Raw genomic sequence first — 111,898 nt, 5'->3', positions numbered from 1 at the left:
AGAAGACGAAGGTTTCGGCGCTGCTGAAGGCGCTCCCCGGCGTCGGATCAGTGAAGGCTTCGAAACTCCTCGAAGAATTGGCGATCGCCGAGACCCGTCGTATCGGCGGCCTCGGAGCCAACCAGCGCCAGGCGCTGATCGAAGCGTCGTCTGACTCCTGACCTCGGAACTGCCGCAGCCTCCGGCCAACTCGAAATGAGCTGGCCGGAGGCTGTTTTGTCGACGCCGCGAGGTCTTGGCCGCAGTGAGCTGCACTGTACGATTCCCCGATCTGATCGGGGATATGCCAGCGCGTGGACAGCTCGTGACCCTCCGTGGTCGGCCATTCTCGAATCTCTTTTGCGCGCTTGCGACCCCCCGCAGGGTCGACCATGCATTCTTCCACCAACGCGAGTTGCATGATCGATGTACAAGGTGAGAGTGCTATGGAAATTCTTGGCGTTCTTGGCCTTCAGATCGATCCTGTAGTCGACACCGTCGCGAGAGAACGGACCGGTCTGCTCTTTTTCGTTCTTGATCGGAGTCCCGTCGATACGTTCGACCACAATCGCGCGCGCGACAGTTCCGTTCCCTCACTGTCGAACACCCGGAAACACTACTCCGAGATAATGTTCGTATCTCAAATGATGGCAAGTTTCGACAGGACATCGCGGATTCCAGCCGAGTAGAGCTCGATCAGTGCCGCTCGCCGCACGCTGGCGGTCATTGGCATAGAACCTGGTCAGGATAGACGCTCGTCTCGTTGGAACCGCGGAAAGTCCATGCAGTCCACATCCCGCCAACCGCACAGCCTCTCATCGGTGGAGGTTGACCGGCATTCCCGACGCACCGAGAAACCACGACTTCCCACCGCCGGCTGAAACTTCCAGACCCGCACGGCCTGAACACCAAGCGCAACGAGGAATCTCCCTTGGCCAGAAATTGTTCTGGCGGGCGAGCGGAGCGAGAGGACACGATCGATCGATCTGAGGCGGCCAGATACTCGGCGCCACTACGGCAGTCGCTTCACCATGATCGGGTGATTTTCACGACACACGGTCAATGTGGTTGACATAGCGTAAGAAGAAGCTATGTACTTTACAAATATTTAGATTCCACAGAAGGACTGATCTCGATGCGTACTTACCGGTCCGCAGCCTCGGCGATGGAGCTGTACTCAGCATTCCGGCAACAACATCCTCACACAGCTATACCCGAGAACTACCTTACTGAATCTGGTTTCCAGCTCGGTCGCTGGCAGTACCGCCAGCGCGTCGCTCGAATGCTCGGCACACTTCCGGAAGAGCGCATACGTCAGCTCGATTCAATTGGATTCGTGTGGAGCGACGACGATGCCCCGCTCCCCGCCATAACTCGCACCGACAGTAAGCGCCGCCGGATGCTGGCCGAAATCGCCGCTTATCGTGAACAACACGGCAACGCGCTCGTGCCCGCGAATTATGTCAACGCGGATGGCGAGCAAGTCGGCCAGTGGCTCTACCGGGCCGTAAAGAAGTGGAGAGCAGACGCGCTACCCGAAGACGAGCGGGGTCCACTTGCGGCGCTCGGGGTCTCCCCCGGTCCTCGCCCACGCGGACCGAGAACCGCCGCCTGACGCACATCAACTCTCAGGCGAGCGAGAATCGGACGCCAGATTCGTCCCACTCGCGGCCGTTACGTCCGAGATCGGGGACCTGACTGCACGTCGCGCCAGTGCGCGGAGGACGCCCCCATTCGGCACAATCATTCGCGCCTCACTTGTGCTGAACCGGCGCGATCACTCAATGAACTGGCACGCTCACGCGCGCATCGTGCACTGGATGTCGCCCCTGGACCTGCTGCCCGCCGGCAGTCTCACCGACCAGAGACTACGACAGGCCCAGTTGCGCCAACAGTTCCTCTGTCCGACCCAAGATCGCCTCGGCTTTCCTGTCAATCTCTTCAAACGCGTCAGCAAGATCCCCCAAAGCCCGGACATCCGCGTACTTCCGAGCAATAGCCGCCTCGTACTGTTCGTTGAGCTCGTCCGGCATGAGCTCGACGCCTTCTATCCCGACCTCGAATCCATCGCCTCTGGGCGGAGAGAACTCTTCAGCTTTAGCCTCCCTTGCAGTGGGCCGAGGATCCAGCGGCTCGGACCGGGTATGTCTCGATGAGGCGGCGCCCGTCAGATGTGCAGCGACGATCGCCGAAACCGCTCTGCCCGACAGCCCGCGCCGATCGCGACGGACCGCAGCGAAATGTCCCCACTGATCGAAGCTCGGCAGCAGAGGGCCATCTTGGTTCTCCCGCAGAGCCGGCAGTGTTCCGTAGGACTCTGCGGTGCCGTCTGCATTCTCGTGACTTCTGATAAGACTTCGAGCGAGGACCCGGTTCGAGGGATAGCGATCAAAGAACGCTTGGAGCCGTGCCCATCGCAGATAGATCGCGACGGGACAGCGCTGAGGGTTGTCTCGTGCTGGGTGCAGCTGCAGGTCGTGCCCGCCGCCGACCACCACGATCTTCCCGTCATACGTGACGTCACTGCGTTGCAGGTAGCCCACTTCAGTCGCTGATACTCCGTTGATGCAGTGGAGCACAAGGAGTAAAGCGTCCCTCCGCCCAAACATGCCCTGCGGCCAACCGGAAGTCGGAAGTGCCACCATTGCCTGAGTGGCGGCGCGAGTGAGATCGTCCCGTTTGGTTGCGCGTACCGACAGCACCTGACGGATTGCTCGCGCAGACCCAGGCGCCGGGTACCCAGTAGCGGTGTGTACCCAATTGATCGCTGCCACGCGTCGCCGTTGGGTCGCACGCGCTGCAGGATTTTCGTCGAGGAAGCTCGCAAGAGCGAGAGGATCTGCGAGCAATGCCACTGCTTGGAACGCTGCGCACCAATCAGCGAACAACGCCCAATCGTATCGATAGCCCGAACCCTGACCCTTGTCGACGAACAGAGCAGAAACATTCTGCCCGCCTGTGAATTCCGTCTGACCGTTCGTCACTGCTCAAGGTTAAGCAATCCGCGGCGACCAATCACGCTTCGGAGGGTTTGTGTCGCCATGAAGACTGCCCTCGACCAAAGCTGGTTCACTCGCTCGCAACACCGGGCGTGACCCCAGGTCGCCAAGTGCATATGGATCACGACAACTGCGAAACGTCGAGGAGGCGCTCTGCAGTAGCACCGGCCCTCAATGACTGACCACCGACCCTGCTGACCACCTCGTCCGGATAGCCGGCGAGGGCTGCACGCCGCCGTATCGCAGCGTGAATCGCAGAGCCGGACAGCGTTGCCGCACTGATGTTGCCGTTCGCGCGTATTGCGCGGAACACAGGCACCCCGGGGTCGGGAACTACTGGCGGCGCGAAAGAGCAGACGTGGCTGTCGAACTCCTCATGCCCGCGAAGCAACCGCATCACGCCCGGACGACCGGACTCGTGGACATTTGCAACTACCTCCAGCCAACGCCGGTAGGCGCACGGAGCACACATCGCGTGATCCCGCGATAGAGGGACATGCTTGACGAAGTCGTCGTCGACGGGACCGTCATGCGATCCACCACACCGGACACGCAGATCGCCACGGCGAGAGAACGTTACATCGTCGACAGCTAGCATCGACAGTTCCGATCGCCGATACGCCCCCATGAACCCCAACAACAACAAGGCGCTGTCGCGGCGCTCCCGTGCGCGCTTGACCCAAGTCGTCGCGTCTCGACGACTCACATCGACAATTTCTTCGAGCTCACCGAAGCGAAGTGGGTACGCCCTCCTGGTTGGCCGTTCACCATTGTCCCTATAGATCCCGCGGACACTCGAAACAGCGGCCCTGACGCAAGCCGCCTCGCCCGGCACACGTAGTCCAGAATTGCGATGCCAGTAGTTGATGGACGCCACCCACCGGTTCAACGTCGCAATCGAATACATCCGATCACCGGCCCCGGAACGTCTCGCCGCGTTCTCCCTTACATACTCCGCGACCACCTCTGGATCTGCGGGCATCATCGAAATCCCACGGTCCGCACACCAACTCGCGAATCTGACCCAGTCCTGCCGATAGTTGCGCGCAGTGCTGGCGGAATGCAACCGGTAGAGATCAGCCACGATACGAGCGTCAACTCCCGGCAACGACTCCGATACGCCAACCGAGGAACGCGCGCGACTCCCCTCTGCAGATGGATGCTTCGATGGGAGTGGCGTGTCTTGATGACTCACGTGGACATCATTGCAGGCGAAGGTGTCAGTTTCGAGAATTCTCGGCGCGCGGCGACTCGGTCGGCACCCCGCCAACGGAAGACCGTGGAGGTTGGTGATGCACGGTGCATCACCAACGGAAGACCGGGGAGGTTCGTGATGCACGGTGCATCACCAACGGAAGACCGTGGAGGTTCGTGATGCACGGTGCATCACCACCAGCTTCGACTCACCCCCTAATCAGACGGCGCGGCAGCTGAGATGGAAGCCACCACGACACCATGCTGCGGGCGCATCGGCAGAAGTGTCCGCGTACATGCCTTTGCCGTCGGCGCCGGCTCAGCCGCCAACGTCATCGCCCTCGCGGTCAGACCCAGGGCCCCGACCCCAGTGTCGTGATGCACCGTGCATCACGCGGGAGTTGGGTGATGCACCGTGCATCACGCGGGAGTTGGGTGATGCACCGTGCATCACGCGGGAGTTGGGTGATGCACCGTGCATCACGCGGGAGTTGATGATGCACCGTGCATCACGCGGGAGTTGATGATGCACTGCACGGTAGGGAGGTTGGCGGATTCGAGCAGCCTCTCCGGCGAGCTGTTGCCCTTTCGTTGGCGTGAAGATACATATACCCTGTGGGAAGTGCTCTGACTTGCACACTCTCTGCCGTGTTGAATTCGAGGATGTAATTAGCGTGGGTCTAGTAACGAACCGAGGAAGCGACTGGGCGCGGGTCAGGTTGTTCTCGGAGTAACTGCAGTAGGTCGGCCTGCGCCCGTCCTCGATCGAGGAGGCGCAACCGGTGCAGGCCCGGATGCGATCACTACAGCACCCTCCTGACCTGCCATTTTAGGTCCGTGGGAACTCAACTTCCTTGCTAGAACGCTCCGCGAGACGTTTCCATGCCCCTCCCCCGGCGAGTGAGTAGCCCCTCGATTGCCGGCCGAACACTGCTTACCTGCACCTTTGGCCCGTTGCCCCTGGAGAACCCCGTTCCGCAGGCTTCGACCCGACCAAAGGAACGCCAACGCAGTCGTCGGGGCTCGAAGGTCGTCCAGTCTTGGAGCCGAATACCCGTCCATAGTTACGTCAAGTGACGAAATTAGCTTAAGGTGCAAGGAAGGATAATAGCTCGGTCCTCGCCTTCCTCATCGGGCATGAAGTTGCGGTCGCAATACACCTCACCGCGACCTCCTTCTAACAGCACCACCTCCATCACATCTTTTGGAATGACCGTCTGTATGGCCTTGCGTATGGCCTTAAGCAAGGTGTTGTCAATGTTCTCGTGGAAGTCGGACGCAGAAGGCAATCGTGAATCGGAGTTGCCTCTTTCCGGCGAGAGTGAAACGGTCATCAACTGCCAGGCCAGGCCCTCCCCCAGCCTGAGATCTCCGGCCTCCAGCCCCGAATGCATTCTCTGAGAGGGAAGTTCACCACAGTGAGGACGCAGAGGAGGAACCGACCTGACGCCTAACCGCCGTGCGACAGAGCCTTCACAACTGCTGTCACGAGAACGCTTCCGCAAGTGCCTCACCACGGTCCGACCCCTGCTTGGAACCCGCAAACTCGCCTCCCCTGCAGCAGATCTGCGCTCGTCAGCGAACCCAACTCACCCGTCCACGGCCCACTTTTAGTCCAATCGGTAAGCCCCTGCGTGTCAGGCTGAGTTGAGTCCACCGGTTCACAGCAACCCCGCCTGCAGGGCGAGATACGGATCAACCCGACAATGACAATTTCCAGCCTGGCCGTAGCCGGGGACAATGGTCACATGGAGTCTTCCCACCCACGTTCCGACGGACCACGCCGACGCTCATTCGCCCCGGCGGACAAGCTCGCGCACCTGGCCGCCTACGAGCAGGCCTGCCAGACGAACGAAGGCGGCGCCTACCTGCGCCGCGAGGGCCTCTACTCCTCCCTCATCACCGAGTGGCGCAAGCAACGCGACGCCGGCGTCCTCGACGGCAAACCCGCCGGCGCGAAGGTCGGCAAACTCACCGCCGAGCAGGCCGAGATCGCTCGCCTCAAGCGGGAGCTCGACCGCACGAACAAGCGACTGGCCACCACCGAAGCCGCCCTGGACATCATGGGAAAAGCGCATGCTCTCTTGGAATCGCTCTCCGAGAGAGCGGATTTGGACGACAAGCCAACCAAGCGCTGACCGCAGCATGGACCGAACTGACCAACGTCGGGATGTCGACGAGAACAGCAAGCGCAGTGACCGGTGTGGTCCGGTCGACCGCGGTCCGGCGTCGCGCCGCGGCCGCCGCACCGACACCTTCCGCTCCAGTCCGACCTACGCATCCGCCGGCGAACAAGCTCACCCCGATCGAACGCCGCCGCATCCTCGACACACTCAACAGTGACCGGTTCGTCGATCAGGCGCCGCTCGAGGTGTACGCGCAACTCCTCGACGAGGGCGTCTACCTGTGTTCGGTGTCGACGATGTACCGCGTCCTGCGGGAGAACGCACAGGTCAGTGAACGCCGCAGGCTCGCCCGGCACCCGGCGAGGACCTGCCCGGAGCTGGTCGCGACCGCCCCGCGGCAGGTGTACTCGTGGGACATCACGAAGCTCGCCGGGCCGGACAAGGGCCGCTACTACGACGCCTACGTGATGATCGACATCTACTCGCGGTACATCGTCGGTGTGCACGTCCACGCACACGAATCGGGTGTGCTGGCACGGGAGTTGATGGAGCAGATCTTCGCGGTGCACGGCATTCCGCAGGTCGTGCACGCCGACCGTGGCACGTCGATGACCAGCAAGTCCGTCGCGTCACTGCTGTCGGATCTCGAGGTCACCCGCTCGCATTCGCGGCCGCGGGTCTCGAACGACAACCCGTATTCGGAGGCGGTGTTCAAGACCCTCAAGTATGGACCGGAGTTCCCCGAACGGTTCGGATCGCTGCGTGAAGCAAGGGAATTCATGATGCAGTTCACCGAGTGGTACAACCACGAGCATCGCCACACCGGCATCGGGCTACACACTGCCGCCGACGTCCACTTCGGTTTGGCGGCGGCGAAGGCCGCCGAACGTCGGCAGGTACTCGAGGCAGCACGGGCCAGGCATCCGTACCGCTTCGGCACTACGACAGCGCCGAAGATCCTCGACCTGCCCGACACCGTCTGGATCAACCGCCCCGCCGACGATTCTGCGGAGGCCGAAACGTCAGCCGCTTAACACCCGGTGGACTCAACTCCCTTGACAAGTTCCGAGCACCGAATATGACTCTGACATGCACGTATGTCTACGACACTAGGTATGGCCTTAGCGACGCCCATAACTGCCGCAGTATGACAGATCGTCGCATGGATCTACGTATAGATCGGTGCTACTACCTTTTCAATTGCCAGCTCTAGCACCGCGATCAGACTCATTGCTACTACCCTCACATTCACCGTGTGCACGATCATCGCCTCGACCAAGCACACAACAGTTGGCAAGGTCTGCAACATGAACCATTCCCAGGGCGGGAACACGGCCGGTGACATAGCCTTCTCAACCGCTCTTGAACAGGCCCGCTGTATCGCCTTAGCACAGGCTGGACTAACGACGTCTTACACCCCCATAGACAAGGGTGTGTCGTTGGCAATCTGACCGACCACGCAGCCGTACCGTGCTAAACATGTCGCCAACGCAGCCCACGCGCAGTCTGCTTGTCGCCAATCAAAAAGGCGGTGTCGGCAAGAGTTCGATCGTCGCCGCCCTCGCAGCCATGGTCGCGGCGGCGGGACTCCGAGTTCTCGTCATGGACGCGGACCAGCAGGCCAACGTCACATCGTCCGATCTAGGCGTTGAGGGGGATCGCGGGAGGGGCCTCAGCATGAGCCTCCAGTTCGCGCACCCCTTAGAACCCATCCGAGAGGTCCGGCCGAACCTCGATCTCATCCCCGGGGGTGCGGCGCTTGCAGTCATCGGCGCCATCGCCGCTGCCGCGGCCCAAACCGGGATGGATCTGACGGGCAACCTCGTCTCCACCCTGAACGACTTGCAGTCGGCCGAACACTACGACCTGATTCTGATCGATTCAGGCCCAGGCGATGCCCCACTCCTCGACGCACTCCTGGGCACCGCGCGCTATCTTCTCGTACCGACCAGGGATGACGATGCAAGCCTGATCGGCGTGGAGTATCTCGCTGCCCGCTATCTGCGAGCGCGTGAGAATGGTTCCGTCATCCAACTGCTCGGTGTTGTGCTGTTCGACCTGAACCCGACCGCGACAGCGCGGAACCCTGAGGTGTTCAAGCAGGTTGAGGACCTGCTCGAAGGCAGCGGCGCCGCTCCCTTCGAGACGTTCATCCGGAACGATCGTGCCGCCGCGGTGGATCTCCGAAGCCGTCATCTAACTCCAAATGAGCTCGTCACCGTATCCGCTGAACAGGCAAAGACCCGTATCCAGCGACTCCGCGACAAGGACAAGAAACTCCTCGGACGGCGCCTGTGGTCCCGCGACCCCAACGGGCTCGCAAACGACTACCAAGCCCTCACCCGCGAGGTTCTCAGCCGCATAGCGGCGGCGGAAAAGAACGAAATCTCAGGGGGAGTGGCATGAGTGCGAGACGCAGGAAGGCAGCTTTCGATCCGGGCGCCCTCGGGAATCTCGACGAACTACTCCCCACCCTGAGCATCGTCACTGAACGCGACGCGCCGGCGCAAGAACCGCCACCCCCAAACCCCACCGACGACCAGGTCGACGCCGCACCCGAACCCACCGCGAAACCCTCACCCGAGGTGACGCCGAAGGTGTCGCCCGAGCCCGCCGAGACAGACAATGCGTCACCAGACACCGAAGACCCGGCTCCGGAACCCACTCACCCTGCCCCCGAGACAACAAGATTCGTCGCCGCGCCCCGCAGAAAGCCCAAAACACGCAGCGACAGCAATCCCGCGCCGATACGGATCGCGCCGCCGGAGGTCTACTTACCCCCCGCCGTGTACGCAGCATTACGCCAACTCACGCTCGAGGAGCGACAGCGCGACCGCGCCACCGCACGCCCCTACGGGCAAGTCGTTCTCGATGCCATTGAGACGCACGCTGGCGAACTGCTGCGCCACTGGAACACCGCGGAACCCCAGACAAGTACCGGACTCTTCAAGCGTCGCGAGACCAGTGCGCAGCCGCGTCGCCGTCGGCATAGCGAGATACAGGCGCGTGTGCCCCTGGGAGGCATCATCTCCTCCGATACCGCAACGCTCGATGCCCTCGTCGAAGAGTGGTCCGCCGGTAGCCGCAGCGCGCTGGTCGAACACGCACTTCGCCTGTATCTCAATGTGCGACCAGACTGAGCACAACCGCACAATGTCAGGCCGCAGGCGGCGACGGTCCGTGCAGTGTCGAACCCGAATAGCGGACACAGCCGGAGCGACGACAACGGCCCTGGTCAGGCCGAACCACGTCGCCAGGGGAGAACACGGCCGCGGAAAAATCCGGTGTCGGCACTTCTGACCGATACCGTGACGCAGTGACCGACATGAGGTTCTCCCGAGACACGATCGCGGGTCTCGCACTACTTCTCGTCGTCGGTCTTGCAGCGCTTACCCCCGGTGTCCATGTATGGAACGGGCAACACAGCCACGACACCAAAATGGCTACCGAAATCTCGCTCCTGATCCTTCTCCTCTTCGTCGGCAGCGCAACCACCTACGCGTGCCGCGGACTCTGAATCCGCTTCCGCCGATCAACACACGATTAGCTGGACCGTTCGACACGATCAACCCACGCAGGCCAACGCTGCAACGATCGCGACGACGAAACCCAGCGGGAAACCCTTTGTCCGCATCGACTGACTGGCGACCCGCCCGTAGCCCACGGCTGGCTCCGACAACCTCACATCCGAACGAACCATCGCCACGACCGAGCCTGCACAAAGCCGCGCCCTCGTTCCTGCACACAACCGGCGGCTCGCCTGCACGCACCCTGCGTCACACCGCCTTACCAGGCTCCAACGGCTCAGAATCGGGCCCGATCGCGCGACCATCGTTGTAGGTCTCCGCGATCACTCTCAGTTGCGCTGCGAAAGCCTCCTGAGTGAACTGCATCAGCGAATACGGCCGCCCGGTCTTGCGGCGTACAAGACGTACAGCGGCCCGGGCCAACGCGTGCAGATCATGGGTCACATTGACTGTGCTCGTCGCACGCGAAGGCCGCATATGCCGCTCAACATCGTTCACCACAGGTGGCCTCCAGCCCCTAAGCGACCACTGCCCGTTGCCCGAACAGCCCCAGCTTCTGCATATGGGTCAGCGCAGCCCGGTAGTCGCTGGTGACCGTCTTTGCCCTGTAACCGTATATCGGCACCGGAACATAGTTCGTGTACGCCTCATCCACGATGCTCGCACGACGGATCGGCGGCGTAACCCTATCCGCATACTCGCTGAGCAGATCATCCATCTGCTCACGGTAGACGTCTCCAATCGGCGGCACCGCGCAAGGGACGATGGATAGCAACGGAACGTCGACTCGGTAGGTCCGCTTGATCTTCCGCAGTTCCTGCTCCAACGCCGGGATGCCTTCGTTCTCCTTGCCGGAGGGCTTCGTGCACGTGATCAGGCCCCATGAACCATGAGGCCCTTCCTCATCAACTGTGGTGGCAAGAATGCCAGCGATCACCAAAACGTTCAGGGAGCCGGGGGAGTCGATCAGGGTGACGTCGACCGGATCCGCTTCCTCGAGGGCGTCACGCAGATGAAGCACACCACCTGTCACCGCAGGCAACTCCACGATCAACTTGTCGAGTGTGTCGCGCGCGGCGGGCACAATCGTCAGGTTGGGGATCTCCTCGTATACGGGCTGGTCACCTTCGTCGTAGCCCCTAACCACCCGCGCTGGGCGCTCGACGTCCTTGATTGACGCGTTGCGCCGCAGCACGTCGGCGGCGGTCTTACCCGAAGCTTCCGGGTACCCGAGCCACGTGCTCGCGTTTGCCTGGCTATCCATGTCGAGAACTCGAACGCGGTATCCGTCCTGAGCGAGCAAAGTGGCGGTCGAGGTGACAGTCGTTGTTTTGCCGGCACTGCCGGACAGGGTTGCTACTGCGTAGGTAGCCACGGGAACTCCTTGCGGTTGAATGTCGTGCATTGGATTGATGTCTGATTCGGGTGATGCACCGTGCATCACCCGGCGAAGCGATGTATGAACTTCGGTGATGCACCGTGCATCACCGATCAGCCGGCGTCACGTAACTCGCGGCGCGCTGCATCGAGACGAGCTTCCTCCCACGCGGTCGGCCGGTACCCAGCGCGCTCGGACAGCAAGTCCAAGTACGTGAGGTCCGATGCCCCCCACTCCCGAGAGTCATTCGCTGCCGCAAGTTCGTAACCAGCGACCGCGCAGGCCCAAGCCATCTCAGTGCGGCGCTTCTCGTCGCCGTTCTCGGCGCTCACCCTGAACTCGGTCGCGTCAAGACCTTCCAGCCGCATATACGCCTGAGCCAGGCGCCACCCTTCCGCGCTCGTCGCTAACGCGGAAACCCCGTAGGCGTATTGGTCGATGAAGTAGTTCACCAACTTCTCCCGCGGAGGAACCGAGGCTACAAGCTTCTTGCCCGCCTCGCGACGAGCCTTCTGTGCCGCCGTCCGTGCTTCCGCTTCCAATCTTGCGGCCGATTCGGTGGCATCCTCATCGGTCGGCTTGTCTTTTGCGTAGAAGACAAGCGTTCCCTGACCGGAGTCGATCGCGCCGACAACGTTTCCACTCGCAATATCGACATCGTTGACCTCAAACAGTCGATGCTCATGAAGAGCATCGCCGAACCGCTCGCGGGGATCCACAATCTCGAGACCCGCAGCCATCGCCTGCTCCCGCGACTTTCGCTCGGTCAACACACGTTCAGCGGCACGGGTCGGGCTCATTCCGCGATCGGACATTAGCGCGAACGCCGCGAGCTGCTCAGCACGACGGTCATCCGTGCCCTGAGTCGGGTCCACCTTCTTCTGCCAATTTCGAGCAGGACCGTAGGGGAGCGCCCCCGCCAGCGCCGCACCCTCGGCACCACGAATCGCATCCTCCGCAATCGCGGCCTGAATCTCAGGGGCGAGCAGTAGCATCGACAGCCGCCTCGACACCGTCGCCTGGTCGACACCGAGCTTCTCGGCGATCGCACGCTGCGACAACCCCAGCTCGGAATACCGAGCGAACATCTGAGCCTCAGCCAGTTCCGAAAGGTCTTGACGACCAAGATTCTCCAGCGTCATGGCATCGAGGTCGCCGTGATCATCCATCACGGCGTCATCGATTACTGCAGGAATCGTTGTCAAACCGGCTGCGATGGCGGCCGCGCGACGACGGTGCCCATAGATGACCACATACTCGGCATCGTCGCCAATAGCGCGAGCGAGGTCGGGCCGCTGCGCGAGGAAGCCCGCGCGCGTTACCAGCAGCGCTGGAACCTTGATGCCATTTGCCCTGGCTCCATTGACCAGTTCATCCCATTTCGGGTCACCAGTCTGAGGCTTAGACCTGTCTGGGTCATTGAAGGGGTGAGGGGCGGTTTGGAGTACCGGAACCTGCACAACGGTCTGACCGTCGGCTGCAGCCAGTCCGACCAGCGCGGCGGTAATGCCGCCCGAGTCTGCATCACCGTTCGCCTGCGTCGTAGTTACATCACCGGAGGCGGCCGCCGCGAGTTCCTCACTCTCTTCGCCGCCAGCGAACTTTCGGAACCGGCTCGCAGTCTTCCTGCCCGCCGGTTTGCGCGCGGCGGGCTTCCGCTTGGTCGCGGCCGGGCCGGCCGATGGACTGGCGGCCACAATTTCGGATGTCACTCCGGCGTTCATCATCCTCCATTCTCTGCGCATGCTTTGCATGTATTTAGATGGAGAGTACTGGGATCGAACTTCCTCCTTGGATATCTGCGGCGGCGTGTCGCATATCCGGTGATGCACGGTGCATCACTGGGACTCGAGCGTCGGGTGATGCACGGTGCATCACCGCGGAGGACTCGCGATCGGCGTGGCTCGCCGCCTACTCGACCGATCGGCGCGGCCGAGCGATTCCCAGTCGACGCTTCGGTGATGCACGGTGCATCACCGAAGGCACAACCCACCGGGCCGGACCACATCGATTCCGCAGGAGCGAGGCGGGTGGCACTCTGCCGGTGGTGCTGCGTGCACCACCACGACCTGTCCGATCGGTGATGCACGGTGCATCAGCCGGAGCAAGGCTGTCGGCAACCCGGCGGTGATGCACGGTGTATCACTGGGACTTGAGCGGCCGGTGATGCACGGTGCATCACCGCGGAGGCAGTCAGGCGAGGTGCAGCCGCAGGTGGCTGTGACAGCGAAGTGATCCGGCGCCCGTGTGAGCGTGCCACTGCCGGCCGGTGATGCACGGTGCATCACCGCGGAGGACTCGCGATCGGCGTGGCTCGCCGCCTACTCGACCGATCGGCGCGGCCGAGCGATTCCCAGTCGACGCTTCGGTGATGCACGGTGCATCACCGGAGCGTGCCACACTCCGAACGAAGTCAAGTTCACACAATGCGAAGCGGTGATGTGCCTCGCACATCCTTACCCACTCCTTGATGACAACACCGCCACCGCACACGAATCCCGGGCAGTGAGGATGCCGGCAGCGCCGCCCTCGCGACCCCCGCGGTGATGCACGGTGCATCACCGCGGGGGTCGCGCACCGGAGTGGAAGAAGCGGCCGCTAAGTCAGCGGAAGGGCGTCGGCGACGGCAAGGCCTTCCACTGCCTTCGATGATGCACGGTGCATCACCGAGGACGCGTCCCACTCCGAACCGGACTAAGTCAGTACCGTGCCCGTGGTGGTCTACCTCGACCCCACCGACCCCTTTGGGGCAAACCCGCCGCTGGAAGATCTGGACAGAGGGACGTCTTGAGCGCGACCTCATGCCCGCTCAGGGAGCCACGCGACACTTCGTACGCCCACATCGCGGGGGTCTGGCTGTGATGCACCGTGCATCAGCCGGAGCAAGGCTGTCGGACGCAAGACGCGGAGCTACGACAACAACGTGTGCCGTCGCCCGGGTAGGGCGTTCCTTTAGTGACCGCTTGAGGAGTTCGCTTTGGGGGACGTAATCCTGTCGAGCGGATCACCGTTCACCATCTTGCCGAGGTCCGCGAAAAGGACGTGACCAGTGCACATTGTGAGCCTCGTGGGACGCCTCCGGCGGGCGGCGCCAAATTAGAGTGGAGCAACATCGGCGGCTGGCTGGTTCGAACCTGCCCGAGGTGCGGTGGATGGCCGAGCGAGTATGCCAGCTTCGCTCTTGCAATCGGCGAGTCATTCCCCCACAACGGTGCGTCTCTGTCGCTCCGGCATGATGACGCTCCTCCGAGTTCACTGACTTGGTCCTGCGGGATGAGTCCGTTCTCAAGACAGCGCAATCGGACCTGAACGACGCCCGGGGGAGTGGGCGTGTCGCGACTTGATGGGAATCAAGAAAAAGGTGGGCTTGAAGTCGACTTGCGGGCGCCCACAGGAGCGTTGCCCGATCGAGCCGTGGGTGATGCACGGTGCATCACCCACGGACGCCTTGGTCGAATATGACGCGGACCAACCCAATACTGTCCATCGAGCCGGGCCCTTCTGAAGTGCTCTGTGCACTTTCCCCGCCCGGTACGGGGCAAAGATCTCGGCGATCATGTTTCGGATCGCAACGAGCCGGCCATCTGAATTCAATCCGCCCGAACCCTCGGACTAGGAGTCAACCGCCACGACGCGGCCACCCACCTCGCCTGTCTTACTCCCACACACTAGGCCGAATCACCAACAATGCGCGCAAACGTCTCGTGATCCGTCGAGGGTGCAGAACTTGGCGCACTGGCCAGTCTTCCTGCTAGCCCAACCCGATGGGAAATTGGATGCTCTCTTCAGGTATGCCTCGCCCATCTCTGACTTGATCGTCCTGACCTCGCCTCGCCAACTCATTGGGGTGATGCACGGTGCATCACCCCAATGCGGTCTGCTCCTCGACTTGAGGGCATGAATCCGACACCTCACCCAGTCGCAACATGACAATCGAACATCGCCGAGGAACCGACCTCCTTTGGATTCAGCAGGTCCTTGGTGAAGGCGCCCGACGCTTGGTTTAGCAGTTCGTCGCGGTCGTCCAGCACCGTCGAATCTGCCGAGATCCGTCCCGAATCCAGCGGCCGATGACTCGACATGAATCGTCCGCCACTCTTCTTCGCGCAGGGGAGGCGGCCTCATCTCACCAACGCGCTCGAACGATTGCTGGAGATTTGACTGCCGGGTGCCATCGCCCCACAGGTTCCTCATCGATCGCGCGACGCCCGGTGAGACAGCCCAAACTGTTAGCTTGCGGACCAATCTTCCACGTCCACAACGACAGTGGACCAACCGGCAAGACAGTGTGTATCGGAATTCGACTCCGACTCAAGACATTGCTTCAACTGCTTCCAGTTCGTCCTCGGTGCGAATGAACTGCTTTCCTTTGTGTCCTAAATGAATCCGAGGGACCTACGCGTCGTCGCTCTTGACGGATCACCCAACCGATCCCATGCCGACGACGTTCACAACCTCAACTCCCGGAAGGCGGGTGATCAGTAATTGACTCACCCCGACCGCCCACTCTCATTCCTGCCCGCGCCCTGTTCGGCCTCGGGCAGGCGAGAGAGGAACACGAAATGCCGCGGCGACAGCGAAAATACACTCAACATCTTCACCGGGCCGCGGAGTGCGCACTCCGCGGCCCGGTGAGACCAACTCTGGACTGAAGACGCGATGAGCACGACGGAGAACGGACACCGACCCGACGGCAGCGATCGCAATTCGCTAAGAGCGCCGACATTCTGAGCCATCACCTACGCCGCGTTGTACCCGCGCACTTGAACGCCGTGCGAATGTGCTCCTCTGCAGAGGCGATGGCTCTCTACTCGGTCGATCGTCGGTGTTCAGATATGTGCATCTGCCCTTCGACGCTCAAGCAACTTCGACGCAAGGGCCTTCTTGCACCGCTCACGGTGCCCAGGAGTCGCCACACCACGATGACGGCGGCTCAGCCGCGCGTCGCGGTCCGCAATGCGCTGACGGGCTTCCTGGGCGGCTTTTTGGGCCATCTCAGATGGTGAGGGTCGGGTCCAATCGATCTGAGTTAACCGCCACCGGAGGTATCCGAGAGGCCTCTCGATCTGTTGCGGCCAAATCCAGCCCCGATGTTGGGTGTCGCGCGTGAGTTCAGCGGCGATGTCACGCCCACTCCAGCGATTCCCGTCAATGCCAGCACGTGCAAGCACCTCGCACACTGCCCCAATGTGCCCAGCCGATTCGAATACCGGGGCGTGAACGAGCAGTTCAGCGGCGGTGCGCTGCAGGTCGATCGGTCGAGGTTGCCGTGTCAGGGTCTGGGGGCTCTTCGGTTGCTCGCCCGCGCGCGCTCGCGCGCGTTTTGGTGATAAATCTCTAACAAGAGATAACAACTTAAATCCCCTGGAAGGGGATAGGGGGCCACGAGCGCGCAGCTGGGGATAACTTGACCGTGCCTCCTTCTCGGAGCGTCGGACCTTCTTCGATAGCTTCTTCACCGCGCGTCCAGCGGCGATGACCAGGGACTTCGGCGACGTCAGCGCCCAAACTGACGCCGCACGGCGTTGAATCCGTCCGTGATGGCATTCAGCTGCGTACGATTCGTCAGCTCTCAGGTACCTGCCTCGGGCCATCTCGCGGGCGACTGAAAGTGCCTGGAGTGCCCTTCTTGCGCGTTTTACGACTGACACACTGACTCCGCTGCGGTGGGCGATCGTCTCCCGCGCCGCGCATACGCGACGGCCCGTTGACCGCTCCGCGAACGAGGCCATCGTCACTGCCACTGCGAAGACGAATTCTGTGCTGACCTGGAATCGCCGACAAACGTCACGTCCGGTGGGGGAGTTCAACACATCGCGGACCTGGGACTGCCAGGCACTACGCCCGGTCCAGGCCGGTGTTGAGGCTTGTCGACCTGGATCGACGGGCAACGACCAGGACCTGCCCCGCTGCTCGCTCTCCGCGTTGAGTCGCTCGACATGATTGACCCGTTCGACAGCGGATGAGACAAGAGCTTCCCATTCGGTGTCGCTGGTCGTCGAAACCTCGCCAGCGGGGGTGATCTGAACAGAATCGACAGAAAATGCGGCCGTATGAGCCGCGGAATTGGGGTGCATGACGCGCCTTTCACGCGCCCTTAACCAGGTTGTTGCCGTGAGTCGCTGGCATCACCAGCAGGACATGGCTTACCCTGACAAGAGCGCACGGTATCGACACGACTGCTCGCGGGACTGCCAATCACAGGAGCGGTCGTGTTGGAACGGCCAAATATGGGCGGTGGGTCTCATCCGGAAACGGTGGGACCCACCGACGTTTTCACTAGTGGAATCGACACCCCCTCACGGCATGCGAGAACGCCGGGAGAGCCGGCAACATACGGTCTGCGTACACGGAATTGTCACGTTGACACTGAGATGAGACGTCGCGGACACCCATATCACGTCGTGTCGCGTGCGCACGACGAATCGCGCGTCCTATACTCATAGAAGGCAGACCTCCTCCCTTGCGTGGCGGTTTGTACGACGAGCGGAACCCCCGGAGCTGGCGAGCGAAGGGGGGTTTCGCCTTTTCTGGGCTCTTTCAGCCCGTCATCGGCAACTCTTCCTGCCTGGCTTGCGCCGGAATCGCTGGCTCGTTCTCGAGTGCCAGCTGAATAAGCGCGATCATCCGATCAGTGATTGTCTTGACACGTCCATCGTCAACCGGTGCGAGAATCCGGTCGGCGATCTCCGCGGGGAACTCAACCCCGATGTGGCGAACGGCGACGTCGCGGGCTGGGCGCCCGCCCCGACTTTTCCGAGTTGTCATGCCTTAAATCCTGCTCTTTGGGTTTAACTAAACCGCGCAGCGACACGCCGAGTTAAATAAAACTCGAAAATGTCGCGTCGGGACCTCCTCCAGGGGTGAATCTGGCTCCGAATCGTAGGCGATCACCGCCCCGCCTATCGAAGAAATATCTGATCAAACGTTGCGTGGCGGCCATAGGCAATCACACCACCCAAGAAACGTCACGTGATGAATCAAAATCTGTGTGGTACAGCGATTTACGCACACTTACACCACCTCGCCGGCAACGAAAGATCGGAGTCTCCCAAACACGCCGTCCACCGCAGATATCGCCCGCGCTCCCGTAGACCAAGCTCTGACCTCGCCATATCCGGAGATCGGACCTCACTGCGAGGCTTCCGGCCCGTCCAAGATCGGCGTGCCAGCAAACTAAGAAATACCACTTGAAGGAGATGCGGAGCCCTCGGCACAGCTCGACCACCAGGGCGTCCTCGACTAATCCAAATCGTCCTACTGCCGACGCGAAACGCAGCCACCAGTTGTTTCCGATGTAGTGGAAATGCACCGTAAACGCCGCAACTCACCGAATCCGTGCCGACCTATCCAATAATGTCGGCCAGGGCCAGCTCCGCAGCATCATGATCAACGCGGGTTCGCCCCTCGACCATCTTGACTTTCAGCTCTCCGCGGCCGCGGCGTGCAACGGGATAGCCCCTACTCGGAGGACAGAACGATGCGCGATGTCTCGTCCCCGACACGAGCTCCCAACACCAGAAGACGCAGATTGAGTTCCACGCAAAGCAAGCAATGCCGCAAGGGGTTGAGCTCGTCGGTTTCTGCGAAATGACCAATGTCGCCCCAGTCATCTATGCATGGCACGAGTTCATCACCTCAAGATTCGGCTGGCCGCCGGATTGTCCAGTCAACGATGGGAGACTCGGGCAGTCGGGCAAGGCAGCCTTCGCCCCCGACCGCCTGCAACTTGCAAGACAAATAACGCCTTTCACGTATTCGTATCGCCTCCTCCACGACCAGCCACTCTTGCCTATCGCCCCGCCAGCCAGCGGCGCAACAGCCCGCAGCCATCAGCGGCCGGTCACCTACAAACGCGACAACGTCCACTGCCGCCAGATTGTCCCGCTTGGGTCGTCTTGGATCCGTTCCTCGCGTCAATTTTGCGAAACTTCGTCAGCATCCAAGTCTCGAACAGCTACCTCGATTCGTCGGTTCAGTATTCTGGCTCGCTGGCGGCCGAAGATTTTGACGCTGGCCCCTTGTCTGCGACGAGATGCTCGCCACACCCAATGTTGGTGCCCCGACATTGGTCCCAGCGGGGAACAGATGGTGATGCACGGTGCATCACCGCGGAGTAGCGCAACAAGCGGCCGCGCGTATCGGCAGATTGGAGACGAGGTGGCCCTTTCCGACTTGCTGCCGTGATGCACCGTGCATCACGGGTGAGTGTGATCCTCGCATCGCTCGGGCCGGATAGACGTGCCCGGGCCGGGGTGTACAGCTTCGGTGATGCACGGTGCATCACCGAGCGCACCTCCGACGAACGGACTGGCGTGTCGCGGTCTGGCTTGCAGTGGGCCGGTCAGGTCGTGACTTCTCCGCGGCGAAGCGCCACACCGCATCGGTTGGCGGCCTGTCCGCCTCGTAGGGCGTCGAAGTCCTTTCGCCGTCGCAGTCACTGGCAGTTTGGAACATGTTTGTGCTACTCCGCGGTGATGCACGGTGCATCACCGCGGAGTAGCACAACAAGCGGCCGCGCGTATCGGCAGATTGGAGACGAGGTGGCCCTTTCCGACTTGCTGCCGTGATGCACCGTGCATCACGGGTGAGTGTGATCCTCGCATCGCTCGGGCCGGATAGACGTGCCCGGGCCGGGGTGTGCAGCTTCGGTGATGCACGGTGCATCACCGAAGCTAGGTCATTCCGCAGGGTGTCGTGGTGTTGCGACTTCGATGTGATGGGCAGCGGAGCGCACACCATGCCCGCGGAGAAGGCAGCACCGTCCAGCGCGCCGCCCACACCGGTCTGCCGCGAGAAGGAGGCTGCGCTTTGTGTGCGACGGCGGGAAATGCCAGGGTCGTGTGGGGCTGGGCCGTCGATGGTCCACGCGCTATGCGACCTGGTGCCGTCGGAGGTGAGACCTATGGAGGGAAAGTTCGGACCTGACCGGCCTGCGTCAGCCGTGACCTCCGGTGCCTCGTACAGGAATGCTTCGCCGTGTAGTGAGCCGGGTCCGGGCGGCAATCGAAGCTTTCGGAGTGGTGTCGGCACGAAGGTGGCTCGTGTTTCTCGCCGGATCGCGGGGTGGACTGGGTGTTTAGCGAACGCCAAATGACCTCAGGAAGACAAGTAGCGTCGACACATTTTCCACAGACCGATCGAATGGCTCAGCGGTGTGCGGGAACTGGGCCCGATGAAGAGGTCGGCGCCTACTTGCACGGGGCCTTCGCGACCTACCTTAGAACCATGTTCGGGTGATGCACCGTGCATCACCCGAACATCAGGTGATGCACCGTGCATCACGTAAAGCGCGGGTTGAAAACGCATCGTGGTGAGCAAGTCAGTCAGGTGTGTTGGAGAGAGGTTCAGCACGGATCCGAACCTTCCCGCTTCGTCAGGAGCGCGCAAAAGGCGGACCATGGTCACAACCAATGCGGGAGGCTGTCGGGGGCTGGGATCAATACCGGGCTTCGCGAGCAAACCCCAGTCAGGGCGACGATTCGTAGTCCTTGCCGACAGAGCTCGGGGCAGATCAGGTTTCACACGAAGTGGGATCCATATGTCCGTGTGATCGACGATTGTATATGATCGTTCGCGATTGGTGCGTAAAGGCAGCTGATTCGAAAATTGTCTAAAAGTCCTCTACTGCAACGAAATTCGACGGTAGAGTAGCTCTGAGAAGGGCACTGTCGATCGCCCTGCCTCCGCAGCTTCGCGCGTCAGTGGAGTTGGCGAGAATGCACGAGCCGGCGCAGATGGGCTCGTTGGCGTCACCCGTTGCCATTGAGTCGCGTCGAGTCGCCACGGGTCAAGCCACGCGGAACCCCGCCGGAGCTGGCGGACGGCGGGGCCGCGACACCGGCAGTCGAGGATCGGTCAAGCAGCGCGAACTCCAGTGGCTGAACAAGATTCAACTCACGGCGTTGCGGCACCAGCGGCCTGCACATCGGATCAGCCGGTGCAAACCAAATCGTATGACGCCGACGACTTCGATCCCAAGAGTGTGTCGTACGCCATATACGATTTCTTGGGCACTCGCATGCGAATCATCTGCATATCGCGACCCAGCCGAGCGTGTCGCACCCGTCGGCACCTGGCCCGTGTTGCAGGCCAAGTGGTTCCTGCAGTTTCGGCAGCAATATGCTCAAGCATCTCTGCATGCCAAGACCTTTCGTGTAATCGCATCTTGAGTGCTCCCAGCCACGCACAGAAGGAACGCGACCTCGCCCGCAGCAACGGCATCCTCGCATTCGTCTGCCCAAGCCAAACCTTGGTCGCACCATGGACATCAACCTGATCCACCGGTATTTGCGTAGAACGCGGCCCGCCGAGCGGTGGAGGCAGGATTCGGATACCTCGCCGCCCCGGAGCGGGCGGCCAGCACGCCCCGATGGGCGCCGTTCCAATACCGCGGCGTTGAGCGTCGCAGGCCAAGTGCTGACGGGCGGGCCTATAGATTCGGCTACCCGACGCCGGTTCTGGATACTCGCCCGACGAGTAGGTCCATCGTCGGCCGCGGCTCTGACAGCCCGTCAAGTCGGCTCGCACCCGCTCAGAACTCAACAGACATATGTCGCGGTCAGACAGACGACCGCGACACGAGCGAGCTACGCCCGCGGCGCCACGTCGATAGCGTTACCAGAGCGTGGCGACCCCGGTGATCGAGACTCACTGCGAGCGTCGGGAGAAATGATCAATACCTGTGGGTCGGGGAGGGCGTACCTTCCCGGATGATGATCTGCAAGAAAACAGGTATTCGATCAAGACCAGCGCTGCAACGCTGGTTGGGAAGGTACGCCCGTGCTCACGGTAGTACATGACAACGACCGCTCCACCGACGACGGCGGGCGGTCGTTGCTCGACGAGATCGTCCGTGACGGTGCCCGGCAGATGCTGGCGGCCGCGCTGCAGGCGGAGGTCGCCGCCTATATCGAACAGTTCGCTGATCAGGTCGACGAGAACGGTCACCGCCTGGTGGTGCGCAACGGCTACCACCACGAACGCGACGTGCTGACCGCCGCTGGTGCGGTCAGCGTGAAGGCCCCGCGGGTCAACGACAAGCGCGTCGACCCGGACACCGGCGAGCGACAGCGGTTCTCGTCCGCGATCCTGCCGGCGTGGGTGCGCAAGTCCCCGCAGATGAACGAGGTGCTGCCGCTGCTGTATCTGCACGGGCTCTCCACCAGCGACTTCGGGCCGGCGCTCGAGCAGTTCCTCGGATCGGGTGCCGGGTTGTCGGCGGCCTCGATCACCCGGTTGACGACCCAGTGGCAGGACGAGGCCAAGGCCTTCCAGGATCGGGACCTCTCGGGCAGCGACTTCGTCTATGTGTGGGTCGACGGCATCCACCTCAAGGTGCGGCTCGAGCAGGACAAACTGTGCCTGCTGGTGATGATCGGGGTCCGCGCGGACGGCCGGAAGGAGCTCGTCGCCCTCACCGACGGGTACCGCGAGTCCACCGAGTCGTGGGCGGACCTGCTGCGCGGCTGCCGACGCCGCGGCATGACCGCTCCCGTTCTCGCGGTCGGTGACGGCGCCCTGGGGTTCTGGAGGGCGTTGCGGGAGGTGTTCCCGGAAACCCGGGAGCAGCGGTGCTGGTTCCACAAGCAGGCCAATGTACTTGCTGCGCTACCGAAGTCGGCACATCCCGGGGCGCTCGCGGCGATGAAGGAAATCTACAACGCCGAGGACATCGACAAGGCGCAGGTGGCGATCAAGGCCTTCGAACTCGACTACGGCGCGAAGTATCCGAAGGTGGTCGCGAAGATCACCGACGACATGGATGTGTTGCTCGAGTTCTACAAGTATCCGGCCGAGCACTGGGTGCATCTCCGCACCACAAATCCCATCGAATCTACCTTCGCGACGGTGCGGCTCCGGACGAAGGTCACCAAGGGTCCCGGATCCAGTGCGGCGGGACTTGCCATGGCCTACAAGCTGATCGACGCCGCCCAGGCACGCTGGCGTGCGGTCAACGCACCACATCTGGTCGCGCTCGTCCGTTCCGGCGCGGTGTTCCACAAGGGCAAGCTGCTCGAACGACCCACCGACATCAGCCCCAACACCGGGGCGGTTGAGCCCGAAAGCACCGGAGCGGAGGTCGCCTGAAACTCACTCGTCCACAGGTATTGACAATATCTCCGTGTCAAGGGCATTGCGTCCTTGGCCCACAGCAACCCGCACTGGTACTTGGTCTCGTCGTTGAAGTTCTTGATGCGCTCGCGACGGTCGGCGTCGAAGTGAAGCAGCTCCCCGTACAGCCAGTCTTGAGCGATGGCGCGATCCGTCATCCAGCTGATCTCGGTGTTGTTTGCGCGTTCATCGGCTGTGATGGCCCCGTGTTTGAAGTAGCTGTTCTTCTCGAAACCCTTCCAATACGTGACGATGTCGTCGAGATATCCTTTGCGTCCATCGTCGTCGGTATGTCGCTTTGCGGTGTTGAGTACCCCTCCCAAGAAGACGGGCTCGTCCTTCGCGAACATGATCTTGCGCAGCAGCATGGCGGCTACCTGTATCTGTTCGACAGGTGGACGAGAGTGTCCTATCCGTGACCGACCGGGAGAGTTTCCTGGAATCAGGGTGAAACGGGTGCCGAGGCTGGCGAGGTCGGATTGCTGGGCGAGAGAGCATGCCAGTACGCCGTTTGCTGCCTCGATGAAGTCGCCGATTTGCTGTCTAGGACTTCGATCTCGCACTACCCGTGTTCGACTCACTCACGATTCCTATCAAAAGGAACCGACACTGTTCGTTGGATACCTTGATAGGTCAGCCTTGCCGGTCCTGTCCGGGACTGCAGCGTTGGTCCAGCTGTCAACTCGCCAACCGGTCGCAGGTGAGCCGTCCAGAACGACGATGTCAGTATTGGCCAAGGTGTTCGCTGCTGCGAATCTGACATCGACATTGCTCGTGCGGGCTGCGACCCATGTCCGAATGGCGGCGCCGTGGCTGACGACGGCAGCGGTGGCACAGCCTCGGCCCGCGATCTCATCGATGACGGAGTCGTAGCCTCGAAAGAAGTCGTGCCCGTCCGGCCCGCCCGGGATTCTGCGATCGAGAGCCCCTGGTGGCCCAGGCGAACACTGTAGTGAGGTAGCGGTCGTGTGCATCAGCATCCGAGCACATCTCGAGGTCGCCTGCCCCGATCTCTTGGAGACCCGATCTGACCTCGACGGAAAGGCCAAACCTGCGAGCGAGAGGACGTGCGGTCATCTGTGCGCGGAGCAGTGCGGACGAGAACAGTGTGTCGATCACCTCCTCGCGCATGGCCTCAGCAAGCACGCCGGCTTGCTCGAGATTCAGGCTGGTCAGCGTCACTGATCGATGGAGGTGTCATTTGCTGGATCAGCTCTGGTTCCGAGGTCCGCCAGTGTCGAGTCTTACGTTCAGTTTCCGGCCTGAGCGTGCGCGCGACGGGCCGCCTCGATCAGAGCTTCGGCGGCACGTTCGGCGCGCTTCGATTCGGCACGGCTCGTCGGCGTATCGGTATATCCGGAGCGTGTCTTGAGACCAAGCAGCACGCTGAGATGCTTCGCCGCACCCGGGTCGACGGACCCGAGCAGCGTGACAGCATCCTTGTGGTCCTCGCCCTGCGCATGCTTACCCAGTCGCGCGCAACAGATGACATCCGACGCGGCGATGCCCGCGTGCACCCACAACGTCACGACCGCATCATCGACACCGTCCGGCTCGTCGGCGAAGTCACGACCGATCTCGGCCAGGTGAAAGAACTGTTCGGCTTTTCTCAGCCGCCCCCGACGGACCGCCTGGTCACACGGCCGCGTCCGCCCCACTACCGATTCCCCCGACGCAGCAACCGGGTGAACCCGGCCCGTGAACCGGCCACCGTCAGCCCCTCTGTCACCACATCCCGCAGGACCGGCTCGTCCATGCCGCGGCCGGCGACGTCACTTTCGGTGAACTGCAGATCCCGCGCATCGTTGCCGGTCCATCTGGTCACCTCGGCCATCAGCTCCGCCACCTGCTCATCCCACTCCTCTTCCGCGACGTCGTCCGGCCGGACCAGAAAGATGTCGATGTCACTGTCGATCGTCATCGTTCCGCGTGCAGCCGACCCGAACACGGCGGCATACATCGGGGGAGTCTCCCAGCCCGCCAACCGCGCCTCCAACCTGCGCAGGAACTCCCCGGACAAATCGGCGAGACCCATGACATGAGGGAAGGCCAGGTGCTCACGATTGAGCTGGTACACGAACGCGTTACCCACCCTCGAAGACAACACCGTCCCCTGCTTACTCAACCGTTGCAACACCTTCCGTATCCCCTCCTCCGAATGGCGGTGCAGCACCCGGTGCAACTGGCCCGTCGTGAATGTCGCCTCCGAGGCGGCTGCCAGCGCAGCGAGCACATCACCATCGAGGGTGGGCGTCACTGCCTGCAGCGGCCGGGTCAGATCCATAATTCCGTTCCCTGGGGACGTCGCATCTAACGCACTATTATACGCCTACCCGTACTATAGTACGGCACATCACGGGGACGTTGCAGAAAGCAGCGACACTCGTCGAACAGGAATCACGCCACTCCAAGGCGAGAGAGTTCGATCGCGGTCGTTCTTGAGAGCGTGATTGAGAACTTGACGACGGCGTGCGTCTGCGGTGGTCAGTGCATGGAAGTGGGCTCCTGGTTGAGTCGGTGAGGTCGACTTACAGAGAATCGAGGAGCCCACCCATGCCATCATCGTCCATCTCACCGTGCCCGTCGTGTCCGCCCCACGCGGCGGTCGGGCACCGTTGCGCGGTGTACCCGTCGTCGGTCACCGACGCACAGTGGGCGATCCTGCAACCGCTGCTGCCGGCGCCGGGCAACTCCGCGGGTCGTGGCGGCAGACCCGAGAAGCATTGCCGCCGACTCGTATTGGACGCCATCCTGTACCTGGTTCGTGGTGGGATCGCGTGGCGACAACTGCCGGCGGAGTTTGCGCCGGTCGGGACGGTGTACGCGATCTTCGTGCGTTGGATCCGTGGCGGGGTCTGGCATCGCATCCTCGACACCCTGCGTGACCGGCTGCGGGTGCGAGCCGGAAGGGATCGCTGTCCGACCGCGGCGATCATCGATTCGCAGACTGTCCCGGTCGCCGACACGGTGCCCCGATCCGGTACCGGATGGGACGGCGGGAAACGAACGACCGGCGTGAAGCGCCACATCGCGGTGGACGTGACCGGGCTGTTGTTGGCAGTCGTGGTGACCGCGGCCTCGATTCAGGACCGTGACGCGGGGCACCGGCTGCTCGCCATGCTGCGCGGCACGTTCTCCACGATCCGGCTGGTGTGGGCCGGCGGTGGCTACCCGGGACGCCTGCTCGGCTGGGCGAAAGGTGTTCTGGCCTTGCGGGTCGACATCATCAAACGCAAGCCCGGCAATACCGGATTCCACGTCCGGCCCCGAGTTTGGGTGGTAGAACGGACCTTCGCTTGGCTCAACAAATATCGCCGCTGCGTCCGTGACTACGAGGCAAAGCCCGAACACCACGAAGCGATGGTTCTCATCGCCACCATCGCGACCATGACCAGGCGACTCGCCCGAACCTGACCGTTCTCAATCACACTCTCACTCATGCTGACTGTCTGGGGCGATGAGAGCGGATCGCAGCCCGACCTGGATCCCGACACGTACCTGATCGCGGCGGCGTTGTGCGACGAGGACGATGTCCCGGAAGTCCGCAAAACGATGGAATCTCTGCGGCTCACGACGGAGAAGAAGGTCCATTGGCACGGCAGCAGCGCCGACCGACGGCACGATCTCATCGAGGCAGTCGCGGCGCTCCCGCTGGCAGGTCTTGTCGTCATCCACACCGAAGCCGCGGTCTCCGGACAGCGTCCCATGGGGTGGTGTACTTCGGATCGGTGAACCATCTGGTTCGTGATCAACGAGTCATTTTGTAGGTTATGCGGTTTCGAGTTCGGGTGTCAACGATTGCGGCGTCGTGTCGTCTGTCGAGGCGCGTTGTTTGGCGGCGATGATGACTTTGAGCTCGTCCATGCTGACGTCTGAGACGTAGCGGCGGGTGACCTGCCACTCGTCGTGCGCTTCGATCACCACCGCCGTCGCCAACCGGAGGAACGCTGCCGGGTTCGGGAAGATCTCGACGACATCGGCGCGGCGTTTGATCTCCTTGTTCAATCGTTCGATCGGGTTGTTCGACCAGATCTTCTGCCAGTGCGCTTTCGGGAACGCCCGGAACGCGAGCACGTCGTGCTTGGCGTCGCGCATCATCGACGCGACTTTCGGAAAGGACTTCGCCAACGTGTCCGCGACCTGATCCCATTGCGCGGCCACAGCCTCGGGATCGGTGTGAGCGAAGATCGTCTTGATCGCCGCCATCACCGGCGGCACCTGCTTCGACGTCACCGCAGACCCGACGTTGCGCATGAAATGCACCCGGCACCGCTGCCACGACGCTCCGGTGAACTGCTGCACCACAGCAGCTTTCAACCCGGAATGCGCATCGGAGATCACCAGATGCACCCCCGACAACCCCCGTGCCTTCAACCCGACGAGGAACTCGCGCCAGAAATCGAACGACTCACTGTCGCCCACCGCGGTCCCCAACACTTCCCGGGTCCCGTCGATCGACACACCGGTCGCCACGACGAGGGCATGAGAGACCACATGAGCGCCGATCCGCACCTTGCAGTAGGTCGCGTCGAGGAAGATGTACGGAAAGGTCGTATGCGTCAATGTGCGGTCCCGGAACCGGGCGATCTCGGTGTCCAGTCCGGCGCAGATCCGTGAGACCTGCGACTTGGAGATTCCCGATTCGACTCCGAGTGCGGTGACGAGATCGTCGACGTTGCGGGTCGAGACGCCGTGGACGTAGGCCTCCATGATCACCGCGTACAACGCCTGATCGATCCGCCGGCGGCGTTCGAGCAGGCTGGGGAAGAACGAGCCGGACCGCAGTTTCGGGATCTGCACTTCGACGTCTCCGCTGGTGGTGGCGACGGTCTTGGATCGGGTGCCGTTGCGATAGTTGGTGCGCTCAGCGGTGCGCTCGTAGCGGCCGGCACCGAGGGCTTCGGTGGCTTCGGCGTCGATCAATGCTTGCAGTCCGGTTCGGATCAGTTCGGCGAACACGCTCGCCGGGTCGGCGCCCCTGAGTGCATCGAGCTGGGTGATCAGGGCAGAATGGTCGTGGGTCATCGCGTGGTCCTTTGGTCGAGTCACTTTGGTCGGTAACTCGTTCATCACTACGCGATGGCCCACCCACACACTCGGAGCGACACGCCCGAGCTGCGGCTACGCTTTCCCACCGAATTCACACCACGCCGTGGGACTTACCCGGTCTCCGACCGGCGCCACCGCAGAAAGTGCCTGGAGTATCTGCTCCCCAACCTGGCCGAGATGCCCTGCAGTCACCTCACACTCGAATCTCGCAGCCACCTCGACGCCAGCGACGTCGACATCCTGCAGAAGTTCCGAGCGCAGAAGGTCATTACCTCATCGCTGCGGATGAATCACGCCGTCGGGATGGTCGAGCCGGCGCTGTGGGTTGCGGATATCGTGTGTGGTGCGGTGGTCCAATCGAGGGTCGGGAATCCCACTTACCTGGCGAAGCTCTCGGGTGCGGTCGACCTGCGCCAAATTTGACCCCGGAAACGACGCGAGCCACAGGCCTCGTCGTCCGGCGAGTTGTCCTGTGGCTCACTTCCAGCCCCACCTCGATAGGGTGGCTTCACCCTGGAATATACCAATCACGTCGCAAGTCTTCCAACGAGGAGGCAATTCGCCTGCTCACCGGCACGGACGCCCATGTCGAGTGCTAGCACATCAGGAGACGACTGTTGCTTGTCGATCCAGTCCTCAAGCATCTCGTCGATTGATTTACAACGGCTTCCTGGCGGGGCGATGGAGCGACTCGCGCCGTCTCCCGGCGCGGAACGCCGGGGACGGGGTGGGGTTGGTGCCGAACACTCGCCCAACAGCTGTTGATTGAACATGCGGCGAAGGGCAGTGGTGGCGCCGCCTGCGTCCACGCGGCCGGGGTTCTCGGTTCATCCGGGTATTTGCTGGGTGGTCAGCGCATTCCGAGGCTTCGGCGGACGGGTCCGCGTTTGCGCTTCTTGTCGATCGTCGTCGCCAGGCCGACGCGGCGGCCGGTGAGCGGATCGGTGGCGGGGGGACCGCCGAACCCAGCTTCGGACGCGGTCTCGGGCGCCGCGTCGCGGGTGTCGGTGAGGTATTTGTCGGGAAGCGAGAGTTTCGCGATGGTGCGCCATGATTTCCAGTACTGCACTGCGAGTGGGCCGGTCGTGTAGGGCAGGTCGTACTTGTCGCAGAGTTGCTTCACGCGGATCGAGATCTCGTGGTAGCGGTTGGAGGGTAGGTCCGGGAAGAGGTGGTGCTCGATCTGGTAGCTCAGGTTGCCGGTCATGAAGTCCATGACGGGGCCGCCCGAGATGTTCGCGGAGCCGAGCATCTGCCGCAGGTACCACTGGGCGCGTGTCTCGTTGTCGACGTCGGTCTTGGTGAATTTCTCGGCGCCGTCCGGGAAGTGGCCGCAGAAGATTACGGCGTTGGTCCACAGGTTGCGGACGAGGTTGGCGGTCGCGTTCGCCTTGGTGGTGGACTTCCACGCCTTTCCGGTCAGCGCGGGGTACACGACATAGTCTTTCAGGGTCTGCCTGCCGAGCTTGGCGAGCACTTCCTTGCCGCGCGTCTTGGTGAGTTCGCGGTCGTCCCGGCCCCGGGCCACTTTGCCCAGCTCGAGCAATTGGATGGCGAGGCCGTACTGGAACAGTGCCGCGAGGATCGCGTTGTAGGCGAGGTTGCCGAGGTAGAACGGCTTCCAGCGCTGGTCACGGGTGACGCGGAGTAGGCCGAATCCGACGTCGTCGTCCATGCCGAGGACGTTGGTGTATTTGTGGTGCGCGTAGTTGTGGGTGATCTTCCAGTGTGCCGACGGATCGGCGTTGTCCCATTCCCAGTTCGTCGAGTGCACTTCGGGGTCGTTCATCCAGTCCCATTGCCCGTGCATCACGTTGTGCCCGAGTTCCATGTTCTCGATGATCTTCGACAACGAGAGCATCCCGGTGCCCAGTACCCACAGCGTGCGCTTGCGGGAGCCGAAGAGCACCGCTCGGCCGCCGAGTTCCAGGCCGCGTTGCAGTCGGATGGTGTTTTGGAGGTACCGGGCGTCGCGGTCACCGCGGGATTCCTCGATGTCTCGTCGGATCGCATCCAGGTCGCGGCCGATGGCCTCGACGTCGGCGTCCGTGAGGTGCGCGTATTCCTTGATGTCCGATATCGCCATGTACCTACGGTACCGTAAGTTACGGTCCCGTAGGTTACGGGCGAGTATTTTATGGTGCGAATCACTTCGCCTGGTGCGCAGCAATTTTCGATCTCGATGTGCACTGGCCGAACCCGGGCCCGGCCCGAATGCGAGGGTCACGCGTCGGGCCGGTGCCTCGGAGCGTCGGCGTGCGTGCGCAGTGGAGGCTCCGTCGCGGGTGGGTCACTGGGGTGAGGACGTCGGCACGGGGTCGGGGTGGAAGCGGGGGAGGGCGGCGGTGAGGGCGGACAGGTCGTTGCCGGTGCTGAGGACGGTGCCGTCGGGCCGGATGATGGCGGCGCGGGCGCGTCCGCGGCGTAGCCAGCGGTGTAGATCGGTGCCGGGTTGAGCCAGCAGGACGGTGCCGCCGCGTTGTTCGATGTCGGTGCGTTGTGTCGGGGTCGGGGGGAGGGAGGTGACGACCGCGAACCGGCCGGCGGCGACCTCGGCGAATCGGCGACCTTGGTCGAGGTCTGGATTCGGGATCAGGCGGCCCGCTCGGCTTCGGCGTAGTCGTGGTCGTTCTATCAGGGTGGAGCGGTGCAGGGCCGGGGTTTCGCCGTCCATGATCGTGTCGCCGAGGCCCGGGATGCGGTGCAGCAGTGGTAGGAAGAGGCGACGGATGAGGTTGCCGAGTTCGCCGCCTTCGGTCATGGCCATTCCGACGAGCTTGGCGCGCCGGATCAGTGCGAGCGCGTGGGGTTTGCGTTCGATCTCGTAGGTGTCGAGTGCGCTTTCGGGCAGATCTCCGGTGAGGACGCCGGCAAGTTTCCAGGCGAGGTTCATCGCGTCGCGGATCCCTGCGCCCATCCCCTGTCCGATGAACGGCGGTGTGAGATGGGCGGCGTCGCCGAGTAGGAACACCCGGCGGTCGCGCCATCGGTCCGCGATTTGGGCTCGAAAGGTGTATTCGGCCACGCGGACCAGCGTCAATTCGTCGACCGGCGTGTTCCGCGTCCACGGTGAGAGGAGAGGGTGCAGTCGAGCGATGTCGCGATAGTCGTCGGCGGTCTCGCCGGGTGTGAGCCGGAACTCCCAGCGGTAGCGGGTGTGTCCGATTCGCATGTATGTTGCCGCGCGCACGGGGTCGCACACCTGGTGGGCGCCCTCCCATGCGCCGAGGTCGGTGGTGGTCGCGACGTCGACGACCAGCCAGCGTTGGTCGAATTTCAGGTCCCGCATCGTTGCCTGAATCTGGTTTCTGACCAGGCTGTTGGCGCCGTCGCAGCCGAGGACGTATCGGGCCTGCACCGATTCCTGCACACCGGTGCTGCGGTCGGTGAAGTCGACGCGAACGCTGCCCGTTGTGTGGTCGTCGGCCAGCCTGGTGACCTCGACGTTGCCGCGGAGAGAGGCCTTCGGGTGCCGTGTCAGGTTGGCGCGCAGGATCTCCTCGAACTGCGGCTGGTCGAACATGTTGGCCTCGGGGTAGCCGTGGACGCCGGGTCCGGGGTTTCGGTGGAACTCGGTGAGAACGCGCATGTTCCGGTCGACAAGCCGCAACCCGAGGCACGGCCGGGAGATCGCCGCGAACTCCTCGGCGATCCCGAGGTGCGCCACGATCCGGTGGATCTCACCGTCGAGGTGGACCGCCCGCGGCTGCGCATAGACGCCCTCCCAGCGCTCGAGGAGCAGGCACTCGACACCGTACCGGGCCAGCAGTGTGGCGGCGGTCAGTCCGGTGGGTCCGGCACCGACGATGACGACCGGGACGATTCGTTCGCTCATCGGATCGATCCGAGCAGGACGACGAGGTAGGCCACGATGGCTGCGCCGACGACGATGGCGGGTGCCATCTCCCGCAGTCCGTCACCGTTGCGTGCGTGTGTGACGACGGCACCGACCATCAGGAGCAGGAGCCCGATGCCGGCGGCGGCGCCGAGTGCCGGCACAACTCCGCCGATCAGGAGACCGACGCCGCCGGCGACCTCGAGGGCACCGATGCCCCGGTAGGCGCTGACGGGCATACCGACGTGGGCGGCCCGTTCCCGCATCGGGGAGGTTGCCGCTATTTTGCCGACGCCGAGCAGGAGGTAGAACACTGCCAGGCAGAGCGCCAGAACTAGTGATGCGGTGATCATGTGCGCACCGTGACCTTCCCATTGATCGCGTATCGGTTCAGGATCGCCTTGACCTCCGGTTCGCCGGCAGGTCCGTCGATCTCGACGGTGGCGAGGATCGAACCGTCCTCGACGGACGCCTGGATGCTGTCGATGCCTGCGACGGTGGCGAGGGCGTGCTCGAGCTCGGCCCGTGTCGCGTCGGCGCGCAGTGCGAGCTTGTAGAGCTTGCCGACTGCCGTGACCGGCAGCGCCGGGAGGATGGTGACCGCCTTGGGTGCCGCGGCCCGTTCGGGGACGCGCTCGCCCGCCCAGGCTTGTAGCTCGTGTGCGGTGATGTCGGCGTCTGCGGCAACGGTGACGTAGGCAACGGGCACTTCGCCGGCGTGGGCATCGGGGCGTCCCACCGCGCTGACCGCGGTGACCTGCGGATGGGCCAGAAGGGCGTCTTCGATGACCGCGGGATCGATGTTGTGCCCGCCCCGGATGATGACGTCCTTCGCGCGTCCGACCAGGTGGATGAAACCGTCGCTGTCGACGCGCGCCAGGTCGCCGGTGTCGAGCCAGCCGTCGACCAGTTTGCCCATGCCGTCGAGAACGGGTCCGTGTTCGTCGTGGCCGGCAACATAGCCGGCGAACACCGTCGGACCGCTGATCGCCAGCACTCCGGTGGCCCCGGTGGGTAGGTCGTCCCAGGTGCCGTCGTCGCGGACGCGTACCACCTTGACCTGCTGATAGGGCATCCGGACCCCGACCGAGCCAGGTCGTGGCGCGTCGGGAAAGCTGCGGGCACTCGCGCAGGTTGCCTCCGTCAGTCCGTAACCTTCGAGCAGGGGCACACCCGTGTGGTCCTGGAACGTGGTGGCGACCGCGGTCGGGAGAGGCGACGCTCCCACCATGGCGAAGCGCAGACTACTGATGTCGGCGTCGACCGGGCGCTGCGCGAGCGCTCCGTAGACGGTGGGCACCGCGCTCATCGACGCGATGCGGTAGTGCTCGACGATCTTCCAGAATTCGGTGAACAGCATCGGGTCGCGATAGCCGAGCGGGCCGGCCCACACCACACCCTGGCCCTTGAACAGCGGCGCCAGCAGCGTGACCATCAAGGCATTGACATGGAACAGCGGCAGGGCGGCGAAGACGACGGCGTCCGAGTCCCACGACGAGTTCGCGGCCAGCATCCAGGCATCGGCGACCTCGTTGTCGTGGGTGTGGGCGGCCAGCTTCGGAACACCGGTGGTACCACCGGTGTGAAACAGTGCGGCCACGTCGCACCCACCGGGGGGATCACCGACGAAGTCGGAGTACTCCATGTCGGCCGACAGCGCACTGAGATAGCCGATCCGCACTCCGTCGACCTCGGGCAGGCCCGCGGGCGCGCCGGCGGCGCCGATGGGCCGCAACACCAGCACGGCATCCACCGTCCCGCTCAAAGCGATCCGGTGCGCGGCGTCCCAGGTCTGCGGCGCAAGTTCCGGTCCGGCCGCGACGAGTACCCGGGCGCCCGAGCGGCGCAGCAATTCGGCGATGTGCTGCGGCGACTGCGCGGCGTTGAGGGGAGCAGCGATGCCGGCGAGCTGTGCGGCGAGAGTCGCGGGGATCAACTCGGCGCAGTTGGGCGCCATCACGGCGACCGCGTCCCGGCGCCGCACCCCCAGACGATGGAGCAGGTTCGCGTAACGATGAACATCGTCGAGTAGTTCGGAGAAACTGCGCTGCAACGGCTCCCGCCACCGGGCACCGTCCGGTAGGACAGTGAGCGCGAGACGATCCGGCCACATGCGGGCCGCGCGTGTGAGCAACGCATAGGTGGACTCCGGAAGCCCCCGATCGCGCAGCGGCACGGCCTCGATCGTCGTCAGATCCGTGGGAGCCGCATACCGCGGCCACAGCAGGTCGGTGGTCATCGCGCGTACCTCACCACCGTGCGCTGGCGCCCCAGGTCGATGGTCCCGTCGTCGGTGAAGACGGTGGCTTCGATGAGGTCGCCGTCCTGCAGGTAGTTCGAGTTCTTGGCCTGGCCGGAGAAGAACATCTTCCACTTGACGTCGTCCGGCAGCAGACCCACGAACTTCTGCACCGGCTTCGGCGGCGCAGACAGGGCCGTCCCGACCGGTGTTCCGGTCAGCAGCAAGTCCCCGGCGTCGAGGCGTTGAAACCGGGTCAGCGCCTGCAGAGTCTCGGTCGGCTGGTAGATCATGTCGGCAACGGTCATGTTCTGGCGCGGCTCACCGTTGACCCACAGCCGCAGGCGCAGGTCGGTGAACCGCTTCAGCTCGTCGCCGTCCAGCAGTACGAGGGCGGGGCCGACCGGGGTGAACGTCGGATATGACTTGGCTTCGTAGAACTGCGTTTTCGGAAGCTGGATGTCGCGCGCGGAGATGTCGTTGGTGACGACCAGGCCGGCCACGTGATCGGCGAGAGTGTCTGCGGTGATCTCGGTCCCGACCGGGATGTCGCGGGCGAGGACGAGCCCGATCTCCACCTCGTAGTCCAGTAGCCGGACATGGGCAGGACGGATCACGTCGTCGGTGGGGCCGCTGATCGAACCGGATGCCTTGCGGAAGAAGGTCAACGGAATGGTGTCGGGGTTCATCCCGGCGTCCTTGACGTGCGAGGCGAAGTTCGTCATCTGTGCGACCACCCGGCAGGGGGCGGTGACCGGGGAGAGCAACCGGAGGGTCGCGACGTTCACGGTGCCCTTGCTGGACGCCGCTGCCTCGACGGCTGGTCGGTCGGCCAGCAGTTGGGCGGTGGTGGTGGCCGCGGTGTCTACCTGCGCGGCACCGGTGGGTGTGTCGACCCACCAGGCGTCGGCGGTGCGGAGGACGGAGAGGGTCATGAGCTGGCAACTTTCAGAAGGCCGCGGAGGCGGTGGAGGTCGAATTCGTTGTCGGCGCGCAGCGCGTGGACAACGGCGCGCAGTTCCTGAAGTGATTCCCGACCGGGGTTCACCCCGAGGAAGTCTTTGCTGGCGGGCGGCCCCCACTGGGCCAGTCCGGACGCGGTCATCGGTGCCCAGCCCGCGTCGAGGGTGTCGTCGAAGAGATCGCCGTCGCTGAAGTGCTCGACCATGAATCCGTCGGGGTCGCGCCAGTAGTCGAAGATCTGGCTGCCCTGGATGTGCCGGCCGATGCCCCAGGACCGGCGGTAGCCCCGGTCGAGCAGGTATTCGCCTCCCGCGGCGAGGCAGTCGAGGTCGGCGACCTGATATGCCGAATGCACATAGCGGTTGGCCGGGCCGAGAACCATCGCGAGGGTGTGATGGTCGGTGGGCGTGGCGCCCCGGTCGCAGCGGATGAAGCTCATGATCGGACCCCGGGCCCGTTGCCCGGGGTAGTAGAGGAAGTCGCTAACGATCAGTCCGAGGTGCTCGAGGTACCAATTGAGCGTTTCGAGATACGTCGTCGTCTGGAGCACGACGTGACCGAGCCGCTGCACGGTGGCCGGCGCGCGGGGCGGCCGCTGAGGGGCGTTCACCCGGACGGGGTCGTGACCGAAATTCAGGGGAAGCGGGGCCTGGTCGGACAGCGCTGGCAACTCGAACGTGTCGGACACGACCCGCACTCCCAGCGCGCTGGGATCGGTGAGATCGACCGTGATCCCGCCCAGACTCTCGGGCAGGGGCACGACCGCACCCCCGACCGCGTCCGCCAGCCGCAGCACGTCGGTCGCGTCCGCCGCCCGGAAGGCGGGACCGACGAACCGAGACCGTGGACCCCGGCGGATGAGCACACAGGGCGAACCGGGGTCCGACCCGCGCAACTGCAGTTCGTGTGCGGTGCGAAGCGCCGTCGCAAAACCAAAGGCCTGGGCGAACGCCTCCGCCCGCTCGAGGTCGGGTTTTTCGAACTCCAGCCACGCGAGGTCATGGACCTTGATGATCGGCTCGGCGGCCCGCCCGCGGTGCTCGCCCGCCAGCGCGCCCTGCTCGCTGTGCAGACCGGTATGCGGGTCATGGTGGGCAGTCATTGACCACTCCCTTCAGGTTGTGAGGATATCGTCACTGACGATGATATCGTCAGTCAAGATGTTCTGAGCAATTCGTCAATATTGATGACACGCGGTAGGGTGAGCCGGGTCGACCTGGTTAAACGGGTCGAGGACGGTCAGGTCGCGGGAAGGCGCGGCGTCGACGGGATACGAATGGCTGGAATGGGATTGGTGCAGCGGTTGCTCGGACAAGGCAGATTCGAACCGATTCGAGTGGTGACCGAAGTGACTGGCGCGGCCGGCGAGGCGAATCGGGAAGAGATTCCCGTAGGGCAGGTTGTCGCGCTCCTGCGGGAGCGTGTGTACGGCGCGATGACGTGTTTGGCGACGCTCGCCGTCCTCGTTCGCTATACGGCTCCCGAGACGAGCCCCTGGGCTCGGGTCCTCGATGTCGCGGTGGCCACCGGCGGGCTCTGGGTAGCGAGCCTGCTGGCCGACTGGGTAGCACATCTCGGCGCGTTCCACAGTGCTCCGCGCGGACGGGCGGCGCTGCGGATGCTGCAGGCCTCCGGCCAGATTGTGGAGGCCGCGGTCTTGCCCCTGCTGGTATTGGTCGCAGCCGCCGTCGGACTTCTGGGCACATCCACAGCGATGTGGATCGCGATGTGGATCCTCGTTGTCGAACTCGGGGTCATTGCTCTGCTTGCCGTGCGAATGGCCCAATTACGTTGGTGGCAACAGCTGTTCACCATCACGGGGTTGGTCGGTGTGGGCGTACTTGTAATCGGAATCAAGATCCTCGGCCATTAGTCAGTCCATGTGTGGCCGTTGCTTGCCGACTGGAGCAGCTGCCAAGTGTGAGGAATTCGTCAATATTGAATACACACGGGTAGGGTAGGGCAGGATCGGACGGATCAGGAGAAGGGCACCCAGGCATGACCGAGCAGATCACCGATGCACCGAACCGTCTGGAACGGCGCAAGGCGCGCACCCGCGCCGCACTCGTACGCGCAGCCCAGTCCTTCATGGCGGCGGGGAAACTGACCGCCCCGATTCTCGAGATCACCCAGGCCGCTGATGTCGGAATGGGGTCGTTCTACAACCACTTTCAGACCAAGGAGGAGCTCTTCCACGCCGCCGTGGAGGAGGCCCTCGACCGCCACGGCGCGGTACTCGACGAACTGACCGCCGATCTGGACGACCCTGCCCAGATCTTCGCGCAGAGCTTCCGTCTGACCGGACGCCTGCATCGCCGAAATCCCGAACTGAGCAAAGTTCTGCTCCGCGACGGACCGAGTCTGGTCAGCTCGGACAAAGGTCTGGCGCCGAGAGCGCGCCGCGACATCGAAGCCGCTGCCCGTGCGGGCCGGTTCAGCGTGCGCGACCCCGAACTGGCCCTGACAATCACAGCAGGGGCCGCACTGTGCCTGGGGCAACTGCTGCACGACCACCCCGAACGTGACGACGCGGAGGACACCGACCACGTCACCGAGGACCTGTTGCGCATGTTCGGCATCTCGGCCGACGAAGCCCACGAAATCTGCCGACGCCCCCTACCCGACGCCGACTATCAACCCTGAGGCGCAACGCCACACAGCCGCACGAGATCCTTCGCCTGGCGCGCGCCGGGCCGTTCAGGCTTTCAGCTCAGTCTGAGCCCGTATTGAGGACCGAGACTGGCAACAGCCTTCTTGAGCTTTTCGCCGATATCGTTGAGGTCGGGGACGACATCCCTCTCCTCGTTCGGCTCTCCGCGACGGACTGGGCCGAGGGCGGGTTCAATCTGGACGAGACTGTCGAGGTCACGACCTGGCTGAAAATGCACGGTGTCGACCTCATCGACGTATCGACCGGTGGCAACGTGCTGGCGCCGATCACGGCTGGACCTGGTTATCAGGTTCACTTCGCTGCCGAGATCAGGCAGCGCGCGGGCATTGCAACTGGTGCAGTCGGGTTGATTCAAGATCCGATGCAAGCGGAGCAGATTCTACTGGCCGGACAGGCCGATGTGGTGTTGGTCGGAAGAGAGCTCCTCAGGGATCCGAACTTCGCGATTCGAGCGGCGCATGCACTGCGAGCGGACGTCGCTCCCACTCCGTTGCCCTACTACCGAGCCTATAGCTGAGTTGCCTTATCGGCGGGTGCGGCCGATGGCCGCATCGGAAACCTTTCTTTCGGTGCCGCGCGCGGCCAAACCGGGCTGCACCGTTCTCGACGGCCGGGAGAAGTGTCCTCGAGCGTTGCCGGGAATCCGTGCGTACGTTCGAAAGTCAGTGATAGAACAGTGACGCCGCGCCCGCTATGGCCGCATTTGAAGACCACACATCCGACGCGCAACAGCAAAGCAGCATATCGCTTCTTTCGACGGTAACCGGCTTCAACGTGTCCAACAGCAGGATCTACAACCACGTTGGAAAGCGGGCATGTCAGACACGTCGAGGGGTTGCGGTCAGTTGTCGACTCGAGCCCACCCGTTCCGCAGCTGATCCGGCGTTGAGGTGCATGTATTCGCACGAAAGGGACCGGACCACACGGATTCTTCTGACCGTCCTCGACGGATCGTCTGGACCATCCCACAACATCACGTATCCGAAGCGAACCGGTTCCTCCGGCATCGCCCAGATCCGATCGTCTGCTCGCTGAGGTGCACTGTTGGACGTCGCGTACCGCTTGCAAGAACCGTGTCAGGGTTCGGTCGTCTGATTCATACATCCTGGCAATAACCTCGACGTGCAATCGGTATTGGACCTGAGGCTGTGAGCCGCGCAACATGGTTCCAGCAGATGTGATCGGCCTCGTGGCTTAGCGGATCCGCCTCGGGAATGCCAATCGCCCTGGCAGAGTCGGCGCGGCGAGCGAGTCGACCTGAGCTGCGAACTCAGAAGGCGGCAACAACGTTGGTCGCCGGATCCCGTCTTGGAGTTGGCCGGGCATCGAAGCCTGGCCACCGGGACGCATTTTCAGAAGGAGTTCCGACAGTGACCACACCCCAGCTCGACGAACGGCGTGCTCGCGCTCGCCACGGCGTACGCGGCAAAACCAAGACAGCACTCGCTGCCACTGCCGGTACGTGTGTCGAAACTTACGACTTTCTCGCGTACGGCATGGCAGCAGCCCTCTACTTCGGACACGCGTTCTTTCCGGACAGCGACCCCACAATGGGTACGTTGCTCGCGTTCGCTACCTTCGGTGTCGGGTTCCTCGTGCGACCTCTCGGCGGCCTGATCGGAGGATATTTCGGTGACCGCATCGGTCGCCGGCCAGTTCTTCTGGGCACTACTGGTGATGGGAATCGCCACTGCCATGATCGGCCTGCTGCCGACCTACGCAAGCATCGGCATACTCGCGCCGATCCTGCTCATTGCCGTTCGTGTTATTCAGGGATTGGCATTCGGCGCAGAGTGGGGAAGTGCCGTGATTATGACGTACGAATCCGCTCCCTGGCGGCGGAGAGGCTTTTTCGCCTCGATACCGATGGCCGGTATGCCCGCAGGTGTCGCGTTGGCAAGCCTGACCTTCCTGGTGTCTTCCGCCTTGCCAGGTGATCTGGCTTGGCGCGTTCCGTTCTTGGCATCGCTCATCCTGATCGCAGTCGGCATGGTCGTGCGGTTGACTCTCGAAGAATCTCCCGAGTTCGAGGAAATCAAAGACGAAGGCAAGATCGCGAAAAACCCTCTCTTTAAAGTGTTTCGGGACGATTGGCGAACCGTTCTCCGCATCATCTCACTGCGACTCGTCGAATCCTGCGGCTACTTCGTGACGGTGACATACATTCTCAACTATGTCTCCGCCAACGACCTGGCACCTCGCAGTGTTGTTCTGCTTGCATCGGTGGCCGGCTCGGTGGTCGCAGTGGGCATGATCATGTTCTACGGTCACCTCTCAGATCGAGTGGGACGTAAGCCTGTGTATTTTGTTGCTTCATTGGCAGTGATGGCGTGGGCCTTCCCGGTTTTCGGGCTCGTCCACACCGCTCAGCCGCTGCTGATCGTACTTGCGTTCGTCGTCAGCATCGGCGTGATCTGGGCTGCCTTCGCCGGTGTTCAAGGTGCTTGGTTTGCCGATCTCTTTCAGACTAGCGGCCGAGCATCCGGAGCCTCTGCCGGCTACCAGATTTCCGCATCCCTCTCCGGCTTCTCACCGTTCATCGCAACGTTGTTGGCGGACAAGTTCGGATGGCAGGGACCGGCGATGTTCATTCTCTTCGTCGGCGTGCTGGGTCTTCTGGGTGTCCTGTTCACGCGTGAAACCTGGGGTAGGGGCCGGCGGTCGGAGGTAGACGCGTTCATCGGATCCACCGCCGATACCGTAGCTGTGGCAAAGTCCGGGAAGGCTCACACCCCGGTTGCTGCTCGGTAGGTTTCTGCTACACAGAGGTAGGGCTCTGGGACTGGCTGTCCGGATAGGGAGACAGTGAATCGTCGACTTGTTGAAGGCATCAGTTTCGACTCGGATCGGCAGGTCAGTACCGTACTGGAGAAGGCTGGGAGGATTGACTTGTGGACCGTCTGTCGCCGAGGTTTGGTTGACTTCCCCAGGATCTGTCTATCCGCCCAGCCTTCGTTCGCGGCCTGACTCAGCAGAGTCGAATCCCAGGCGGTCCATCCCCGTCCGGCCCCTGGGCCTTGCGGCGCCGGATCTGGTCACTGCGTTCGGGAGTGGCCTACGAGTTGATCGTTTCCGCCGGCGCGATCGCGGCCGCGGGAGTCACGATGAATTGTCGGGAACCGCCCACAGGCCGGAGCCGGACCGTCGGTCGGTGTCGGGGATCAGTGCCCGCAGCCGGGCGGCGTCTTCGCGGAGTGTCGTCTGCAGGTGGGGTCGGACGTCTTCGGCGACGTCCGGTGGTAGTGGGCAGCCGTGGTGTACGAGGTCGGCGGTGTTCTCGATGAGCCGCGCCGCTCGCATGAGGAGCGGCTGCGGCACCCAGACGGTGGGGAGGTCACCGTCGTGGTCTCTGGTCATTACGCCGAGGGTGGAGATCAGTGCCATCGCTTGTGCCGGCTGGTCGGGGTCTTTGTCGGCGCCGCCGAGGGCGGTGGCCTCGACGAGGGCGGCGATCGTTGCACCGAGGGTGGTCAGGGGCATGGCGATGGTGCGGGGCAGGGTCAGCAGGTCGGCGCCGGGTGCCTCTTCTTTGATGCTCAGGGCCATTTCACGGGCGAGGGCGTGCAGTGTGTCGTGGTCGAAGTACCGGCGGGCGGTGCGTTCGGTGATGTGCATCTGCTCCGCTACGGCAGCGACTCGGTCGGTGAGCAGGGCCTGGAGTTGGTCGGTGGGGACGGTCAGGCCGATGCGTGCCAGTTCGCCGCCGAGGGTGGCCGCGGTGGTGCTCAACCATGACGATGGTCGCGGCATCGAGGCCTCCTGATCAGATCGTTGCACCACACCTGGTTTGTCTACCAGCCCGTCACGGCCGCCGCTGCGATGATCGTGACGACCCGGCTTCGGTCATCGTGCTGGCCTGGGTGTCGGCTGCTGGTGGCCGGTAGTGGGCAATGTCGCCGGTTCGGCGGGGCGGGCGGGGCCGTCAGTGGGCGGCGTGGAAGGCCTGTTCGACCTCGGTGGGGATACGTCCGCGGGTGGAGAGTTCGTATCCCTGCTCGAGCGCCCAGGCGCGGATTTTCTGTGTTTCGCCCCGCGGCCGCTTCCCGGCAGTGGCGTTGCTCGGCCGGTCGGCGCGGTGCTTGCGGCCGCCGACCCGGGTGGAGTGTGCGATGTAGTACTCGAAGGTCTCGCGGAGTTCTTTCGCGTGCTCGTCCTTCAGGTCGATCACGTACTCGACGCCGTCGACGGCATAGTGGATGCTCTCGCCATCGTCACCGATGGCGGTGCCGTCGATGTCGTCGACCATCTCCACTACGACCTTGCGTGCCACAGATTCCACTCCTTGTTTTCCGGTACCGACCGGATCGACATTACTGGCGGCATCAGCGCTACGACACGCCCGACGTGTGGTCGTGTTTGTTAGGCTCAGCGATGCCGCCGAAGCATCGCTGCTGGTCAAGGCGAGCAAACACCTGCTCCGGGGACTTTCGAGGTTTGGCTACCGTTCACGGGTATGACGAACTTTCCCGCCCCCTGGGCGTGGCACGTGATGATTCTCGGTGCGATCGGCCGCCGCAATCGGGTACCTCCCGTCCACAGGTGTCCTCGGCCGGATGAAGGTCAGCACTGGAGTTCCCGGTGCTGTTCAGCCGGCCTGGGGGTCTTCGTCCTGGGGTTCCTGACCTGGCTGTCCTAGCGCTCTAACGGCGACTGAGGTTGCGCCGGGTGCAATTCCGCGCACTTGGATGCACGAGAGAGTATCTCTATCCATCGAAGCCCAAGGGGGGTAATGCGTCTCCAAGACGAGCACCCGGAACTGTTTCGTCAACTCCATCCGACCCGCAATGTCGGGGTCGATCTGGATGCGATCTCGAACTCGTCCCACGAGATGCTGTGGTGGCGATGCCCTGTCGGGCACGAGTGGCGCGAGACCCCGCTGCAACGGCGATCGCACGCGAGGTGGAAGAAGGGCGATCTCTACGCCTGCCTGTACTGCGTCGCGCCTGGCGCCGTCGTGCACAGTTGCGGTCACCGTAGGCTCCGGCCCAGCGAAACCACCTTCCGTGTGCTCGCCCACCCGTGCGAGAGGTGCGAGGTCACCGAGCACACCCGGCTGATCCTCGACGCGCTCGACGGCTCGGCCGCCGCCGCCCCCCTCGGCCGCACACATGTCGGCTACGCCCCGGAGCTCACGGCCGCAGGAACTGTGGGAGCGGGGACGCGGCGTGTGGGCATCACCGCGGTCCGGGTCCGGGTCCGGTCCGGCGGTGGGGTGTGCGGGTGCGGCGGTGGTGGCGGGTGCGGTCTCGTTCGGTCAGTCCGCCCCAGATGCCGTGGGACTCGCCGGTGGTGAGGGCGTGGTCGCGGCATGCGGTGAGCACTGGACACTGCTGGCAGATCTGCTTCGCCGCCCGTTCTCGTCGGGCGCGGGCTCCGGCGCGTTCGCCCTCGGGGGAGTAGAACACGGTCGTCTCGGTGCCGCGGCAGGCTCCGTGGTGCTGCCAGTCCGACTGGGTGTGCGGGTGCGGGCGAAGGTGTTCGGGGGTGTTCATGCATCTCTTCCGGTACTGGGGTGATGGGCAGTGATGAGAGGGGTGGGAGGGTGGTGCGTGGTGTCAGTACGCCCGCTCGGACGGGTGCCGCAGGGTTCGGGTCTTTCGTGCTCCGGACGGGGTGGGGTGTCGTGTTGGGCGAACATGGCCGCGAGGTGGGCTTTGATGGTGGCGGTATTCATCGCGTGGCCGGGTGCTGCGTTGCGGGGGTGGGCGGGGAGGGGCATGGTGTGTTCTTCCGGTGGGGCGGTGAATGGTGATGCGGGATCGTGGTGGGCGCGGGGAAGCGGAGCGGGGCGGTGCGCGTGGACGAGGGTGCGCGGGTCAGGGGTGGACACCGGTCGCGGACCCGATGATGGTGTGCGACAGGACCCCTCGTCCTGTCGCACGATGGACGGGTTCCGCTGCGGCGAGCGGGCGCGGGTGAGTACGGGTGGTACCGATCGGGGGTATCGGCGGCCGGTGCGCCCCACGCGCTCGGGGTGGGGTGCTGATGCCTGGGCTCGACATCGGGGACACGACGGAGGCGGCGGTCTCGGGGGTGCCTCCACACCTTCGTCGTTGACCGAACTATGGGTCTGACGAGGTGTTATGCCTAGGGTAGCGAGGGTCTGATTGACGTTTCGACGAAATCGGTAAGGAGTAGTGGGCGTCACATGCCCGCGGCGACGGTTTCGGGGGGACGGCGGGAGAGTGGGCGCTGAGCCTGTCGGTGACGGGAGGTCCTCGGACGGCGGGCACGGTCGGCGATGGCACGGTCACCGGGTCTGTCGCCGCGGCGTGGGCGGGAGGTCGGTCGTCGGGTCCGTCGGTTGCCCGCCGGTCCACTGTGGCCCGCCGTGGGCGGCGGTGAAGGCGTGCGCGAGGCTGTCGAAGGTTCGCACGGTGTCCATGCCGACCCGTGCGATGATGCGGCGCAGAGGGTGAGGTGCGGCGACGGTCAGGTGGCCGCGTTGCTCGCGGATGCGGGGGCCGGCCTCGGCGAGTGCGGACAGGGCCGCGGTTCCGACGAAGCTGGTGTCGAGCAGGTCGACGACGGCGCTGCGGCCGTGTAGCACGACTTCGTCGAGGCAGGCGGTGAGTATCGGGGCGGTGATCGCGTCGACGTCGCCGCTCAGGCGCAGCACGATCGGACCGCCGGTGGGTTCGTCGATCTTGAGGGTGAAAGGGCTGTGGTCGGAGTCGGCTCGGTCCCAGCCGGCGGTTTCGGACAGGGACAGGCGTAGGCGTTGTGGGCTTTCGATGACCGATCGCAGGTAGGTCATGGTCGCTCCCGAAAAGGGGGCGGTCGGGGAGCGGGCACCCTGCCGGTGGGGGAGGGAGGTGGGTGCACGCACAGCGGCCGCAGTGGATGAAGTTCGGCGGCTGCTGTCTGAACCTGTGACGACGACGGTAACCCCGCTGCAGCCGGAAAGAAACCCCAGCATCGGCGCAGCACCCGCCGGTGTGGCGCCGACGCCCGCTTCACCCGGGCCGCGTCGAGGCTCGGCGGGATGCCTGCCCTTCTCGCGCGGACGCTCTCCGACGAGGACATACCTGGGGGTCGCGCGCGGTCAGTGGTGCCAGTGCACCGGGCCGATCCGCACGGTGACGCCGAACATGCGGCGGGCCGCGGGACGCGGCACGATCCGCACGCGAATCCGGGGTGGGTCGGGTGCCGGTGGTGGCGGGGCCCGCCGCTGCCGGTCGGGCTCGGCGCCCCGGAGGTCGGTGTGGTCGCGGGCGCGGACCGGGTCGCGCAGCAGGGTGTAGGCGGCGAGGATCTGTTGCAGGTGTTCGTCGGCACCGGGGTCCGCGGGCCCCGGTCCGCGGGTGTCGGGGTGGTGTCGGCGGAGCAGGCGCCGGTAGGCGCGGGCGATCTCGGACTGGGAGGCCGCGGGGGTCAGTCCCAGCACCCGGTACGGATCTCGGTCGACGCTCATCGTCACCCTTCCTCGTCCCGCTTCGCCCCCCGCATCTGTGTGGTCGCCGCGCTCCGACGCGTGGGGACCGGGCCCGCAGTGTTCGACACGACCTTGTCGTTTCGCGCCGCAAGACCGCGTGCGTGGCGGCGGCCCCCGCCGCCCGTTCGGGTACGCGTCCGGGTCACCGGGTGCGTCGGCTTCGTCCGCACCGCGAGCCCGCCTGCGGCACTGCTTATCTCTGCCGGTTCCCCGCGTGCGGTGGTTCGACGCGGGTGTGGTTTTTCGTGTGCGTGGCGGGTGGCCGGAGCCGGGGCGGCCGACGTCGAAAGGGTGCCATCGTCAATGGCGGTGCGCCCGAACATCATCGCTGTGGGTGTGGTGGCGCCGGTGTGTCTCGTCGGTGGGTCGGCGGCCCCGGATCGGTGCTGTGTACCAGGGGTTCGCCGTGCCGTGTCCGCGCAGTGGACAGGTGACGGAGGCGCGGCGGCGGTCGAACCCCTTTCGTGCATCTCGTTGCGGGTACGTACACGTGCATTTCGCTGTGGTGCTTTCTCACCCCCCTTTCTTCTTCGTCGCGATCGTTTCCGGTGTTGTTCTCGATCCCTGCGTCTCACCGCGGGTGTTCGAGTTCGCATCCCGGCCACCGCCCCGGTGGGCTCGCACCGCCCGGTGGCGAGCGCTGGGTGGCCCGGATCTGCGGGGCCGGGGGAGCGGTCACCGGCCACCCCGACCACCCGGGACGCGGTGGGTGCCACGGACCGGACCGTGCGGTGGCCATCGTCGCGAGCAGGACCGCGGCCTGCGGGGTGAGCGCGTCGGCGAGGATGCGATCCGAATCGGCGACGAGCAGCTCGTAGTCGAGCTCGTGCCACGGCCGCACCACAGCGCGTGCGATGCGCGGTGAGTCGGTGTCGGGTGCTGCGGTGACCATGATCGCCGGGGTCATCGATGTTCACCCCCTCCTGGGAGGGCTGTCACGGCGTGGGTCAGGCGGTGACGGCCCTGCGCTCGGAATGGTTGCTGATCTCGATCTTGCGGGGCTTGGCCTTCTCCGCGATCGGGATCGTCAACCGCAGCACCCCGGCGTCGTAGGACGCCTCGATCTTGTCCGGATCGAGGTTCTCGCCGAGGAACAGCTGCCGGCTGAACACCCCACGCGGGCGCTCGGAGGCCACCATCTCCTGCTTGTCGTCGAGCCCGGGCCGCTGCGCCCGCACGGTCACGGTGTCGCGTTCGACGTCCAGATCGATCGACTCCACCTGCACGCCGGGCAGGTCGAACTCCACCACGAACCGGTCATCCTCGCGCCAGGCGTCCATCGGCATCACCGCCGGCCGCGCCGCGGTGCCGAGGATCTGCTGCGTCAGACGGTCGAGGTCGCGGAACGGATCGGTGCGCATCAACATCGTCTCCACCTCCAGAAACCCTCTCATCTCAACACTTAAACTCCAGCAGATGCTGTAGATTCGGTATAGCATTTGTCGTAGACTATGACAAGAGTCTGGGCGAGATATTTTCCGATCGGAGCACGGCATGACCCCAGAATCCGAGCGCGACACCGAGATCCGCTCCCGGCGCGGGGTGTACGGCATCTCGGTGGCCGCCGAACTGTCCGGATTCGGGATCGCGGCGCTGCGGTTGTACGAGGAGTACGGGCTGCTCACTCCGGCCCGCACCGGGGGTGGCACCCGTCGCTACAGCGACGACGACCTGGTCCGGCTCCGGCGGATCGCCGAACTCATCGACGCCGGCGTCAACCTGGTCGGTATCGGCCACGTCCTCGACCTCGAGCGCCGGACCGGGGAACTCGAAGCCGACAACGCCCGTCTGGAAACCGACAACGCCCAGCTGCGCGCGCAACGACCACCGCCGCCGTGACGGGCCGCGCCAGGCCTCGTCGAGTGGGCGATCCCCGACCGTTCGACCGGCGGATCATGGTATCTGCGGCGCGGTCGGACGGCGACGTCCGTGCGCGCACACGCGTGAGTTGTCAGAAATGGGGTAACGCGCAGACCAGAAAAATCAGACCTGCCACGATGCCGAACACTCCGGCGAGCATGCCGAGCAGCGCTTCCAGGGATGTGGATTCATTGCCGGTGACGTCCGGGCGCCGGAGGCTCAATGCACCGGTGACGAGGGCGGCCCCACCGAGGACGATGCCGAACCCGAACATCCAGAACAGCACGATGGACAGGGCACCGAACATGATCGCCGCACCGGACAGGCGCGTCCCGCGGCGCGGGGTGGGAGCCGCCGGGGGAATTGCGCGCGGGTTCGGAGGCGAACGGACGCGCGGCGGTGGTCATGATCCTCCTTCATCGGACCGGGGAACGACGATTCCGCCGACGCGGCAACAGCCGTGATCGACCGCGATCGGCCGGGACCGCAGGCGACCCAGCTGGGCTATTTTACAGCCATCGCAAGCTCGCAGTCGGACCGGAACGCCGCGGCGAAGAGGGTAGAGCAAACCTTCGCTGCGCCAGCGCGTCCCGATTCGGTTATGGATCGATGCCGTCGACATTGGCGCTCGCAATCATTGATTACCAATTTCCGCATGCGTGCGCAACTGGCTGGCAAATACTGGCACTGGGGAGGGTTGAGTGCTAATTTCTGGTGTGCACAGTGACTGCGCTCGTCGGGTGACGGGTGACGGGTGCCGGAGTCGAGGGGAGGTGTGCTGCTGTGCGCCACGACGATCGACATCAGCAGCAACAGTTCGGTGATCCCACGGTCGAGGCCCCGCTGGTGCTGGGTGAACCGGTGCGCTGGCCGGAGCCGAGCCCGCTGGCCAACTGGTGGCAGCAGATACTGTTCGGTGAACGGGAGGCGATGTGAGAACCATGCGCCCGCCGCACACCGTTTTCTCTTGCAGCCGTTGCGATCACGTGTACCGGTCGCGGGAGGTAGAGCGGTCCTTCGCCGCTGCGATGGCCCGGTTGAACGGGTGGGAGATCGGTGACGGTGTCCTGTGTCCCGGCTGCGCCTCGGTCGGCGCGCTCACGGCCTGACGGGTCGTCTTCGAGAGGCCAGGAGCCTGCACCTGCGGTGAACCGGCACCCAAAGTCGTCAGCGGTGGTCACCGGTGGGGCGGAGCAGGGTGGTGCGGTGGCCGCTGAGCGAGGCGATGTCGATGAGGAGATAACAATCGCCGGCAGAGCCGCTCCACGGGGAACGGGTGGGATCGTCGAACCCGCCGAGACCGTCCGTGCCGGCGAACAGTCGGGCGCGACCGATCGCGAGCACCGACCAGCCCGAGCGCGTCGACGCGGTGATGTTTCCGGTTTCGAAGGCGAGGACGGTGCCCTCGAAGCGGGTGAACCACGGATTGTCTCCGGTCGGGATGACGATCTGCCCGTCCGGGCAGGCGAAGGTCACCGGCCGCACCGCCGGCAGGGCGTCCTCGGTGTAGAGCAGCCGCCCGACGGGGACCGACCGCAGGAAATCCAGGCACTCCCGTGTGGTGAGAGGCCCGTCCGTGGCGGTGTTCGCCGCCGTCGGTCCTGGGCGAGGGTCCATCACGTCCCAGTTCTGTTGCCGCAAAGTGCTCTGTCGACATCTTCAGCATCGCCCGACAGCAATCGCCTCGATAGGGGACAACGTCACTGTCCCTCCGCTCATCGACGATCCGCCCGGACCGGCGTCCTCTCGGGGTGCTCGGACTCGACTCGACGACGGGTGCGTGGCCACCTCGATGGCGGTCTTCGCCGGATCCGCCGTTTCCGCCCCGTCCGACGGGGCACTCGGCCACCAGGTGCTCGGGCCTCTGCGGGAAGGTCGCGATCGCAGATGGGGTCCCGGGCCGAACGCGGAGGCAACCGATGAGTATGCGGGTGTGTGACACCATCGACCACGACGAGATCCGCCGGTGGATCCAGCTGCATCGCGGTGCACCCGCCCGGGTCCCGGACCCGGCGGCGGTCTGCTCGGCGGAGGTGCTGCTCGTCGACTTCCTCGGGGCCCGTTCGGGTCATTATTTCGAGCACATTTCGTGGGAGGAATGGTTCGCCTGGTTCGACGATCACCACCTGTGTTTCCGCTGCCCGGCCGATCCGGAGAGCCTGTCGTTTCACCTGTTTCCGCGCGGAGCGACCCCGTCGACCGTCCATGCGGTCAACCTGAGCCCCTAACTGTCCATGCCATTGCCATTGCCATTCGATTTGGGGCACGAACGAACTGGTGCTCAGTGCGCCTCATCGTGGGGCAGCGCGACCTCTTCCCCGTCAGCGAGCAGGTCGAAGGCGCTCTGTCTCGAGTGGATGACAGAAAGCTGCGGACTCCATGCCGTCCCAGATCGCAGACCTCGGATGGAGGTCCGCACCGTTGGCGGTTCCGTCATTGGGACAACGGTGGGCTGCTCGAGCGCGACAATAGGTGGATGACCGAGCTGCAGATCCGTGAGGCGACGCCGGACGACGCCGGAATATGTGGGCGCATCATGTTCGACGCCTTCGAGGCGCTCGCCACACGCCATGACTTTCCGATCGAGGCGGGCACACCCGAGTTCGCCGACTTCCAGATCACGGCGATGCTGGCCACCGACGGCATCTACGGTCTCGTTGCCGAGCGTGACGGCCGCATCGTCGGCAGCGCCTTACAGGACGAGCGCGGCAAGATCGTCGGCATCGGACCGGTGGCCGTGGACCCGGGGGCGGCGGACGCGGGGGCGGGTCGTGCGTTGATGGAGGCGTTGCTTGCGCGATCGGAGGAGCGCGACGTCGCCGGGGTGCGGTTGGTACAGACGGCGTACAACTACCGGTCGTTCTCCCTGTACGCCAAGCTCGGTTTCTCCGTGCGTGAGCTGTTGTCCGTCTTCCGGGGAACGCCACGCGGGTCCGTGATTCCGGGCGCGGTCGTGCGTTCGGCGACACCGGATCAGATCGCCGGGTGCGACGAGATCTGCCGGCAGGTGCACGGCCACGACCGCCACGGTGAGCTGCAGCACTGGGTCGATGTCGGCACCGCCCGCGTGGTCGAGCGGGGCGGCCGGATCACCGGTTACGCGACGGGTTTCGGCTACACCTGGCACGCGGTCGGCGAGACCGACGACGACGTCATTGCGCTGCTGGCCGGCGCCGAGGAGTTCACCGGCCTGGGGTTCCTCGTACCGTCCCGCAATACCCGCCTGATGGCCTGGTGTTTCGATGCCGGGCTGCAGCTTGTGCAGCAGTCGACGCTGATGACGATCGGGCTCTACAACGAGCCGCGGGGGGCGTGGCTGCCGTCAATCGGCTACTAGTGGTCCCCACGCGAGGAGTGACCGGTGTCAGCGCGGGCGGGAATCCGGTCGTGCGGTGAGGCGAGGGACACGGCCACGGGACGGCCATGGAACCTGCGCAGATCGCTGACCAGTCCGACGCGGAGGAGGCTTGGCGGATGGTGTCGTCGGCGACGCCCGCCCAGTCGATCCCCTCGTCGTTGTCCATGTGCACCGTCGACCTCCGCCCGGTAGTCGCGCGGCCGGTACCCCGCCGGGGTAGATATTTGCCCGGCCGACGGGTGTGGGCGGGAACAATGACGGTGTGGGTCGAATCGTGTGTATCCCGGTGGACACGCCCGGACTGTTCCGTATTCGGCGCCCGAGCGGGCAGGTCGTCGAGACGGTCGTGGTCGCGAAGTATATTCGGCTGGGGGCGGTGCATGGGCACGGGCTGTGTGACTTCCTGGTGCGTTATCACGAACGCGAGGTCACGGTGTCCGAGCTCAAACGTGAGTGGGGTGAGGACTCGGTGGAGCTGATGGACGCCGCACGATTCATCGATGAGTGGGTCAGGGGCAAAAGGAAGCGCCGTAGATCGGTGTAAGCAACTGACGACCGGCAGCCCCTGAGGTTCGACGCCGCCTGACCGCCGAGCATCCATGTTGTGATCGCCGAGCATCCCTGTGGGGGGCCCGGAGGTGTCTCGTCGGCGACGTCGGGGTTTCGACAAGGTCAGGGGCTGTCGGGGCAGAAGGAGAGGCGCCTACGCCTCGTCCGGGGAGACGAGCACGGACGGGAGGGTCAGGTCACGGGCCTGCGTCGCGGCCTCGCACCCGGTGTGGGGGCGCCCAGCTGTCGGCAGTAGGTGGGGGCTGTTGTCGAACGCGCGGGCACTCCCCGCGTGGGTGAGAGGCCCACCGCTGTCCGTGACGTCGGGGCCGGTTCGGGCCCGGCGGTGTCAGTGATGGGTGCTGTGGTCGGCAGTGGTGGCGCAGCCCGGGCACAGGGTGGATTCGTCGAAGGCCCAGCCGCTGATCCGGGCCGTGGCGGTGGCTACGGCCCGATCGTCGGTACCGGTGCGGTACCCGTGATCGCACCGATCGCAGCGCACTTCCCACGCCCCGGTGCCCGCACGGATCATCACCGATCATCGCTTTCTCGTCGACGGAGTTCGATGCGGGAACATCCGAGGACCCTCGGTCCGCGCGCGCTGCACATGCAGAGCCGAATGCCCTTCACCGAGCACGGTAACCGCCACCTCGGTCTCGGCCTGCGCTCGCCGGTCGGATCCACCACGGGCGAGGTGCGTTCTCGGCGGCAGTACCCACCGAAGGGTGAAGAGGTCGGTTCGCAGGGCGAAGCAGCCCCCTTCTCAGGCAGGCCTGGGACGGCCGCGGCGCCGATCGGGCGACCGTGTTAGTGATGGGCGCGAATGGGTAAAGCGTAGGCACGACGTCACCGCTCTGGCGTGCCCATCCGATCCCCATCTGGGAGGTTCCCATGTCGACTGATGCGATCGTGCTGTTGAGGAACGACCACAAAGAGATCCGGAAACTGTTCCGCGACTTCCGCGGCGCCGGGCCGAACGCCCGCGTGGAAAAGGGCCGCATCGTCGATGCGATCATCGAGGCCCTGACGGTGCACACGTACATCGAGAACGAGGTCATGTACCCGGAGGTACGCGTGTTCGCCCCCGACCTCGAAGACGACATCCTCGAATCCTACGAAGAGCACCACGTCGCGGACGTGCTGGTGGTGGAGTTGGCCGGGATGAAACCCGAGGACGAGCGATTCGACGCGAAGACCACCGTGCTGATCGAGAACGTCGAGCACCACATCGACGAGGAGGAGCAGGAGTGGTTCCCCAAGGTGCGAGAAGAGTTGGGGCGTAAGAAACTTCAGGAGATGGGTGCGCGGCTGCTGGAAGTGAAGGAGAAGGCGCCGCGGTCGCCCGCCCAGCCCTCGGCCCTGAAGAAGACGGTCGACGCGGTGATCAAATAGCGGCGGCGATCGCAGGTGCGGGACCGGGAACGGTGAATTTGACCGGCCAGGTTGTGGGTGCGGCTCGGACGGTGTTTGTCCGGGAGCTGTTCGCGGTCGGTCAGCAGGCCTGCGCGGCGGCGGCCGGCTGGGGGTGTAGCGGATGCACGATGCCTGTGATGGGCAGCGGGCGCCCAGTCGCGGACCTTTAGAACCAGTGACGGCGGCCGCCGACGGCGCGGCCGGTGGCCCCGAGCAGCGCGAGGATGACTCCGATGACCAACAGGATGATCCCGATGGTCCAGAGGATCGAGATGCCCGCCACGAATCCGATCACGAGCAGAATCAGTCCGAGAATGATCACGATGAACCCCGTCCCGGCGCGGCGCGCGCCCTTCATCCGCGGTTACCCGTTCGTCCTAGCCGGAAAACAGATGGGCGACGGCGGGATACGCAGGGTCGGCCGCGCGGCGGGTGCACCCATGCCCGGCAGGTCTCACTGTGGTTTGTTCGGGGCCCTGCAAGAAGCGCACCATCACTTCCTGCGGGGCGCCGGACTCGCGCTGGCCGAATCCGGGCTCAAACGACGATGGACCGGTTGGGCGATCAGCGGCTGTAGGCGACCAGGGTGGTCCACATCGTCTGCACCGGGGTGTCGTGTTGGTCGAGCATGATCGTCTTCGTGACCATGATGTCGTTGCCGGCGGCGTGGCGGAACGAGTCGAGGAAGACGTCGCAGATCAGGCGGTCGCCCACCGTGATGGGGCGGTGGAACTGCAGGCGTTGATCGGTGTGCAGGATCTCGGCGGGGTCGTAGCCGGTGAGGACTTCGTCGAACAGGTGCTGCTGCGCGATCATCGCCACGATGGACCCGAACGTGAGCGGGGCAATCAGGCCGTCATAGCCCAGGCCGACGGCGGCGTCCTCGCTCCGGTGCGCCGGATGGGGGTCTTGCAGGGATCTGGCGAACTCGCGGATCTTCTCGCGGCCGACCTCGTAGAAGTCGGTGACCCGGTAGTGATGACCGACCAGGCCCGCTGTCCGCTGCGCCCGGGTCGTCCTGGTGTCGTCGAGGATGGTGGCCACCGAGGAGAACCTACCGGTTCGTATGTGCGGTCGCCGGGCACTGCACTCCCGTTCCTGGATGGTGTGCGTGTCGGACGGGTGCGTGCGGCAACGGATCGCCCCGCCCCAGACCGGCAGAGTTGCGGTATCTCTGCGTCTCCTGCGTCCCAGCGTCCGGGCTGGCAGCGGAGATCGGTGGCCGGTGCTGTGATGCACGCGCACCCACTGCCTGCGGTTGGGGGGCGGACCGGGCGGGTACGCGAAGGCGGTGACGGCGAACGAGCATGTGCAGGCAGGGCGCCCCGGTGCCGCGGGTGAGCAGGTCTCGGTGCTGTTGATCGCGGATCCGGGCGAACCGGCGGCTCTCGCCGAGCGCCTTGCGGAGTCCCTGCCGGACCGCCTGCGCAGCCCTGACCGGGGCGAGCGTCGGTGGACGATGTGCGTGCGCCGCAAGCCGTACCTGCCCGACGAGCAGGCTGATTTCGCTGATGTCATCGACACGGTGGATCCGTCCTCCGAAGCGGAGGACATCGTCGTGTATCTCACCGATCTGCCGCGCCGCGAGGACACCCTGCCGGTGGTGGCCGACGTCAGCGCCGACCACAAGTTCGCGCTCATCTCCGTCGCCGGGGTGGGCGGTCTGCGCATCGAGCGCCGGGTCCGCGCCGTCACCGAACTCGCGATCGCCCGCGTCCTCGGGGAACCGGACCTCAGGCCCGGCGGGGCGCGGCGGTTTCCGTCGGCGCAGATCCAGGGCGGTATCCGGTACTTCGCGCCGTCGGGGCTGCGGCGGCTGCGGCTGTTGTCGGGGATGGTGCGGGCGAACCGGCCGTGGCGGCTGGTCACCGGACTGTCGAAGGTCCTCGTCGGCGCCTTCGCCACGGGTGCGATCGCGCTGGCCACCAACACGATCTGGTTGTTCGCCGACACGATGGGTCCGTGGCGGATGGGTGCGGCGACGGTGCTGTCGATCGTGGCGATGATTCTCTGGCTGATCCTCGATCACGAACTGTGGGAGCGGCCGACGTCGCCGGACGAGCGCGACCGATCGGTGCTGTACAACACCGCGACCGTGGTCACCCTGGTCATCGGCGTGATCGTGCTGCACGTGGCCCTGTTCGGTCTGCTGCTGTTCACCGCGTGTCTCACGCTGCCCCCGGAACTGCTGTCCCGCACTCTCGGGCACGGGGTGACCTTTGTTGATTACCTGACGCTCGTCTGGTTGCTGGCGTCCATCGCCACCATCGGTGGGGCGCTCGGGTCGGGTCTCGAGGACGACGCCGCCGTCAGGGAGGCCGCGTACGGGGTCCGACAGCGGCAACGCATCGAGGAGACGCAACCACCGCCGAACCAGGCGCGATGAACGTGGCCGAAGCGTGCCGACCGGGGCCCGGTGAGTGATCGGGGATGTCCCGAAGATGCGCAGGTCCCAGATCACCTGCTCGACCGGTAGACCGCCCGGTCCCGGGTGTGTGGCCTGACTTCGAGCACCCCGCGGGACTGTCACTTCCCCCCCGCGTGCGGGTTCGCTCGAGGTCGGTCTCGAAGGTCCCGACCTGCGTATTCACACCGCCGTGTCGGTGCCCGATTTTCACGAACTTATCGCCAATCCTCAGCCCGGCCGTCATTCCGTAACGCGATCCGCAGAGCGGAAGCCCATGCCGAGCGCGGTTTACCTGCATCCCCCGTCGGGCACCCGAACACGGACATCAACCGACGAGAGGTGTGGTTCCCAGTGCGCGCAGTCACCTGGCAAGGCAAACGAAAGGTCAGCGTCGAAACCGTCGCCGATCCCAAGATTGAACAACCGACGGACGCCGTCATCAAGGTCACCACGACGAACATCTGCGGGTCCGACCTGCACCTGTACGAAACTCTCGGCCCGTTCATGGGAGAAGGGGACGTCCTCGGCCACGAACCGATGGGAATCGTCGAAGAAGTCGGCGCGGAGGCGGGAAACCTGAAGGTCGGCGACCGGGTGGTGATCCCGTTCCAAATCTCCTGTGGCGACTGTTTCATGTGCAACCTGAAGTTGTATACGCAGTGCGAGACGACGCAGGTCCGCGAGCAGGGCATGGGAGCGGCGCTGTTCGGCTTCTCGAAGCTCTACGGCCAAATTCCGGGAGGACAGGCCGAATACCTTCGCGTCCCCCAAGCCCAGTTCACCCACATGAAAGTTCCCGAGGGACCGCCGGATTCCCGATTCGTCTATCTGTCCGACGTGTTGCCCACGGCGTGGCAGTCGGTCGAGTACGCCGCCATCCCCGCGGGCGGGTCGGTCACCGTAATCGGGCTCGGACCGATCGGAGACATGGCAGCGCGCATCGCCCACCACAAGGGCGCACGGGTCATCGCGGTCGACAACGTCCCCGAACGCCTCGCCCGCGCCAAGGCCCGGGGCATCGACACCCTGAACCTGGACGAGCACGGCAGCGATCTCGCCGACGCGATCCGCGACGCGACCGACGGCCGGGGCACCGACTCGGTGATCGATGCGGTCGGGATGGAGGCGCACGGATCACCGATCGGCAAGCTCGCCCAGCAGATCGTCGGGTACCTTCCCGACGCGGTCGCGGCGCCGCTCATGCAGAAGGCCGGAGTCGACCGTCTCGGTGCCCTGTATTCGGCGATCGACATCGTTCGACGCGGCGGAACCATTTCCATCATCGGCGTCTACGGCGGCATGGCCGACCCGATCCCCATGCTCACCCTGTTCGACAAGCAGATCCAGCTGCGGATGGGGCAGGCGAACATCAAGAAGTGGGTGGACGACATCATGCCGCTCCTCGGCGACGACGACCCCCTCGGCGTCGACACCTTCGCCACTCACACACTCCCCCTCGAACAGGCACCCCACGCCTACGAGATCTTCCAGAAGAAACAGGACGGGGCGGTGAAGATCCAGCTCACACCCTGAACAACGCACTCGCTCAGCAGGAGCAGCGCACCAACAGCCCGCTGACCAGTACAAATATCAGCGAAATACATGTCCCGCTCCCGGTTGTATAGCTGATCGACCGTTCCGGTGACGCCCCTCGCACTTGCAACCAAGGAAACCTGATATTCAGCGAACAGCTGTTGCGGGTCTTGCGTACGACCCGGCCGCAATGAGATGGCCCACGTCGATAGGCAATTGCAGTGCGAAGTGCCGCCCTAAGCGCGTCAAGGTCGTCACCGGTCACGACAGCCGCGATATGTCCGTCCGGCCAGATAATCCACATCTCGTCATCGCCGGCCGCGAGGCCGCTCCGCAGCGACCCGCCTGACATCGATGTCGGACAGTCGGTGCATCCGCACGGGCGCCCGCACTGCGTCGAGAACGGTGCGACGGAGTCGATTGTCGTCGACGGTATCCCCGAACACGATGAGGATGCCGTCGCGGCACCACGCCCGCAGATGGGTGGCGCCGATCCCAAGCACATACACCGGTGCGTCGGGCACCAGGACTCCGGGGGCGGGAGGAGCCAGAGTTCCCTTCGGCGGCCGTCCCCCGAACGGGTGCAGTTCGGCCGGCGTGGTCAGCGGGAAATCGTGGTACCAGAATGGTTCCGAGAGCCGTCCTGAATCGACCTGAGCTTTGGCGTTCTCGTCGGTGTGGGCGATTGGAGGACATGCATCCGGTAAGCGCGCTGCTGATCATCCTGAGGCACAAGAAAATCCATCGTCGAGGATGTGACGTCGATGTTTTCAAGGGCGGCGGCACGTCGTTCGAGGTCGTAGGTCCTGATCGAGGAAACGGGGGGCTCACGGACCCCGGTCAGCCAGCACCTGGCGAAGCTGCGGTTCACCGGACTGGTGGACACCCGCAAGGATGGCCGGCGGGTGATCTACTGCATCCACGACGGCCACCTTTCCCGGCTGGTCCCCGAGGGCATCAACCACGCCGACCACGTCGTCAGCGGACCCCCACACGAATAAGTCCACCGCCCCGGCTGACATCTGGGCGTACGCGGGCGCGGGTAATGAGCCGCACAAGAGCCCGATCAGGTCGCCGGTACTTCTTCAGACCGGGCTCCCGAGTTCCCCGCTTACGGTTTCAACGGTTCCCCGGTCACGAGGAAAATCACCCGACGCCCGACCACGACGGCGTGGTCACCGAAGCGTTCGTAGAAGCGGCCGAGCAAGGTCACGTCCACCGCGGCCGGGATGCTGCCCTCCCAGGCCGGATCCTGGATCAGCGCGAGCAGCCGTCGATGCAGGTCGTCGAGCTCGTCGTCACGTCTGCCGATCTCGGCGGCCAGTTCGGGATCGTGCCCGCGCAGGACCCGTTCGGCGAGGCCGGCCAACTCGGCCGCCACCCGCCCCATCCGGGAGAGCAGTTCCTCGGCTTCCCCGGAGGTGACGTGCTCGGGATGGCGGCGGCGGACACTTTCGGCGACATGCTGTACCAGCCCACCCATCCGGCTCAGGTCCGTCACCAGGTGCACACCGGTGACGACCTGACGGAGATCTCGCGCCACCGGGGCCTGCAGCGCCAGCAGCGTCATCGCCTGGTCCTCGCACGGACCGCGTAGCTCCTCGATCCGCTCGGTGAGGTCGAACACCCGCTCGGCCAAGGGCAGGTCCGCCAGCACCAGGGCCTCGGTCGCCACCTGGACGGCCTCCCCGGCCAGATGGCACATCGATGCCAGCTGGTCGGTCAGGTCGTCGAGCTGCTCGTGAAACTTCATCCGCATGCGCATCATCATCGTGCACCCCGCATCGCCGGGCGAGCGAACCCCCTTTACCCGAGCACCCGACTTCGCAGAACAGTGCCTGGTCCGCCGAGACTCGCCATCGATTCCGCAGGCCCGTCGCGGATTGTCGAACAGTGAGCGACGACATCCGCAGTCGCAGAATGTAAAACGTGCGGGACCGCGCTTCCCTCATGTTCGGCCTCACTCGCCCGCGCCGGACACAGAGGGCTCCTCGACCACCGTCTCGGGCACCCCAAATATGTCCGGGCGAGGTTGCGTTGAAGTTCCCTCCCGTCGCCGTCAACGTTCGCCGCATCCACGTGTTCGGTCGCTAGAGCGTGTCGATTCGATCGAGTGGGTGGCCGAGTGGTTCCGGTCGCGGCGGACGTGCACTGCCCGCCGGTCCGATCGGGCGGTGCCGGCGGGGCGGGTTGCGGCATACCCACCGAGCAGGACCAGAGCGATGACCGCGAGGATGAGCCAGACCGGGAGCGGACCCTCGACACTTCTCTCGGCGGCCAATACGGCGGCGGCTGTCGATGTCATCGACAGCCGTCCTTTCCAAGTCGATTGCGGGTGCGTGGGTGGGAGACGGTCAGGTGACCGGGAGTCCGACCAGTCCGGCGGCGAGGCCGAAGAGGGCGCACACGCCGAGGGTGTGCAGCACCGACCAGTTCCACCGGTAGATCATCACCACGGCGAGGACCGCGATGACCGCGACGACCGGGCGGATCGAGCGCAGGTCGGGCACCAGCAGGTGGATCGGTCCCCAGCGCAGCATCGTGGCGTCCGCGAAGAGGGTGTGGACGGCGAAGTGCAGCGCGAGGTTCGCGATCACGCCGACGACGGAGGCGGTAATTCCGTTCAGCGCGGAGGTGAGGTGGGTGTTGTTGCGGAGCCGCTCGACGTAGGGGGCGCCGAGGAAGATGAACTCGAAGCACGGTACGAACGTCACCCACGTGGTGAGCAACGCGCCGATCGTGCCGGCGACCCAGGGGTCGAGGTCGCCGGGCTTGCGGTAGGCGCCGAGGAACGCCACGAACTGCACCACCATGATCCGCGGGCCGGGTGGTCTCGGCCAGGCCGAGACCGCGGGACCATCTCGCCGGGGGTGAGCCAGCCGTAGGTTTCCACCGCCTTCTGCGCCACGTAGGCCAGGACGGCGTAGGCGCCGCCGAAGGTAACCAGCGCGGTGCCGGAGAAGAACATCCCCTGTTCGGTGAACACGCTGTGCCGGCCGGTGAACACGACCATCGCGATCATCCGGACGGCCCACGCAACCAGACCGACACCGAGGACGAGGATCGTGCGTCTCAGGCGGGGGGTGTCGGCGTGCAGGGCGTCGTCGGCGATCAGCGGCGGCGCCTCGTCGCTGTCGTTCGTTGGGCCGTCGCCGCCATGACGACCATCGCATTGATGGGGATCGCCGCCGCCAACACGCGGAATCAGCCCCCGCCCGATGGCGATGGCCCATGTCGTCCCAGGTCGCAGACCTCAGATGGAGGAAGTCGCACCGTTAGCGGATCGACTAGCGGTCCTCGCTATTCCTATCCGGAGCGCCCGCCTCAGAAGTACTTTCTGCGCCCGGAACCGCCACCCAGGGAGACGATTCCGGCCCGAAGGATCTCCGGCGGAGGAAGCTTCAAGTACGTGGTGACAGGCTCCCGCCCAATCGCCGGCCGGGCCGCAACGAGGGGCAACTCGATTGCGTCGGGCTGCGGTGAGGCCTCAAAGAAGTACCCGTGCCGATACGTGTTCCTGCTGGTGAAACCCCGCAGTGCTGCGACGGGGAACGGGCTGGAGGACAGAATCTTCGAGAGCCCGCAACTGCAGTCGTTCGCCCACCCATTCCCTGCGGCGGCGTTCCTTTACCCGAAGGAGAACACCGCAAATCCGATGTCCGCGAGTCGCGGGTGTGATTGGCAGAGCGGCCGTTCGGGAATGGCGGACCCGTCGTTGGGAACGAGTACGAGGCCCGCAATCTTGTCCGTTTCAGGCTTACGCCACGGCTATGAGGACTGTCGCGGTGAGCGCAGCGGCCAGTCCGAGTGTCTGGGGTGGCCGGAGGCGCTCGTGGAGGAACACGATTCCCACGATCACCGGGACGACCGGATAGAGCGAGGACAAGACAACAGCGACGGTGACGAACTCGGTTCGGAGCGCGTAGAGGTAGGCGGCCAGCGCGGTTGCGGCCAGCACGCCCGCACCGACGCTGAGCGCGAGAGCTGAGGGGCTCGTAGGTGCAGTGTTTCGCACGGTGGTACTCCGCAGCAGCGCGACCGCAGCAACCAGGATCGTCGCGATGGCCGCGGCACGACCGCTGAGGATGGGCCACAGACCCGAGGACGGTTCCGCCTGCGCGAGACAGAGGTACTGGATGGCGATGCCGCCGCCCGCGGCGAGACCGTCATAGACGGCGGCGCGCGAGGCAGAGCCCGACCCGTCGGTGCTACTGCTGATGAACCACAACGCCGGCAGCGCGATCAAGATACCGACCCAGGTCAGCCAGGGCGGCTTGTCGCCGAGGAACGCAACACTGATCAGGACCGGCAGCGCAACGCCGCCGACGGCGCTGAGAGGCACAACGACGGACATCGCACCACGACTGAGGCCGCGGAAGAGGAACGCCATGGCCAGTCCGGTACCGATGCCGGAGCCCGCACCCCAGGCCAAGTCGGCGCCCTGCGTCGGGGTGGGCGAAATGACGAGCATGAGGAGGGCAGTGGCACACAGACCGCCGACTTGCCCGATGAGAGCAACGCGCACAAATGAGATGCGCCGTGACGCCAGACCGCCGATCACATCGGAGATCCCGTAGCTCAGGGCCGAGACCAGCGCCAGGGCGATACCCACGACTTCACATCTCCTCCGCGCGTTCGGCCTGCCCGACCGGGCACGGGGCCGAACGCGTACAACTCTTTCGATCACAGAGGCGGCAGATGCGTTGGCCCTGCCCCGTCTCCTCGTAGACGTGCGTCAGGATCTTCTCCAACAGCGCGGCCAGCGCCTGCTGGTCTCTCTCGTCGAGCTTGGCGACGGTGTCAACGAGCGGAGCACTGCGGCCCCTCAGCAACTGCTGCGCGAGTCGATTTCCCTGTTGAGTCGGCCGCACGGTCATCCACCGTCGGTTGACGGGGCTCGGAATTCGTTCCACGAGGTCATCGGCCTCCAGTGAGTCCACCATCCGAGCGGCGGCCGGCTGGCTCAGCCCCACCCGCCTACCCAGTTCGCTGACGCTCAGCCCCGGATGAGCGAATAGTGAGACCAGGGCTGCCGAACTACTCGCACTCAGCCGTCTCACCGAAGTCGCTCCGCCAACGGTGAGGTCGGTGAGCGCCAGGGAGGCTGCCCCAAGAAGATTGGCCGTGCGTTCGATGTCATGCATACTGCATTACTTCATGCAGTTTGCATGAACGTCAAGGTTGGATCTGCACATCGAGACCCATCTGTGCCTGTCCAATCAGAAAGCGGCGGCAGTTTCAGTCGACCTCTCGTTAGCCACAGCCGATCCAACTCCCACGGGTTCTCATACGGAACGTGCGCAGTGTACGTCGCGGACCAGAATGCACCCGCATGGTGCCGCCGATGGTGACGACTTGTGCGTGTGACCACCCGTGGGCCTCACCGAAGTCCTGGGCGACGCGACGGCCGCGTATGAGGGTGGGATTGGTCAGGTCCGCGTCCCGCCGGCGGTCGAAACGGCGGTATTCGCGGCGAATATCGAGCGGGAGACGGAGTTGAACCCCGGCCCCTGTGGGATCTCGGCGCTCGGGACCCAGGGGTCTGGGGCGCCGTCCTCGCGTGCCGCCCTTGCTCAGTCGTGCTCGTCCGGGGATGCGGTGGTGGTCGCGGTGCATGCGGGCGAAGAACAGCTGCTGGCTGCGCACCCGACGCAGAAACGGTTCGGAGACTGCGGTTTTCCCGGCGGCTTTGGCGTCGGCGAGCGCCCGTTCCTGCCCGTGGGGACCACCGCGGGCCCGCCGGATGAGGCCGCAGCGGGCGGACCCTCGGGCTCGTGGCCGACCGGGCGAGTGACCTTATCGGGCTCGTGGCCGACCGGGCGAGTGACCTTATCGGGCTCGGGGAAGTAGTTCGCCGACCTCGCAGCCGAGCACGGTGCAGATGGCGTCAAGGTCGGCGAGTTTGATGAACTGGCCAACGAGTCGGTCGACCACATGCCCGACATCTTCCCGGCGCTGATGGTCAGCCCGTGGATCCTCGACGCCGGGCGAGTCGTGAGATAGTACATCCTCTCGAGAGACTTTCTCGCAGCGCTGTTTTCGGCACCACCATCACAAACGCGGCAACCCCAATGGGGGTCGGTACTTCGATGGCACCGTTTCGACCAACCCGGTCACAGCGACCCACCTGCTCGGGGGTGGTGTGGTCGCAGTGTTGTCTGTCGGCCTGGGGGTGCCGTGGAGTGCTCGCTGCTGTGGTTGTGGTCCTCGTTCCCTTTGTCCTGATCGTTCCCGCGTCCATCTTCTGCGGGGTGCGGTAGTAGTGGTCGAGCGGCGCCGTCTCGGCCGCCGCGGCGGCCGATTCCGGACACCGCATTTTCAGCGGATTATCCGACGCGTCGCGTGGGGGATCGGCTGGATCCGCGGTGGGTCCCACAAGGTCGTCGATACCCCGTCCCGGAAACCGGCAAGGAACCGGACGGCTGACGGTGCGAGATGGTTGTCCGATTCGTGCCGGTGAGAGTCAATCCGAGGCGGGCCGGTCGGGGGACGGTTCGGGGGTGCGGAAGATCTGCTTCTCGCCGCGGGCCTGTTCAATGCGGTCCTCGAATTCGTTCTCCGCCTCATCGGTGTCGTCGTCGGTGGTTGGCGGTGTGGGGGTGCCGGGGGCACCCAACCCAGGGTCGGCGGCGTCGATCTCGTCGGAACCCACGTGGGTGATCGGCAGGAACGGTTCGTTCATCGACATGGATACATCCTGCCTCGGCGGTGCGGGACCGCCAACAGGAGCGGCGAGCAGACTGGCGAGGCGAGAGGGCCTCAGACGACCGCTGGGGGACACCGATGAGGCATTGCCGGCGGGCAGGGTGTCCTACGGTCAGCAGCTGTTCTATTCACCGCGAAGACCCTGGCCAGTGCGCGAGACGCGACTCCCACTCGGTCACCGCTTCGGATGCGTTCGTGTGCCGTTCCGCGGATCCCAGCGGGGTATGGGCGTCGATTGCGAGATCGACCAGGGCGTGGGCGACGGTCAGCACGCTGAGGTGATGCCGGCGCGCGACTCGGAGCAGTTCGTCGAAGGCCTCGGTCGGACTGCAACGGCGTAGTGCGATCAGGATGCCTTCCGCCACCGACAGCGTTTCCCGTCCGTCCCTGGCATGTTGGACACCAACCCGGATGTTCGGGTGCGGTTCGGGCACCGACGTCATGGGCATCGTCATCTTTCGTGATCGGGCTCCACTCCCGGTCGTGGATCGGGCCTGTCCTTCCCTCGGCGTACCCGAAACGGGTCCGATTCACGCACGTCACAGGAGGACGTGGAGGATCACCCACGCCGTGCCGGAAGCGAGCCGCTGGTGAACAGTTGCCGAATTCCCCCTGCCCGACCTGTCCGGGTGCTTACCCATCGGCGGGGCTGGGTAGGCGAGGCAGCGGTGCACCTTGCGCCGACCCGATGCCGTCAAATGCCGAAGGGGCGAAATACCGCATGAGCACATCGAATACATCAAGCACCACTACTTTGCTGGCGCAGCTGCGCACAGTCCTCGACTTGACCCACACCGAAATTCAGATCGCCGAAACCCGCACAGTGCAGGCCCGCACCGAGGCCGTCCGCCGGGAGCTGACCGAGAACGCCGACAACGGCCGCGCCCGCGCCGAGGCCATCGAGTCCGCGATCCGCGAACTCGGCGGCGCCCCGGAGTTGATCGGCCCGTTCCTCGGGCGAGCCGCCGCCGCGGTCAAGGCGATCGTCGAGCAGGCCCAACCGTTCGACGAAGCCCTGCTCGGCGATCTCGCGCTCGAACACCAACTCCTCGACCGGGCCCGCTACATCAAGGCCCTCGCCGCCGCGGCCCAGAAGAAGGAGGTCGAGAACCTGGCGTTCCGGCTGATCGCTGCCCACTCGGCGACCGTCGACTGGCTGACCACCGTCCTCGCCGAGGATGCGTTGGGCGGGCCGGCGGCACTGCGCCGCACCCCGCTGCAGGCGGCGGCCGGGACCGCGGTGCGGCTGGTCAACGCGCCGGTGTCCTGGTCGGCCCGCGGCCTGGACCGGGCTCTCGACACCGTCCGCGCCACCCCACCGGCGCTCAGTGACCTACTGAACCGAGGAGCGCAGGCCGGCGACGTCGCCGTCAAAACCCTAACTGCATCCCGAGACGCCGCCCTCGAGACCGCGGAGCAGGTCACCCGCCGCGAAGGAGCCGACGGGGTCGCGGAAGTGCTGCATTCGGCCCGTACCGCGGCCGGGGTCCTCGAACCGGGGGAGCTGCCCATCGAGGGCTACGACGACCTCAACGTCGCGGAGGCAGTGGCTGCAGTCAAGGAATTGACCGAACCGGCGGATGTGCGCGCCATCGTGGCGTACGAGGAAGCGCACAAGAACCGGCACGGGGTCGTCTCGGCTGCGCAGACTCGCCTGGCCGCGATCGCCCAGGAAGTCGTGGGCCTGAGCTGACCGGATCGACCGTCGCCGACCTCTGTGGAGCAGCGCCGCTTCGCGAGGTCGGCGACCTCTGGGGGACCACGCCTTCGTGGACGCTATCGATGCACCACCCGCTGCCCAACAAGTCAACCGACGTCCGATACACCGATCGGCGACCGGTCATATTCGAGACGGTAACGGAGCACTGTGGCGGGGGGATGGAATACGACACCTTTCGAATATCGCACCCCACCAGTCTTCCGTGCTGCCAACCTGCCGACCGTCCCGCCGAGGCACCGTGCCCGCCTACCTGTTCGCGTACCAGCTCGAATACGGAATCATTTCGCGGCTGGGGTGGTCCGGCGCCGACGACGCCGTGCTGTGTCACCAGTGCGACTTCGCCGGCTGCGTCAACCCGCACCACCTGCGATTGGGCAACCAACGCCTCCGGTGCGCCGAGGCGGCCGGACTTCCCCTCACCCTCTGGTAAGGCCGACCGCCGTCTCCGTCTCCGCCTTTACCATTGCGGCGGGGCGGGTTTCGGCTTTGCCGTGTGTGCCCTATTTGCTCAGGGGCTGGCTCCGCCACCGCCCGTCATCTGGTCGAGGATCGCCTGCTGTGCCTGCATTTCCTCCTCCTCGGTGATCTCACCACGTTCCCGGGCCTCCTCGAGTTCCTCGAGCGCCCGGCGGGCACGCGCCGGATCGTGCAACTCCTGCTCGACCTGCCGCTGGATCAACTCCGCCAGCGAGATCACCCCTTTGACCGGTTGCAGCGGCAAGGTGACGATGAACGAGAACAGACCCATGCCTCAGCCCTGCCCCTCCGGCTTCTGGGTCACCACGAAGTCGTACGCCGCCTGCGGTCCGAGCAGGCGCATCTCCACCCGCCCGTCCCAGTCCTGGGCCAGGTCGCCGAGCACCTGTTCGAGCTCGTCCTGACGCTCGACGTCGGCGAGGATCGCCACCTGCACGGCCTCCTCCTCGTGCGTTGGTTCGCGCACGTTCACGGAAGCGGCGAGGTCGTCGAGCGCCTCGACGACCCTGCGGGTGTCCTTTTCGCGTTTGGCGGCGATTGCGTTGCTCACCAGTTCCCCCAGTGCCATCCGTGCCTGCCGGCCCTCGTCCTCCGACTTGTCGCGAATCTCCTCGCGCAGCGCCGCCGCCTGCTCGTTCTCGTCGAGAATTTCCTGCAGGATCGCCTTCTCCACGTACCGGCCCTTCACGATGTACTGGGCCTTGCCCGCCAACTGCTCGAGAGCAGTACCGAACTCGTCCGCGTGCGCCGAGAGCAGTTCCTCCTGCACGGCGTCGGCGTCGCGGAGCACCGCACCGAACCGCAGCGGCAGCACCGGCGCCACCCCGGCCACCCCGTCCAGCAGGTCCGCATGCGCCCGCAGGTCCCCGGGTGCGCCGAGCGCCCGGTCCACCGACAGCCCGCTCACCAGGGCGGCGATGTCACCGTGCGTGATCACCTCCACGGTGCCGTCCGCGACCCCGGTCGCATCGTCGGCGACCTCGACGTCGGCCGGGACGATGCCGTAGACATACATACCGGTCGTTTGCTTCGTCTGCTCCGAGGTGGCCATCACCGGTCACCGCGCGTCGATTTGCGCGAGACTCGTTCCCGCTCCGGTTCTTCCTCTTCCTCCCCGCCCCCGAAGAGGCCGCCGAGCTTGTCGCCCGCCGATTCGAGCGCACCCTTCGTCTTGTGCTTGGCAGCGCCCTCGGTGGCGCCCGACACGATCTCGGACAGCCCCTTCGGTTCGCTGCCGATCTCGAGCCGGTTCACCGCCTCCGCGAACCGCAGGTACGTGTCCACGCTCGCGACGACGACTCGGGCGTCGATGGTCAGCAGTTCGATGCCGACCAGCGAGACCCGCACGTAGGCGTCGATCACGAGGCCCTTGTCGAGGATGGTGTCGATGACGTCGGCGAGACTACTCGAGCTGGGTCCACCTGCCGTGGTCATGCGCGTGCTCCCGTCCTACGCCGCGGTGTTGCCTTCTTCGCGGCAGTTTTCTTCGCGGGGGTCTTCTTCGCGGCGGCCCTTTTCGCGGGGGTCTTCTTCGCGGCAGTTTTCTTCGCGGGGGTCTTCTTCGCTGCGGCCCTCTTTACGGGTGCCTTCTGTGCAGCGGCCTTCTGGGGACGACGCCGGCGCGGCTCGGGACGGCGCCGGCGCGGCTTGGGCTCCTCCTCCTCAGGCTCTTCCTCCTCCGTCTCGTCCTCAGCGGACTCGTCCTCGTACTCGCCGGATTCCTCTTCCGGCTCCTCTTCCGGCTCTTCCTCCTCGTACTCGCCGGACTCGTCCTCAGCGGACTCGTCCTCGGATTCCTCGTCCTCGTACTCGCCGGACTCGTCCTCCGGCTCCTCTTCCGGTTCCTCGTCCTCGTACTCGCCGGACTCGTCCTCCGGAGGTTCCTCGTCTTCGGGTTCTTCGTCTTCGTACTCGCCGGACTCGTCCTCAGCGGTCTCGTCCTCGGGTTCTTCGTCTTCGTACTCGCCGGACTCCTCTTGGTCCTGCGGCTCTTCGTCGTCGGCCGATTCCTCGTTGTCGTCCTCGGACTCCTCGGGTTCGACGACCTTGCCGTCCCGGATTTCCCCGCGCCACCCCACAACCTCGTCAGGATGAAGAACGGACTGCGTCATGACGTGGCGCCCGAAGTGCTTCAACTCCAAGCGCGCTCGCCGACCCTGTGCCCGCCACAGGTTCCCCGTCTTCTCGAACAACCCCTTCGGGTGATACTCGAGAATCAACACGATGCGGGTGAGATCGGGGGTCACCTCGTGGAACGTCACCGCACCGTCGATGAAACCCTTGGCGCCCTTCGACCGCCACACGATCCGCTCATCCGGAACCTGCTCGAGGATCGACGCCTCCCAGGTGCGATGCGAAAGGAAGATCTGCGCTTTCCACTCGAGCTTCTCGTCCGCTTCCTGCTCCACCCGCTCGACCTTCTTCATGAACGACGGAAAATCGGCGAACTGGGTCCACTGGTTATACGCCAGTTGGACCGGCACCCCGACATCGATCGTTTCGACGATGTTGGTCAACTTGAGCTTCTTGCCCTTACCGCCACCGCCGCCGGTGACCGCGTCCTTCACATCCGACGCCGTGTCCTTCACCTTGTCGGTCAGCCCGGAGAACAGCGACTTGCCGTCGCCCTTCCCGTCACCGTTGCCGTTGCCGTTGCCGTTGCCGTTGCCGTCGCCGTTGCCGTTGCCTTTGCCGGTGACGGCGGACAGCAGGCTTCCACCGCCGCCCTCGGCGTAGTCGGTCAGCCGGCCGGTCGCGCCCGCCACCTTGTCGGAGACGGCGGCGACGGCCTTGTCGGTCACGGTGCCGAGCAGGCCCTGCGCCGCCTTCTGCAGGGGTGAGATCGATGCGGTCTCACCGGACGCACCGGAAACGTTCTTACGCAGCTTCTTCGCCGCACTGTCAAGATTCGAGGTCATCGCTGATCACTTCCGGGCGCGTCGTACGGGTACGGAATCGGTCGTCGCCTTCGCGCGCGTCCTGCGGGCCCGGGACAGCTCGTCCTCGTCCTCGTCGTCATCCTTCGTCGACGACCGCGACCGGGACCGGGTGGGCCGGGAACCACCGCCCGCGGAGGACCGGCGGCGCGGGGTCGGCCGCCTGCTGGCGCGGGGCGTCTGTTCGGAATCGTCGTCACCGGGCTCGTCGGCGCCCTCGTCCTCGTCCTCGTCGTCCTCGTACTCGTCGTCGGGTTCCTCGTCACGGGCCCGCTTCGACTTCCTCTTCCCGCCCGCTGCCTCGCCGAGGCCGCCGAGGAGGTCCTCACCCGACTGCAGCCGGGTGTTGAGCGAGTCGATGCGCTGGCTGGCCGCGGTCACCGCGGCCGCCTTCGCGGCATTCATCAGCTCCTTGCGGACCGTCGCACCGAGCTTGGCGACCTCGGGGGAATCGGCGAGCAGCTTGCGGCCCTCGTTGAGAACACCCAGCGACCCGCCGGGAAACCGTCTGCTGGCCCCGAACCCGGCGAGCATCAGCGCCAGCTTCATCTTGTGCGTGCGGCCCAACATGTAACCGGCACCCACGGCCATGGCCATCTGGCCCTTGCTTGTCATCGCCCAACCCCTTCGTCGAGTGGATGTGGTGGTGCACCTCGGCGCCGACGTCGGTCTGTGAGCGGATCCTGCGCGGTGGGGGGCGCATCTCCGCCGACTACCCCGAGGCAGGGCCACTCAATCGGCCGCCAAAAAGGAAACCGCAGTTCGGCCGCGAAACGGTCCGACCGGTCGGTGGCTCCTGTCGACGACGACGGTGTGTTCCGGTGCTCATCGTGGCGCCAGGGATGGTGTCGGTCTGTCCACCGCGGTATGGCCATGCGAGCATCGGGGTCGCCAATCGCGCACGGGGATCCAGGTGACGCACCCGCCTTTGGTGGGGCGAAGCTGTGTGCGGGCGACGATGAAGTCGGAGGGCGCCATCGGCCCGAGGATCCGCGGGGTGACCCGGTTGTCCCAGTGTTCGGCCAGCTCCCCGACGACCCATTCGAGTTCGCCTTGCCAGTTCACCTCGAGCAGGACCGCGATCTGCACGACCTCGATGATCACCACCTCGGTGCGGCCCGCCTTGTCACCGGATCGTCTCGGCGGGCGGTGTCGTAGCCGTCGGCGAGGGGATCTCTGGGTCGGTCGCGCCCCGGTTTGAACTGCTGGTTACGGGGAAAGCGTCACGTGTTCACAGGACGAGTGCCCCGCAAAGGGTGCGCGGAATGTCCACCGTCGTCGCGCCGCGTCCGGAGCCCCGTTCACCGCAGGAGTCGGGGACTTCCATGGATGAGGTGAGCACGATGAACAAACTCGCAGCGCGCACGGCCATCGCGACGGCAGTGATTGCTCCCGCGATGGTCCTTGCGGCAGGGACCGCGTCGGCGGTGCCGGCGTTGAGCGTCGGGGCCGGCGCGTCGGGAACCGTGACCGTCACGGTGCCGGCCGGCGAGAACTGGACCTGCTTCGGCTTCGACTCCGGCTTCAACCTCAAGACCGGTGCGTTTGCGCCCGGTGTCGGGACGTTGAGCGGCTTCGCGAAAGACTCGACGGTGACCGTCTTCTGCTTCGGCGGCACCCCACCGTTCTTCTTCACCGGCAGCGTGATGGTGAGGTAACCGGTCGACCGCCCCCGGGGCCACGGGCACGAGGGGTCCCGGGGACGGTCTCGAACTGGTTCGGCAGGCCACGGGTCTACCGGCCCGATCCCACCCGGCCCCGGGGTGGGCGGTCAGGCCGGGTCCGCGGTCAGGCCGTCGGTGTCGGCGAACACCAGCCGCCCGTCGTCGAGGGCGACCGCCCACCGGTGCACCGGCGCCCAGAGGTGCCCCCGCTCCCCGGTGTCGGTCAGCGCGGCGAAGTCCTCCACGATTCGACCGGTCTGCGCCGGGCCGGAGGGCCGGCGCACCAGCACCCGCGCGCCCACACTCAGCGCCGCGGGCCCGGGTTTCGGGGTGTGCGTGCTCTCGGACATCGGTCGGCCCCTTTCCACTCCGGCCACGCGCCCGCATCATAAGCCGCACCGAGGTCACGGTGCTGCCACGCCTTCCCCGGGGGCCTGGCGGCGAATCCGGCGTAGCCGGACCGGATCCGGGTACCCGCACAGTACGTTGTCCCGGGGCTCGCGCCAGACCCGCCGGGGCAGCCAGCCCCGGTTCCGGTCGCTAACCCCTTCGGCCGCGCGGGGCGCCCTCCGTCGTACGCGCCGAGGCCCGGGTGTTCGCCCACCCCGCCCCGGCCGCGTGCGACCTCCCCGGACAAACCCACGAGCCCGTCCCGCACATCTCACAAGAGGAACGACTCGACCTGATCAGGCATGATGCCCCGCCTCCCGTGGATGGATGAGGACGAGGCCCCGCGCGGAGATCATGACGCCCGAGTCGGGCTCGTGTCGATCGCGGCATGCAGGACAGGGCATACCGATTGGTATTTATTTCCAGCAGCGCTGCGGTCAAGTCAAGTCTTCGGTCTCGGCGGTCGCGGCATTCGCCTTGATCGACGCAATACCGTTTTGAGCCGCGGCCTTCGAGGTGTAGCCCTGACTTGCCGCGATGATTTCGCCGTTTGCTGCCTTCAGGTGAAATCGGAACTTGTCGCCGGCGTCCTTGAAAAGCTCGAACTTCGCAGTCATGGATCCTCCTCCGGTAGGTCCACGCGGGCCGCGGGCATCGTGGACTTTCACGGTAAGACGACGGGTGACCCTGCTACAGCGGAACCCGCAATTCGTCACGACCGACCCATCCGGCGCACCTCGCCGGTGAGCTCCGTGCGCGCGCCGAGCGCTGCGGCCAGTCCTTCCCTTCACCCAGGCGGGCTACCACCCGCTGGTCTCGCCGTCATCCCGCACAGGGGGCTTCGGGGCGTGGTGGTGGGGCGATTCCTGAGGGCGCCGCTGGATCCGCTGTGCACGGGCGTTCTCGTGGTCGACGATCGCGTCCTGCCACTCCCGGTCGGTCACTGCGTCGTGACCACACGGGCAGGGTACTCCGAGCCGGGTCCCGATCTGCTCCCATGTCATGCCGTCAGCGAGGGCATCGATCACCGCCCGGGCCAGGACTTCGTCGCGCTGCTCGTCCCGCACCGGCGCGGCCGGCGCGTCGTCGGATACCTCTGCGGAGTCCTCCAGCCGATCGGTGTGGTGGTGGGCTGACTCGTCCATCCAGCGACGATATCGGGTGCCGGGCCCGCGGTGGGCAAGCCCTCGATACTGCCCCGACGGCAGGCCCGCTGATCGTAGAGTCCGATTCCGCCCACGCATCCGACATCGGCAGACAAGGGAATTGGGAGACACGGGATTTGGGAGGCACGGACAACACCGGCTCGGTCGGTGCCGGCCCCGATGGTGCCGCCACCGTGCGGTTCAGGCCGGGTAGGCGACGTCGTTCGCCGGTAGACGCTGCTGCGGGTGCGTGTCCCCGGGAGCGGTGGTCGTCGGGCGGTGCCGGCGGGCGGCGAACTGGCACAGGTATCGGCCGGTCGCCGGATCGGTCAGGCCCGGCAGCAGCATCCGCCACATCACCGTCATCTGCTGCGCCGACCTTCCTTCATGGCCGGGGACACCGGCGTGCAGGCGAACACCGTAGGCCGCGTCGACCAGGAGCGGGGCGAGTTTCTCGGCGTCGACGTCCGCGCGGAGATCACCCTCCGTCCGGGCCCGGTGCACCAACTTCCGGCACGTCTGCGTCCAATCCTCGAAGACGGTGTTCGGTGTGGTGCCGCGGTAGTCGCCGATCTCGAGGACCAACCGAAACGCGGCGCCGATCATCGGGTCGGCGGACCGGTCGTGGGCGAGGGCGTAGGTGAATTCGATCAGCGCCTCGACCGCACTTGTGTACGGTTTCATCCGTCCGGTGCAGATCTGGTCCAATTCGGTGAACCCCGCATCGATCACGGCGCGCGCGAGTTGTTCCTTGGATTTGAAATGAAAGTAGAGGCCACCTTTGGTGGCGCCCACTCCGACGAGAATGTTTTCCAGTGTCGCCTGAACATAGCCGTTCCGGACGAATTCCTCGGCCGCACATTGCACCACCGCATCCCGGGTGAGTTGTCCCCGCTTCCGGGTTTTGATGGCCATTCCCGCCCCCCTTTTCGAACTGCCGGTGCAGTAGTACCCCTTTCGCGCGGGCTGAACCTTCGGCCTGCAGGGACGGGGCTGGGACGAGCGTACCGCGGCGGCCGCGCTGCCTTCATCGTCCATGCTGGTCTCGGGGGCGTAGTTGCCCGCTCGTGGCGGCGGCTCGGCTCCCACCTGGTGAGCCGAGCCGCTACCGCGTCAGGGCCGTCTCCGGCCGATCAACCGATTCCGATGCCGCCGCCGAACATGACGCTCAGCCACTTCAGGAACGCCTCGAACGCGACGGAAAAGTCAACACCTGCAGAACCCATGAAATATTCAACTCCTCGTCTCTGTGTTGCCAACCACGGAATCGTCGATCCCGCTTACTCACATATCGCCCGCGAGCACCTCCGATGTTTCATAAAATCCGAAATAAGTTGAGCTTTTCGAACTGGACGAAAGACCACTTCAATTGGACGATCGCTCAAAATATGGAAATGGACGAGTGATCAGAATCGGGAAACTCTCCGTCAATTCGAGGAGTGGGATAAATTTCGGCTTTGACGGTGTCGTAACGAGGCCGTGGCGCCGAATGGAAATCGTTACCCGCCGCGCCGCAACGGTATGCGTTCCCGGGGCGATACAGAGGCCGGGGGCGGGACGGAGTGGGGTGGCCGCGCGTCGACAGTGACGGATCCCTGAAATCAAGGAAGTACGAGTGCTCGGTATGAACATGTTCTGGATGGTCGCGGCGTTGGTCGTGACATTGCTGGTCGTTGCGCTGTCTCTCGCGGCGGCGGTCGCCGCGGACGCGCGGTCCCGGCGCTCGGGCCGTCAGCTGGCCGCCCGGCGGGCCGCGGGGGCCGGGCCCGGGCCGCGGGCGGGGGTGCTCATCACGGACAAGGTGCCTGCGGATCGGGATTGGCCCCGGGTCGCGACCCTGGCGTGGGCGATCTGCGGCGCGGCCTCGGGCATCGCGGTGGCGTTCGTCGGCGTGCTGATCCTCGTGGGGTGAGAGCGGCCCTTCCGCCGCACGCCGGCCGTTTCCGGGTGGCTGGGCGCTGAACGGGACACTGTGGCCTGGAAACTGGGGGCGAAGATGTTGATCCGCGTCGGGTGACCCGCCGCGGCCGCTTACGCTCAGCGCATGGGGAAGAAGCTTCCCGCCGATCAACGTCGCAGGCAACTGATCGAGGCGGCGTTGACGATCGCGGCAGAGCAGGGGATCGCCGCGCTGACGGTGCGCCCCCTCGCCGCCGCGGCCGGGGTTTCGATGGGGGTGGTGCACTATCACTTCACCGACAAGGACACCCTCCTCACCCACCTCGGGCAAACCCAGATTCTGCAGGTTAATGAGGGAATGCGGGCGGCGTTCGGGCAGTACACCGAACCCGGTGGGCTGTCGGGGACCGCGGCCCTCGAGGATTTACTGCGCGCCGGAATCCGCGGGCTGTGGCCGATCATCGAAGCTACCCCCCACCGCCAGCTGTTGACCTTCGAGATCACCGCCCACGCGTTACGGCAGCGCAGCGCCGGCAACGTTGCGGCCGGGGCGATCGCCCAGCAGCAGTACGACATCATGGACGCCGAGACCGTCGCGTTTCTCACCCTCTGCGCCGGCCGGACCGGTGTCGAGTGGGGGACTCCGGTCGATCAGGTCGCCCGGTTCGCGCTGGCGGGCATGAACGGGCTGGTGTTGCGCTGGCTGGTCGACCGAGACAGCGAGGCCGCCCTCGCCGCCCTTGACGACCTGGTGCAGATTCTCGCCGCCAAGGCTCGAGACCCCGCACCCACGGTGTAGTCGGCGCTGCGCCATGTCCGCAACACCTCCTCAGGGAACGAGGTGAGCACGGAACGACGGGGCGGGCTTCACCACCGGATCCCCGCCACGGCCACGGCGATCGCGGCTGTGAGACCGACACCGGTCACACACGCCCACACGAGACTGCTGTAGGCGGACCCGACCAACACACCCATCGGTACCGCCACCCCGGCCACCGCGGAACACACCGGCACCAGGACAGCAGATCTCCTGACCACTACCGACACCGCGACAAACCGGCGGGCAAGTGGGGATGTCAGGGCTGTGGGACCTCGACGTGATCGGGGAGCTTGTCGCGCATCTGGTCCAGTTGCTGCTCGATACGGTCGACGGCGCTGTCGTTGTTGAGGACGGTGACCATCCCGGCGGCGAAGGCGATCGAGATGACGATCGCCAGCGCGCTCAGCACCAGGCCGGCGATCGCGACACCCTTGCCGGTGATCCCCACCCGGCGGGCCGCCCGCAGACCAAACACCCCGAGGACCAGCCCGACGATCCCCAGGACCAGCCCGACCGGGGAGAGGATCACGATCAGCACACACACGAAAGCGGCCACCCCGAACGCGAGCGCGAACGCGGCGGCCGCACTGGTCCGGGCGGGCTTGGTCACCACCCGCTGCTCCTCGACCGCGACGGGCCTGTCGTCGACGGGACGGTCGTCGACCCCGGGCTCCACCCGGCGCGGGTCGTCGCCGTCGCGGCCGGTCAGTGGTCTGTTCATTGCTACCTCCGTGTCGGAATCGAATCTCTCCGCGGTCACCCCTCGTTCGGACCGGGCAGGGTGTGTCCCGCTCGTCGAGCGGTGTCACGTGGGGGAAGCATGCCCGGATCCCGCCGTTTCCAACCGGAAGGCTGCGGTATCGCGGTCGTGAGCGGACCCCTCGTCCAGGTCCCTGGGGCCCGATCACCCTTTTCATCTTCATGTCGGGACGAGCCCAACGGCGCACAGTGCCGATTGCTCCGAAAGCGTTTGATGGGCCGACAGATCTGCTCCCCACCGCGGTCGAGTGCCCACCGGATTGCCGCGGCTTCCCTGACGATCGGTAGCGGGATCCGCGGGTTCGTGTCACCCTCGGGGAGGCCCGCTCACGTCACCACCCGCCTCGTCAGGAGTGACCGTCATGTCCGACCCCGCCATTGAGCACCCGAAACACGTCGAGCACCGGACAATGCTGCGTCGGGTGCAGGATTGCACGACCGCGATGCGCCGATGGCTGGCCACCGGCAACAACAGCGCGGAGCTGATGGCGTACCTGCGGGCCCAGCCGGTGGACAGTGGCTGGCTACGTTCCTATCGGCGCCTGCACCGTGACCTCGAGCGGTCCGTCGGTGATGCCCACCAGCTCGAGACCCAACTCGAGGAGGTCGGCCCCCGGCCGCGGTGAAAGACGCGACCCTGGGCCGGCAGGGACGCGGCCGGAGACCGCTGTCCGCAGGCGTAGCAGCAAGTGGCGGCGGAGTCAGCCGAACGCGCAGCGGCAGCGGTCGATCATGCACCGGGCCCGGTTCGGGAAATCGGTGTCCGCCCGGCCGGCGAGTTTTTCGCCGAGGACCTCGAGGGTGGTCAGCCACCATCCCATCTCGGCGACACCGTCTTGCCGGTTCCCGCACATCTGGGTGAAGACCAGCACCGATCCGGTGCACCCGTCGTCGGCGATCTCCCACCGCACCGCGGTGTCGCCGGTGGTGTACTCGAGCAACGTCGGTGGGAGGGCGCGCGGTCGCACGCGAGCCAGGCGTGGGGGACGCCGCAGCCGTGTCAGCACCCGCCAGATCCGCGAGGGATCCTGGTCGAGGTGACGTTCCAGGCGCAACCGGAACCGCCCCAGTTCGTCGACGGTCACGACATCGGTCACGAGGTTGATCTCCTCCGGCACCCCGACCTTCGGTTCGACACTTTCATCCCTATCACGGACACCTCCGGACTCATCGGCGGTGACCGACGCGGGGACCCCCGCACGCTCTTTCCTGCCGGGTACCCGCACCTTCCAGTGGCTACCCGATGCCGGCCCGGCGACCGATAACCCGGTTTCGCCGCCCGGCCGTCGACGTGCGTCGCGGGATCCGGGTTGTTCCGGGTTGATCGTCTGGCATAGTGAACGCCCGTGCTGACCCCGGCATCGTCGACCTGCTGATCCCGGCACTGTCGCCTGCTACCCGGCACCGACCCCCTGATCGTGAATGACCCCGCGACCAGGTCTCGGCGGCGAACCGTGCGCTGCAGCAACCCCCAACCGATCGGTGAGCTCAGCGAACTGCCTGGATAACCTCCCGAGACACTGATGCCGGTGGACCTGCCCATGCACCGGCTCTGCGGGAGTCCGCATCACCCCCGCAGCGTCACCGGGGGGTGAGGGCGCGGTCGGCGAGGGCGGCGATCACGGGGGAGAGTGCTTGCGCGTGTTCGAGCGTCAGGTGGTTGTCGTCGCGGTACACGAGGTCGTTGCCGACGACGACCGGGCAGCGCTCGGCGGTGCAGAACAGGGCGGTGAGATCGGCGTACCGTCCGCCGCCTGCCGCGGTGGCGGCTGCCTCGGCCGCGACCCCGGCGTCGTCGACCGCTACCGGCCGTGGCGGTGAGCAGGCAGTCGCGTCGTCGAGGTGCGCCGACAGGCACGTCGGCACGGTCGACTGCGGATCCGGGACGGGCCCGAGGACGAGGACGGACGCACCCGTGGCCCGGAGTTCCGTGACCAGTCGGGTCAGGCTGTCGAGCCAGGGCCTGCCGTACACGCTGAAACCGAAATCGGCGCCGTACCGCCGGGACATGCTCAGCACGACCAGGCGGGGCCGTTCGGTGCGCAGCCGGTCGAGGATCTCGCCTCGCCACTGCTCGCACTCGCTGTATTCCCGTCCGAGATAGGGGCTGGTGAGGGGCAGATCGAGGAGCGGGCAGGTGACCTTGCCCATCGTTTCCAGCCGCCAATGGCGCTGCTCGGCGGCCGCTTCGAACGCCGGGGCCCACATCGCGGCATGCGAATCCCCGACCAGCGCCACCGTCGTCGCGGACGCCACGTCACCCGATGCGCACTCGTCCTGCCCCACCTCGAGCCACGACCGTACGCAGCCGTTGACGAACACCGCAGGCTTGTCTGCCGGTGCGTCGGCGAGCGGTGGCGACAGATTCGACGGGACCGCCTGCAGCGCAGCAGCGTCCGCGACCGCCGACTGCACCTGCGCGGTCATGTCGTTCACCGCCGCGTCACGAGGATCGATTGCGGGAGTAGCCGATTCGACCGGTGTCGAGACGGTGAGGGCTGCGGCGGCGGCGCCGTGACCGACCGGGACCGGTCGCGCCACCAGCAGCACCAGCGCCGCACCGACGGCGACGGCGGTGACGGCTCCGCCGAGGACGAGGCTGCGCGAGGCCGAGCGGCGCAGCGGAGCCGCGAAGCGGACCGGGTTCTCGACCAGGGCCAGTGTCAGTCCGGCCAGGCCTGCGGACACCATGACCATCGCCAGCCGATCGGTCAGATCGAGAGAGCGGCCGAGCACGATCGGCGCGAGCAGCAGCACCGGCCAGTGCCAGAGATACCAGGAGTAGGACACCCGCCCGACGGCCCGCATCGGCGGCAGGGACAGGCCCCGGCCGACTCCCAGCCGCGGTGCCGCACAGCCTGCGCCGATCACCAGTACCGTGCCGAGAACGGGCAGCAGCGCGGCGGTGCCGGGGTAGGGTGTCGTCTCGCCCAGCCGAACACAGGCGAAGACGATCAGTGCAAGACCCGCCCAGCCGGCGGCCGCGGCGACCACCGGCGGCAGGCGCCGCCAGTGCCGAACCGACAGCGCGACCAACCCACCGGCGGCCAGCTCCCACGCGCGGGCGGGCAGCGAGAAGAACGCCCACGGCGGCAGCGTGCGGGTCCAGTCGAGCGAGACCGCGAACGACACCGCCGCGACCACGGCGAGGACGAGCAGATACGGGGTCGCCGACGGTGCGTGGTCCGGGCCGAGGCGTCGTGTCCGGCGCCGCACGAGCCAGGCGACCCCGATGATCAGCGCAGGCCACAGCAGGTAGAACTGCTCCTCGACGCCGAGCGACCAGTAATGCTGGAACGGCGACGGCGGCGTGTCGGCGGCCAGGTAGTCGGTGCCGTGCAGCGCCAGCCGGTAGTTACCGACGTAGAGCGCGCTGGCGATGCCGTCGCCGAGGACCGCGCGGGCCTGGAGCGGGGGAAGGAGCACGGCGGCGCCGATCGCGGTGGCCACCAGCACGACGCACCCGGCGGGCAGCAGTCGCCGGGCACGGGCGCCGTAGAATTCGGCCAGCCCCACGCGGCCGGTGGCCGCCACGTCCCGCCACAGCAGACCGGTGATGAGAAACCCGGAGACGACGAAGAAGACGTCGACACCCGCGAACCCGCCGTCGATCCCGGGCACACCCGCGTGGAAGAACACCACGGCCAGCACCGCGACGGCCCGCAAACCCTCGATATCGGTCCGGAACCCGCGCGCCGGCGCCCGCACACCGCCGGAACCGGTGTCCCCGCCCTCCGGTCGGTGCCGCCGAAAACGCCGCGGCCGGTCCGGAACAGTAACGATGCTCATCCGAGCACCCACGATCGACGCATGAGTCGAGCCCCTCTGTGCTGGGGCCGCCGGGGCCACCGAACCGAACGACTCAGAAAGATACATCGGCATGCCGCTCGAGGTGAGACGGCCGCTCCACGGCGTCGAGGAACCCGGTCCCAGGCCGCTGCGACACATGGTGATGGTACGGGCGAGCTGTCCGTGGGTACTCGGTGAACGTCGAGTTCTCCGGCTCGACCGGCGGCACCGCAGTCCCTGTCCGGGATGCGCGTGCCGGCGGACAAAGTCGGGGTAGTGCAACCCGGAGGTCGGGGGCACCGAAAGCGGAAGAGGTTTTGCGTGCACCCTATCGAGGAGCCCACGGATCGCCCCCGACCAGGACCCGGTGCCGACGTCGCCAATGACGATCCGATCGTCTGGCCCGACCCCAGTCCGCTGGACCTGTGGTGGCGGCGGGTGATGGCCGAGAGCCTCAACCGGTCCAGCACACCGGTGCCAGTGTCGCCGACCCCGGCGCGTTCCCCCCACCTGCAACCGCGGGCCGGATAGCACGCGGACGGGGCGCAGAGGTCACACCTCTACGCCCCGTAACCCGGCGGTGGGTGAACTTTCTACGGACGGTGGCCGGGATCGGTGCCGTACGTGGTGGTGGTCGTGGCCGGTGCCGTGGGCGTGCGGATGTCGTTGCGGCGCTTGAGGCCGGCGAGTCCCAGCAGACCGGCCAGCCCGAGCAGTCCCCACAGTCCGGTGTTGTCGCCGCCGTCGTCGGTGTCGGTGGAATCGTCTTGCGCCTGCTCAGTGGCGGCCGGGACGTGGGCGGCCGCTGGTGTGGCGGCCTGGGCGAGTCCGGCACCACTGAAGGCGAGGGTGGTCGCGGTGAGGGTGGCAACAATCGTCTTACGCATCGGTTTCTCCTGATCTTCCTCGAGTGACGAAACGCGGTCCCACCATCGGTGGGCGCCATTTCCGCTCGGTCAGAGATCCAAATACCCCGATCGATCACACCCCAATCAGAAATACTTCAAGCTGGTAGGCAAAAAATCTGTTCCACTCGACACATATCTGAGACACGGAGACGGCTCTTGCCCCCGGAGACACGGAGAGCAGTGTCCCTCTGTTGCAGGTCCGGCATTCCGGCCTTCACAGCCGAGGTGGAGGTTGCCTGGGGCATCGACTGGTTTCCCGTGCCCATGCGGCCAACCACCCGATCTCCATGGCCGCGTCCAGCAGATATATTTTCGGTATTCTGCCCGCCGGAACGTAGACGAGGTCGATCGTGAGCAATACCGTAGCGGTGGCCACCCCCAGATCTCGTGCACACCGCCACCCTTCCGTAGTGTCCGACGAGAGTATCTGCACGACACCGTTGCCGGTGAGCAGGCCGCCGACGGTGTAGAGCAACCATCGATCGTTCTTCGTCCCGAAGAGTGCTTCGAAGCTCCGGCGATGCAGCAGGGGCCACAGGCCACCGAGCGTGTTGAACAGGCCGTGCGCATGTGCGATGGAAGTACCACCCGGAAGGCCACCGCGGTGCCATGTGCCCATTCTCGCGGATACCCGCTCGATCACCGGGTGAATCCGTGGACGGCGGCCGGATGGAAGGGGATCGGAAGGCCGGCAGATCTGGCTGTCGGGGTGAAGCCGAACGGTCCAGCCCGCAGAGCGGGTGCGGCCTGTGCACGGGCGCCCGGCCGGTGGACGGGGGACGGCGGGTATCGGCGTGCACACCCGAGACGCCCGTGGTGGAGCGGACCGTCAACTATGTCCTCGGTGCTGACGCGGACTCCGCCGCCACCCGGTCATATCGCCGGGTGTCTTTGGCGTCGAAGTAGTCACCGCCCTTGCGTTTCGCGTCGTCGGTTCCCCGGTCCCGGTGGGACGGAACGGGTTCCATGCGGGGAATGTGCTTGCGGCAGTGAATGTATGCCTCTTTGACCTCCACCACCACCCACCGCTGCGGGATGCGACCCGGCGCGCCGTCGCCCGGTAGATCCGGGAGTTCGGAGCGCAGCACCTCGTCCTCGACGATCCGGGCCGCGCCGTTGATGTGCAGTCCGATCAGATTGTGGACGAAATCGACGAGCACGAGTCCGACGTGCGGGTTCTCGGCGATGTTGCCGAGACTGGCCATCACTCCGTTGCCTCGGTACTCGGGGTAGGCGAGGGTTGTGGGGTCGATCACGTGCAGGAATCCGGGTGCGCCGGTGCGCAGGCTGTTGTCACATTCGCCGGCCGCGTCCGCGGTGGCGACAAACGCGATCTCCTGGCGGCCGACGAAGTCGATCATCGCCGGAGTGAGGTGGTCGAGCACCTGTTCGGCATAGAACCGGGCGGCACGCTCGACGGTGCCGTACCGATGCTGGAGGTGTCGTTCTCCGCCGCTACTGATCTGCCTCATCTGTCTCTCCATTACGGTTCGGCATCATTGGCCGGTTCACCCTACGGGACCCGCGGGTGCGTCGCGGCGCGCAGCAACACGGGCGACGTGAGGTGTGTGATCGAGCTGCACCGCGAGCCCGGCACACCGGTGGCGTGAGCTGCAACACATAACGGCTCGGTAACGGAAGGGCAACGGCTCCGGGATGCGCCTGTCCCATCGCCATGAGCTGGGTCGGGTCCTTGCGCGCCCAATGCGGCCTCGCAGGAGGCGAAGACACTTCGCGTTATCAAATGGTGACATTGTGGCGTTCGGCCGTTACGGTCGTCTCCGGTCGATGAAACATCGGCCACGTCCGGCCCGCCGCGCCAAACCTCGTCCCGCGGGTACCGGAGTCCCGACGAAGCATTCCAGGGACGAGGACGGGGGACCCAAAGTCCTCCAGGAAACGCAAGTTCCCAGACGGACACCGGTCCGAATGTGCCTCGCACAGTCGGATCTTGGGGTGAAGCCAGACCCTCTCCAGCCAGGAGAGGCGAGGCCGGGCGACCTCTCAGCCCGAACCCGACAGCTGACCTCGCAGGCGCGTGTGGAGAGGATCTCGACCATCATGAGCGGACGCCATCGCAAGCCCACCACCACCGGCCGCACCGTCGCCAAGGTCGCCGTCACCGGCGCCATCATGGGCGTCGCCGGAGCAGCCTTCTCGGGCACCGCGAACGCGGCACCCGACTCCGACTGGGACCGCCTCGCGCAGTGCGAGTCCGGCGGCAACTGGGGCATCAACACCGGAAACGGCTTCCAGGGCGGACTCCAGTTCTCCCCGAGCACCTGGAACGCACACGGCGGAACCCAGTACGCAGCCACCGCCAACCAGGCCTCGCGTGAACAGCAGATCGTCGTCGCCGAGAAGGTCCTCGACTCGCAGGGCTGGGGCGCATGGCCGTCCTGCTCCTCGAGCCTCGGCCTGAGCAGCGCACCCACCCAGCGCACCGCACCCGCCACCGTGCCCGAGGCCCCCGCGGCGCCGGCACTCCCCGACCTCACGGGCGGCGTCCCCAGCACCAACGGCGGCACCTCGCAGTACGCGGGCGTCGTCGACAGCGCGATCGAGGCCGTCAAGGCCCAGGGCATCGCCATCGATCCCCAGATCCTGCAGCTCATCGACGCCAACAAGGGACTGCTCCCGCAGTAGACCCCCGCAACTCACAGAAGAGGGGCCCTGCACCGATCCGGTGCAGGGCCCCTCTTCTGTCGCCTGGTCAGCGGTTGCGGTTGATCACCGTGTGCGGGTGCGCGTACGGCAACGACTCCGCCGGCAACGGGAACTCGGTGTCCTCGTCGAACGGGGGACAATCCGCCCGTGCGGGTCGACGACAGGTTCGTCACAACCCGGGGGCGACGTCAAGTGGCGAGTCCGGCCCGACCGCAGCCAGATGCGGTGGGCGGTGCACCCGTTCACCTCCGGAGCCAGGTGAGGTTGTCGGCGGAGCGGGTCGTGATCGGTCCCGGGCACAGCGACGCGACCGACCGCGACCCCGTCGCCGGCGTCCGGACGTCCGCGGCCACTCGTGGTGGAGGCCGAGGGCCTGGTCCGGACCGCTAGGTCACCAGTCGTTCGAGTGGTTGGCCGGTTATCGCCGCGATCAGGTCGAAATCCTTGTCCAGATGCAGAACGACTCGGTTGCCGATCTCCGCGGTCGCCGCGATGAGCAGATCCGGGATCGACGGTGCGCGATGTTGACCCCGTTCTGCCAGTTGCCGTTGCACCTCCAGGGCGCGGTCTTCGATCGCGGGTGTCGAATACTCCAGGGGCATGGCCGATAGCGGTGGGGTGCGTCGTCCCCGCGTCAGGTCGTGGGCGGTACGGGCCGAGTAGCCGACCTCGAGCAGCGTGACGGTGCAGATGTGGACGAGACCGCGCTGGATTCGATTGGCCCACTGTTCGGCGTCCGGGGTGGTGCCCAGGCGCACCATCGCCGACTTGTCGATGAGCCACGTGGGGTCACTCATGACCAGGCGTCGCGCATGACTTCGTCGTCGGCCAGGTCGGGGAAGTCTTGGGCGAACCGCACCAGGTCGGCGGTCGACACCGTGGTGATGGTGCGACGCGCCTCCTGCTGCAGCTGACGACGCAGGAATTCGGTGCGCGAGATCCCGAGGCGGGCAGCGTGCTCGTCGAGCAGTGCCAGGTCCTCCGCTGGAAAGTTGCGGATCAAAACGTCGGACATGACTACCTCCTTGATATCATATGATATCACTACCCGGGTTCGGGGCTCGCATGCCAACGCGCTCCCTCTGCAACACAGCAGCAGCGGGTGAGTACCCACCTGACGGCTTCGGTTCAGCATGGCCGCGGACCTCGCGTGTGGCGATCGGAAACGCCCCCCGCAAGCCGACCCTCATCGCCGGGTGTTGGCCGCTATCAACTCGGCGCTGGAGAACTCGGCCAGGCGGTAACAGCATCACCACAGTCCATGCCGGCGTTACGATCGGACCATGGGACTGGTCGCTGCGGCGCGAGCGTTCATACGGGCCGCCTACCGGCTCGTTCGTTTCCCGTTCCACCGTGGGGTGAAAGCGTCACGCCCGCAACTCGATCTTGGTACTGGCGCGGCTCCGTGCCGACGACGTCCTGGTGATCACCCGGCTGGACCGGCTCGGTCGGTCGATGCTGCATCTGATCACACTCGGCGCCGACCTGCGGGAGCGCGGCATCGGGTTGAAGGTGCTCGAGCAGGGGATCGATACCGCCACTGCCGAGGGCCGCGCGATGTTCGGCATGTTGTCGGTCCTGGCCGAGTTCCAGCGCGAGTTGATCGTGGCGAACACCCGCGACGGGCTGGCCGCCGCTCGGGCCCGCGGCCGGAAGGGTGGCCGGCCCTCGAAGCTCAGCTCGGACCAGATCGAACTGGCTCAACGCCTGTACGACGCGGGCGATCACACCGTCGCACAGATCGCGGGCATGCTGAAAGTGCCGCGCACCACGGTCTATGGACATCTGGACAAAAAGCCTCGCCGGCCTCCGCAGGCAGCGCCGCCAGAACCCACGCCACCCCTCCGGTCCCCCCCGCATCTGCCCGACATGCGGGCACGAACCCACAACTCGTGCCGAAGCAGCGCACCAACGTGCCGACCTCGCGGTGACCTGGCTCCACCCCGATCCCGATCACCGCGGAACGATCACCACTCGACACCACTGCCGGCACTGCGAACCCGGGCAACTTGCATTCGACATCGCCTGCAGCGTCTGCGGCGACGGCCCCATCCTCGCCGATCAACTTGCCGAGCTGGCCGTGGATGGTGACCTGATCAAGCCGGTTCAACGTTGGCTCGTCGCAGCCGGCTGGACCGTCACCCCGGATCTTCTATGCCCGGACCACGCATGAGACACCAAGGGAATCCGCTGCAGCGGACACCCGCCAGGTCACGTACTACAACGCAACGCCAGTAAGACGCGGAAGCGCCCCGATCCGGTCACGGGTTCGGGGCCTTCCACGTCGGATAATTCGCAGGATCATCCCTCGGTCTATCCGGTGGTACCGCTCTCGATGAGTCCGAGATCGGCGTAGCCGCTACTGGTGCCGGGATCGGTGTAGGTTCCGGGATCCGCACCATAACCGCCGACGTCGGCTGGATCGGTGTAGCTGCTGCCCGCACCGGGGCCCGCGTACGTCGTGCCCGGATCGGTGTAGGTGGTGCCCGGATCGGTGTAGGTAGTGCCCGGGTCGGCGTAGGTGGTGCCCGGATCGGTATAGGTGGTCCCCGGATCGGTGTACGTCGCGCCCGGATCGGTGTACGACGTCCCGGGATCGGTGTAGGTGCCGGGATCCGCACCGGTACCACCGACGTCAGCTGGAGCGGGTGCGCCGTGCGGAGAATCGGGCATCGGTGCCACGGGTGCGGTTTCGATCGGTGGTGCCACGGGTGCGGCTTCGATCGGCGGTGCCACCGGTGCGACCTCGACCGGTGGTGCCACGGGAGCATCGTGACCGCTCATCGTCGTCTGGTCGCTTCCGCCATGCCCAGCATCGGGCATCTGGGCAGGAGGTGCGGGTGCAATGAGTGCCGGAGAGGGCGCCTCGGGCACCGGTACCGGAGCAGCGGGGGCCACGACCACCGGTGCATCCGCGGCCGGTGTTACAGGCGCGGGCGGGACCTCGACTGCGGGCGCAGGACGCGGAGGAAGGGGCGCCGGCAGGGCGGGGCCGAGTGGAGGGAGGCCCAGCGGCGTCAGGTCGGGGCCTGGGGGTGGTTCGAGGATCGAGGGCTGCTCGGCTGCGGCGGGGTTCTGCGGACCGGGCGCCGAATCGGGTTGGGGAACGGCCGCTGGGGCGGCACCACCGGGGGTGGGGGTGCCGGTACGGCACCGGGGGATGCGGCGGCGGGCGGTGCAGGTGGTGCAGGTGCCTCCGGTGCGGCGGCGGCGGGCACCGCGGGGGCTTCGATGGCGGGCTTCGGGTCGAACCGCGGGCCGTACTCGACCGGCTTGTCGCCGCCGTAGCGGGCCCAGAGGTATCCGGCGCCGAGGGCGAGCACCGCGACTCCGATCAGGGTTGCCCCGGCGGTGCTGGTTACTGCGCCTCCGACGACCCTTGCGCCTCTGAGGGCCCATCTGCCTGCATTTGCGAGGCGGGTGAGTGCGCTGGGTGGAGGGGTTTCGAGCGGGGGTATCGGTGAGCTGGGGCCGAATTTGGGTAACGAGGGTAGACGCTGAGCCTGCAGTCGTCTCAGTGCTTCTTTGCCCAGTTCGGATAGTTCTTTCGTGGGGGGTTCGGACATCAGACGTTCCTTGTTTGTGCCCTGGGTGTGCCTTCGTTTTGGGTGGAGCACCTCGTGGGGCGTCGTCCACGCTCGTCCCCTGGAACAGTGGCCAAAACGCCCCCTAGTGCTGACACTTCGCACCCAGAGGGGGCCTGGTTCTCACCCTGGGGTTGCTGCAGATCACGCCACACGGCAAGCGCCTCCGCTCCCGATCACGGGTCGGGTGCTGGCTGCGTCAGTGCCTGGCGGCTGATGTCGATGTCCTCGGCGGACAGCTCGCCGTTGATCACCTTCTCCACGTTGGTGAGCGTGTGCCCATTCTCGGTGAGCTGGCCAGGTAGGTTGCGCCGACAAGGGACCGCGGATGGTTTCTTGGGTCTGCTACATACCTATCCGGGATGAATGGCGGTACGCGCTGGTCGAGCTGCAACGATAGTGAATGGGCGCTGGCTGATTCGTCCGAGATATCCCGCTGGCGCGGCCCGAACGAATACGGCACATTTCGAGTATCGCGCCCCACCAGCCGGAGACGATCGACGGAGCGCCCGTCACCGACGGGATGGTCCAGCAGTGGGCAGACGAGGCCGAGGCCGGTTACGACGTCGAAAAGCTGCGCAAACGCGGCCGACCGACCATCGGGGACGGCCCCGGTGCAGTGGTGCCGGTGCGGATGGACGAGGCATTGTTGAAGGCCTTGAACGCGCGTGCCGAGCAGGAGCATGTTTCTCGCTCCGAGGCGATTCGAGAAGCGGTGCGTGCCTGGACCCAGGTCGCGTGAAGGCGCATAAATCTGCGCTCAAACACGGGATCAGCGAAAACGATGGGATCTACGCGGCGGAGCATCACGTATACCGCTGGTCTGGACGACGACAACCCGCGTGTGAGTTCCGGTTGGGTTTCGACCCGAACGGTCGGCTCTTGGAACTGGTTGTCCTTCGACAGTGGGAGCGAGCTGCTCATTCATGCCATGAAGACTCGCCCGCTGTACTTCGGCCTCTTGTAGCGATCACGGAGGCGGCCGGTGCGAGAGCCTCTCCGAGAGGCGAACGGCGCGGCCGCGGGTCGAGGGTATGCACCACGATCACTTCGCCCGTTCGAACGTAGCTGCCAGTTCGGGACGCTCGGTGGTGCCCGGACTTCTTGCCCGCGTAGACGTTCGCCGGGGTCCCTCCCAGTTTTGGTGAGCGCGTCGATCTGCTGCGCGAGTTCCTCTTTGGGCGTCGACAGCCGCGTGTACCCCCAAAATCATCTCCAGGGGCGCACTGAAAGTCGGGTCGGCACGAAGGTTGTGACACGCACATGTGGAATTAACTTATGAGACGCCTCGACCTGGGCTTTTGCAGAATCCGCACGTGGTCCGGGTGGCGTCCCGCCGTTGACCTCCCCGTCATCTATGGTTCTAGTTTCGTGACGCGAACATCAGTTTGCAGGGCTTTGCGAGCAGTCGGGGTGAAACGACGATCGCGGTGCTGTAGGCGGCGGTCAGGACACCGAGGACGCGGGGAAGGGAACGCGCGGGGGGAGAGGAGGGCATGGTGACCGTGTACCCGGATCGGTCCGCCGGACACGACATACTTCGACCCGGGCGGCGCGATGCCATCGCGTCCTTCGAACCGGTCAGGGGATAGGCCGGTCGACCTCGCCACGCCATCCGCCGGTCTCGTGTCCGCGGTGTTCGATGAACTCCTTGAACTTCTTCATATCGGTCTTGACTCGGTGACCGAGCACGCCGAGTTTGTCGGCGACGTTCTCCACGAACCCGTCCGGGTCGACGTCCATCTGGGCGGTCACCCGCGTCTTCTCGTCGTCGAGTCGGTGGAAAGTGATGACCCCGGCGTGGTTGGGTCCGGAATCGGAGGTCCAGGCGACTCGTTCGTCCGGGTGCTGCTCGGTGATGGTGGCGTCGAACTCGCGGACCTGCCCCGCCACATCGATCACCCAGTGCACGTGCGTGTCGTCGAGTTGACGGATCTCCCTAACCCCCTCCATGAACTGCGGAAAGGATTCGAATTGTGTCCACTGGTCGTACACGACCCGGATCGGGACATCGACATCGATGGCTTCGGTGATTGTGCTCATGACACCCCGCTTACCCGACGATCCCGGATCCGACACACCGGAGCCCTGCCGGAACATCTGCCAGCCGATCGGACGGGCACCGAATTTTCGTCGCGACAAGGCTGCGCCCCGGGCCAGCGCCAGCCCGCGGAGCCGCGCCCGGGCGCCGGGCAGGGCGAACTGGGCTGAGTCAGCGAATACCCCTCTCACCTGCGTTGTAACGCAGCTGCGTCAGAGCAGGTTTCGGTGCACATGATGGGCGAAAAACCTGCCCTGCCCGTGATCCGACCGCGTCGACCGTTCGCACAACTTTCGCCCGCAAACACCCTGCGTCAGCGGTGGGAGCCGGCTCCTCGACAGGCCTGGCGCTGGTGACGGTTGCCGTTCTCCGTGAGGGGTATTCGGCTCGACATGAGCAGCGCGCGTGGACTGAAGGTCGTCGTGATCGGCGCGACCGGCAATGTGGGAACCAGTGTCGTCGACGCCCTCACTCGCGAATCGACCATCGCCGAGATCGTCGGCGTCGCACGCCGACCGGGCAACTGGAACCCGGCACGTGCAACATTCCTCACCGCGGACGTGACCCGCGACGACATGAACGAGATCGTGCGCGGCGCGGACGTCGTGGTGCATCTCGCGTGGTTGTTCCAGCCTACGCATCGGCCACGGGATACGTGGAACAACAATGTTCTCGGTGCGATCCGGGTCTTCGAGGCGGTGGCGGAAGAATCGGTCCCGGCCCTCGTCTACGCGTCCTCGGTGGCCGCGTACTCCCCGGGTCCCTCCGACGCGATGGTCGACGAGAGGTGGCCGACCCACGGCTGGCCCACAGCGGCCTACCCTCGGGAGAAGGCGTACCTTGAGCGATGGCTCGACGCGTATGAAACCCGGCATCCGAGTATCCGTGTGGTGCGGATGCGCCCCGGATTCATCTTCAAACGAGAATCGGCGACCTCGCAACGCCGACTGTTCCTCGGGCCGCTGCTTGCTCGCCGACTTGTCCACCCGGACCGAATTCCGCTGGTCCCCGTCGTCGACGATCTGCGGGTGCAGGTGCTCCACACCGAGGACGCCGCCACCGCGTACGCGGCAGCGGTGATCAACCCCGCGCGCGGGGCGTTCAATCTGGCTTCCTTGCCGCCCGTGGACGGTGCGTTCCTTGCAGAGGCATTCGGTGCTCGCGGTGTGCGAGTCGCGCCCGTCATCGTGCGCTCCGCCGTGGCGGTGGGCTGGCACCTCCACGCCGTCCCCGCTTCCCCTGGTTTGTTCGAGACGGTGCTGCAGCTTCCGTTGATGGACTGCGCTCGAGCCCGAGACGAATTGAATTGGACGCCTCGACATGCACCGGGCGCGGTTCTGCGTGAGTTCCTGCTCGGGCTCCACGACGGGGCCGGGCTGCCCACGCCACCACTGCGGTCCGACACCCTCGCGAGAAGGGTGCGGGAGTTCGCGACCGGGGTGGGCCAGCGAGCGTGAACGCGCCCGCACTCGGACTCTGAATCAAGCCTGGTTCCATCGGACCGTGTTCGGTCTACCAGGGTCGTGCATCGATCAGGTTTTGCCACAGTCTGGGTCGTGCCCGCCGATGTCCCAGGCAGCCCGGAGCCGATTCCTTTTCACCCGGCCAGAGGTTGGTATTCGCGGAGGCGGAGCAGCATCCGCACATACCCTGCTTCCGCCGCCGCGGTAACAGCATCGAGTGTGGCGAGTTCGGCAAGCTCGGCAGATCCGATGTCGAGCTGCATCTGGTCGGCAATCCAGTGCCGAATCGAGTCGTGAGTAGTCATATGATCACCGCCTTCAGGTGGGATACCCCACCAGTGCTGTGCGCATTCGAGCCTCAACCGCCTCGGCCGCCCCTCACCTGGACACCGTCCGCGCCCTGGCCAGTTCCGTCACCGCACGGTCGGCGTGCCCGCGGCCACGAGCACCACTGGGCATGGAGTAGCCGAAACCGCAGGTGGGTACTCGGGCCCACATGTCATCCTCATCAGGGGAACCCGCTGATCCGTCCACCGATTTCCCGGCGGAACCCCGGCACAATGGTGTTCCGCCGGGCACGATGCCGGACCCGGATGCTGCCGGGCGACTACATCCCGTCCTTGCTCGTCGTAAAGGCATCCGGCACACCCGGACCGGTGCGCTGTGGACCGGTCTGGTCGTCGGCGTGCTGGTTGTGATGCTGCTGCTGGTGTTCATCCTGCAGAACCTCGACAGCATCACCCTGGAGTTGTTCGGGTGGGACTTCTCGCTGCCGCTGGGTGTGGCGTTGCTGGTCGCCGCGATCGCCGGTGCGGTGGTCATGGCACTTGCCGGTGGTGTGCGGATTCTGCAGATCCGCCGCGCCGCGAACCGGCAACGCGCGCTCACCATCCACCCATGAGTCGATCGCACGACGTACTTCGCTCCGTGATCCCAAGTTGGCCGCCGAACTAGAGTGCCGCGACATCGAACTCGACAGTGCGCATCGGCAACTGTTGGAGCTGATCCAGGCCCCGGCTGGGACGGCAGCGTTCCGATGGCCGTCGATGTGACCCTTCTCGGCCGGTTCTTCGAATGCTTCGGCGATCACACTGTCGTGGTCGGCCGCCAGGTGATCTACCTGGTCACCGGAGAGCCCCGGACACCGTAGCGTCTCGCGCGCAGGGACCGGGGACATCGAACGGGTTCAGGTCGCATGCGTTTATTGAGGTGGTGCCGCGTACGGCAGGGGACGATCGAGGCGGGCCGACGAATTCGCAGCCGTCGCCGCAGCGGGGTCGCAGGCTCCCGGGCCAGGAACCGGCGGCGGGGAGCCGACCCGGATGCCGTTACCGTTCCCCAGCCTCGGCGTCGGCGGTGTTACCGTCACTCTCGCGTAATGCCCTGCCCTGCTGGACGTACTCCTCGTACTTCTCCGCGTTCTTGTCCGAAACCCGGGTATCTCGCGGCGGCAACTGCAATTCGTTCTCGGCCGGCATGCCGGCCTGCAACTCTCGTCCGCGTTCGAGTTCGGCGTCCAGTTCGGCGCCGAAGAGCAACGCCAGATTGGTGATCCACAACCAGAGCAGGAACACGATGACTCCGGCCAGGGAGCCGTATGTCTTGTTGTAGCTGCCGAAGTTGGCGACGTAGAGCCCGAACAGGACCGACGCGATGATCCACGTGACGATGGCGAGGAACGCCCCGGCGCTGATCCAACGGAACTTCGGTTGTCTCACATTGGGTGTGACGTAATAGAGGATGGCCACGGCTACCACCACGATGCCGAGGACGAACGGCCAGCGGGCGATGTTCCACACGGTCAGGGCGGTGTCGCCGAGTCCGACGGCGTCTCCTGCCGAGCGTGCGACGGGGCCGCTCAGGGCGAGCATCGCCGCACCGGCGGCCACGAGGACCAGACCGAGGACGGTCACGGCCAGCATCAGGGGCCGTAGCTTCCACACGGGACGCCCCTCCTCGACCTCGTACATGCGGTTCATGGCCCGCCCGAACGCCCCGATGTAGCCGGACGCCGACCACACCGCACCCAGCAGGCCGAGAACGAGAGCCGTTCCCGCGGTCGGCGTCTCGACCAGTTGCGTGATGGGGTCTCGCAACGTGTCCACAGCGGAGGACGGTCCGAGATCGTCGACCATCTGCAGGACCGCGTCGGTGGTGCGCTGTCCCTGACCGAACACGCCCAGCAACGAGACCAGCGCCAGCAGCGCGGGGAACAGCGAGAGGACGGCGTAGTAGGTCAGCGCCGCGGCCAGGTCGGTGCATTGATCGCGGGTGAACTCGTGCGCCGTCTTCCGGATGACGTACCACCAGGACGGTTTCGTCAGGTCCGCAGGCGAATCCGGCTTCCGCGGATCGTCGGGTCCCGGTTCGGCGTGCCGATCCTTTTTCATCGATCACGCCTACCCGAAACGCGGCGCACGGAAACTGCAGCGACCGCCCCCGCGCCAGTTTCACGCGCACCACCGCCGGGCAATCGCCTCCGTGACGGTCCGCCGCAGTTCACCACGGGGCGCACAATGACCCGCTGCGCTTCCTAATCGGCACAGGCACGTTCACGAGGACTGAGAAGGAGTTTCCGAAACGCCGGCCACTCATACCTCGAGCGTCTGCGCTGCACCGTCCCGCTCGGCGAGCCGCGCTCAGCACGGCGTGCTGCATCTCCAGCAGCAGAATCTGCCGGGTGTCCACCAGATTGACCCCGGCCTCGATCAGCACCGCGACCCGCGCAAGGCGGACCAGATCGTCCTCGCTGTACCGGCGGGCCGTTGATCCCAGGCCGTCGACACAGGAAATCCATCCGCCAACGCGCATCGTTGGTGCACACACGGCAAGTCCGGGAACTTTCCATCTCCAGGTTGAGCTTCCCGCCTTCACAAGGTAGAACAAATCTATCGTCTTTGAAACAGATTTATTACCGAACGGGCGGTGGCCTCGCGGGGTCGCCGGACGAAAGGAGAACGCGATGACCGTCCAGAACGTCGATCGCCCCGCCTCCGACGCCGAGGCACTCGTCCTGCACAGCGGCAGTGGCCCGGTGATCGCGGCAGCCCTGTTGACCATGCTCGCACTGAGCGCCACCACCCTCCTGTCCGGCCTGCCCTCATGACGCCCCCGGCGCCGCAGCGGGTGCGACGGCCGTCGGGCGCGCTTTTCGCGAGCGGTCTGATCCTGCTTGTCGGCACCCTGATTTGTGTGGCGACGGCCGTAGGGGTCTTCGGCTTCGGTGCCCTCGTCGCCCAGATCGCCGTCGCGCTCCTGGGCTCGGTCGGTCTGATCGTCGCGGTCACCGATTCCGACGGCACCGACTCCGAACTCCGTGCCCTCTCCCACCCGCTTCATGACGCCCGCTCCGAAGGAAGGGTTCGATCATGACCACCGCAGTCGCTGCGCCCGCCCCGCCCTCACCCCCGGCACCGGTCCGCCCCGAGCGGCGCACCCGGCCGCTGACCGTCGTCTCCGCTTCCGAACCCGCACTGACCCACGACCGTTCCCCGAGCCGTCGACGCGACCAATACGAAGACACGTATCCGCTCCTCACGGAAATCGCCGAGCTGGATCTGCACGATCCGCATCGACACCTGCTGCGCGAACGAGTGATCGAACGCTGCCTCCCGCTCGCCGAACACCTCGCCCGACGTTTCCGGAACCGCGGGGAGAGCGTCGACGACCTCGAGCAGGTCGCCCGCCTCGCACTCGTCAAGGCCGTCGACCGATTCGACGACCGGCAGGGCGCGAACTTCGTGGCCTTCGCAGTCCCCACCATCACCGGAGAGATCCGACGGCACTTCCGGGACACCACATGGTCACTGCGCGTGCCGCGGGCGGACGGGAGACCTGCATCTGGGACACGCCGACCCAGGTGGCGATCTGGCTCTGCGTGAGGTTGCACGCTTCCGCCGACCTGACCCGCACGCTCGGCCGCGCCCCGACCGCGAGAGAGCTCGGTGCGGCGCTGGAGGGACCGGATCCGACGACCGATTGCTGTCGGAGACGGTCGGCAGCGACGACGTCGCATTCAACCCGAACCCCGGGACCCCACGGAACTACTCAAAGAGACCTTCACCGCGTGACCGCGCGCACCAGGCCCCCGGGAACCGGGTGTTGAGCGTCGCTGCTCATGACGACCACGGGGCCAACCACCGTCACCCGTGATGCAGATGGATTCCGGGCCGCGGGCCGATCGTCTGCATCGTCACCTGGCGTCACGACCGACTCCCGAGCCACCGACCCCGTCACGCTGTGTCGGTGGTGCTGCGGACGAGCAGGTCGAGGACGTCCGGAAGCGTACCGGCCTGCAGGGCGCGTCGTTGCCGGCCGGCACCGTTACCGTTGGCGAAAATCCGCATGACCTCGGTCTGAGTGCTGTGGTAGTCGCCGGCGGCCTCGAGGACGGGTCGGATGTGGTCGAGTAGCCGGAGGATCGGTTCGGTCGCCGGAACCAGGCATCCGGACGCGGGGTCGATACCGTGGCCGGTGATCCCGTCGCGGGCGGCGCGCCAGTAGGCCGACCGCAGGCGGTGCGGGTCCACTCGTGGCGCCCGATGCCCGCCCCGTATCGCCCGCAACGCGGCCGCGACCAGTGCCCGTACCAGGACGGCCAGCAGCACCGTTTCCTCCACCGTCGCCGGCACGTCGGCCACCCGGACCTCCACGGTGGGCAGATGCGCCGACACCCGCACGTCCCAGTAGATCATCGCCGGATCGAGAATCACCTCGTGCTCGAGCATTTCCGCTACTTCGGTGTCGTAGTGGCCCGCGGATTCGAAGTACGGTGGCGGGCCGGCGCCCGGCCAGCGCGCCCACAGCATGTGCCGCCAGCTGGCGTATCCGGTATCGCGGCCGGCGATGATCGGGGAATTTGCGGTCAGCGCCAGCAACGCCGGCAGCCAGGGCCGCAGATGATTGCTGACCTGGACCGCAACCTCCCGGTCCGGGATCCCGATGTGCACGTGAGCCCCACAGATGATCTGCTCGCCCAGCTGCCCGTAGTGTTCGGCGAGACGCCGATAACGCGGCAGATCGGTGATCGCACGGGGCGGCCGACCGAACGGCGGAACCCCCACCGCCAACAGGGCGGCGCCGGACCGGGCCGCCGCGGCCGCCGTCAATGCCCGCGCCCGCCGCACCTCGGCCCGCAGATCCCCCCACTCGGTACAGACCGGTGTGGCCGTTTCGATCTGACATCGCGACAACTCGAGCTGCAGGTCGATTCCCAGCGCCTGCCCCGCGGCCACGACGGCAGAATTGCCGAGAAACGGAGCCCCGGAGTCGGGATCGGCGAGCACGAACTCCTCCTCGACCCCCATCGTCAGGCGCAACTCGGACTCACCGATTCCGGTGAGATCGCCGGGATCCGCCGATGGCGTGAGTGTCATCTCCCGCTCCTTCCGCCACGAACTGGCCTCTGCTGCCGAGGACGGGCTGTCCCATCGGCCGAACGCTTTTCGGAAAGCCGCCGTGCGACCGGAGAACCGGACGAGGTCCGGCTCAGCAACTCCGCCCTCGGCGGCCGCTCCCCGGCGCCGGCCGGGCCGGCTTGTTGTCGCTCCCTAGGGGTCTAACGGGTGTAGGGGCTGGTCGCCGTCGTCGTGACCGGTGGACCGATCTTGGTGGCGAGCAGCCCGAGACCGATCATCGCGACACCGAGGCCGAAGTGCAGCCAGTTGTCGGCGGTGTTGACCGGTACGAAGTTCGCGGCACTGTCCAGGTCGATGACGAGCCCGTAGACCCACAGCACCAGATAGACAATGCCACCGACTATCAGGAACGCCTTCGCCGCACCCGCAGTACGGGCCGCGGCGATCCCGACGACACCGAACAACAGATGCACCAGGTTATGTAAGACCGAAACATTGAATATCCCGAGCAGTTGGGCGTCGGAATGGTGGCCGGCGAAGGTGAGGGTGTCGTAGCCGGTGGTGATGCCGGGGATGAACCCGAGAACCCCGACGAGCAGGAACACCGCGCCCACGACGAGGGCCGCCCATTGCACCGGGGTGCGCGTCCTCGAACGCGCGATGGAGGATCCGGTCATGGCGTGCTCACCTGCTTTCCCGTACAAGTCCCGGTGGGACCGAGCACCGCAGGGAACCGGCACCGATCGTGCCCGTCGATTGCGTGTGCTGCCGTCTCCGGGTACCCCACCACCCGAACCTGAATCGGCGTTGAGCCTCACAGGTATTCCTCATTCGGGCCGCGTTCGGACTGCGGTTTCCTCGCGATTGCCTACCTGGTTCGGTGCTCTTCTCGCCGAGGCACCAGAGAGCCGCGTTCTATTCGTGCTGGCGTTGACATCTAGCAGAGCTGCGCCCATGGGACGTGACCACGCAATCGAGTCCCTCGCACGAGGGACGATTCGGCATCGCCCGCCCCCGTCTGATTTGCTGTGCGAATGTCTGGGCACTCCGAGAAGCGCGGACCGTACAGCAACGATGCGGCGCCGATCCCACGGATTTTCAGCGAGGAGCCACGCTGTGTCGAAGAAGAACCTTGTCCTTCCCGGGGCGCCCGGGGCGGGCACTCCGACGGTCGCCGAGCCGATCAAGCCCACCGAGCCGTTGCCCCCCAAGCCCGACCAGCGGGCGCCGGGCCTGCAGACCGCGACCGGGCAACCCGTCGAAGGCCCGGACACCGCCCGCGGCCAGCAGGGTGAGCACCTGACCACGGCGCAGGGCGCGCGGCTGTACGACACCGACCATTCCCTCAAGGCCGGCGAGCGAGGACCGACCCTGCTCCAGGACCACCACCTCCGGGAGAAGATCACGCACTTCGATCACGAGCGGATCCCGGAGCGGGTGGTGCACGCCCGCGGCGCAGCCGCCCACGGGGTGTTCCGCGGATATGGTTCCGCCGATCCGATCAGCAAGGCCGCGTTTCTCGGCAGGGACGTCGAGACGCCGGTCTTCGTTCGCTTCTCCACCGTCCTCGGCTCCCGGGGGTCCGCGGACGCCGTCCGCGACACCCGGGGGTTCGCGACCAAGTTCTACACCGGCGAGGGCACTTTCGACCTGGTCGGAAACAACATTCCGGTGTTCTTCATCCAGGACGGCATCAAGTTCCCCGACATCATCCACGCCGCCAAACCGCACCCCGACCGCGAGATCCCGCAGGCGCAGAGCGCCCACGACACCTTCTGGGACTTCGTGTCGCTGCACACCGAAGCCACCGCGCACACCCTGTGGAACATGTCCGACCGCGGCATCCCCCGGTCGTACCGGATGATGGAAGGCTTCGGCGTCCACACCTTCCGGATGGTGAATGCGGCGGGCGAGAGTTCGCTCGTGAAGTTCCACTGGAAGCCGAAACTCGGTGTGCACTCACTGGTGTGGGAAGAAGCGCAGATCGTCAACGGCATGGACCCCGACTACCATCGCCGCGACCTCGCCGACGCGATCGAATCCGGCGCGCACCCGGAGTGGGAGCTGGGCATCCAGGCGTTCCCGGACACCCCGGACCAGACGTTCGAGGGCATCGACCTGCTCGACCCGACCAAGATCGTCCCCGAGGAACTGGCCCCCGTCCAACCGATCGGGCTGATGACGCTGGAGGCGAATCCGACCAATTTCTTCGCCGAGACCGAGCAGGTGGCGTTCCATCCCGGGCACCTCGTCCCCGGTATCGACGTCACCGACGACCCCCTGCTGCAGGCGCGGCTGTTCTCCTACCTCGACACCCAGATCAGCCGGCTCGGCGGACCCAACTTCGGGCAGATCCCGATCAACCGGCCCCACGCCCAGGTCAACGACATGCTCCGCGACGGCATGCACCAGACGGGAGTCCATCCCGGCGTCGCGCCGTATCGGCCCAATTCCCTCGACGCCGGATGCCCCTTCCTCGCCGGCGCCGAGACGGCGTTCGTCGAGGTGCCGGCGCCGATGCCGGAGTCGACGAAACTGCGCGCCGCCCCCGCGAGCTTCGACGACCACTTCTCCCAGGCCCGGTTGTTCTACGCCAGCCTCAGCCCGATCGAGCAGACCCACGTTGCGCAGGCCTACACGTTCGAGCTGGGCAAGTGCTACGAGCAGGCGATCAAGGAGCGCGCCCTCGGGGTCCTCGCGAACGTCGACCCCGACCTGTGCGCGACGGTCGCCGAAGGGCTCGGCCTGCCCGCACCGGAACCGACCGTCGCCTACGACCTCGCGCCCACACCCAGCCCCGCTTTATCGCAGATCGGCGACCAGTGGCCGCTGGACGGCCGGATCATCGGCATCGTCGCCGACGAGACCGCCGACCTGCCGGAGGTCGCCGACGCCGTCGAGAAGATCGACCAAGAGGGCATGGTGCCGCTCGTCATCGGACCCCACGGCGGCGCACTGGGATCGGGCAAGGGCGCGGTGCCGGTCTCCCGGACGTTCCTCACCATGCGATCGGTGGAGTTCGACGCCATCCTGATCGCGGCGCCGGCGTCGGACCCGCGGGTCCAGGTGTTGCTCACCGAGGCGTTCCGGCACTGCAAGGCGATCGGGGCATGGACCGCCGGTCGCGGACTCCTCGCCACGGCCGGAGTCCCGGCCGAGGCCCCGGGCATCGTGATCGCCGACGACACGTCCGCGCTGCTTCACGGCATCGCCGCGCTGATGAAGTCCCATCGGGTGTGGGAGCGCCAGGTGTGAGGTGACCCGTGAGCGGTCGCGCCGGAACACGAGTCCAGGCCGTGAGACTTTCCGGCAGGAGCGGCACGTGTGTGGACGGCTGGTGGTCGGGCCGGGCCGGCCGAGCGGGAATCGAGCGCACGGACCTCTGTGGCGAGGCTCGGCGGTAGCGGGCTGGGCGCCCGAACGCCGATTGGTACAGAACTGCGGATCCGGGTACCCGAGACGACGAGACGAGCAGCAATGGGTCGAGGAGGTAGCCACTATGCCGCGGTCATCGATCAAGGACGAGAAGGTGTACCAGGAAGTACGGAAGGATGGTGCGTCGAAGGAGAAGGCGGCGCGGATCGCGAACTCGGCCGCCAACCGTGGCCGCTCCAGTACCGGCCGCAAGGGCGGCAAGTCGTCGTCGTACGAGGACTGGACCGTCGACGAGCTGAAGAAGAAGGCGAAAGAGGTCGGTCTGTCCGGCTATTCATCCAAGCGGAAGGGCGAATTGATCGAGGCGCTGCGCAACCACTGATGCTTTTCCACCGTCACCGCGCCGTGTCGTCGGAAACGCCGGGGGTCACGGAGCAGGGTCCCTCCCGCCGCCCGACCGGGTGGCGTTTCCCTCGCCACCGTCTGCGGAATCTGCTCGCACTGCCGTGCAGGGTATTTCAAGCTCGATCTCTGTCACCGGACACGACTCCCGGCCGGTGTCACACAGTTCCGGTGTGTGGCCCACGTATGTCCCGATGCACGGTGTGGGCGCGCGCGTATGCAGCGATGACCCGCAGACTGCCGCGGCTGGCAGCTACAGTCCGGAAGGGCGCACCGAAAGAATTACGTGGACAGACGGCGACGGGGCGCAGGCGCAAGGTGGCATTGCCGAACTTTGTGCTCGCGGCGGGCATGACAGTGTCGAGGCACTGCGGACGTATCGCCGGAGTGCCCCGCAGCAGGGCTGGGGTGCTGCGTATGAGCAGCTGTGACGAGCGTGCCGAACGGATCTCGGCCGCAGGGCGTGATCGGCACCGCTCCATCGCTACCGCAAAATCGTTGACCGGCGGACGAATCTCCACCGTTCTCGGTGCCGCGCGGTCGTCGTCCGAGTGGTACCGGGCAGCATCGTGGCCTACGCCACGGCCGTGAAGCATGGTCTGTTGCGGGTCCCGGACGGCCCGGTGGTCAGCGAACCCAGTGCGCGGGCGATGGCCACGGCGGTCGCCGAACTGCTCGGCGCCGATCTGGCGGTGGCGGTCACCGGAGTCGGCGGACCCCAGAATCAGGACGGACAGCCACCGGGCACGGTGTGGCTCGGGATCTTCACCGGCGGCGCGACCCGCACCGAATTGCGGCACTTCGCCGGTGATCCGGGCGATGTGGTGGAGGCGACCACAGACCATGCCCTGTCCCTCCTCGAACAAGAACTTCAACGGTAGTCCCAGACAAGGTGGTTTAGGCGAGGAAAGGGTGAGGAGATGTCGATGCTGCTACGAATCCCGGGTGTCTATCCCCCACAGGCGGATACGTGGCTGCTCGCCGGTGCTCTGGCCCAGCACACCCTGTCTCCGCGAACACGGGTCCTCGACATTTGCACCGGCACCGGAGCACTCGCTCTGCGGGCCGCCGGGTTGGGGGCCGGAAGTGTCACCGCGATCGACATCTCGCGCCGTGCCGTCCTCACCGCCCGACTCAACACTCGGCTACACCGGCACACGATCCGGGTTCTGCAGGGAAACCTCACCGTGCCCGTCCGCGCAGAATACTTCGATCTGGTGATCTCCAACCCGCCCTACGTACCCGCCCAGGATGACCGGCTTCCCGGCACCGGCATGGCCGCAGGCGTGGGACGCCGGCACCGACGGACGAGCGCTGCTCGACCGGATCTGCGCCCAGGCACCCGACGTCCTCGCACCCGGGGGAACACTACTTCTCGCCCAGTCGGCACTGAGCGGGGTCGACAAGACCCAGGTGATGCTCGAGGAACAGGGCTTGGATGTCGACGTCGTCGCCCAGCAGGAGATTCCCTTCGGTCCCGTCCTGACCGCACGCCGGCACCTGCTCGCAGCCCGCGGAATCATCACCGCCGATCAGCGCTCCGAAGAGATCGTGGTGATCCGCGGCCGCCAACACCCTGAGATTTAGTCGCGTCCACCCATCCACCCAGTGTTGCGGTTCGCCCACGTCAAGATGGGGTAATCGCGAACGGGGCCGATCTGTGCAGAAGGAGAACACTGGTGGCAGAGCAGCCTGAACACACTCGGCTCACCGAATGCAGTCGCGGATGATCCGGGTCGCCTCGGTTCCGGCATCGCACGTCTATGTTCGGCATCTTGCGGATCCGGAACACCACGATCAGGTGGTGCGGCTCCCTGACCCGGTTCCAGCGGATGGCCGGACTGTCCCGGGTGGATGGTGGCCACCGCTGATGCTCGATCCGGGGTGGATCAGCCGGAACCACACCGAGTTCGATGTGTTTCACATTCATTTCGGCTTCGATGCCATCGAGTCCGCTCTGATGAAGGACATTCTGCACGAGTTGTCGGTGCGGCGTATCCCGGTGGTGTACACCGTCCACGATCTGCGCAACCCGCATCAACCCGATCCGGAACCGCACCTCGAACTCCTCGATGTACTGATCCCCGCCGCCGCCCAGGTCGTGACGCTCACCCCGGGTGCTGCCGCCGTGATCGCCCGGAACTGGGCCCGCGCGGCCACGGTGCTCGAACACCCGCACGTGGTGGAGCGCGCGTTGATCGACCGCCCCCGGCCACCGCGCGCCGAGTTCGTGGTCGGGGTGCATGTGAAAAGCCTTCGCGCGAACATGGATCCGTTTCCGATCCTCGATGCGCTGTCCGAGACGGTGCAAGGCCTCGAGGGTGCGCGGTTACAGGTCGACGTCCACGACGAGATCTTCGATCCCGACAATCACTGGTATGCCCCCGACGCCGGTGCGCGTCTTGTGCGGTACGGGGACCGGGATCGCGTCGACGTCCGGGTCCACCCGTACTTCTCGGACGCCCAACTCTGGGACTATCTGTCGTCGATGTCGGTGTCGGTGCTGCCGTACCGCTTCGGTACGCACTCGGGCTGGCTCGAGGCCTGTTACGACCTCGGCACCGCGGTCGCGGCGCCGAACTGCGGCTTCTACGCGCAGCAGCAGGACTGTGCGGTGTTCGGGTTCGACGACACCCATTTCGATGCGGCGTCACTGGATCGATGCATCCGTGAACTCCACGGTGCTGCCCCGGTGCGGGCGAGGTGGGCCGAACGCGAGTCGCAGCGGCGAGAGCTGGCCCGCGCGCACCACGAGATCTACCAGCGAGTACTGTCGTGACCGAAAGTTCCCTGCGTATCGCGTTTCTCGCGTCCTCCCGATTCCCGATCCGGCAACCGTTCGCCGGCGGCCTCGAGTCGCATGTGTGGTACTTGGCCCGCGCCCTGGCCGCGGACGGACACCGGGTGACGTTGTTCGCCGGTCCGGGCTCCGATCCGGCATTGGGCTGCACGGACCTCGAAGTCCGGACGCTCGAGCTGAGCGCGGTCGCCCGTGCCGACGCCTCCATGCCGTCGATGCAGTTCATGACCGAACATCACGCCTATCTGCAACTTATGCTCGATCTCGGCGGCCGGCTGGCCGATGCGTTCGACGTGATCCACAACCACAGCCTGCATTACCTGCCGGTGGCCATGGCTGCCACCGTGTCCACCCCGATTCTGTGCACCCTGCACACCCCGCCCACACCGTGGCTCGAATCGGCTCTCGCGGTCAGTCGCGGGCAGGGCGCCCACTTCGCGGCGGTGAGCGCACACACCGCGGCTTCCTGGCAGCACGTGGTCGGTGAGCTCGAGGTGATCCCCAACGGGGTAGACCTCGCCGACTGGCCGATCGGCGAAGGTGGGAACCGCCTGATCTGGTTCGGCCGTCTGGTGCCGGAAAAAGGTGCCCACCTAGCGATTACCGCCGCTCGGCGCGCCGGATTCCCTCTCGTGCTGGCCGGACCGATCAGCGACACCGACTACTTCGAACGCTCGATCAGACCACTGCTGAACCGGGACGTCGTCTACCTCGGCCACCTCGCCCAGCCTGCGCTGGCCGCCGCGATCGGCCGGTCCGCGGCGGCGCTGGTGACCCCGGTGTGGGACGAGCCCTACGGTCTGGTGGTCGCCGAGGCACTCGCCTGCGGCACGCCGGTGGCCGCCATCGCCCGGGGTGGGATCCCGGAGGTGCTGACCCTGGACTGCGGCCGACTGGTACCACCCGATGACCTCGATGCCCTGGTGGCGGCGATCCCGCAGACCGTGGCACTTTCCCGTGCCGCGGCCCGGGCCCGGGCCGCGGCCCACTGTTCCGAACGCACGATGGTTGACGCCTACGTGAACACCTATCGGCGGCTGATCCGGCAGCCAGTCCACGGGAAACCGTTCCGCCTCGATGGGGTGCGGTGATGATCGGCTACTACATTCACCATCACGGTCAGGGACACCGGGCGCGGGCGATCAGTATCTGCTCCACCCTCACCACAGCCGTCACCGCACTCTCCTCTGCACCCCTACCCCCATTCTCGGCAGGATGTTTCGCCGATGCCATCAGCCTCGCCCGGGACGACCACGGCGGTCCACCCCTGAACCCGACGGCCAACCAGACCCTGCACTGGGCACCCCTCCTAGATCGGGGACTGCAGTCGCGGATGAGCCGCATCGCCAGCTGGATCGAATCCACCCGGCCGAACCTGATGGTGGTCGACGTCTCGGTGGAAGTCACCGCACTCGTTCGGCTCCTCGGTGTGCCGGTCGTCGTCATGGCCATGCCGGGAAGCCGCACCGACTCGGCACATCACCTGGGATATCAACTGGCCGAGCACATCATCGCCGCGTGGCCCCAACAGATCTACGACCCGATGTGGCTGCAGGAATTCGCCCACAAGACCACCTTCGTGGGCGGTATCAGCCGGTTCGACGGCCGCGACGGTGCCGACCCCGAGCCCTCGGCGCGGCCCCGTGTCCTGGTGCTCAGCGGGACCGGCGGATCGAGTCTGACGATGGACGACATCCGGCTGTGCGCCCAACAGCATCGGGGGTACCGGTGGCAGGCGCTCGGTGTTCCGGGAGCACCCTGGGAGGACGACCCGTGGCCGACGTTGAGCAGCGCCGACGTCGTCATCTCGCATGCGGGTCAGAACGCCGTGGCCGACATCGCCGTCGCCCGCCGCCCGGCGATCATCATCGCCCACGAGCGCCCGTTCGACGAACAACAGGCCACCGCGGCGGCCCTCGCCGCCCACGGGCTCGCCGTGTCGGTACCGCAATGGCCGCCGGTGACCGCGTGGCCGCATCTGATCGAGACCGCCCTCGCCCTGGGCGGTGCGCGGTGGCCCCGCTGGCACACCGCAGGGGCGGCCGCCCGAGCCGCAGCGGTCCTCGACACGCTCGCCAAACAATCCGAGTCTGCCCGATGAGGACCGTGGTCGTCACCATCGCCGCGAACCGGGACACCCATCTGCGGCTTCACCTGCGGTCTCTGGCACGCAGCACCGCGGCCGCTCACGAGCACGTGGTCGTCGCGATCGGCGACCCCGCGGTGGCCGACGTCGTGGCCTCCGAGGGCAGCACCGTGCGACTGGTGTGGATCGAACACGATCGGGGCCCACTGCCGCTGGCCCTCGCCCGCAACGCCGGCGCCGCGGCCGCCCTGGCCGCGGGGGCCGAACTGCTCGTCTTCCTGGACGTGGACTGCATCGCCGGCACCACCATGCTCGCGCGGTACGCCGATGCCGCGGGGCAACGGCACCATCACCATGCCCTCCTCTGCGGCCCCGTCACCTATCTGCCGCCCCCCGGACCGGCCGGGTACGACCTCGACCGTGTCCACGAACTGCGCCACCCGCACCCGGCCCGTCCTGCGCCGCCGGCGGGAACCGTGCTGATCGGGTCCGATTACGACCTGTTCTGGTCGCTGTCCTTTGCCGTCACCGTCACCACCTGGGACCGGATCGGCGGGTTCTGCACCGACTACACCGGTTACGGCGGGGAAGACACCGACCTCGCACAGACCGCCGCCACCGCCGGCGTGGGTCTGCGGTGGGTGGGCGGCGCCGACGCGTTCCACCAATACCATCCCGTGTCCGATCCCCCCGTCGAGCACCTCGCCGACATCCTCACCAACGCCGAACTCTTTCACCGTCGCTGGCACCGATGGCCCATGCAAGGGTGGCTGCGCGCCTTCGCCGAACGCGGACTGATCACCTACGACCCCCACCACCGGAGGTGGATCGAGTCGGCGTGAACCCTGCCTTCGGACGAGTCCCCGGCTGTGTGTCCGCCGGTGGACCTGCGATCACGCGTCGCCGGAAGCCCGTCCCGCTCGACATCGGATCGCCTCAGGCTCCGGTGACGATTGTCCGCGGATCCTCGCAGAGGTCTCCGCTGCAGTCCTGCCACGTCACCGCGGTCAGATGCGCATCGTGGACCGTGAACGCGGATGCCGCGGCTCGGACCCACAGCCAGTCGCCGCTGCGGTGGCGGAGTCGGAAGAATGTGGCACAAAAGGCTTTGCTGCCGTGGCTATCTCGTAGGAATCGGCGCCATCGGGGTGTGTCGGATGGCAGCAACAACCATTCGTAGTCACCGATCAGTTGCTCCACCCGATATCCAACCAGGTTGGCGGACGCGGGGTTGGCGAAGAGCATCTGGCGCTGATCATCGAACACAGACAGCGGCTGCGGCAACACCGCGAACAGCGCCTCCAGCATCTCTGTGCGGCACGGGGCGGTGGTCGTGTCGTGTTGGACTGTGGGGATGAAGAAGGGGTAACCGTTCGGCCGGGTACAGGTCCTGGTGGGAACCGACTGATCTTCCACTACCGTGCTCCTCGTCGCCGCCGGGACTGCTGAGCGTCCGTGTACCCGCACCGGTGATGACGCAACCGGCATCCCGTTCGCGGACTGCGTGAGGGCGAGAAGCCCGCCAGGCTGCCTACTCGTCGGCCCGCGTGGAGTACACACCACGCGGGTATCCGGTTGGTGTGGAAATCATCGGAATTCTCATCCTGGTCGGCGTCATCGCCTTCGTCCTGTACAAGAAACGCGGGAGAAGGGGATCCGCGGGGCACGATTGACCCGGTCACCCGTCCACGGGCGGGATCTGCGGGCAAAAAGGGGGGATTCCCCCGCGGCAGCGCAGAGCAGGACTGACACTGCACTCCGCAAACCCGCAGTAGGCAGCGTTCTGCCGGTGGTGGCGGTGCGTCCCCGCCATTCGACGAACGGTGCATTGTTGTTTGCCGTCGGGACTTCATGGGTCGTTGGCCGCGACCGGGGGCGAGTTGCAGTGACCGTCCGGACGTGCTCGGTCACGCCAGCGACGTCGACCCGACGCTAGGAGGCGTTTCGGACGCGTGACCACCAGGCGCCGACGGCTCTCAGGAATCCGGGTTCGGATGGTCACGTGCTTCTCCGGCGCGGCGCAGCCCAGCTCCTCGCTGACCGTGGTGCCGCAATCGCGGCTGTACGGTCGGTGACCTGCAATGCCCAGACGGTCCGCCACCGAACCCGGCCGGGGAGAGGCGAAAACTTCCACGATTCGACACCAGCGGTTTCGCGTGTGCGTGCCGGGGCATAGCTGTAGCAGGTATGAACCTGCAAACGAAGTGAGAATCCGACGTTCTGGTGCGTCGGTGAGGAGAGATCATGGCTACCGAACCAGGCGCGCAGTTGCCTGAGGAACCACAGTCCGAGCGCGGCCCGAAGGGCTCACGCGATGCGGGACCGGACCACGCCGGAGCAAGCCAGGCCGGCCGCGAGCAGGGGTCACTGGATCAGGAGGAGGTCACCTCCACCGGAGAGCATGGTCCGAACCCAACTCCGGCCGGCGGCTCGCTGCCGCCCGGTGACGCGGAGCCGGCGATACCGCCGTACGAGGGCCGGACGACCAGCACGAAGGAAGGGCGCCCGGAGTACGACGAGCATGTGGATTCCGGCGGAATGCAGTCACCGAAACCGCAGGACACCCCGCGCGGTGCGGTGGCATCGCCCGCCGAGGAGAAGCCCGCCGCACAGGCCCCCGAATCCGAGGGCGGCGATTCCGGGGTCGGGCCCGCGCATCAGGGCGGCGTCGGCAGGGCCGAAGACAAGAAGTAGCAGCTCTGGGGGGGGTGTTGGCTGCTCTCGGGCCTGACGCAGAATGGGAGGGATTACGGGTCCACCTAACGAGCGAGCTCGTGGACAGCATCGAGTGCGATGTGCGACCTGGATGCCGCCGCTGTCACGCTGTTGAAAGCGAGAGACTGCTCCAACGACGTTCGCACACAGGCGATTCGTAGAAGCCACGTACCGCGGGATGCCGGGGACATCGGGTGTCAGGTCAGATCCCCGGTTGGGGCGGTTGCCGCGTTGACCTTGATCGAGGCAATCCCGTTCTGGGCTGCCGCTTTCGAGGTATACCCCTGACTGGCCGCGATGATCTCGCCATTAGCTACCTTCAGCTGAAACCGGTACTGACCGGCGGTGTCCTTGAACAAGTCGAACTTTGAAGTCATCAACCCCGCCTGGTCAGTCCACGACGGTCGCGGGCACACGCTCGACGGTAAACCGCCCGTTCCCCTGCCGACGCTCAACACACACGGCTTCCACGCCCGTAGAGGAGACGTACCCCGGTGCGACAGTATCGTGGATCATCTGCGTGCAAAGGGCGACACGATGCGGTGCGACCGCCCGGGAATCTATCCGGTGTCGGAACTTCGAGAAGATTTGTTGGCCAGCACATTCGGTGCACGACACTGGCAATTCGATTCTCCGCGGACGCGGACGCGGGCCGTGAGCCCGGTGGTCGGCGCGTCGAGCGCGACGGGTTGACGCGGTCTGTTCAGTGGCCTTCCGCGTCCATCACGTTGTCGGCGGCTAGAGCGTGTCTGCCAAATATTGGCGGTTGGATGCTCGAGACTGTCCCTGTGTTGCGTGCCAACGAGATTTCCGACGCCCTGTGGGCTGTGATCGAACCCGTCCTCCCTGCTCTGGCGGGTCGTCGGGGGCGGCCGTGGAACGATCATCGGCTGACGCTGGAGGGAATCGTCTGGCGATTCCGTACCGGGTCACCGTGGCGCGACCTGCCCGAATACTTCGGCCCGTGGCAGTCCATCTGGGAACGGCATCGCCGCTGGTCCGACGACGGCACCTACGTGCGGATGTTCGCCGCGGTACGGGCGGCAGCACCCGAACGAGAGGAACAGCTCGAACGGCTGCTGTCGATCGATTCGACCGTTGTCCGCGCCCACCAGCATTCGGCCGGTGCCCGGACCGATGCGCACACAGGGGGCTCGGTCGAATGACAAGAATCTGGCCAACGAACCCGCCGACCACGCACTCGGCCGCTCCCGGGGTGGGCTGAGCACCAAGATCCACGCCCTCACCGACACGTTCTGCTGCCCGCTGACACTGCTGCTCTCGCCGGGACAGGCAGGCGACAACCCCTACCTGGCACCGCTGCTCGAAGCGCACCGCGCTCACGACACCGAAAGGTTCCGGCTGCTGGCAGACAAGGCGTACTCGCACCCGAGCACTCGAAAGCATCTGCGGGAACGCCGAATCTCGCACACCATTCCCGAACGCCGTGACCAGATTCGACGCCGCAAGGCCAAGGGGCCGGACGGGGGTCGACCGCCGGCATTCGACAAGGACCTCTACCGCGAACGCAACACCGTCGAGCGTGGTTTCGGGCGACTCAAGCAATGGCGTGGCATCGCCACGCGCTATGACAAGTACGCCACCACCTTCCTCGGTGGCGTACTCCTCGGCGCGATTGTTATTCATCACCGTGTCCGCAAATAGCAGACACGCTCTAGTCGTTTCACTCGTCGGTGCTCGAGCAGCACCAGGGTTGCCCCGGTGACAAGGCAGAGGGTGCACATGATGACGGCGATCCATGCCCAGCCGGTGAAGCCGTAGCCCGCGGCGACCAGGAAGAGTCCGAGTACGGCGATGCCGGTGCCGATCAGGGTGTAGCCGGGCCAGTTGCGGCTGTCGGTGATGGCCTCACCGGCGTGACTGCGGATCGTGCGGGCGTCGTCTTGGGGATGCAGATTTTCGTTGTCGGTCATCGTTTCGGCCCTGTGCTTTCTTGCGGCGGCAAAGTCTTGGGGGTTCGCGGTGGATAGGGGTAGGTGTAACCCGGCATCCAGAACGGGGCGTACCCGTAGTGGGTGTACAGGTGTTCGTAGAAGTCGGCGTCCGGGACGAGAGAGGGGTCGTATTCGGCGCTGCGGGCGACATGGCTGCGGGCGACATGGTCGCCGGTGCGATCGAGGTGCACACTGACGTCGTCGATGCGGATCACGGCGTCGACCGGCACGAGCCGCTTGGTCTTGCCCAGTCCGAAGAAGCCCCCGGATCCGATGCGCAGAAACCGCACCCGCCGTTCGTCCGCGTCGACGATCAGACCATCGACGTCGCCGAGTACGTGGCCGCCGCGGTCGAACACGGTGTGACCGCGGATATCGGCCTCGGGATGCTCCATCGTCAGCTGTGGGGCGTCGAGATCGATCAACGTCGGTGGCTGCTTCGGCATGGTGCTCAGCTCGCTTCCTGCAGGTCGGTACGAGAAATCGCGGGTCAGGTGACGTCGAGGACGGTCTTGAGCCAGCCCTGCTCGCGGGTGTCGAACCGCTGGTAGGCGTCGAGCGCTCGGGTCGGCGCGGCATGCTGGGTGATGAATGCGGCCGGGTCGAGGGCACCGGTCGCGGCCATGGCCAGCAGGTGCGGGATATAGCGGCGGTGATTGCAGTTTCCGGCCTGCACGGTGAGGTTGCGGTTCATCATCTCGCCGATCGGAAACACATCGAAATTGGGTGGGTAGACACCGATGATGCCGATGCTGCCGGCCTTCGCGGCGGCTTTGACGGCCCATCGCACGGCGAGGCTGGGGGCGTTGCCGGGCACCCAGGTGTCGCCATCGGGATTGGTGTTGGGTGCCGCCTTGTTCCGTTCGGTGTCGAAGACGTTCTCCGATACCGGCAATGTTTCGGCGGCCGGTCCGCCGGAGGGGCGTTGGGCGTCGACTCCGACGGCGTGGATCACCCGATCGACGCCGATCCCACCGGTCAACTCCCGCACCACTTCCACGGGGTCCTCGGTGGTGAAGTTGATGACCTCGGCGTTCTGGGTGCGGGCGATGGCGAGGCGGTCGTCGAGACCGTCGACGACCAGAACTCGGGTCGCACCCTGGCGTTTCGCGGAGGCGATCGCACATTGGCCGACCACGCCGGCGCCGAGCACCAGCACGGAGTCGCCCTCGGTGACCTGGGCCAGGCGGGCGCCGAACCATCCGGTGGGCATCACGTCGGAGATCATGATCGCCTGGTCGTCGGTCACCGGGTCGGGGATCTTGACCAGGGTGGTGGTGGCATGTGGAACGCGGGCGTATTCGGCCTGCAAACCGTTGACGGCCCCGGTGGCTTCCGGTCCGCCGAAGAAGCTGGTGCCGGCCTGGGGCCCGTTCGGGTTGGCGGTGTCGCACTGGGCGAAATACCCGGCCCGGCAGTACGAGCAGATTCCGCAGGCGATGGTGGAGCAGATCACCACCCGGTCGCCGGGGGTGAAACCGCGTACCGCGGCGCCGACGTCCTCGACGACACCGACGCCCTCGTGGCCGACGATGGTGCCTTCCTTCATTCCCGGCATGGTCCCTCGCACCAGGTGCAGGTCGGTGCCGCAGATCGCGCTGGTGGTCAGCCGGACGATGGCGTCCGTCGGTTCGGCGATGTCGGGGATGTCGACGTTGTCGAGGCGGATGTCTCCGATGCCGTGCCAGACGAGTGCTTTCACGAGTGCTCACCCTTTCGTCGAGTGGTGTCTCCGGTTCGGGTGCCCGGCGGCCGCCGTACGAAACACCGATGGCAGGTGTCGGTGATGCGGGGCCATCCAGTCAGTTGTTCGCGACGACCCGCACCGTCTTCAAAGTCGAATCGGTGGCGTCCGGCACGGCCATTCCGGCGGCGTGCCCGCTGCGCAGGTAGTCGATCACGGCGGTGTCGAGCCGCTCGCTCGGTACAACGGAGGGAATGCCCGGTGGGTAGGGGGTGAGCTGTTCGGCTGCGATCCGTCCGGCAGCACGGTCGGCGGCGATCATCTCCGCCGGCCCGAAGAACGCATCACTCGGTGCCATCTCGGTTCGAGCTGCAGTTCTTCGGGGCTGGGGAGGTCGATGTGCGGCGCGGGTTCGAAGGAGGCGGTGGCGGAGCTCATCTCGGTGAGGGCCCGAACCAGCCGGTCGGTGGTGCGCTCGTCGTCGGCCATGGACATGGTGGCGAGGATGCGCCGGTGGTCGGCCATGCCGACGTCCAACCGGCAGTGGCTGCGGAGCCAGTCGGCGCACTGGTACCCCGTAGCGCCGGTCGCGCTCACGTCGATCAGGATCTGCAGGCGATCCAGGTCGTGGGAGGCCTCCTTGCCCAGCAGACGGTCCTCGAGGACGTCGAGCCGGTCGATGTGGTCGATTCGCTTGCGGGTCCGGTCGGCCAGGGACAGGGCAGATCCCAGCAGCTCCGTGCCGCGCTCGACCATCTGTCGGCGCCACCCGTCGAGGGCGGTGTAGATCATCACGTTGGGGCTGGTGGTCATCAGCAGGTCGGCGCACGCGGACAGGTGGGCTCCGTCGACGAGATCGCCTTGGACGTGGAAGACCGACCCCTGCTCGAATCCGGCACCCATCTTGTGGACACTGACGACGCAGACGTCGGCCCCTGCGTCCATCGCCCAGGTCGGCAGGTTGTCGTGGAAGGGCAGGTGTGCTCCCCACGCCTCGTCGATGATCAGGGGTTTGCCCCGTTCGTGGCACACGTCGGCGATCGCGGCGATGTCGGCGCAGGTGCCGTAGGGGCTGGGGCTGACGACGATGGCACCGGCCGCATTGGGATGGCGCTCCCAGGCGGCGCGCACCTGCTTCGGGGACGGCGGGTGGGAGAAGTGCATGTCTTCGTCCCACCGCGGGGTGATCCACCGCGGGGTGACTCTGCTGAAGATCAGGCCCGCGACGATCGATTTGTGCGAATCACGGCCGACCAGCAGGCCGCCCGGGTGATTCCCGGCGACGGCCATCATCGCTGCCTTCACCGACAGCGAGCTGCCGCAGGTGGAGAAGAACGCCTGGTCGGCGCCCACCGCCTCGGCCATGAGGTTTTCGGCGTCGGCGAGATAGCGGCCGCTGGAGGTGCGGTCGTCCAGACCGGAGGCGGCGAGCACATCGGAGCGGAACGGGTCGATCCCGAGCACCTCGGTGACGCGTCGGTCGGCGCCGCGGCCCTGCCGGTGCCCGGGCGGGGTGAACCCGTACCGGTCACGGCGGTGGTAGTCGGCCAGTGCCTCCAACATCGGTGCGTGTGACTGATCCATGCGGTCCGGGTACCCAGTCGCTGCGGGGTGAACTCGCAACCCCGTGTGGTCAACCGGTCGAGAATCGTCAGCCGGGGCGTACCGCGCTGTCTAGGTGTCGTGTCCGCTGTCCTCAGATCCAACCGGGGCGTCACCGAGCCTGGCGCGCCACTACCGCAGCCCGATCGGCTCTGCGGTCCAGCCGATCGAAGGCTCCGGCCAGATCCTCACGTCATTGCACCACTGTGGATTTCACGACCGAGGCTCGCATGACCGGAAGCCATGCCGTGCTGTTACGGCAGTTTTCGTCTCGTCACCGGTCCCGAGGTGAGAAGTTTGCGTAGCCGTGCTGCCGGGGAGCGTTC

Annotated in this window: 111 protein-coding genes, 11 pseudogenes and 1 riboswitch (2 of these 123 only partly in view); of the genes and pseudogenes, 50 read left to right on the top strand and 72 right to left on the bottom strand. The window is 65.9% G+C overall.

Annotated elements, in window-relative coordinates; all coding sequences use genetic code 11:
* Positions 1 to 161: the 3' portion of an integration host factor, actinobacterial type gene (mihF, locus tag I1A62_RS02530; RefSeq protein WP_072951036.1), read on the top strand. The gene continues 157 nt to the left of window position 1, outside the view; 161 of the gene's 318 nt are visible here — the last part of the coding sequence; the start codon falls outside the window, past its left edge; the stop codon is at positions 159 to 161.
* Here mihF and I1A62_RS45745 read toward each other — a convergent pair.
* Positions 48 to 545 carry an Lsr2 family protein gene (locus I1A62_RS45745; protein WP_257890376.1) on the bottom strand — a complete coding sequence of 166 codons (498 nt, stop codon included), beginning with the start codon at positions 543 to 545 and terminating at the stop codon, positions 48 to 50. The genes mihF and I1A62_RS45745 overlap by 114 nt on opposite strands.
* 569 nt (positions 546 to 1,114) lie before the next feature.
* On the opposite strand from I1A62_RS45745, the gene I1A62_RS02520 reads away from it, so the two are divergent.
* Complete coding sequence (locus I1A62_RS02520) at positions 1,115 to 1,594, top strand: helicase associated domain-containing protein (protein WP_219453882.1); 480 nt, start codon at positions 1,115 to 1,117, stop codon at positions 1,592 to 1,594.
* Between the two features lie 253 nt (positions 1,595 to 1,847).
* On the opposite strand, the gene I1A62_RS02515 is transcribed toward I1A62_RS02520, so the two are convergent.
* The 3 genes from I1A62_RS02515 to I1A62_RS02505 form a co-directional block, all read right to left on the bottom strand.
* Positions 1,848 to 2,963: a hypothetical protein gene (locus I1A62_RS02515; protein ID WP_219453880.1), complete on the bottom strand. Its 1,116-nt coding sequence runs from the start codon at positions 2,961 to 2,963 to the stop codon at positions 1,848 to 1,850.
* 136 nt (positions 2,964 to 3,099) lie between these two features.
* A complete protein-coding gene (locus tag I1A62_RS02510; protein ID WP_257890375.1) occupies positions 3,100 to 4,062 on the bottom strand; it encodes an integrase in 963 nt (320 codons plus the stop codon).
* A gap of 1,192 nt (positions 4,063 to 5,254) precedes the next feature.
* Positions 5,255 to 5,566: a hypothetical protein gene (locus I1A62_RS02505; protein ID WP_219453878.1), complete on the bottom strand. Its 312-nt coding sequence runs from the start codon at positions 5,564 to 5,566 to the stop codon at positions 5,255 to 5,257.
* 312 nt (positions 5,567 to 5,878) lie between these two features.
* On the opposite strand from I1A62_RS02505, the gene I1A62_RS02500 reads away from it, so the two are divergent.
* The 4 genes from I1A62_RS02500 to I1A62_RS02485 all read left to right on the top strand — a co-directional run bounded on the left by I1A62_RS02500 (position 5,879) and on the right by I1A62_RS02485 (position 9,815).
* A protein-coding gene (locus I1A62_RS02500) for an IS3 family transposase (protein ID WP_257890339.1) occupies positions 5,879 to 7,332 on the top strand; the annotation gives its coding sequence in 2 pieces (ribosomal slippage) (positions 5,879 to 6,251 and positions 6,251 to 7,332; 1,455 coding nt in all).
* A gap of 445 nt (positions 7,333 to 7,777) precedes the next feature.
* The gene (locus tag I1A62_RS02495) at positions 7,778 to 8,704 is read left to right on the top strand and encodes a ParA family protein (protein WP_072951031.1); all 927 of its coding nucleotides are present in this window, start codon (positions 7,778 to 7,780) and stop codon (positions 8,702 to 8,704) included.
* Complete coding sequence (locus tag I1A62_RS02490; RefSeq protein WP_219453876.1) at positions 8,701 to 9,438, top strand: hypothetical protein; 738 nt, start codon at positions 8,701 to 8,703, stop codon at positions 9,436 to 9,438. Before I1A62_RS02495 ends, I1A62_RS02490 begins: the two co-directional genes overlap by 4 nt.
* Before the next feature lie 185 nt (positions 9,439 to 9,623).
* The gene (locus I1A62_RS02485) at positions 9,624 to 9,815 is read left to right on the top strand and encodes a hypothetical protein (protein WP_244163487.1); all 192 of its coding nucleotides are present in this window, start codon (positions 9,624 to 9,626) and stop codon (positions 9,813 to 9,815) included.
* A 259-nt stretch (positions 9,816 to 10,074) separates the two neighbouring features.
* On the opposite strand, the gene I1A62_RS02480 is transcribed toward I1A62_RS02485, so the two are convergent.
* The 4 genes from I1A62_RS02480 to I1A62_RS02465 all read right to left on the bottom strand — a co-directional run bounded on the left by I1A62_RS02480 (position 10,075) and on the right by I1A62_RS02465 (position 17,971).
* The gene (locus I1A62_RS02480) at positions 10,075 to 10,326 is read right to left on the bottom strand and encodes a hypothetical protein (RefSeq protein WP_225858411.1); all 252 of its coding nucleotides are present in this window, start codon (positions 10,324 to 10,326) and stop codon (positions 10,075 to 10,077) included.
* A gap of 16 nt (positions 10,327 to 10,342) precedes the next feature.
* Positions 10,343 to 11,200, bottom strand: coding sequence for a ParA family protein (locus I1A62_RS02475; RefSeq protein ID WP_072951025.1), 858 nt, complete (start codon positions 11,198 to 11,200; stop codon positions 10,343 to 10,345).
* Between the two features lie 116 nt (positions 11,201 to 11,316).
* A complete protein-coding gene (locus I1A62_RS02470; protein WP_219455174.1) occupies positions 11,317 to 12,930 on the bottom strand; it encodes a ParB/RepB/Spo0J family partition protein in 1,614 nt (537 codons plus the stop codon).
* A gap of 4,813 nt (positions 12,931 to 17,743) precedes the next feature.
* The gene (locus I1A62_RS02465; RefSeq protein ID WP_072951631.1) at positions 17,744 to 17,971 is read right to left on the bottom strand and encodes a hypothetical protein; all 228 of its coding nucleotides are present in this window, start codon (positions 17,969 to 17,971) and stop codon (positions 17,744 to 17,746) included.
* A 4,014-nt stretch (positions 17,972 to 21,985) separates the two neighbouring features.
* Here I1A62_RS02465 and I1A62_RS02460 point away from each other — a divergent pair.
* Positions 21,986 to 23,293, top strand: a complete 1,308-nt coding sequence (locus I1A62_RS02460; RefSeq protein WP_219453874.1) for an IS256 family transposase — start codon at positions 21,986 to 21,988, stop codon at positions 23,291 to 23,293.
* Between the two features lie 131 nt (positions 23,294 to 23,424).
* Positions 23,425 to 23,736 carry a hypothetical protein gene (locus I1A62_RS02455; protein WP_219453872.1) on the top strand — a complete coding sequence of 104 codons (312 nt, stop codon included), beginning with the start codon at positions 23,425 to 23,427 and terminating at the stop codon, positions 23,734 to 23,736.
* Between the two features lie 174 nt (positions 23,737 to 23,910).
* Here the strand turns inward: I1A62_RS02455 and I1A62_RS47010 are convergent, their stop codons facing one another.
* From I1A62_RS47010 to I1A62_RS02440, 4 genes are all read right to left on the bottom strand, one after another.
* Positions 23,911 to 24,228 carry a histidine phosphatase family protein gene (locus I1A62_RS47010; RefSeq protein ID WP_374710695.1) on the bottom strand — a complete coding sequence of 106 codons (318 nt, stop codon included), beginning with the start codon at positions 24,226 to 24,228 and terminating at the stop codon, positions 23,911 to 23,913.
* Positions 24,170 to 24,499, bottom strand: a complete 330-nt coding sequence (locus tag I1A62_RS47005) for a histidine phosphatase family protein (protein ID WP_124390849.1) — start codon at positions 24,497 to 24,499, stop codon at positions 24,170 to 24,172. The genes I1A62_RS47010 and I1A62_RS47005 overlap by 59 nt, the downstream gene beginning before the upstream one ends.
* A 68-nt stretch (positions 24,500 to 24,567) precedes the next feature.
* Positions 24,568 to 24,975: a hypothetical protein gene (locus I1A62_RS02445; RefSeq protein ID WP_124390848.1), complete on the bottom strand. Its 408-nt coding sequence runs from the start codon at positions 24,973 to 24,975 to the stop codon at positions 24,568 to 24,570.
* On the bottom strand, positions 24,975 to 25,601 hold the full coding sequence (locus I1A62_RS02440) for a nucleotidyltransferase domain-containing protein (protein ID WP_124390847.1): 627 nt from the start codon (positions 25,599 to 25,601) through the stop codon (positions 24,975 to 24,977). Before I1A62_RS02440 ends, I1A62_RS02445 begins: the two co-directional genes overlap by 1 nt.
* A 269-nt stretch (positions 25,602 to 25,870) precedes the next feature.
* Here I1A62_RS02440 and I1A62_RS02435 point away from each other — a divergent pair, with 269 nt between their 5' ends.
* Both I1A62_RS02435 and I1A62_RS02430 read left to right on the top strand, forming a co-directional pair.
* The gene (locus I1A62_RS02435) at positions 25,871 to 26,731 is read left to right on the top strand and encodes an IS5 family transposase (protein ID WP_257890374.1); all 861 of its coding nucleotides are present in this window, start codon (positions 25,871 to 25,873) and stop codon (positions 26,729 to 26,731) included.
* 24 nt (positions 26,732 to 26,755) lie between these two features.
* Positions 26,756 to 27,049, top strand: a complete 294-nt coding sequence (locus I1A62_RS02430; protein WP_257890373.1) for a hypothetical protein — start codon at positions 26,756 to 26,758, stop codon at positions 27,047 to 27,049.
* Positions 27,050 to 27,085: 36 nt separating this feature from the next.
* Here I1A62_RS02430 and I1A62_RS02425 read toward each other — a convergent pair whose 3' ends face one another.
* On the bottom strand, positions 27,086 to 28,342 hold the full coding sequence (locus I1A62_RS02425; RefSeq protein WP_124395220.1) for an IS256 family transposase: 1,257 nt from the start codon (positions 28,340 to 28,342) through the stop codon (positions 27,086 to 27,088).
* 201 nt (positions 28,343 to 28,543) lie between these two features.
* Here I1A62_RS02425 and I1A62_RS02420 point away from each other — a divergent pair, with 201 nt between their 5' ends.
* Entirely contained in the window at positions 28,544 to 28,789 is a 246-nt protein-coding gene (locus I1A62_RS02420; protein ID WP_374710663.1) for a hypothetical protein, read from the top strand.
* Between the two features lie 427 nt (positions 28,790 to 29,216).
* Here the strand turns inward: I1A62_RS02420 and I1A62_RS02415 are convergent, their stop codons facing one another.
* The 6 genes from I1A62_RS02415 to I1A62_RS02390 all read right to left on the bottom strand — a co-directional run bounded on the left by I1A62_RS02415 (position 29,217) and on the right by I1A62_RS02390 (position 36,505).
* Entirely contained in the window at positions 29,217 to 30,452 is a 1,236-nt protein-coding gene (locus I1A62_RS02415) for a fatty acid desaturase (RefSeq protein ID WP_219453870.1), read from the bottom strand.
* 204 nt (positions 30,453 to 30,656) lie between these two features.
* On the bottom strand, positions 30,657 to 32,201 hold the full coding sequence (locus I1A62_RS02410) for a bifunctional 3-(3-hydroxy-phenyl)propionate/3-hydroxycinnamic acid hydroxylase (protein ID WP_219453868.1): 1,545 nt from the start codon (positions 32,199 to 32,201) through the stop codon (positions 30,657 to 30,659).
* On the bottom strand, positions 32,198 to 32,554 hold the full coding sequence (locus tag I1A62_RS02405) for a DoxX family protein (RefSeq protein ID WP_219453866.1): 357 nt from the start codon (positions 32,552 to 32,554) through the stop codon (positions 32,198 to 32,200). Before I1A62_RS02405 ends, I1A62_RS02410 begins: the two co-directional genes overlap by 4 nt.
* Positions 32,551 to 34,440: an acyl-CoA synthetase gene (locus I1A62_RS02400; protein WP_219453864.1), complete on the bottom strand. Its 1,890-nt coding sequence runs from the start codon at positions 34,438 to 34,440 to the stop codon at positions 32,551 to 32,553. Before I1A62_RS02400 ends, I1A62_RS02405 begins: the two co-directional genes overlap by 4 nt.
* The gene (locus I1A62_RS02395; protein ID WP_219453862.1) at positions 34,437 to 35,375 is read right to left on the bottom strand and encodes a fumarylacetoacetate hydrolase family protein; all 939 of its coding nucleotides are present in this window, start codon (positions 35,373 to 35,375) and stop codon (positions 34,437 to 34,439) included. The genes I1A62_RS02400 and I1A62_RS02395 overlap by 4 nt, the downstream gene beginning before the upstream one ends.
* Positions 35,372 to 36,505, bottom strand: a complete 1,134-nt coding sequence (locus tag I1A62_RS02390) for a VOC family protein (RefSeq protein WP_219453860.1) — start codon at positions 36,503 to 36,505, stop codon at positions 35,372 to 35,374. Before I1A62_RS02390 ends, I1A62_RS02395 begins: the two co-directional genes overlap by 4 nt.
* A 183-nt stretch (positions 36,506 to 36,688) precedes the next feature.
* Here I1A62_RS02390 and I1A62_RS02385 point away from each other — a divergent pair, with 183 nt between their 5' ends.
* The 4 genes from I1A62_RS02385 (at position 36,689) to I1A62_RS02370 (ending at position 40,825) form a co-directional block, all read left to right on the top strand.
* Entirely contained in the window at positions 36,689 to 37,276 is a 588-nt protein-coding gene (locus I1A62_RS02385; protein WP_219455039.1) for a hypothetical protein, read from the top strand.
* 125 nt (positions 37,277 to 37,401) lie between these two features.
* Positions 37,402 to 38,046 (top strand): TetR/AcrR family transcriptional regulator, encoded by a 645-nt coding sequence (locus I1A62_RS02380; RefSeq protein ID WP_219453858.1) that lies wholly within the window; start codon positions 37,402 to 37,404, stop codon positions 38,044 to 38,046.
* Positions 38,047 to 38,129: 83 nt separating this feature from the next.
* On the top strand, positions 38,130 to 38,591 hold the full coding sequence (locus tag I1A62_RS02375; protein WP_257890372.1) for a hypothetical protein: 462 nt from the start codon (positions 38,130 to 38,132) through the stop codon (positions 38,589 to 38,591).
* 1,115 nt (positions 38,592 to 39,706) lie between these two features.
* On the top strand, positions 39,707 to 40,825 hold the full coding sequence (locus I1A62_RS02370; protein ID WP_257890371.1) for an MFS transporter: 1,119 nt from the start codon (positions 39,707 to 39,709) through the stop codon (positions 40,823 to 40,825).
* Between the two features lie 348 nt (positions 40,826 to 41,173).
* On the opposite strand, the gene I1A62_RS02365 is transcribed toward I1A62_RS02370, so the two are convergent.
* Entirely contained in the window at positions 41,174 to 41,803 is a 630-nt protein-coding gene (locus I1A62_RS02365) for a hypothetical protein (protein ID WP_219453856.1), read from the bottom strand.
* 193 nt (positions 41,804 to 41,996) lie between these two features.
* On the bottom strand, positions 41,997 to 42,344 hold the full coding sequence (locus tag I1A62_RS02360) for an Lsr2 family protein (protein ID WP_219453855.1): 348 nt from the start codon (positions 42,342 to 42,344) through the stop codon (positions 41,997 to 41,999).
* A gap of 459 nt (positions 42,345 to 42,803) precedes the next feature.
* On the opposite strand from I1A62_RS02360, the gene I1A62_RS45740 reads away from it, so the two are divergent.
* A complete protein-coding gene (locus tag I1A62_RS45740; RefSeq protein ID WP_257890370.1) occupies positions 42,804 to 43,367 on the top strand; it encodes a zinc-ribbon domain-containing protein in 564 nt (187 codons plus the stop codon).
* Here the strand turns inward: I1A62_RS45740 and I1A62_RS02350 are convergent.
* From I1A62_RS02350 to I1A62_RS02330, 5 genes are all read right to left on the bottom strand, one after another.
* A complete protein-coding gene (locus I1A62_RS02350; RefSeq protein ID WP_219453853.1) occupies positions 43,249 to 43,566 on the bottom strand; it encodes a WhiB family transcriptional regulator in 318 nt (105 codons plus the stop codon). The two genes, I1A62_RS45740 and I1A62_RS02350, sit on opposite strands and share 119 nt — an antisense overlap.
* Positions 43,567 to 44,324: 758 nt before the next feature.
* Positions 44,325 to 44,831: an STAS domain-containing protein gene (locus I1A62_RS02345; protein ID WP_219453851.1), complete on the bottom strand. Its 507-nt coding sequence runs from the start codon at positions 44,829 to 44,831 to the stop codon at positions 44,325 to 44,327.
* A 288-nt stretch (positions 44,832 to 45,119) separates the two neighbouring features.
* On the bottom strand, positions 45,120 to 45,488 hold the full coding sequence (locus I1A62_RS02340) for a DnaJ domain-containing protein (protein WP_219453849.1): 369 nt from the start codon (positions 45,486 to 45,488) through the stop codon (positions 45,120 to 45,122).
* A gap of 592 nt (positions 45,489 to 46,080) precedes the next feature.
* A complete protein-coding gene (locus I1A62_RS02335) occupies positions 46,081 to 46,416 on the bottom strand; it encodes a hypothetical protein (protein WP_374710662.1) in 336 nt (111 codons plus the stop codon).
* 40 nt (positions 46,417 to 46,456) lie between these two features.
* Positions 46,457 to 46,876, bottom strand: coding sequence for an Hsp20/alpha crystallin family protein (locus I1A62_RS02330; protein WP_219455035.1), 420 nt, complete (start codon positions 46,874 to 46,876; stop codon positions 46,457 to 46,459).
* A 127-nt stretch (positions 46,877 to 47,003) separates the two neighbouring features.
* On the opposite strand from I1A62_RS02330, the pseudogene I1A62_RS02325 reads away from it, so the two are divergent.
* A pseudogene (locus tag I1A62_RS02325) lies at positions 47,004 to 47,339 on the top strand (MerR family transcriptional regulator); the annotation flags it as partial.
* Between the two features lie 121 nt (positions 47,340 to 47,460).
* Here I1A62_RS02325 and I1A62_RS02320 read toward each other — a convergent pair.
* Positions 47,461 to 47,676 (bottom strand): hypothetical protein, encoded by a 216-nt coding sequence (locus I1A62_RS02320; protein WP_257890369.1) that lies wholly within the window; start codon positions 47,674 to 47,676, stop codon positions 47,461 to 47,463.
* 476 nt (positions 47,677 to 48,152) lie between these two features.
* Between I1A62_RS02320 and I1A62_RS02315 the strand changes: the two genes are divergently transcribed.
* Entirely contained in the window at positions 48,153 to 48,305 is a 153-nt protein-coding gene (locus tag I1A62_RS02315; protein ID WP_219453847.1) for a hypothetical protein, read from the top strand.
* Between the two features lie 231 nt (positions 48,306 to 48,536).
* Here the strand turns inward: I1A62_RS02315 and I1A62_RS02310 are convergent, their stop codons facing one another.
* Complete coding sequence (locus tag I1A62_RS02310; protein ID WP_219455031.1) at positions 48,537 to 48,986, bottom strand: pyridoxamine 5'-phosphate oxidase family protein; 450 nt, start codon at positions 48,984 to 48,986, stop codon at positions 48,537 to 48,539.
* A 302-nt stretch (positions 48,987 to 49,288) separates the two neighbouring features.
* Between I1A62_RS02310 and I1A62_RS02305 the strand changes: the two genes are divergently transcribed.
* From I1A62_RS02305 to I1A62_RS02295, 3 genes are all read left to right on the top strand, one after another.
* A complete protein-coding gene (locus I1A62_RS02305) occupies positions 49,289 to 49,597 on the top strand; it encodes a hypothetical protein (RefSeq protein ID WP_219453845.1) in 309 nt (102 codons plus the stop codon).
* Between the two features lie 248 nt (positions 49,598 to 49,845).
* On the top strand, positions 49,846 to 50,706 hold the full coding sequence (locus I1A62_RS02300; protein WP_219453844.1) for a GNAT family N-acetyltransferase: 861 nt from the start codon (positions 49,846 to 49,848) through the stop codon (positions 50,704 to 50,706).
* Between the two features lie 283 nt (positions 50,707 to 50,989).
* Positions 50,990 to 51,271: a hypothetical protein gene (locus I1A62_RS02295; RefSeq protein WP_219453842.1), complete on the top strand. Its 282-nt coding sequence runs from the start codon at positions 50,990 to 50,992 to the stop codon at positions 51,269 to 51,271.
* 354 nt (positions 51,272 to 51,625) lie between these two features.
* On the opposite strand, the gene I1A62_RS02290 is transcribed toward I1A62_RS02295, so the two are convergent.
* A complete protein-coding gene (locus I1A62_RS02290) occupies positions 51,626 to 51,808 on the bottom strand; it encodes a hypothetical protein (protein WP_219455030.1) in 183 nt (60 codons plus the stop codon).
* 359 nt (positions 51,809 to 52,167) lie between these two features.
* Between I1A62_RS02290 and I1A62_RS02285 the strand changes: the two genes are divergently transcribed.
* Positions 52,168 to 52,668 (top strand): hemerythrin domain-containing protein, encoded by a 501-nt coding sequence (locus tag I1A62_RS02285; RefSeq protein ID WP_219453840.1) that lies wholly within the window; start codon positions 52,168 to 52,170, stop codon positions 52,666 to 52,668.
* Between the two features lie 187 nt (positions 52,669 to 52,855).
* Here the strand turns inward: I1A62_RS02285 and I1A62_RS02280 are convergent, their stop codons facing one another.
* Positions 52,856 to 53,011, bottom strand: coding sequence for a DUF6131 family protein (locus I1A62_RS02280; RefSeq protein ID WP_007296776.1), 156 nt, complete (start codon positions 53,009 to 53,011; stop codon positions 52,856 to 52,858).
* 242 nt (positions 53,012 to 53,253) lie between these two features.
* Positions 53,254 to 53,733 (bottom strand): (3R)-hydroxyacyl-ACP dehydratase subunit HadA, encoded by a 480-nt coding sequence (gene hadA, locus I1A62_RS02275; RefSeq protein WP_219453839.1) that lies wholly within the window; start codon positions 53,731 to 53,733, stop codon positions 53,254 to 53,256.
* A gap of 247 nt (positions 53,734 to 53,980) precedes the next feature.
* Between hadA and I1A62_RS02270 the strand changes: the two genes are divergently transcribed.
* Positions 53,981 to 55,075, top strand: a complete 1,095-nt coding sequence (locus I1A62_RS02270) for a hypothetical protein (protein ID WP_219453837.1) — start codon at positions 53,981 to 53,983, stop codon at positions 55,073 to 55,075.
* 372 nt (positions 55,076 to 55,447) lie between these two features.
* Positions 55,448 to 56,629 carry a zinc-dependent alcohol dehydrogenase gene (locus tag I1A62_RS02265; protein ID WP_219453835.1) on the top strand — a complete coding sequence of 394 codons (1,182 nt, stop codon included), beginning with the start codon at positions 55,448 to 55,450 and terminating at the stop codon, positions 56,627 to 56,629.
* A gap of 308 nt (positions 56,630 to 56,937) precedes the next feature.
* Here the strand turns inward: I1A62_RS02265 and I1A62_RS02260 are convergent, their stop codons facing one another.
* Positions 56,938 to 57,153: a hypothetical protein gene (locus tag I1A62_RS02260; RefSeq protein WP_219453833.1), complete on the bottom strand. Its 216-nt coding sequence runs from the start codon at positions 57,151 to 57,153 to the stop codon at positions 56,938 to 56,940.
* A gap of 282 nt (positions 57,154 to 57,435) precedes the next feature.
* On the opposite strand from I1A62_RS02260, the pseudogene I1A62_RS02255 reads away from it, so the two are divergent.
* Positions 57,436 to 57,630 (top strand): annotated as a pseudogene (locus I1A62_RS02255) (ArsR/SmtB family transcription factor); the annotation flags it as partial.
* 110 nt (positions 57,631 to 57,740) lie between these two features.
* Here the strand turns inward: I1A62_RS02255 and phoU are convergent.
* The 7 genes and pseudogenes from phoU to I1A62_RS02220 form a co-directional block, all read right to left on the bottom strand.
* Positions 57,741 to 58,388: a phosphate signaling complex protein PhoU gene (phoU, locus tag I1A62_RS02250; RefSeq protein ID WP_219453831.1), complete on the bottom strand. Its 648-nt coding sequence runs from the start codon at positions 58,386 to 58,388 to the stop codon at positions 57,741 to 57,743.
* Positions 58,389 to 58,983: 595 nt separating this feature from the next.
* Positions 58,984 to 59,789: pseudogene (locus I1A62_RS02245) on the bottom strand (chromate transporter); the annotation flags it as partial.
* 597 nt (positions 59,790 to 60,386) lie between these two features.
* The gene (locus I1A62_RS02240; protein ID WP_219453829.1) at positions 60,387 to 61,241 is read right to left on the bottom strand and encodes a DMT family transporter; all 855 of its coding nucleotides are present in this window, start codon (positions 61,239 to 61,241) and stop codon (positions 60,387 to 60,389) included.
* 4 nt (positions 61,242 to 61,245) lie between these two features.
* On the bottom strand, positions 61,246 to 61,689 hold the full coding sequence (locus I1A62_RS02235) for a MarR family winged helix-turn-helix transcriptional regulator (RefSeq protein WP_257890368.1): 444 nt from the start codon (positions 61,687 to 61,689) through the stop codon (positions 61,246 to 61,248).
* Positions 61,690 to 62,438: 749 nt separating this feature from the next.
* Positions 62,439 to 62,637: pseudogene (locus I1A62_RS45735) on the bottom strand (helix-turn-helix domain-containing protein); the annotation flags it as partial.
* Between the two features lie 455 nt (positions 62,638 to 63,092).
* Entirely contained in the window at positions 63,093 to 63,317 is a 225-nt protein-coding gene (locus I1A62_RS02225) for a hypothetical protein (RefSeq protein ID WP_219453825.1), read from the bottom strand.
* Between the two features lie 145 nt (positions 63,318 to 63,462).
* Positions 63,463 to 63,789, bottom strand: a complete 327-nt coding sequence (locus I1A62_RS02220) for an ANTAR domain-containing protein (protein WP_257890367.1) — start codon at positions 63,787 to 63,789, stop codon at positions 63,463 to 63,465.
* Between the two features lie 266 nt (positions 63,790 to 64,055).
* On the opposite strand from I1A62_RS02220, the gene I1A62_RS02215 reads away from it, so the two are divergent.
* Together I1A62_RS02215 and I1A62_RS02210 are read left to right on the top strand one after the other, a co-directional pair.
* Entirely contained in the window at positions 64,056 to 65,027 is a 972-nt protein-coding gene (locus tag I1A62_RS02215; RefSeq protein ID WP_219453823.1) for a ferritin-like domain-containing protein, read from the top strand.
* 225 nt (positions 65,028 to 65,252) lie between these two features.
* Positions 65,253 to 65,484 (top strand): annotated as a pseudogene (locus I1A62_RS02210) (hypothetical protein); the annotation flags it as partial.
* A gap of 78 nt (positions 65,485 to 65,562) precedes the next feature.
* On the opposite strand, the gene I1A62_RS02205 reads toward I1A62_RS02210, so the two are convergent.
* The 6 genes from I1A62_RS02205 to I1A62_RS45730 all read right to left on the bottom strand — a co-directional run bounded on the left by I1A62_RS02205 (position 65,563) and on the right by I1A62_RS45730 (position 69,574).
* Positions 65,563 to 65,802 carry a gas vesicle protein GvpG gene (locus I1A62_RS02205; protein ID WP_219453821.1) on the bottom strand — a complete coding sequence of 80 codons (240 nt, stop codon included), beginning with the start codon at positions 65,800 to 65,802 and terminating at the stop codon, positions 65,563 to 65,565.
* 3 nt (positions 65,803 to 65,805) lie between these two features.
* On the bottom strand, positions 65,806 to 66,582 hold the full coding sequence (locus I1A62_RS02200; RefSeq protein WP_219453819.1) for a GvpL/GvpF family gas vesicle protein: 777 nt from the start codon (positions 66,580 to 66,582) through the stop codon (positions 65,806 to 65,808).
* Positions 66,582 to 66,965: a gas vesicle protein GvpJ gene (gvpJ, locus tag I1A62_RS02195; protein WP_072951758.1), complete on the bottom strand. Its 384-nt coding sequence runs from the start codon at positions 66,963 to 66,965 to the stop codon at positions 66,582 to 66,584. Before gvpJ ends, I1A62_RS02200 begins: the two co-directional genes overlap by 1 nt.
* The gene (locus I1A62_RS02190; RefSeq protein WP_219453817.1) at positions 66,962 to 68,449 is read right to left on the bottom strand and encodes an SRPBCC family protein; all 1,488 of its coding nucleotides are present in this window, start codon (positions 68,447 to 68,449) and stop codon (positions 66,962 to 66,964) included. The genes gvpJ and I1A62_RS02190 overlap by 4 nt, the downstream gene beginning before the upstream one ends.
* A 6-nt stretch (positions 68,450 to 68,455) precedes the next feature.
* Entirely contained in the window at positions 68,456 to 69,082 is a 627-nt protein-coding gene (locus I1A62_RS02185; protein WP_219453816.1) for a hypothetical protein, read from the bottom strand.
* Between the two features lie 210 nt (positions 69,083 to 69,292).
* Entirely contained in the window at positions 69,293 to 69,574 is a 282-nt protein-coding gene (locus I1A62_RS45730) for a hypothetical protein (RefSeq protein WP_257890366.1), read from the bottom strand.
* A gap of 236 nt (positions 69,575 to 69,810) precedes the next feature.
* On the opposite strand from I1A62_RS45730, the gene I1A62_RS02175 reads away from it, so the two are divergent.
* Complete coding sequence (locus tag I1A62_RS02175; RefSeq protein ID WP_219453815.1) at positions 69,811 to 70,125, top strand: hypothetical protein; 315 nt, start codon at positions 69,811 to 69,813, stop codon at positions 70,123 to 70,125.
* A 113-nt stretch (positions 70,126 to 70,238) separates the two neighbouring features.
* Here I1A62_RS02175 and I1A62_RS02170 read toward each other — a convergent pair whose 3' ends face one another.
* From I1A62_RS02170 to I1A62_RS02155, 4 genes are all read right to left on the bottom strand, one after another.
* Positions 70,239 to 70,481 carry a hypothetical protein gene (locus tag I1A62_RS02170; protein WP_219453814.1) on the bottom strand — a complete coding sequence of 81 codons (243 nt, stop codon included), beginning with the start codon at positions 70,479 to 70,481 and terminating at the stop codon, positions 70,239 to 70,241.
* A gap of 477 nt (positions 70,482 to 70,958) precedes the next feature.
* On the bottom strand, positions 70,959 to 71,138 hold the full coding sequence (locus tag I1A62_RS02165) for a DUF1508 domain-containing protein (protein ID WP_219453812.1): 180 nt from the start codon (positions 71,136 to 71,138) through the stop codon (positions 70,959 to 70,961).
* A gap of 183 nt (positions 71,139 to 71,321) precedes the next feature.
* Entirely contained in the window at positions 71,322 to 71,666 is a 345-nt protein-coding gene (locus I1A62_RS02160) for a hypothetical protein (protein WP_219453810.1), read from the bottom strand.
* 201 nt (positions 71,667 to 71,867) lie between these two features.
* On the bottom strand, positions 71,868 to 72,581 hold the full coding sequence (locus I1A62_RS02155) for a ScbR family autoregulator-binding transcription factor (protein WP_219453808.1): 714 nt from the start codon (positions 72,579 to 72,581) through the stop codon (positions 71,868 to 71,870).
* 709 nt (positions 72,582 to 73,290) lie between these two features.
* Between I1A62_RS02155 and I1A62_RS02150 the strand changes: the two genes are divergently transcribed.
* Positions 73,291 to 73,578 (top strand): hypothetical protein, encoded by a 288-nt coding sequence (locus I1A62_RS02150; protein WP_219455027.1) that lies wholly within the window; start codon positions 73,291 to 73,293, stop codon positions 73,576 to 73,578.
* 132 nt (positions 73,579 to 73,710) lie between these two features.
* Entirely contained in the window at positions 73,711 to 74,364 is a 654-nt protein-coding gene (locus tag I1A62_RS02145; protein ID WP_219453806.1) for a TetR/AcrR family transcriptional regulator, read from the top strand.
* Between the two features lie 68 nt (positions 74,365 to 74,432).
* Here the strand turns inward: I1A62_RS02145 and I1A62_RS02140 are convergent, their stop codons facing one another.
* A complete protein-coding gene (locus I1A62_RS02140; RefSeq protein WP_219453804.1) occupies positions 74,433 to 74,603 on the bottom strand; it encodes a hypothetical protein in 171 nt (56 codons plus the stop codon).
* A gap of 38 nt (positions 74,604 to 74,641) precedes the next feature.
* Positions 74,642 to 75,106, bottom strand: coding sequence for a DUF4190 domain-containing protein (locus tag I1A62_RS02135; protein WP_219453802.1), 465 nt, complete (start codon positions 75,104 to 75,106; stop codon positions 74,642 to 74,644).
* 400 nt (positions 75,107 to 75,506) lie between these two features.
* Here I1A62_RS02135 and I1A62_RS02130 point away from each other — a divergent pair, with 400 nt between their 5' ends.
* Positions 75,507 to 75,770 (top strand): hypothetical protein, encoded by a 264-nt coding sequence (locus I1A62_RS02130; protein ID WP_257890365.1) that lies wholly within the window; start codon positions 75,507 to 75,509, stop codon positions 75,768 to 75,770.
* A 75-nt stretch (positions 75,771 to 75,845) separates the two neighbouring features.
* Here I1A62_RS02130 and I1A62_RS02125 read toward each other — a convergent pair whose 3' ends face one another.
* From I1A62_RS02125 to I1A62_RS02110, 4 genes are all read right to left on the bottom strand, one after another.
* Positions 75,846 to 76,241: a hypothetical protein gene (locus I1A62_RS02125; protein ID WP_219453800.1), complete on the bottom strand. Its 396-nt coding sequence runs from the start codon at positions 76,239 to 76,241 to the stop codon at positions 75,846 to 75,848.
* 484 nt (positions 76,242 to 76,725) lie between these two features.
* Positions 76,726 to 78,933, bottom strand: a complete 2,208-nt coding sequence (locus I1A62_RS02120) for an acyltransferase family protein (RefSeq protein WP_219453798.1) — start codon at positions 78,931 to 78,933, stop codon at positions 76,726 to 76,728.
* 593 nt (positions 78,934 to 79,526) lie between these two features.
* Positions 79,527 to 79,820: a WGxxGxxG family protein gene (locus I1A62_RS02115; protein WP_257890364.1), complete on the bottom strand. Its 294-nt coding sequence runs from the start codon at positions 79,818 to 79,820 to the stop codon at positions 79,527 to 79,529.
* An 854-nt stretch (positions 79,821 to 80,674) separates the two neighbouring features.
* Positions 80,675 to 81,313, bottom strand: a complete 639-nt coding sequence (locus I1A62_RS02110; protein WP_219453796.1) for a pyridoxamine 5'-phosphate oxidase family protein — start codon at positions 81,311 to 81,313, stop codon at positions 80,675 to 80,677.
* A 367-nt stretch (positions 81,314 to 81,680) separates the two neighbouring features.
* A riboswitch (cyclic di-AMP (ydaO/yuaA leader) is annotated at positions 81,681 to 81,894 on the top strand.
* Between the two features lie 8 nt (positions 81,895 to 81,902).
* Between I1A62_RS02110 and I1A62_RS02105 the strand changes: the two genes are divergently transcribed.
* Entirely contained in the window at positions 81,903 to 82,487 is a 585-nt protein-coding gene (locus I1A62_RS02105; protein ID WP_219453794.1) for a transglycosylase family protein, read from the top strand.
* Between the two features lie 407 nt (positions 82,488 to 82,894).
* On the opposite strand, the gene I1A62_RS02100 is transcribed toward I1A62_RS02105, so the two are convergent.
* Complete coding sequence (locus tag I1A62_RS02100; RefSeq protein WP_219453792.1) at positions 82,895 to 83,305, bottom strand: PIN domain nuclease; 411 nt, start codon at positions 83,303 to 83,305, stop codon at positions 82,895 to 82,897.
* The gene (locus I1A62_RS02095; protein ID WP_219453791.1) at positions 83,302 to 83,523 is read right to left on the bottom strand and encodes a ribbon-helix-helix protein, CopG family; all 222 of its coding nucleotides are present in this window, start codon (positions 83,521 to 83,523) and stop codon (positions 83,302 to 83,304) included. Before I1A62_RS02095 ends, I1A62_RS02100 begins: the two co-directional genes overlap by 4 nt.
* Before the next feature lie 298 nt (positions 83,524 to 83,821).
* On the opposite strand from I1A62_RS02095, the pseudogene I1A62_RS47000 reads away from it, so the two are divergent.
* Positions 83,822 to 84,681: pseudogene (locus I1A62_RS47000) on the top strand (recombinase family protein).
* 140 nt (positions 84,682 to 84,821) lie between these two features.
* Here I1A62_RS47000 and I1A62_RS02085 read toward each other — a convergent pair.
* Positions 84,822 to 85,271: a hypothetical protein gene (locus tag I1A62_RS02085; RefSeq protein ID WP_219453789.1), complete on the bottom strand. Its 450-nt coding sequence runs from the start codon at positions 85,269 to 85,271 to the stop codon at positions 84,822 to 84,824.
* 254 nt (positions 85,272 to 85,525) lie between these two features.
* Positions 85,526 to 85,831, bottom strand: a complete 306-nt coding sequence (locus tag I1A62_RS02080; RefSeq protein WP_219453787.1) for a hypothetical protein — start codon at positions 85,829 to 85,831, stop codon at positions 85,526 to 85,528.
* Positions 85,832 to 86,615: 784 nt separating this feature from the next.
* Here I1A62_RS02080 and I1A62_RS02075 point away from each other — a divergent pair.
* Complete coding sequence (locus I1A62_RS02075) at positions 86,616 to 86,834, top strand: ribbon-helix-helix domain-containing protein (RefSeq protein ID WP_219453786.1); 219 nt, start codon at positions 86,616 to 86,618, stop codon at positions 86,832 to 86,834.
* A gap of 621 nt (positions 86,835 to 87,455) precedes the next feature.
* Here the strand turns inward: I1A62_RS02075 and I1A62_RS45710 are convergent.
* Positions 87,456 to 87,590 (bottom strand): hypothetical protein, encoded by a 135-nt coding sequence (locus I1A62_RS45710; RefSeq protein WP_257890363.1) that lies wholly within the window; start codon positions 87,588 to 87,590, stop codon positions 87,456 to 87,458.
* 83 nt (positions 87,591 to 87,673) lie between these two features.
* Positions 87,674 to 88,135 (bottom strand): SRPBCC family protein, encoded by a 462-nt coding sequence (locus I1A62_RS02070; RefSeq protein WP_219455023.1) that lies wholly within the window; start codon positions 88,133 to 88,135, stop codon positions 87,674 to 87,676.
* A 390-nt stretch (positions 88,136 to 88,525) separates the two neighbouring features.
* On the opposite strand from I1A62_RS02070, the gene I1A62_RS02065 reads away from it, so the two are divergent.
* A complete protein-coding gene (locus I1A62_RS02065; RefSeq protein ID WP_219453784.1) occupies positions 88,526 to 89,590 on the top strand; it encodes an NAD-dependent epimerase/dehydratase family protein in 1,065 nt (354 codons plus the stop codon).
* A gap of 140 nt (positions 89,591 to 89,730) precedes the next feature.
* Here I1A62_RS02065 and I1A62_RS02060 read toward each other — a convergent pair whose 3' ends face one another.
* On the bottom strand, positions 89,731 to 89,901 hold the full coding sequence (locus tag I1A62_RS02060; RefSeq protein ID WP_219453783.1) for a hypothetical protein: 171 nt from the start codon (positions 89,899 to 89,901) through the stop codon (positions 89,731 to 89,733).
* 275 nt (positions 89,902 to 90,176) lie between these two features.
* Here I1A62_RS02060 and I1A62_RS02055 point away from each other — a divergent pair, with 275 nt between their 5' ends.
* A complete protein-coding gene (locus I1A62_RS02055; protein ID WP_257890362.1) occupies positions 90,177 to 90,497 on the top strand; it encodes a lipopolysaccharide assembly LapA domain-containing protein in 321 nt (106 codons plus the stop codon).
* Between the two features lie 28 nt (positions 90,498 to 90,525).
* Positions 90,526 to 90,746: pseudogene (locus tag I1A62_RS02050) on the top strand (phosphate transport system regulatory protein PhoU); the annotation flags it as partial.
* Positions 90,747 to 90,924: 178 nt separating this feature from the next.
* Here I1A62_RS02050 and I1A62_RS02045 read toward each other — a convergent pair.
* Positions 90,925 to 91,986 carry a YihY/virulence factor BrkB family protein gene (locus I1A62_RS02045; RefSeq protein ID WP_219453779.1) on the bottom strand — a complete coding sequence of 354 codons (1,062 nt, stop codon included), beginning with the start codon at positions 91,984 to 91,986 and terminating at the stop codon, positions 90,925 to 90,927.
* Between the two features lie 572 nt (positions 91,987 to 92,558).
* Here I1A62_RS02045 and I1A62_RS02040 point away from each other — a divergent pair.
* The 3 genes from I1A62_RS02040 (at position 92,559) to I1A62_RS46995 (ending at position 93,477) form a co-directional block, all read left to right on the top strand.
* Positions 92,559 to 92,702: a hypothetical protein gene (locus I1A62_RS02040; RefSeq protein WP_219453777.1), complete on the top strand. Its 144-nt coding sequence runs from the start codon at positions 92,559 to 92,561 to the stop codon at positions 92,700 to 92,702.
* 86 nt (positions 92,703 to 92,788) lie between these two features.
* Positions 92,789 to 92,968, top strand: coding sequence for a hypothetical protein (locus I1A62_RS02035; protein WP_219453775.1), 180 nt, complete (start codon positions 92,789 to 92,791; stop codon positions 92,966 to 92,968).
* Complete coding sequence (locus I1A62_RS46995) at positions 92,965 to 93,477, top strand: sigma-70 family RNA polymerase sigma factor (protein WP_219453773.1); 513 nt, start codon at positions 92,965 to 92,967, stop codon at positions 93,475 to 93,477. Before I1A62_RS02035 ends, I1A62_RS46995 begins: the two co-directional genes overlap by 4 nt.
* A 351-nt stretch (positions 93,478 to 93,828) precedes the next feature.
* Here I1A62_RS46995 and I1A62_RS02025 read toward each other — a convergent pair whose 3' ends face one another.
* Positions 93,829 to 94,971, bottom strand: coding sequence for a glutamate--cysteine ligase (locus tag I1A62_RS02025; RefSeq protein WP_219453772.1), 1,143 nt, complete (start codon positions 94,969 to 94,971; stop codon positions 93,829 to 93,831).
* 182 nt (positions 94,972 to 95,153) lie between these two features.
* Positions 95,154 to 95,630: a DUF4383 domain-containing protein gene (locus tag I1A62_RS02020; protein WP_219453771.1), complete on the bottom strand. Its 477-nt coding sequence runs from the start codon at positions 95,628 to 95,630 to the stop codon at positions 95,154 to 95,156.
* A gap of 397 nt (positions 95,631 to 96,027) precedes the next feature.
* Here I1A62_RS02020 and I1A62_RS02015 point away from each other — a divergent pair, with 397 nt between their 5' ends.
* The 8 genes and pseudogenes from I1A62_RS02015 to I1A62_RS01980 all read left to right on the top strand — a co-directional run bounded on the left by I1A62_RS02015 (position 96,028) and on the right by I1A62_RS01980 (position 104,458).
* Positions 96,028 to 98,208: a catalase gene (locus I1A62_RS02015; protein WP_219453769.1), complete on the top strand. Its 2,181-nt coding sequence runs from the start codon at positions 96,028 to 96,030 to the stop codon at positions 98,206 to 98,208.
* A 244-nt stretch (positions 98,209 to 98,452) separates the two neighbouring features.
* Positions 98,453 to 98,710 (top strand): Rho termination factor N-terminal domain-containing protein, encoded by a 258-nt coding sequence (locus I1A62_RS02010; RefSeq protein ID WP_219453767.1) that lies wholly within the window; start codon positions 98,453 to 98,455, stop codon positions 98,708 to 98,710.
* A gap of 437 nt (positions 98,711 to 99,147) precedes the next feature.
* Positions 99,148 to 99,611 (top strand): annotated as a pseudogene (locus I1A62_RS46990) (CinA family protein).
* 45 nt (positions 99,612 to 99,656) lie between these two features.
* Positions 99,657 to 100,317 (top strand): annotated as a pseudogene (locus I1A62_RS02000) (HemK2/MTQ2 family protein methyltransferase).
* A gap of 139 nt (positions 100,318 to 100,456) precedes the next feature.
* A complete protein-coding gene (locus I1A62_RS01995) occupies positions 100,457 to 101,509 on the top strand; it encodes a glycosyltransferase family 1 protein (protein ID WP_219455022.1) in 1,053 nt (350 codons plus the stop codon).
* Positions 101,506 to 102,621: a glycosyltransferase gene (locus I1A62_RS01990; RefSeq protein ID WP_219453765.1), complete on the top strand. Its 1,116-nt coding sequence runs from the start codon at positions 101,506 to 101,508 to the stop codon at positions 102,619 to 102,621. The genes I1A62_RS01995 and I1A62_RS01990 overlap by 4 nt, the downstream gene beginning before the upstream one ends.
* Positions 102,621 to 103,631: a glycosyltransferase gene (locus I1A62_RS01985; RefSeq protein WP_219453763.1), complete on the top strand. Its 1,011-nt coding sequence runs from the start codon at positions 102,621 to 102,623 to the stop codon at positions 103,629 to 103,631. The genes I1A62_RS01990 and I1A62_RS01985 overlap by 1 nt, the downstream gene beginning before the upstream one ends.
* Positions 103,628 to 104,458 (top strand): glycosyltransferase family 2 protein, encoded by an 831-nt coding sequence (locus tag I1A62_RS01980; protein ID WP_219453761.1) that lies wholly within the window; start codon positions 103,628 to 103,630, stop codon positions 104,456 to 104,458. Before I1A62_RS01985 ends, I1A62_RS01980 begins: the two co-directional genes overlap by 4 nt.
* A 94-nt stretch (positions 104,459 to 104,552) precedes the next feature.
* Here the strand turns inward: I1A62_RS01980 and I1A62_RS01975 are convergent, their stop codons facing one another.
* Entirely contained in the window at positions 104,553 to 105,032 is a 480-nt protein-coding gene (locus tag I1A62_RS01975) for a PAS domain-containing protein (RefSeq protein WP_219453759.1), read from the bottom strand.
* 828 nt (positions 105,033 to 105,860) lie between these two features.
* Here I1A62_RS01975 and I1A62_RS01970 point away from each other — a divergent pair.
* Positions 105,861 to 106,310 carry a hypothetical protein gene (locus tag I1A62_RS01970; protein ID WP_219453757.1) on the top strand — a complete coding sequence of 150 codons (450 nt, stop codon included), beginning with the start codon at positions 105,861 to 105,863 and terminating at the stop codon, positions 106,308 to 106,310.
* 218 nt (positions 106,311 to 106,528) lie between these two features.
* Here I1A62_RS01970 and I1A62_RS01965 read toward each other — a convergent pair whose 3' ends face one another.
* Positions 106,529 to 106,708: a YegP family protein gene (locus I1A62_RS01965; RefSeq protein ID WP_219453756.1), complete on the bottom strand. Its 180-nt coding sequence runs from the start codon at positions 106,706 to 106,708 to the stop codon at positions 106,529 to 106,531.
* A 411-nt stretch (positions 106,709 to 107,119) separates the two neighbouring features.
* On the opposite strand from I1A62_RS01965, the pseudogene I1A62_RS01960 reads away from it, so the two are divergent.
* Positions 107,120 to 107,996 (top strand): annotated as a pseudogene (locus tag I1A62_RS01960) (IS5 family transposase).
* Here I1A62_RS01960 and I1A62_RS01955 read toward each other — a convergent pair.
* From I1A62_RS01955 to I1A62_RS45695, 5 genes and pseudogenes are all read right to left on the bottom strand, one after another.
* Positions 107,978 to 108,265, bottom strand: a complete 288-nt coding sequence (locus tag I1A62_RS01955) for a hypothetical protein (RefSeq protein ID WP_219453754.1) — start codon at positions 108,263 to 108,265, stop codon at positions 107,978 to 107,980. The pseudogene I1A62_RS01960 and the gene I1A62_RS01955 sit on opposite strands and share 19 nt — an antisense overlap.
* Positions 108,262 to 108,732 (bottom strand): PRC-barrel domain-containing protein, encoded by a 471-nt coding sequence (locus I1A62_RS01950; RefSeq protein WP_219453753.1) that lies wholly within the window; start codon positions 108,730 to 108,732, stop codon positions 108,262 to 108,264. The genes I1A62_RS01955 and I1A62_RS01950 overlap by 4 nt, the downstream gene beginning before the upstream one ends.
* 44 nt (positions 108,733 to 108,776) lie before the next feature.
* Positions 108,777 to 109,988 carry an alcohol dehydrogenase catalytic domain-containing protein gene (locus I1A62_RS01945; protein ID WP_219453751.1) on the bottom strand — a complete coding sequence of 404 codons (1,212 nt, stop codon included), beginning with the start codon at positions 109,986 to 109,988 and terminating at the stop codon, positions 108,777 to 108,779.
* 100 nt (positions 109,989 to 110,088) lie between these two features.
* Positions 110,089 to 111,554: pseudogene (locus tag I1A62_RS01940) on the bottom strand (aminotransferase class I/II-fold pyridoxal phosphate-dependent enzyme).
* 272 nt (positions 111,555 to 111,826) lie between these two features.
* Positions 111,827 to 111,898, bottom strand: partial view of a hypothetical protein gene (locus tag I1A62_RS45695; protein WP_257890360.1) — the final stretch only. The gene runs 351 nt beyond the window's last position; the window shows 72 of its 423 coding nt (coding positions 352–423); the start codon falls outside the window, past its right edge; it ends in the stop codon at positions 111,827 to 111,829.

This window comes from Rhodococcus sp. USK10 (assembly GCF_019378875.1).
Lineage (GTDB): Bacteria > Actinomycetota > Actinomycetes > Mycobacteriales > Mycobacteriaceae > Rhodococcus_F > Rhodococcus_F pseudokoreensis.
Note: the sequence above shows the minus strand (reverse complement) of the source record. Positions and strands in the feature narration are given on the sequence as shown.

Bases quoted from the DNA above. Each gene is read 5' to 3' on its own strand.
- I1A62_RS02520 (WP_219453882.1), top strand. From the start codon at position 1,115: ATGCGTACTTACCGGTCCGCAGCCTCGGCGATGGAGCTGTACTCAGCA.
- I1A62_RS02505 (WP_219453878.1), bottom strand. From the start codon at position 5,566: ATGCATTCGGGGCTGGAGGCCGGAGATCTCAGGCTGGGGGAGGGCCTG.
- I1A62_RS02495 (WP_072951031.1), top strand. From the start codon at position 7,778: ATGTCGCCAACGCAGCCCACGCGCAGTCTGCTTGTCGCCAATCAAAAA.
- I1A62_RS02490 (WP_219453876.1), top strand. From the start codon at position 8,701: ATGAGTGCGAGACGCAGGAAGGCAGCTTTCGATCCGGGCGCCCTCGGG.
- I1A62_RS02485 (WP_244163487.1), top strand. From the start codon at position 9,624: ATGAGGTTCTCCCGAGACACGATCGCGGGTCTCGCACTACTTCTCGTC.
- I1A62_RS02470 (WP_219455174.1), bottom strand. From the start codon at position 12,930: ATGATGAACGCCGGAGTGACATCCGAAATTGTGGCCGCCAGTCCATCG.
- I1A62_RS02465 (WP_072951631.1), bottom strand. From the start codon at position 17,971: ATGACAACTCGGAAAAGTCGGGGCGGGCGCCCAGCCCGCGACGTCGCC.
- I1A62_RS02440 (WP_124390847.1), bottom strand. From the start codon at position 25,601: ATGGATCTGACCCGGCCGCTGCAGGCAGTGACGCCCACCCTCGATGGT.
- I1A62_RS02435 (WP_257890374.1), top strand. From the start codon at position 25,871: ATGCCATCATCGTCCATCTCACCGTGCCCGTCGTGTCCGCCCCACGCG.
- I1A62_RS02430 (WP_257890373.1), top strand. From the start codon at position 26,756: ATGCTGACTGTCTGGGGCGATGAGAGCGGATCGCAGCCCGACCTGGAT.
- I1A62_RS02425 (WP_124395220.1), bottom strand. From the start codon at position 28,342: ATGACCCACGACCATTCTGCCCTGATCACCCAGCTCGATGCACTCAGG.
- I1A62_RS02420 (WP_374710663.1), top strand. From the start codon at position 28,544: ATGCCCTGCAGTCACCTCACACTCGAATCTCGCAGCCACCTCGACGCC.
- I1A62_RS02415 (WP_219453870.1), bottom strand. From the start codon at position 30,452: ATGGCGATATCGGACATCAAGGAATACGCGCACCTCACGGACGCCGAC.
- I1A62_RS02410 (WP_219453868.1), bottom strand. From the start codon at position 32,201: ATGAGCGAACGAATCGTCCCGGTCGTCATCGTCGGTGCCGGACCCACC.
- I1A62_RS02405 (WP_219453866.1), bottom strand. From the start codon at position 32,554: ATGATCACCGCATCACTAGTTCTGGCGCTCTGCCTGGCAGTGTTCTAC.
- I1A62_RS02400 (WP_219453864.1), bottom strand. From the start codon at position 34,440: ATGACCACCGACCTGCTGTGGCCGCGGTATGCGGCTCCCACGGATCTG.
- I1A62_RS02395 (WP_219453862.1), bottom strand. From the start codon at position 35,375: ATGACCCTCTCCGTCCTCCGCACCGCCGACGCCTGGTGGGTCGACACA.
- I1A62_RS02390 (WP_219453860.1), bottom strand. From the start codon at position 36,505: ATGACTGCCCACCATGACCCGCATACCGGTCTGCACAGCGAGCAGGGC.
- I1A62_RS02385 (WP_219455039.1), top strand. From the start codon at position 36,689: ATGGGATTGGTGCAGCGGTTGCTCGGACAAGGCAGATTCGAACCGATT.
- I1A62_RS02380 (WP_219453858.1), top strand. From the start codon at position 37,402: ATGACCGAGCAGATCACCGATGCACCGAACCGTCTGGAACGGCGCAAG.
- I1A62_RS45740 (WP_257890370.1), top strand. From the start codon at position 42,804: ATGCGTCTCCAAGACGAGCACCCGGAACTGTTTCGTCAACTCCATCCG.
- I1A62_RS02350 (WP_219453853.1), bottom strand. From the start codon at position 43,566: ATGAACACCCCCGAACACCTTCGCCCGCACCCGCACACCCAGTCGGAC.
- I1A62_RS02345 (WP_219453851.1), bottom strand. From the start codon at position 44,831: ATGACCTACCTGCGATCGGTCATCGAAAGCCCACAACGCCTACGCCTG.
- I1A62_RS02340 (WP_219453849.1), bottom strand. From the start codon at position 45,488: ATGAGCGTCGACCGAGATCCGTACCGGGTGCTGGGACTGACCCCCGCG.
- I1A62_RS02335 (WP_374710662.1), bottom strand. From the start codon at position 46,416: ATGACCCCGGCGATCATGGTCACCGCAGCACCCGACACCGACTCACCG.
- I1A62_RS02330 (WP_219455035.1), bottom strand. From the start codon at position 46,876: ATGTTGATGCGCACCGATCCGTTCCGCGACCTCGACCGTCTGACGCAG.
- I1A62_RS02320 (WP_257890369.1), bottom strand. From the start codon at position 47,676: ATGTTCGGTGCCCTGTCCATCGTGCTGTTCTGGATGTTCGGGTTCGGC.
- I1A62_RS02310 (WP_219455031.1), bottom strand. From the start codon at position 48,986: ATGGACCCTCGCCCAGGACCGACGGCGGCGAACACCGCCACGGACGGG.
- I1A62_RS02305 (WP_219453845.1), top strand. From the start codon at position 49,289: ATGAGTATGCGGGTGTGTGACACCATCGACCACGACGAGATCCGCCGG.
- I1A62_RS02300 (WP_219453844.1), top strand. From the start codon at position 49,846: ATGACCGAGCTGCAGATCCGTGAGGCGACGCCGGACGACGCCGGAATA.
- I1A62_RS02290 (WP_219455030.1), bottom strand. From the start codon at position 51,808: ATGATCCGTGCGGGCACCGGGGCGTGGGAAGTGCGCTGCGATCGGTGC.
- I1A62_RS02285 (WP_219453840.1), top strand. From the start codon at position 52,168: ATGTCGACTGATGCGATCGTGCTGTTGAGGAACGACCACAAAGAGATC.
- phoU (WP_219453831.1), bottom strand. From the start codon at position 58,388: ATGCGGATGAAGTTTCACGAGCAGCTCGACGACCTGACCGACCAGCTG.
- I1A62_RS02225 (WP_219453825.1), bottom strand. From the start codon at position 63,317: ATGTCGATGAACGAACCGTTCCTGCCGATCACCCACGTGGGTTCCGAC.
- I1A62_RS02220 (WP_257890367.1), bottom strand. From the start codon at position 63,789: ATGACGATGCCCATGACGTCGGTGCCCGAACCGCACCCGAACATCCGG.
- I1A62_RS02215 (WP_219453823.1), top strand. From the start codon at position 64,056: ATGAGCACATCGAATACATCAAGCACCACTACTTTGCTGGCGCAGCTG.
- I1A62_RS02205 (WP_219453821.1), bottom strand. From the start codon at position 65,802: ATGGGTCTGTTCTCGTTCATCGTCACCTTGCCGCTGCAACCGGTCAAA.
- I1A62_RS02200 (WP_219453819.1), bottom strand. From the start codon at position 66,582: ATGGCCACCTCGGAGCAGACGAAGCAAACGACCGGTATGTATGTCTAC.
- gvpJ (WP_072951758.1), bottom strand. From the start codon at position 66,965: ATGACCACGGCAGGTGGACCCAGCTCGAGTAGTCTCGCCGACGTCATC.
- I1A62_RS02190 (WP_219453817.1), bottom strand. From the start codon at position 68,449: ATGACCTCGAATCTTGACAGTGCGGCGAAGAAGCTGCGTAAGAACGTT.
- I1A62_RS02185 (WP_219453816.1), bottom strand. From the start codon at position 69,082: ATGACAAGCAAGGGCCAGATGGCCATGGCCGTGGGTGCCGGTTACATG.
- I1A62_RS02175 (WP_219453815.1), top strand. From the start codon at position 69,811: ATGAACAAACTCGCAGCGCGCACGGCCATCGCGACGGCAGTGATTGCT.
- I1A62_RS02170 (WP_219453814.1), bottom strand. From the start codon at position 70,481: ATGTCCGAGAGCACGCACACCCCGAAACCCGGGCCCGCGGCGCTGAGT.
- I1A62_RS02165 (WP_219453812.1), bottom strand. From the start codon at position 71,138: ATGACTGCGAAGTTCGAGCTTTTCAAGGACGCCGGCGACAAGTTCCGA.
- I1A62_RS02160 (WP_219453810.1), bottom strand. From the start codon at position 71,666: ATGGACGAGTCAGCCCACCACCACACCGATCGGCTGGAGGACTCCGCA.
- I1A62_RS02155 (WP_219453808.1), bottom strand. From the start codon at position 72,581: ATGGCCATCAAAACCCGGAAGCGGGGACAACTCACCCGGGATGCGGTG.
- I1A62_RS02150 (WP_219455027.1), top strand. From the start codon at position 73,291: ATGAACATGTTCTGGATGGTCGCGGCGTTGGTCGTGACATTGCTGGTC.
- I1A62_RS02145 (WP_219453806.1), top strand. From the start codon at position 73,711: ATGGGGAAGAAGCTTCCCGCCGATCAACGTCGCAGGCAACTGATCGAG.
- I1A62_RS02135 (WP_219453802.1), bottom strand. From the start codon at position 75,106: ATGAACAGACCACTGACCGGCCGCGACGGCGACGACCCGCGCCGGGTG.
- I1A62_RS02130 (WP_257890365.1), top strand. From the start codon at position 75,507: ATGTCCGACCCCGCCATTGAGCACCCGAAACACGTCGAGCACCGGACA.
- I1A62_RS02120 (WP_219453798.1), bottom strand. From the start codon at position 78,933: ATGAGCATCGTTACTGTTCCGGACCGGCCGCGGCGTTTTCGGCGGCAC.
- I1A62_RS02115 (WP_257890364.1), bottom strand. From the start codon at position 79,820: ATGCGTAAGACGATTGTTGCCACCCTCACCGCGACCACCCTCGCCTTC.
- I1A62_RS02110 (WP_219453796.1), bottom strand. From the start codon at position 81,313: ATGAGGCAGATCAGTAGCGGCGGAGAACGACACCTCCAGCATCGGTAC.
- I1A62_RS02105 (WP_219453794.1), top strand. From the start codon at position 81,903: ATGAGCGGACGCCATCGCAAGCCCACCACCACCGGCCGCACCGTCGCC.
- I1A62_RS02100 (WP_219453792.1), bottom strand. From the start codon at position 83,305: ATGAGTGACCCCACGTGGCTCATCGACAAGTCGGCGATGGTGCGCCTG.
- I1A62_RS02095 (WP_219453791.1), bottom strand. From the start codon at position 83,523: ATGTCCGACGTTTTGATCCGCAACTTTCCAGCGGAGGACCTGGCACTG.
- I1A62_RS02075 (WP_219453786.1), top strand. From the start codon at position 86,616: ATGGTCCAGCAGTGGGCAGACGAGGCCGAGGCCGGTTACGACGTCGAA.
- I1A62_RS45710 (WP_257890363.1), bottom strand. From the start codon at position 87,590: ATGCCCTCCTCTCCCCCCGCGCGTTCCCTTCCCCGCGTCCTCGGTGTC.
- I1A62_RS02070 (WP_219455023.1), bottom strand. From the start codon at position 88,135: ATGAGCACAATCACCGAAGCCATCGATGTCGATGTCCCGATCCGGGTC.
- I1A62_RS02065 (WP_219453784.1), top strand. From the start codon at position 88,526: ATGAGCAGCGCGCGTGGACTGAAGGTCGTCGTGATCGGCGCGACCGGC.
- I1A62_RS02060 (WP_219453783.1), bottom strand. From the start codon at position 89,901: ATGACTACTCACGACTCGATTCGGCACTGGATTGCCGACCAGATGCAG.
- I1A62_RS02055 (WP_257890362.1), top strand. From the start codon at position 90,177: ATGCCGGACCCGGATGCTGCCGGGCGACTACATCCCGTCCTTGCTCGT.
- I1A62_RS02045 (WP_219453779.1), bottom strand. From the start codon at position 91,986: ATGAAAAAGGATCGGCACGCCGAACCGGGACCCGACGATCCGCGGAAG.
- I1A62_RS02040 (WP_219453777.1), top strand. From the start codon at position 92,559: ATGACCGTCCAGAACGTCGATCGCCCCGCCTCCGACGCCGAGGCACTC.
- I1A62_RS46995 (WP_219453773.1), top strand. From the start codon at position 92,965: ATGACCACCGCAGTCGCTGCGCCCGCCCCGCCCTCACCCCCGGCACCG.
- I1A62_RS02025 (WP_219453772.1), bottom strand. From the start codon at position 94,971: ATGACACTCACGCCATCGGCGGATCCCGGCGATCTCACCGGAATCGGT.
- I1A62_RS02020 (WP_219453771.1), bottom strand. From the start codon at position 95,630: ATGACCGGATCCTCCATCGCGCGTTCGAGGACGCGCACCCCGGTGCAA.
- I1A62_RS02015 (WP_219453769.1), top strand. From the start codon at position 96,028: ATGCGGCGCCGATCCCACGGATTTTCAGCGAGGAGCCACGCTGTGTCG.
- I1A62_RS02010 (WP_219453767.1), top strand. From the start codon at position 98,453: ATGCCGCGGTCATCGATCAAGGACGAGAAGGTGTACCAGGAAGTACGG.
- I1A62_RS01995 (WP_219455022.1), top strand. From the start codon at position 100,457: ATGATCCGGGTCGCCTCGGTTCCGGCATCGCACGTCTATGTTCGGCAT.
- I1A62_RS01985 (WP_219453763.1), top strand. From the start codon at position 102,621: ATGATCGGCTACTACATTCACCATCACGGTCAGGGACACCGGGCGCGG.
- I1A62_RS01980 (WP_219453761.1), top strand. From the start codon at position 103,628: ATGAGGACCGTGGTCGTCACCATCGCCGCGAACCGGGACACCCATCTG.
- I1A62_RS01970 (WP_219453757.1), top strand. From the start codon at position 105,861: ATGGCTACCGAACCAGGCGCGCAGTTGCCTGAGGAACCACAGTCCGAG.
- I1A62_RS01965 (WP_219453756.1), bottom strand. From the start codon at position 106,708: ATGACTTCAAAGTTCGACTTGTTCAAGGACACCGCCGGTCAGTACCGG.
- I1A62_RS01955 (WP_219453754.1), bottom strand. From the start codon at position 108,265: ATGACCGACAACGAAAATCTGCATCCCCAAGACGACGCCCGCACGATC.
- I1A62_RS01950 (WP_219453753.1), bottom strand. From the start codon at position 108,732: ATGCCGAAGCAGCCACCGACGTTGATCGATCTCGACGCCCCACAGCTG.